Below are 115343 nucleotides of genomic sequence, written 5' to 3'. Positions count from 1 at the left end.
CTGTCCTAAAATAGTCTGTGGTACAGCCGGAGCTTCAGGCGGGTAAGTATCATAATAATTAACAGAAAGCAGCGTCATGCTTCCCGTTGGGAATGCCTGTTTGCTGTAATACACATCCAGTCCCTGCAAATTGAAAGATGTAGTCGTTCTTTTTTCGTTATTATATGCATTCGCCGTCATATTGTTCAATGCGCTTTGCATTGCCTGCCTTGTAGCGGTATTGGCAAAAAAACCGGTATAAACTACTCTTCCGGATTCATCATATTTGGTGAAAAGCCAGCCTTTGCTTCCGAAATTATTGGTGGTTGTTCTTAAAAGACCATCCTGTGCTAAAACCGGACGATCCTGTTTATCGTATACTGTAAACTGCCAGTCTTTTCCAGGCAGTTTTTTCTCCACCTCTCTGTCTTGCCCGTCATAACGGTACTGGTAGCAAAGTTCATTTAAAATCGCATCTGTAATGAGGTTATTGTTATCTTCGATCTGTTTTACCGCCTTCGGTGTGATGATGAAAGCCTGCTGATTATATTCATTAAAAACATAATAGGTATCAATGTTTTGTAAACCGTCGTTCTTACGGATCAAAACTGTTTGCCCTCTTCCGTTCTCAAACTGGATAACAGAATTTCCGTCTTCATCGGTTACGGTATTTTTATACAGTGTTCCTGCGGGATAAAATCCTGAATTGGCAGAAGAAAGTGATACTGAGGAAACCGTATTGGAAACACCGCTCACTGTATTGGTTGAAGTGGTGGTCACAAAAGCTTTAACTTCGTTTCCTATATTGGTTTCGTATTTATATTTCTTTGTCTTTCCCGAACTCATTTTCCATTCCTCTCCCGGATTCGCTTCCTGCAATACCCTGTCTAAAGGGGAGTTTTCAATTTCCTTCTCTGTAAAAGCATTGGAAACGCCGTAATATGCATTGGCAGCCGTTTCATCGGTAATTCCGGTGTGGATGGAAGAGTTTTGAGAAGCTACAGGAATAGGCAATATATTTTTTGCCTGTCTTCCGAATCCGTCATACGTTACCGGCATGACCAGATCTTTTCCGGTAGCAGTGGCTTTTACATTAATGATCTGCTTAGGTCTTCCCAAACCGTCAAAATAAGTGATGGTTTCCGATTTTTTTGTACAATCCTGATTTAGACATGTGATGGACTGCACATAATTTTCATTGGATTGTGCAAAAGACATCCCTGCGAGCAATACGCCTAACAAGGATAATCCTTTTGATATTAAATATTTTTTCATTTCTGTGATTATTGCTTGAATTTGTAATTATTCTTTTGAGAAGTTTCCTGAATGTATGACCCTGCATTATTTTTTCCTCTGATATTTCCTTCTTTTAGTCTTCCTGCTGCATCATATACAAATGTTTGTCTAACTCCTAGTGATGAAGTTTTACTGGTCATTCCTATAAGTGGATCATACGTATAAGTTGTTATTTTCTTTCCTGAAAGAGCCGATAATTTTCTGAAATCATTCAGCGCATTTAAAAGAAGACCTTCTTTGCTGGGATCAGAAGCATCATCATTGGAAGCAGAAACAATGGCGTTGGTTGAAACGGCAGCCGTAAGCTGGTCATAGGTGATGTCTTCAATAGTGGCGATCGGCTCAGTCCTATTATAACCCCATACAATAGTTACAGGAGTTCCATCTTTTTCGGTATACTGAACGATATTTCCCTTGTCATCATATTTATCATAGGTTACATCCGTAGACATCGTGCTATTCAGTTTATCATACGACTTCTCAGACAATGGCAACACCAGATTTCCGGTCTGTGGTGTAGAAAGAGCTGTAGGATACACCGTTTCTGTTTTGCCCAGAGTTTTGGTAACACCGCCAACGGTTTGGGTCGTCGTTGTTTCCAATGGAATGCCGATCATGTTTTTACTGATCATTAACTGGTTGTTTTTTTCGTGGGCGTACTGGTAATTTGTCTCCGTGATGCTTCCGTCAGGAAATTGAGTTTTCGATGCGGTCAACTCATAAGAATTGATATTATTAAAGTTATTTGTTGTAGTAGTACTCACTACAGCATTATCAATATATTCTTTTGTAATCTTGGTCGCTTCGTAATTAAAATCTGTATACAGAGGATAATATTCATATTTATACTTGGTAACATCAAATAACGAAGTGTAAGAAATAACATCACGCGGTTCAATACTTACTCCTAACTCATTGCTTGTAAATGTTCCCTTTTGATTGTAGATAATACTGTCTTTTTTTATTAAAGAAAAACTATTGTTGCTTCCAGTTTTGTAGTATTCAATTTCCTTGAGATTTCCTATTCTCCATCCAAAATTAGGTGTTTTTAACCGGACATCAGAATTGGTCTCATTAATAGGTGGAATGAAGTTGTTGTCAAAATGATAAATTTTTCTGATTCTGTTTTGGTTATTGTCTACAGATTCTTCCGTCACCTTAGCATATAATACACTGTGCGAAGAACCACCTTTTAAAGGAAAATCAATCAAGCCATAAAATTTATTCACTCCAAAATAATAGTTATTCGATACTATCAAAGGATAACCGTACAGGATTCCGGAAGAGTATTTTTGTCCGTTTATAATATCTTCATATTTATATTCGGTTTTTAAAAGTGTATTATCATTGGAATCTTTTTGAGTGATTGACTTGATCCTCAGCCCTCCCGCAATATGGGAGGTTGGAGAATTATCAATCTCATAAGAAACTCCATTCTGATATGAAATTGTCATTGCAAACGAACCTTCTTCTTCCTGTAAACCTCCTTCATTAATAGTGTGGGTCATTCTTGTCGCTTCAAATAAATATTTTCCTTTTTGAAACAAATAAGGGGTGTTATTTTGTGTAGATGTAATAGAAAATAATAAATTATGACTCCCATCATTTTCAACCTTATAAACCTTAATATAAAACGAATTCATAAGGGAGCCTGGATTTGAAGGGTTTTGCGGTACTTGTTGGATGTAAGTATTCAGATCAGCGGTTGAATTTTTATCAAATATGATTTCTTGCTGGTAAATAGCATTTAAGGGAAGCGGAGCTCCCGTATTAGGATCAGCATTCTGTTCTGCAGCAAAGGTAATATTATGTGTTTCCAGAGAGAATAAATCATTATTCATCGGTGTCTCTGTAATGTCATTTATTCCCATAAAGGAATGATTCTCATATTCAAATTCCGTTTTACCTTTAGTCGGGTAGGTAATACTTTTTAAAGCTCCTATTTTTGAAAATTCAAGATCTACATTCCTTTCTGCTGTTCCTGCTTTTTTGTAAACATTTTCCAGCTTAAAATAAACATTGGGAATGAGTTCTGTATTGGTAGTCTTTCCATTATAATATCCAAAAAAATCCTGGGCAAAACTCAGTTTGCTTGGAAGCTGACCTGCATAATAATCAAAAGAATAGTTTCCGGTAAAAGAATTATTGATTCCGTATTCCGATACAGAATTTAACTTTAAACGGTAGTGTGACTTATCAAAATAATCAGTAAAAATATAATTATGACTTCTTGAATGATCGGATGATATAAAGCCATATTCATCATTAAAATAGGTGTGATTTAGCGAAAAACTTTTTACAGTTCTGCCATCATATTTCACATTTATCTTTTCATAGGAATAATTATTCTGATCTTTTCTGATCGTAGCTGATTTTTCAAATTCTATCTGGGTTTTATCATAGACTATTTTTTTTAGTATTTTGTCCTGAGTATTTGGTATGGAATAGATATTATAATCAATTCCTTCCTTATTTTGTGAATATATTCCATAAGAAACAGGGTAAAGATTCCCAACAACAACAGGATTTCCGTTAACCCATTGAACATTATTATAAGTGCCATTTGCAAAGTCCAGTGTATTAAACATATACTTGTATTGTCCGGCAAGCTGAATATTCTGTTTATTCATATCCGTTACGGGAACATAATTTTCATCATAAAAAAATTTCACTGTTTCTTTATCAGAAGTTTCTATCTTCACAAGATGCCATGTATTAATTTTAGGCTGCACTCCAGATGTATAGGCACTTTCTGTATTTATATTTATGGATCCAAGCTCGTCAACTACTGCGACATTATTGTCTTCATCATAGGATCTCCCAAAATAGTAAGTATTTCCTGAAGCATCCACGATTTTCATATCGATGATATTTCCGTTTGTAGAAATATTAGGAATGATTTTAATGTCACTTTGCGGAGTCTGAATGAATTTCTGAGTTTTAAAATCATAGTAAAACTTGAAACTTTGATTAAATAACGATACGCTGAATTCATCAGGTTCCGTGTCAACTGCATTACTGTTCTGATCCAGCCATGCGTTAGGATATGTGCTGGTTGCATTTGATGCCAGATTTTGTTTAGCCAGTGTATTGTTTTGATTGTAAAAATCGGGATCAATATAATTATCTTCTTTTCCGCGGATATTCCTTGTTACAAAACTCAGGCATGATAAATCCCAGCCAAGCCCTACTGAGCTTACCGTCTCGCTTACTTTCACGCCTTGTGAATTATAGACAAGGCTTATAGGAATAGAAATATTGTCATTAATATTCAGTGAATAAAGAGGAATATTTACATTCGCTGAGCCTGAGGATAACGAAATAGGCTTATCAATATATTTTCCTAATGAAGCTACGTCAGGAGATTTAGGGATAAAATCAAATTTTTTATCCTTTATCTGTTGATTCTGGCTATAAGCATTGAAGCTTATCAACATTAAAACACTTAATGGCAATGCGCTAAATATGCTGTTTCTTTTAATTTTCATCTTGTGCTATTTTTTAATCAATTTGGCATTCGCCGTTTTGTCATTGGTTTTCACCACCACCAGATACGCCCCCTGAATCAGCGGCTGCGTATTGATTTTGGTGATCTTATTTTTTGTTTTTACCGTTTCAAGCTTTCTTCCGCCCATGTCATATACCGCGATCTCTGCTTCAAACGCTCCCTCTTTCAAGCCCTCAAAGCCTAATTCAACGTACACATAATCCGTTACCGGGTTCGGGTAGATCCTGATATCCTGCTTTTCGATCAGCTGGTCAACCTGTTTATCGCCAAGCTTCATAATCTTCCAGTTTTCCTTCCCCAGCTCTTCTGCGCTTGTGCCTGCGAGTACAATTGATCCGTCACGGTTCAGCTTAATATCAGATAACCGTTCCTCTTTTTTTCGGGATTCTCCCTTCACATGCTTTCTCCACTGCTCGTTTCCATTCTGGTCGAGATACAGCATCCAGAAAGTTTCATCATCATTTTCAATCCTGCCTTCTGCCTGTGTGTAACCGCCCAGCAAGATGCCTTTAGACTTCCCGCCTCCGTCTTCCTGCTTCCCGGCAATGACACTCATTCCCATCAGAACATCCCTGTTTTTAAAGTTGTAGGATTTCTGCCACTGCTCATTTCCGTTTAAATCAATAGCCACCAACCATAAATCGGTTCCTTCTTCAATACCAACGGATTTATTTCCCGATCTTTCCGATCTGGATTCCCCTCCGAGCAGGTAGCCTGTTGAAGTCAGTGCCAGTGTTCTTACATGATCGTCGCCCTTTCCTCCGAAATTCTTTTCCCACTGGATCTGTCCTGTATTACTGAGTTTTACAATATAATAGTCCCCCTCGCCATAGTTTTCCGTCTTTTTTAAACCGCCCAGGTTGCTTCTAGAATAGATCCCTAACAAGGCTCCACCGTCTTTGGTGGGAATCATTTTTTCCACTTCATCCAATCCTTTTCCGCCTAAAATTAATTGGGAGAGTTCTTTTCCGCTTTTATCCAGCCGTACCACCAGTACATCTTTCGAGCCATAGCCTTTCGGTGAGTTCTGCACATTGCCGGCGACAAAGAATCCCAAATCCGTAGTCTGAATCACCGCCCTTGCTTCTTCATCCGCAGTACTGCCTATGGTTTTCTGCCATAATTCATCCCCAAATTCGTTGATTCTGATAAGCCAGAAATCTGATCCGCCTTTGGAATCCTCCTTTTTATCAAAACCTTTTGAAGAACTGGACGTAGCAAGTACTGCGAAACCTCCATCCTGAGTGCTGACCGTGGAAGCTGCCATATCGTGGTTGTTGCCCGAGAAATATTTTTCCCAGACAGTTTCTCCCTGCTGATTCAATTTCATTAAACGAAGATCGTAACCGTTGTTCTGCTTTTGACTGCCAAATGATGGTTGACTGTTGTCGGAATGGATGCTGCTGCCCGTAATTAAATACTGTTGGTCGATTGTGGTGGTAATTTGCGATAGGAACTCCTGGGTGGAAGAAGGGATGTCTTTCTGCCAGACCACTTCCTGGGCAGAAGAAAAACCTCCCAGGAGTACGCACAAGAGAAGTGCGCCTGAATAATCTTTTTTCATTGTGAATATCAAATTTTAAGTTGCTAATATATTTTTAATTGTGTGTTGTTTGCAATCCGTAAAAACCCCATATTTTGGGTTTGGATTTATCAGAATCATTTTAGCCTGACCGGTTGTTTACTTTCATTTTGATTGTTTTAAATGTTATTTTTTTTCTTGGTGACAAAGATATATTCGCAGAACGGCAGAACGTGTCGTATTTTATTGAAATGCATTTCAACTGCAAAAAAAATCTTTAGATAATAATAAGAAAGGCGCGGAGCAAAAGTCAATCCGTATTAGAGGTACTGCGAAGAACCCAATATCCCAGAAAGACTCCGCCCGCGCCCGATATAGGTACACGGGCGTAAGTCTATCATTTTTAGGGATATTATAGAAGATTCGCAGTTTTCTAATACCTAAATGATAGCTTACGCTTGTTTCGTTAAAATTATGCTTCAAATGTAAGTAATATTTCTTAAAACAGAATCACCGTATTTTTACGGTAATTTCAGGTTTAAAAATCACCTGACCGAAAAAAAAGCCGGCTTGCATAGAAAGAGAATACTTTTTACATTTGTAATTATGGCAGAAGTAAAACTTACAAAACAGGACAAAATAATCAAGCGAAACGACCGTATTCGCAAACGCTTCGCTTATTATACCGATACGAAACATTACGACAGTGATTATGCACTGGGATTACTGGAAGAGGAATATATAGGATCACTGGAACGAGATACCATTTGGCTTATTATCAGAAAAACCGGACATTATAAAAACCTGTAATGATGAAAAAACTAATAATCCTTTTACTATTTCCAATTATTTTTTATTCTCAGACTTCTTTAACCAATGACGATATTTACGCTGCTGCGGGGAATGAATACGAAACATTATTAACTAATATTGAAGCAGGTAATAATTTTCCCGCCGTATCAGAATTACTTCATAAGATTGGAATGGTAGATGATGAAACTTTTAAAACAAAATTTGATGTTTTAAATCAAAAATGGAAATATATAGAACAGGTTACGTCGGGAAACCAAAAGCCCAGAGTGGCTTATATAAATTGGACTGGTAAAAAGGTAAAAGGATACAGTCAGCCCATCATAACCAAACTTGAAATCTGGGGTGACACTGAATATATCATTAAATTTTATATAAACTTTTGGAGCCGAGCCATCAACTTTAAAGATACCAAGCCGGGTGAGACGGTGACGACTCGTTTTTTGTCCGATGTCGCTGCCCTCTCAGTAGGAACCAACGGACAGTCAAAAATAGTCGTTACCACGGCAAAAGATTATTATAAGTAATTACATTTTAACAATAAAATCAGACTGAATATTAACCTGCTTTTCCGGCAGGTTTTCTTTTGCAGCATATTTCACAATCGGTTTGGCATCCACTTTAATCATTTTGGAGCAGTTCGCCTTCGTATCGTCGGTAATGGTGGCTTCATATTCGTAAACCGTGACAATAACATTATTATGATCCAGGTCGTCCTCGTCAGCCACCTTTTTTAATTCACTGAATTTTGTGCCGCTCAAACCTTCCAGTGTGGCATCCACTTTTTCATTAAGATCAAAAAAAGCCAATGCCAGTTCCTGATCTATACTCCCCGTATAGCTTTCAGCATAATTCTCGCAAATTACACGCACACGGACAATGCCTTTTCCCACTTTAATTCCATTTCCCATGTCTGACCACTCGAAACGCATAAAAGCGATTAAAACAGCGGGTTTGGGAACCATGACAATATTCTCTTTTTCAATCTGCCCGCGGTCTTTATCAATATAGATCAATTCCTCCACCTGAGCCTCCAGATGGTCGGATATTTCTTTAAACACCATTCCTTTTATACTCATGAGATTATTTTTTTAAGTTCTGATAATATCATCCGATCCAGTGTTTTTTCAAGTGCTTTTGAGTCGCCAATAAATTTTCTCTGCGGGATCTCAATATATGTTTTTGTGGTGAGGGCGAGCCATTTCCAGTATTCTTTTCCTGATTCCTTATATTTTGCCCAGAAGAACCTGCGCATCTTTGGAGTGATCAGAATTTTCCCCCCTTCATTATGGATTTTGGCATAATGGTTATGGTTCCCTATTCCCACGACCACGCGCGATTCCGAGACCTGTATTTTTTTAATTTCCCTGCGCGTATTCCCGGAACGTACCATTGTGGTTCTCGCTCCGGGATAGCTGCTTTTTTTCCATTTCTGGAAAGGAACATCCACAAAGCCGCCAACGTTAAAATTTCGTTTAAAGAAATTCACCATGGTAATGGCGGCTTTCTGCGGAATGGTTCTTTTAAAATTCCTGTATTTTGCGCGGAGCCTGTCGAACTCCTGAGCATTATTCTGGTTATGCATTGGCTCTGATTTCTATATCGGCGATCATTTCATTAAATATCTGTTCCAGTACTTTTCTGATCTCCTGTGGGTTTTCTTTGATGTTGGTGGTCTTAATGGTGAGTTCCTTCACAAAGGACTGAATATTGAAAATCATTTTTTTTCCGTCCCCGCCGGTTCCGGCACCGGACAGGGAATTTTTGGCTTTGTCCTTTTTACCTTTCGCACTTCCTCCGGACTGCGGATCCAAAGCCGCGGCAGGTTTTCCACCCGGTGAAGCCAAGCCGGAAGGCGGCGGAATACCGGCGGCAGAAGTTATTTTGTTTTGAGTGGTGATCTTAACGGCTTTTTTAACCGGTTTTTCCAGTTCTTTATTCCATCCTTCATAAGCTCCTTTCATCGCATTAGGAATTAAAATCCCGGTTTCTTTTATAACATTAAAGCCTTTGGAGAGTGCTGATTTTATTTTATCGGTATCAAGGGTAAAGATGCCCACCAGTAAATCGCCTACACCTCCTAAAATATTAACAGCAATATCCCGGATGCTTTTAAAAACAGAATGCACGTTTCCTGTAAATGCGTTTAATACTCTTTGAATGACGGTCATTTTTTTCTCCCATGCATATAAGGCGTTGATAATTCCGAAAATGGCATCAACAGCCTTTAGTATGACCCCAATAGCTGCCCCCAGTATTTCACCGGCATACTGAACCGCCGGAGCAATAAGCTCCCAAACCCGCGTCAGCACTCCCGTGACGTTGGAAAGAAGCTGCGCCGCATTTCCTGACTCATACATTGCCGTAATGTTTTCCATTAAAGCTTTCCGGACATCATTAAATGCAGTTTCAACCCCGCCGATAATTTTAAAAAGCAATTCCAGAAGCGGGGTTAAAAACCTGATTACCCCGGCGATGCCTTCCATTGCCAATTTCGCAAAGTTGGTTTCCCCCGAAAGCTTGGGAAAGCCACTATTTCGGATTGCGTCAATCACAGGCTGAAAAGCTTCCGCTACCCCTGAAAGGGCATTTTTAACCGGTTCGGTGTAGTTCATCATCTGCGAGAGGAACCCGAACAGGTAATTTCCGGCATCCAATACACCAATGATCAGCGGACGGAATGTTTCTCCGGTTTTAAGCTTAAACTGTGTTAAGGCATTTTCCTGCCTGTTGATGGCGGATTGCATCGAGTTCATGGCTGCAGGTAAGCCCCCCTCAAAAGTATTTTTTAATTCTTTTGAAAATTTGGGCAGAAAATCCTCCGCCATAATTTTACCACTGTCTAACATTTCGTTAAACTGTGCCTGGGTCATTCCCATAGCTCGGGCGGCAATCCCCAACGCGCCCGGAATCCTTTCCCCTAACTGTCCCCTGAGTTCCTCGGCAGAAACTTTCCCTTTGGAAGCCATTTGCGAAAGTGCTAAAAATGCCCCTTCGCTCTGCTCCGCCGAGAGGTTCATCACCGACGCGGCAATTCCGACCGCTTCGAAAATATCCCGCGTCGCCTGTCCTTCGAGGGCAGTCCCTTTGAGGGATCCCGTTAAGGTCTGAAATCCCTTGTAAGAAGATTCCATATTAAGGTTAAGGTCTTTTATTGTTGTATCTAGAAACGCCATGTTTTTTGCCCCCTGCTGTCCGGAGGCAAAGACAATGGCATTTTCCATTCCCTCAAATTTGGAAGTAATCCCGGTGATTTCTTTTCCGAAGTTGATTACCGCACCCACCGACAAGGCGGCAAGAATGGCAATCCCGGCACTCTTTGCATACTGCGCGAGGCTGCTAAAAGTACTCTGTCCGGTATTTCTTAACCTCCCGATCCCGCTGTTGGCGGTATTGACGGCATTGTCAAGCCCCCTTGTTTCATTTCGTGCGCGGCTGATTCCATTGGAAAACGAGCGGTCGATCAGATCCAGCGCATACTGTAAACCGTTCATAATAGGTAATAAAAATGTTTGTTGTGCCGGTGGTATTCCGGATTATTTTCTTATTTTTATCCATGATTTATAACAAGTGAAATTATAATCCTTCACTTATTATCTCATTTATTCATTCATTTCTACAGCTCATTAAGAGTATAAACCTCCCTTGCGGAGGTTTTATTTTTGTCCTACCAGCAGCCCTCTGCGGGCAGTATCGGGATCACTGATCCACTCATACGCCGTAACCCGGACAGATTCGGTGGTTACTTTCAGGGCTCCGTCCGTATAAAAGCGTAAGAAAATCGTCTGCGGAACTGCCGTTGAATCACTCCAGTAGACTTCGTCAGGACTGATGAGCGTTTCGCGGATCTGCGTGAAGAGCATATCATCGGACTGCACGGTCATGGCATCAATCCATACAGGGAGGTTCTCTGCTGTGATGACCCTTGCCATTCCGGTTTTGTCGATATGGCTTTTTATGGTGACCGCTTTTTCGGGGTAGGTATTTTTTCTGACTTTTGCCCATTCTGAAAGCCCGTAATCCGCAATACCCAAGTCGTCCACATCAATAGGTTTGGTATCTTGCGGCAGCTTTTTTAAATAGCTTTGGGCGCGGGTAAAGACCTGATCACTGTCTCCCCAGTTGATATCAAAGCCCTGTTTCTGCATCCGTTCCCAGCCGTCAGGATCAATTTGTATCGCACCGTCAAAACTTGTAATTTCCCCGTCGTAATCATCGAAAACGTCCTCAGCGTCGGTGCGGCATTTCCAATGGAGCGGGGGCAGGAATTTCCATGAATCCGGATCCCTTTTGTCAAAGACTTTCCCGTCCAGACTCCGACAAATCACCGTCGTTCCGTCATCGATAATGGCGTTCAATCTCCAGTAAGGCGCAATTTCTACATCGTCCATCATTTCCATATACCGAGCCGCCATATTGGAGGTGGCATTCGCATGATCCCATTCCGTTTTCAGATACAATTCCTTATAGTTCGGAAATACTGATTTTGCCTTATTTCTGAAATCATTAAAACTTTTTACTTCCGGATCCTTTAACATCTCATTAAGCTCATAGACTTCCGCCTGTGTTTTATCAACCCCGAACCGGTGTATATTATTCATCCAAGCCCTCATCCGGCGGTGGTCGGTACTGTCAAAATCAAAGTTCATTTTCCCGAATCCCTGTTTTATTGCCTCTAACAAAGGGGTATGCGATGCCTTAAATTCGTTGTAGCTCCAATTGATGGTTCCGGGGTTTTCATACAGCTGCCGCAAAAATTTTTCTTCTGCAGGTGTTATATCCCGAATATTTTCCGGAAAATGAAAAACGGAATCATTCATACCTGCCGGGGCTGCCCGCCCCGTATTAAAATTTATATACCTGTTTTGTGGAATAGGCTGCGGGGGCTCACCATCGGAAACTTCTCCGACAATTTCCACATCCAGCTCGGTTTCGATCTGTTCCTTTTTGATTTTGTACCCTAAATCTTTAACTCCCTTAAAAATTTCCAGTCTTTCCTTCGGCGTTAATTTTTCGTTGTCATTCCAAATACAGGTGTCGTTTTCGTCAAAAGGATAACCCAGCCCGCGGAGCCACGGCAGGACATCGTCATTGATAAAAAACATCACAAAGGTTTCATCGTCCATGGTGATGAGCTTTTGAGTCCCGTTAATGATTTCCCCGGTTTTCGCCCGGCTTCCGGTGTCTTTTGCCGTTTCGGAATTCCCGTCAAAAAGATTGGCGAGCTCCTCGTTACAGGCTTTTCTTTTTTCATTAAATACATTAAAGCTGTCCCGGCTGTTGGACTCCTTAATGTCGATTTCCACCCCTTCGGGGAATCTTGCCCATCCTGCAGAACCCAAATCTTTTAACCATTTATCCACTTCCTTTTTTACGCGTGGATCCGTGGAAGCCACCTTTGCCGTACGCATCGGAATTCCGAACATCTCCTCGAACTCATCCCAGTTTTGCCATGAATGCTTTTTAAAAATCCATAACGGGATTGCTTTGTTTAAAAGTCCGATGGAATGCTCATGATGCACCCACAGCGTCCATTTTTTAAGGTTTCCCTCGGTAAAGTTTTCGCCCTGCAGATCATAAGGATTAATAAGCAGCTCGGTGGTTTCCGGTACAATATGATCCCGGTACACGAAAGACAGCTTTTTGATCAACCCGTTTTCGTCCAGTTCCTTCGGGTACATGAGCGTGTAAGAAAAATAAATACTGTCAAGGGTATATTTGATCAGGTTTTTAAACCATAGTTTTTGGATCAGCCTGGTTTTTTCTTCGTTAACTTCCCCGTCTTTATCGACAATGGCAACCGATTTATTGGAAACCCTGAGCTTACGGGTTTCACTGCGCCCGTAAATAAAAGGATCGTCCAACACTTCCTCCATAATGTCAATAAGCATTTTACGGCGTGGAAGCATGGGATCTATTGCCGCCGCCTTTGCCAGTTTCCAGTCTTTGATTTCCTTATTATATAAGGTACGCTGACGTTTGATCGCATCCACCATCCGGGTGACCGCTCTTTCATAGTCTTTATCCTTACTGCCACCGAAGGCATTGTGTAAAAAATCGGTGACCGCCTGTATTTTAAATTTCATTTAAAAGGTATTTAAAGGGTAATTAATAGCGCTCTGAATATTTCGGGTTGCTTCCGAATTCGATCACCTGACTTCCGGTTTCCCCGCCACTTTCTCCTTCGTCGGGTTTCTCCGGCAAATCCGGCGAAATATCCCCTTTGGCTACGGCTTTGAGCCAGTCTTTGGCGGCGTTGTAACGGATGATCCTCAGTTCAGGAATGACATCCGCGGCGGCATTGGCATGGAGATGGTAAATGGCAATATCCACCATATACATAATAATAAGCGCGTTCCTGTCGGCTCCGGCAGCGGAAAAGATTTCTACTACATTATACCGCTGTCTCAAATAGCTTTCCATTTCCGCCTGAGCGGCAAGCTCGGCTCGATGCTGAACATCTTCTTTCCTTTGGATGATAATCTGTTTAATCCAGTTCCGGATCTGTACTTCGTAGTCGGTTTCTGTTAAAAAAGGCATTGTTATAATTCTTAATAAGCGTTATCGTTGTTTCTTTCGTGTTTTCCTATACCGAGAGCGTCTTCGTTCCAGTCTTCCGAATCAGAAACAACAAACTGATCCAGAAAGAACCATGCGCCTTCGTCGGCATCCGGAGCGTCATCCGCGGTATTATATCCCGGTTCTATTCCCCTGACCTGTAAATTCCCTTCCACCATATCCGGATCGTTTTCTTCCTCTACATTGTAGACCACGTTTCCGGAGGAGTATTCCGGTTCCATTCTTACCATACGGGTATATTTATTGGGTTTTTGCCTTTCGTCGGTCAGGACACTAAGCGGGTATTTGTATTTTTTACAGGCACGTCGGAGGGCTTTCTTTACCGGTCGGGTGTAAAATTGTTTTTCCATATACCAGATGATCCCCACCCCGGGGGGCAGGTTTTTCTCAACTTTGATCATCCACTCGAAAACGTCCTCCAGTTCACAGCGTCGGGTGAACCTTTTAATACAGTAGCGTTTGAACTTATCCTGTCCCCAAACCGATACGGCTTTAAAATCCGAGGTCTGGCTGTTTTCAAAACTCGGATCAAAATACCCGATAATGATATCCATTTTGGAGAGGTGCGGAAGTTTGGCAAAACGGAAATATTTGTTTTTAAAGATTTTCCCTTCAATATCCGTTTCGTGAAAGAATTCCTGCTTGGCAAGAACAGTTCCCGCCTTGGCAATTTTCCGCAGGAGTTCCTGTAATGAATACCGCTGCCACCAGGCGGGCTTTCCGTTTTCGATGGCTTTTACTTTGGAATGGTAAATGCCCTCTCTTTTCTTCGCTCCGGGCTTGGTATCTCCCACGATATTGGCAAGGATAGAATTATGATGAATACGGTTCCCGCCCATCGCGAAACGCGCCCCTTTGATGCTGAGGGCAAAATACATGGCTCCTAAAATCTTTTTCACCACTTTATCCACCCTTTTCGGATTGTGGACAATGTCGTCATCGTCCACGTCATCCACCACACCGTAATTGGGACGTTTTTCGTTTTCCCTTGCCCCGCGCGGGGACTGGTCACGACCAAAGGCAAGGAACCGGATTCCTTCTTTTGTGGTAAAATCCCCGTCCTCCCATGACCCGAAATTATACTGCTCCCCAAAATCGTGGGCAAAAAGTTTATTGTATTGCAGCTGTGCCTGAAGATCGGATAACAGGTTACACGCGTCGTCCTCATTTTTCCCCATCAAAAGCATTCCTGTTAATTGCTTATGGGCGATAAGCCACATCGGTATAATAATCGTCAGGTGAACAGATTTGGCGTGTTCCCGCGCCCATTCGGCAACTCCGAAAAAGTTCGGATCCGCAAGGCAGGCATTGGCAAAGTCAATATGGAAGTCTGCGCAGTCCGCATCGGCATACAATTCAAAATAGGTTTTAACAAAATAATTATAATCGGTTAATGCCCTTTTAATTCGTAATTTTTGTGTTTCCTCGGTATCATTAAAGGCAACGGCGGCACTGTTCTGAACCTGTGAACAGAACTCCAGCCATTCGTTATAATCCCTTTTCGTGATGGTGATTGCCGACATTACTTTTCCCCGATTTTATAGTCCACATATTTTTTTTGCAAAAGGTTGATTTCCTTTGCCAGCTCTGCGTTTTGAGTAAAGGCGTACGTCGTGAAATCCTTAAATACATTAATGATCTGGCTGATGGTTACCTTTTTATTCGACAGCTTTTCAATGCTGTTGGCAATCTGAATAATATCATTGGGTTTGCTTTTCGGATCTTCACTCAGGGCGTGCGCCTTTTTATACAGGTTTTCGATGATCTTTCGGGCGGTAACCGTTGATGCGCTTTTAAGCAGATCCCATTCGCCCTCGGTTTTCCATTTACCCAGCGTTTTTTCTGTGACGTGAATGATTTCTGCGATTTCTTTCTGTGTTTTGTCCGTTTCCAGAAACAAGTCCTGAGCTATAGTATATTTCTCGTCATTGGTCAGCTTTTTCTTTTCATTCATTCCTTATATATATGAAGCAAAATTGCTTTATATAAGGGCTTTACCGAAGCCGGCTGTTAGGGGCTGTATGAAAATATACAACCACTGCATGAAAATATTCAGCCGCTAACCGTCAGCTTTTTTCGGGGTGTTTTTCAGCCAATCTTTGCCTTATCAAAATCAAAGAAATGTCTAAAAAGCCCTTTCATTATGAACTCAAAAATCAGGTATCCGGCAGTGCCGAAATCAGGATGTACGGGTACATCGGAAAATATGATGAGTTCGACTATAAAAGGTTCCAACAGGTTTTCAGGGATGCACTACAAAACAATAGTGATTTAACCATAAGAATGCACTGCGGGGGCGGTTCTGTGTATGAGGGGCTCGCCATTTATGACCTGATCCTGAATTCAGAAGGACATACCAAAGTCATCGTGGAAGGGATGGCGGCATCCATGGGCGGGGTGATCGCCCTTGCCGGTGACGAAATCGAGATGAACGATAACGCATTCTTTATGATGCACGCGGTAACCGCAGGATGTTTCGGAAATAAAAATGATTTTAAAAACGGGATTCAGCAGATTGAAAACTGCGAGGAAAGGCTCGGGAAAATCTTTGGTGAAAGAACAAAAGCGGATGAAAAGACCATTAAAAACTGGTTCGATTCCGGGCAGGATCACTGGCTGAGTTCCGATAAGTGCTTAGAACTGGGAATTTGTGACCGGGTGATAAAGCCTACCAAAAAAAGAAAAACTGGGCAGGAAGCCGAAAATATCACAAACAAAACTCCGGAAGAAGCCTTTGAATGCTTTAACCTGTATCCTGAACCCCCTGAAGACAATAATATTAATCAACATACTGAAATGAAAAAGGAAGCAATTTTCGCCGCTTTAGCCGCGGCAGGATTGGCGGGAAAATTAACCGCTTCGTCTTCGGATAAAGAATTTGAGCAGCATCTGGAAGAACTGTTCGGCAAGGCAAAAAGAACCGATGCGCTTGAAAATGAACTAAAGGAATTTAAGGAAACACAGGCGGAAGTTTTGATTTCCGCAGCCTTAAAATCCGGTAAGATCACGGGTGCCGAAAAGGACGAATGGATCAAGGATGCCACCCAAAATTATGCCCTCGTAGCAAAATCACTCGAAAGAATGTCCGGCAAACCGGATCCCAATGCGGGGTTAGAAAGACAAAAATCATTGGTGGACGGAGACAGACACGAACTGTTCAACGGACGTGAAAAATGGACGTTCTCAGAGTGGCAGGAAAAAGACCCGAAAGGTCTGGAAAGGCTTAATGAAGAAGCCGGAGAAGAATTTGAAAAATTGTTTAACGCCGAATTTGAAGACTAAAAAATGGCAGAATTAATAGACGGGTTATACCTGAACAAATTTGTAGCCCCACAATTACTGAAAGAGTTCAGAAACTATAACGATAAATTTCTGGCGGCACTGGAGCCGGCACCGGAAGGCGCGAAAACAGCGGACGGGCTTCGCCAGAATAAACTCATCAATAATGTGGGTTTTTATGTCAACAATACAGCTCCGTTTACGGCAAAGTCCATGAGCGGTAAAAACAGCATTATTCCCTGGGACAAACTGGATACCGACCCGACAAAGGTCAACGATGCCGAGATCAGGGCATTGGCATTTGACAAGAGATCGGAAGTCCGCGTTAAGCATTCACAGGGGTTCCGTATCGGAGTGCGTGATTATGTTTTAAACAAACTGGCACCGGTTCATCATGTTTCAGGAGCCATGCCGGTATTAAGAACCACAGGAGCCGTATTCAACGGAAGAAAAAGGCTGACGTTTCAGGATCTTATCAATTTTTACAATGAAATTGAAATATTGAACCTTATTGATGACGATACCTCTGAGTCGCCTAATTTCTGGAATATGATCCTGAACCCGGAACACCGCTCAGACCTTAAAATTGATAAAGCGGGAACTGCTAACCACAGGGATAATCTGGAATTTGACAAAGACACCGGGGAGTTCAAAAGGTTCTATAAAATAAGGATGTGGGAAAATAACGCGGCTCCCCTGTATTCGCCGACAGGGGAACTGAAGGCAAGGGGATCCATTAAAGAAGATGGCGACCAATATGCCTCAACATTTTTCTATTCACCCAATACGGTTTGGCATTTGGAGAAGCTCAAAATCCTTTACAAACCGGAATATCAGGATACCACCAATGCAGATCCGGAGTCTGAATTCAGACTGCAGGGATACGGGCTTTGTGATAAAAAGCAGGAGTATGGTTTTGGAGCCATCATTTCTGATAACGGTTAAAAACACTCACCATGAAATTATCTATTAAAGCCCTGGAAGTTGCGGCTACACAGATCGGGAAACAGGAAAACCCGCCCGGATCCAACTGGGGAGAACCGGTTAAAAGCTACCTCTCCAGTGTGGGGATCGGATTTGCCGCCCCGTGGTGCATGGCTTTTGTGTATTGGTGTTTCCGCCAGGCTTCCCAAATACTGAATGTTAATAATACGGCAATCAAAACAGGCGGTGTCTTAGCCGCCTGGAATCAAGCCGCTCAAAAAATAAAATCCTCTAATCCCGCCATCGGATCCGTGTTTATTATGGATTTTGGCAAAGGGCAAGGGCATACCGGTCTCGTTGAAAATTTCGACAAAGAATTTATTTATACCATAGGAAATACCAATGACGCCGGTAGCCGTGAGGGGATTAAAGTATGCAGGAAAAAACGCCTGCGAAAGACGATTAAAGGTTATTTAAACTACTAAAATGAAATCTTTTTTTAACGCTATATCTATTTTATTTTGTCTGGCGCTGTTGGTTTCCTGTGGAAGCAGGAAACCACTGCCGCCGGAAACAGTCTCCGACACTTTGGTTGTAAAACAGGTCATCCGGGATACGGTGCTGGAGATTCAGGCAGATTCTACGTATTACCATGCGTGGATCGAATGCATTAACGGCAAGCCGGTTCTAAGGGAGCCGAAGCCTGAGAACAGAGAAAAAAGAGCGAACAACCACGACCACAGTAAGGCGTTACAGAAGCCTGACGTTATCCTGGACGAAAGCGGAAAGCTGACCGTTGAATGCCGTAAAGAAGCAGAACAGCTCAAAGCACAGCTTACGGCTTATTACGAATCACGGCTGAAAGAACGTATCCAACCGGTTGAGATCAAAAAGCCCTTTGCATGGTATCATAAAATATTGATGCTGGCAGGCGGGATTTTTCTTCTCCTTGTCGGGTCTGTTATCATTATTACCATTAAAAATTCACTTCATGTCTGATAAAAAGAAATTTCAGGAAAAAGCCAATGCGCTTTTTGAAAAATACCCGGAGGCTGATAAAATTTTTATTTCAGAAAACGGACAGTGTTTTTTTGAAGAAAAGGCGGCTAAGGATTATCACGGTTTAAGAGGGTTTGAAAGTGAGCCGGAAGTCTTTTTTTGTGAAGGGTTTGAGGACGAGGACGATTCGGATCTGCAGGCGGCTTTACACAATTCTGAACTGGCACGAAAAGTCTTAGAAGGAATTATCGAAGATGTAGCGGCGGTTTGTGATCTTGACCGGGACTACGAACCGGCAAATGCTGACACGGACGAAACCGTTACGGCTGTTATCTCCCTTCGGGAAAAATATGCTGAAAAAGACCGCCTGCTGACCGAAATGGGTGCCAGGCTGGAGGAACTTTCAAATGCTGCGGCGGAAAACGAAAATCTGAAACAACAACTGGAAGCCGCCAATAAACAGATAGAAACTTTGAATAAAACAACAATCCCAAAAAACAGGAAAGATGCGTCCCAGACTGATCGTACAAAAGCTTAACGGCGGGCTTGGGAGAAGGAATCCCTCCGCCGACATGATAACCGGCAGCGTGATGAATGCCGTTGCCACTTCCGAAATGGTACTGGGAAATATCTACACCCTGAAAAATATTCAGGAGGTCGAATCATTGGGGCTTAGTGAGGAATATGACCAGACCAATAAGGTACTCGTATATGAAAGGTTACGGAGGTTCTTTGTTCACAACCCATCCATAACGGTTTATTTTATGCCCGTGGCTCAGGGCGTAACCCTGACGCAGATGGTGGATAAAGACAATCAATATTTAGCCAGATTACTCCGTGATAAAGCCGGAGAAATCGTTCAGGCTTGTGTTTCCTTAAACCCGGATAAGAATCATTCGCCGGTTATCGAAACGGGACTTGATAAGGACAGTATCGATGCCATTTTTAAGGCGCAGGCTCTGGCGGATGCCGAATGGGCAAAAGACCGCTACTGTGAAATCTACATTGAAGGCAGAAGTTTTTCAGGAACATCGGCGGCAGCTCTTAATCTGAGAACGCTCTTAAGCGAATGCCCGGACATTTCCGTGGTGATCGGTGCCGATTATCAGGTTTCCAGCCGGGACGACCTCTATAAAGGCTATGCCGCGGTGGAGGATTACGCTGCCATGGTTTCTAAGGCGGATGTTTCACAGAACGCGGGGGAACAGATCAATGATTTTAACTTAACCCATGTGGATGAGAAAACCTTTATCATTCCGGGACTCAGTTCCGGTAACAAACTGAGTGAGTATTCCGATACGGATCTGGATACCCTGGACGAAAAAGGCTATATCTATTTTGCGCCCATCGTTAACCTGGGCGGGATTTCTTCCACCGCGGGAATCTATATCAACGATACGCATACCTGCGCTAAAATTACCTCTGATTTTGCTTATGGGGAAAACAACAGGACGATCAAAAAGGCGATCAAGCTCGCCAAGGCAGCATTAACCCCGAAAGTGAAGGGACGTATATACGTCGATGAAAACACCGGGTTTATGGCTCCTGAAACGGTGAAGGACTTAGAAACCATTACCAAGGTTTCACTTGATCCGATGGTGGCAGCCGGAGATATCAGCGGCGGTGTGGATGCCTACATCAACCCGGAGCAAAATGTACTCGCAACAAGTGAATTTATCGTGCTGCTGACTTTTATTCCGGTGGCTATCGGAAGAAGGATTACCCTGAAAGTAGGTTTCAGAAACCCTTTAAATACTCAATAAAAATGGTGACTCAGACAAGAATCAACGGAAAATACAGGAATTACGGAAATGTCCGTATTACCGCTTTAGGGGCGACCTTCATGGGCGTTACCAAAATAGAATACAAAAGAACCGATGCCATTGATCCGGTAAAGGTCGTGGGAACCACCAAATCGGTAGGATATACACAGGGCGACGAAATCTGCGAAGGAAGCATCGGGCTTTTGAGTGAAACGGTAGACGCGATTCAGGCAAAACTGCCCAAAGGAAAAACCCTGCAGGACATTCCGCCTTTCCCGATCACGGTTTCCTATGTGGATGATACCGGGTTACAGGTCTGTCATGTCCTGTACGGCTGTAAGTTCAAAGAGAACGGAAGGTCGGCGGAAGCGGGAAGCAATGATGCGTTGGTCGTGGAAAGCCCGCTATACATTCACGATATAGACTTTGCAGCCTGATGAACCGGCAGGAATTAAGGGACAAATGCCGGGAAATGGGCATCCCCTTTACATCAAAAGACACCAACAATCAATTAACTGAAAAAATAAGACTTAAAAAAATGAAAAACGAAACACAGGAAGGTCATATCACCGCGGAACAGATCGCAGAGTGGAAGAAAAAATTTAAAACCGATAAACTCCACAAGCTGACGGTGAAAGATAAAGACGGAAATCCCATTGTCGGTTATCTGAAACCACCCGGAAGGGAAATCAAAGCCACCGCCCTTTCCATGTATTCGCAAAATAAAATTTTAGAATGCGGGGAATTTATCCGGGATAACTGCTGGCTTGGCGGTGATGAAAGACTGAAAATGAGCGGCGACATTGCCGATACGGCGGCAATACAGGCTTCGGGAATCATTAAGTTTTTAGAAGCGGAACTGGGGGAAGTTTAGGGCTTCCGATCAATAAGGAAGCCGGATTTGACTTCATCCGAAAAGTAAGTGCCCTGATAAGCTATCATTTTAAAATTCCTTTTCCGGAGGAACTGGACGACCAGACCTTCTGGAATAAATGGGAACAGCTGAAATGGGTACTGTTTTTTGAGAACAAAAGAGCCAACGCAAAAGAAGGAGAAAATGTCGAGTTATAATATTAATGTTAAAGAACTGATCAAACAGCACTTTCCGTTTACGCTTGGTTTTGCCACTCAGACCGTCGCAGATGCACTTTTTAACGGTTTTGATGATATACAGGTGCTGCCAACTAATAATGATCTTGCTAAAGTTTCCGTTATGGGAACACCGGTCTGGGATTTTATAGACCTGAAGCCTTCTTATATTGAAGGAACCGGTGAACGCTTCGGCGGGTATTCTTTTCCACTGGAAACGACCATTGAACCCATAAGACCTAAAAAGATTGTCGAAACCGATATTTTCGGGCGTGACGGAAATGTAGAGGAACTCATCGCACTGGATGACTGGCAATTGACCATTAGAGGGCTTTTGATCAATTATGAAAGCACCGATTACCCGGAACAGCAGGTCAAGGAATTACAACGGGTTTGTGAGCTTAAAACGTCATTACTTGAATGCGAAGGAACTCTGTTAACGATGCTCGGTATACATTATATGAGCATTCACAGGCTGACCTTAACGCCGTCGATTGGCTACTCGCATATTCAGGCTTTTGAATTGGAGGCAAAAAGTAAAACCCCTTTTATCATCTCCCCGTAATGGTACCCTGTATTGAAATACTAATCGGAACATTAAAGTTCACGGCAGCCACGGAAGTTACTATTAAAAAAAGCTGGCGAACCTTTACCGATACGGCAACCATTAAACTTCCGAAAGCCATCTATTATTATGACGGTAACGGCATTTTAAAACCGGTGGAACACCTCGGCAATTTCATAAAAGTCGGTGATAAGGTAGAAATCAGACTGGGGTACAACCGGCAGCTGTTTACAGAGTTTACCGGCTATGTGGCACGGTCACCAAGGATTAATATTCCCTATGAACTGATTTGCGAGGATGAAATGTGGCAGCTCAAACGAAAAGAAACAAGCGTGTCCATTGAAAACGCCACGGTACAGCAGATTATTCAGGCGGTCGCTCCAGGGTATGAACTGGATTGTATTGATGAAGTCTACGGAGATTTTTCGATGAAACAGACCACCGCCGTCAAGGTTTTTAATGAGCTTCAGGAAAAAGCGGGCATTTACACCTTTTTCAGGGACGGACGACTGGTGTGCGGTAAAATCTATTCGGACGAAAAGGTTTCAAAGGCTCAGCCGGTGTTTGAATACGGCGAGAATATTATTGATCACAACCTGCAATATATTTTCCCGGATGAAGCTAAAGTGAAAATTTATGCGAAAAGTAAGCAAAGTAATGGAACTTATGAAAGAATTGAACTTGGAGAAGAAGGTGGTGATGTTGAGCATTGGGATTTCAGTGCGGGATTAGATAAGGAAACTTTGAAAAAAAATGCAGAATCCCGATTGAAAAACAAAAAGACAAGAGGAGGTTACAAAGGCACTATAACCTCTTTTGGCTGGTCACGGGTGGAACACGGACAGGTGGTACAGGTACGGGATAAAAAATATGAAGAAAGGAATACCAAAAATTTCGTGGATGAAGTGGAGATCACAATGAGCGCAACCGGCGGTTACAGAAGAATAATTGAAATAGGAAAAACGTACAGGGATGGAGAGTTTAAAACAATTACTTAACAGGTTTCCGGTAGAGGTGGCAAATGCAAAAGTAATAGATGTAAAAGAAAATATTTGTCATATTATTTTAGAAAATTCCGGTCAAGAAATATGGAATTGTTCTATAAACTCTATTGTTGAAAATAAGGAAAATCAATTAACGGTTTATCCTAAAGAAGAAAGCATTGTTGTTGTAGGGTTAACAGGTGATGGAAGTGCCACCATTTTAGCCGTAAGTGAAGTTGAAAAGATTTACTTCAGGAACGAAAAAGCAGAATTCACTTTCGATGGTTCCGGTTTTCAGTTCAACCGGGACGGTGAAAATTTAAAGGAAGTTCTTAACGGGTTTCAGGACGGGTTCGGAAAACTCTGTGATGAGCTGGCAAAAGTGGTGGTTTCTATCGGGGTAACCCCTGACGTTCCGGCAATCATGCAGATTAAAAATGAAATTGTCAACACCAATAAACAGGCATTAAACAAAATTTTAACCTAAAAAATTATGAATGATATCCTACTGAATGAAGACAACGATATTTCCATTGTAAACGGTGATTTTCATATTGGAGAATCCGGACAACAGGAAATTGAAAGCCTACTCATTGCCTTTAAAGGGGAATTTAAAAATACCCCGCTTCTGGGCGCAGAACTGCCCCGAATGCTCAAGGCAAGAAATACCCGCCAGGGGATTACCCGTGAGGTCAACGAACAGCTAAAATATGACGGCTTTACCCGCATTGATTTTCAAATTGAAGATGCTGAAAATTTCACCATAAACGCCCAAAGAGATGCCCCTTAATAAAGCCCAGCTCATCCAAAGGCTTATTACGATGTTACATAAGCCATCAACGACCGGTAATGTAGAAACCGCGGCTCAGGAACTGGCGGATGCCATCGAGGAATATGTAAAAAGCGGAACTGTGACCGGAATTTGCGGAGGTGCCGGAAGTTCTTTAACGCAGGGAAAAGTAACATAATGAAAACAATTGTTTTAACTCATCAGACTATTCTGGACATTGCAATTCAATACACAGGAACCGTAGAAAACTGCTTTGCCATCGCCGTGGCTAATGGCTTGTCGGTTTCGGACGTATTATCTGCAGGATTACCCCTTGAAATTCCTGAAGATGTATTTAAAAATACGGACGTCCTGAATTATTACGATGCCAAGAACATACAGCCTGCAACGGGCTGGTCAGCCGAACAGGACAGCGAAATACCAACATTAAAAGGGATTGGCTATATGCAGATTGCAAACGGTTTTAAAGTAAGCTAATATGAACAGTACACTTCAGGAACTCATCGGACTTATCCTTTCGCTAAAAGAGGCAAACCCTTTTTTACAGGGGCTGACCTCCAATTCTAAAACAGCAGTCTGGCGCAATATGCTGGAAACGGTGGCTTTTATGATTTTTAATTTTCAGGAAGCCCTCAGATTGCACATGAAAGAAATTGACGATAAAATCGCTGCCCAGAAAGTTCCCAATGAAAAATGGTACCGCGAGCAGGCACTCCGGTTTCAGTATGGGTTTGAACTGGATCCGCTTTCCTACACCGGGGAGTTTCTCCCAACCTATGAAGACGGAAACGGAAATATCATTACCGCAACACAGCAGGAGATCGAAGATTCAAAAATTATAAAGTATGCTTCGGTTACTGCCAATATCAGCGGAAACGGGGTAAAAAAAATATCCATGAAAATTGCCGGTGAAAATATGGACGATGTGATTTCAGATGAAAAAGCCCTTGCTTTTAAATCGTATATCGAAAGAATACAGGCGACCGGAGACAATATTGTGGTGGTGAATTTCCTGCCGGATATTCTTTTATTAAAATACAGGATCTGTTTCGATCCCTTACTCCTGCATCCGGACGGCATGAGCATTCTGACGGCGGAGTATCCCGTTAAAATTGCCATTGAGAATTTTTTAAAAAACCTGCCATTTAACGGTGAGCTTTCTGTCGAAGCCTTGGAAAATGTTATTCAGGAAGTGAACGGCGTAAGAGACCTGCAAAAATTAGAGGTTTCGAGCCAATGGATCGAACCGGGAACCGGGTATGGATTATTCCAACCCGTTGAGATCAGCAGAATCCCCAAATCAGGGCGGTTTAAAATTGAAGACTGGAGCGGAATAGAATACATTAATTATCAGCCTGCCGAGTAATGAAAGATGAGTTATTTAATATCAGTTATAAACAGTTAGCCCTATGGTGGCTGCCTACTTCCAGGAGAAAACCGGTAACCCTTCATTTTTTGTGGTGCCTGATTTTCCCTCTTGAAGCATTATACATTGAGTTTCTGAAAAGAAGAAAACAGAATTTAATTAAAATGAATTTCAATTACCAGAAATTCTCTATGGAACGAAGGCTTAATGATGCTTTTGATCCATTGGAAAGAAGGATCCGGATTGTAAATGCCGTGCAGTATGAAGGGGTTTATTTGTATACGGAAGCCGAGGACAATCTCTATTTTTCCAAAACCCGGTGGCTTTACGGGGATGAAAATCCTCTGTACCTGCGAACGGAAGCGGAATTGTATTCAGAGTACGATTTTATCGTCAGGATTCCCGGCACGCCGATCAATATGCATCAGCTCAGAGCCGAGATTGACTTTTACAAATTAATAAGCAAACGCTACAGCATAGAAATCATACCATAATGAGAATTAATATCCAATTTCTTCAGACCGGCGGTGTTCCCCTCACCAACGATTTAATGGACGTGCTCCAGGAAGCATACACCATCTTCAATGTTTTGGGGGATGTAGCCGGGCATTTAACGATTCTCTCGGGCTGTACGCCCACCGGGCAGAGCGTAAGCCCCGGTATTGTGGTGATCAACGGGGACGTCCTCTATTTTGAGGGCGGACTGGTCACTGCTTCGGTGTATATCCATACGGCGCAGATCACCAAAACGTTTCAGGATCAGACCGATAAAATACTGATCGAAAAGAAAACGGTAAAATTCGGACTTTCTGCTCCTGACAATATGTGGAACTGGGGCGACTTTAAAAGACTGGACACGTTAAAGGTCATGATGGAAAAAATCAATGCCGCCGCAACGCAAGCCGACCTGAACGATATTAAAACAAGGCTTGACAAAGTAGAGCTCAAGACCGCTCCCATTGTTAACGGGGGGATTGCATGGTTCTGGCGCAAGCCCCTTTCTGAGATTCCGGCGGGTTGGAAACCCTGCACGGATTTTAAAGGAAAGACCATTTTCGGGCTTGATCCCAACGATCCTGTTTTTTCAACCCTGGGAACCACGGTCGGCAGCCACAGTAAAACCATCACCCAGAATAATATTCCGGATTATGTGATCCCTTTTTACGGAGCCACCAACAGCGGGCAGACCGCCGTGGGGAATGACCTTTCCGTTATCAAATGGAACGGGAAAGCCCCGGACGGATTCTATGACCATACCTACGGGATCAATTCCGGGGGAAAGGGAATGCCCATGGATGTCCTGAACCGCGGGGTCATTGTCGATTTTATAGAACCTGATTTTCAATAATATTTTACACCTCATGGCAACACCTTTAAATACACTTTTAAGCTGGTTTGAAACCGGGGATTTTCCCACACAGGCACAATTTCAGGCTTCATGGTCTTCATTCTGGCATAAGGATGAGTCCATCCCCATGTCGCAGGTTAGCGGGCTTGCCGGGCTTTTTGAACAGACGGCAAGCGCGCAAGCCCTCAGCAGCCATCTCAATGATTCGAATGCGCACGCCGGATACCTCGCAAAACTGGACGCTTCGAACCTGACCGCCGCCCATGTCAATGCATGGAAAAACAGGCTGGGCGTAGATGAGATTCCTGCCAATACCGCTCTGGTGGATATGGGACAGAGCCAGTCGGTATACAATAAAGAGCAGATCAATTCCCTTTGTATGCTGCTGGAAAACTATGTTAACAGCGACGGGAAAATTATGTCCGGAATGATTGAGGCGTTAGGTTTAACCGAGCTTATTACGGTAACACAGACTTCGCTAGCTTCTTTCATGGCTGATCATGCCAATTATACCTATGAAAAAAATGATATGATTGCCATTCCTGACGGAGCAGGAAATTATTCTTTATACATCTACAAAGGAGGCAGCAAAACGGCGGCTGATAATTATATTCCCACCGGATTAACGAATCTCACCATTGCAATGGTTCAGGGCTTACAGGCAGCTTTGGACGGCAAAATGAATAAGCCGGCGGCAAGCGGAAATTATTACGCGAGGTATTTTCTCGGGCAGGTTTCATGGGCTGCAATCAATCCCGCTTCCGGTTACCTGCTGTTCTGGAACGGAAATGATTTTACGGGATCCCGCATTTATACAGATGGCACGAAATTCGGCATCGGTACAACGGCACCTGCTGAAATGCTGCATCTCAGCAATGGAAGGATCCGGAGTAAAGCAGTGGTTTTTGATGAAAATACGGAAACCCTGCCGTATCAGATCACGCACTCAAACAGGCGTTATTATGGCTCGGATTTAACCGGAGCAGCCAGAATGTTTATGTACAGGGACTACGCAGACTATAAAGCACTTTGGGAAGGCTTTACCGACGCACAGAAAAATGAAATAAAAACGATCGCAAACGGTGGCTGGACGACCAATACCATGAGTGTAGCCATTATAACCCCGCCAATTGCGGCGAAACAGGATACAGCACAGTGGTTTGTAATGAGGGGTGCCAATCTGAATCTAAATCCCGCAGGTTTTGCCGTGTATCTGGTAGATGCAGGAGGTACTGAGTTTCAGGTTCCCAACAGTCAGGTGCAATTATATACCAGCGGTTTAGACCTTTCCTTCTGGTATAATTTTAAAGATTTCGCTTTGGGAACCTATAAGGTTAAGCTCTGGAACGGAGCAGCTTCTTATACAACCGGGGCGAGTGTTACCATTACTCTGGTTTCTAATGTAACCCCGATTGATTTTTCAGGGATGACATGGGAGAAAGTGTCAACCACTCCGGCACAGGTCAACAACACCATCAATGCCTCCGGTACAACGGTAAGCCATTATCCAAATTCAGGCAATGCACCATATACTGAATTTGAAACGGTTGTATGTGCAGCCAAGTCGGGTACAATAATTTCGGATAATGAAAATTTTTATTTGAAAGCTTCTGTTACGGTAGGTTCAGGACGTTTAACAAGCTGGGGGAATATCATCGGTGTCGGTCTTTCTTCCAATCCTCTGACTTTGGTAAACAGCAGTCAGGCATTTTCTAAAATAAAACAAAATAATGACTCCAGTTCAATGAAATATGGCTGGGCGGATATGTCGTCATCTCTGATATCGGGAGGCTTCAATATAGGACAATTCCAATCCATACCCTACGAAGTGATGATTATGAGAAATCAGGGCATTTATACCATTATCGTTTCCACAGGCTCAGTATCGGCAACTTTTGTAAAAAGTGGTTCAAACGGAGCTTTGTCTTTGTTGTATTACGGATTCAGTGCGGCAGATATTGACGGGATTACGCCTCCCACGGCGTGTACATCCAGTGTAAGTTTCATTGAAGGTTATAAATTTTAATAAATAAGATCATGAATACTGAATTAATAGTAACGCCTGAAGTGCAGGCAGTATTAGACACCATAAAAAACACCGGTAAATCATGGCATGAAATGATGCTTCCGGATCATCCGATGTATCCGCAGTTTGCAAGGAAATTAGTGGTAACAGGTTTTAATACGCCCGATATGGAAGGCGGGGAAGACCGTATTTACGTCAATGTCCGCCAGTACCTGATCATAAAGGACGGCAATATCATCCATAAACGGTTAAAAATGCCCGACTGGATGATCCATGAAGGAAATGTGGAACAGGTCATGGGAAAGGACGGTTTTTTAAAAGGCATCTACAGGACAACGGATGATGAAGGGCTGGTTACCGACGAAAAAGAAGCCATACTAAAAGCTCCGTCTGTTCAGTATATCCGTTTTCTGATCAAAACAAAAGCCGCACATCTGGTGGATATTTTACAGCAGTTTATGGGGCTGTATACAGAACTTTTTGATAAAGAAATTAACGAAATATAACAATGAAAGAATTGATAACGGAACCCATGGTTGCCTTTCTCGGAGCCCTTCTGACAGGACTGGCAGGATTTATATTCGGAAAGAGAAAACTCAGGGCGGAAGTTGCCGGGATGAACGCCGACAACGAAGGAAAGGAAATTGAAAACGCCGATAAACTGGTTAAACTATACAAGGAAGCTTTGGATGATCTGGGCATCCGCTACGAAGCCAAATTCAGGGAATTTTCGGATTTATCGGATAAAAAAGTACTGATGCTTCAGGAGCAGATCGATTTTCAGAAACAGATCAACGAACAGCTGAAAGCGGAAAATAATCTGTTAAAGGCAGAAAATACGATACTCAAAACAAAATTAAAAGAAAATGGGATTACCATAACCTCATAAAAACAAAGAACATGGCAGATTTTAAATACAAAGAGCAGCACGCGGTCATCATAAAGACGGACAGCGAAAAAGAACAAAAAGAATTGTTCGATAAACTAAAGAAAATGGGATTTAAAAATTTAAAAGTTGTATCCGTATAAAATCTTTAGGTTCCATTGGTCAATTAATATAATAATAGAAATCAAATGAAAATTGAAGTAAAACATACCTGCGAAAATTTTAATTCGTTCAGATCAGAAAAAGTGAAAAGTTTATTTAACGCTGAAAGCGGACACACATGGCAGCATACCGCCGAACTTCCGATTGAGGAGGAAGGATGGCAGATCGGGCTTATTGTCGGTGCTTCAGGAAGCGGCAAAACATCAATAGGCAGCCAAATTTGGGAAAATGGGATTGTAAACCTTGCCGAAGGTTGGAACTCTGACCTGCCGATCATTGAGGACATTGCGCCCGGCTCAGATATGAATACTGTAACGAGTGCATTGTCCGCCGTTGGGTTGGGTGACGTTCCGGCATGGCTCCGACCTTTTAAGGTGCTTAGTAACGGCGAACAGTTCCGCGCGGGGCTTGCACGCCTTATTTGTGAAGCCCCGGACAAGGTGGTGATTGATGAATTTACCTCGGTCGTGGACAGGCAGATTGCCAAAATTGGAGCCTCTGCCTTTTCAAAAGCCTGGCGGAAAACAAAAGGAAAACAAATTGTACTCTTATCATGCCATTATGATATTGTTGAATGGCTGCAACCTGATTGGGTCTATGACACCCGGACAGGTGAAGTAAAAAAAAAGCCTCAAAACGACCGCCTGTTAAACTTGACATTTGGAAGGTCAACGGAAGTTACTGGAAGTTTTTTAAACCGCATTATTATTTAGATTTAAAACATCCGCCCTGTGCCGAATATTTTGTCGGAACCGTAGACGGAGAATTGGTGTGCCACGTTGCGGTTTGCCCAAATTTTCAAATAAAAGGATACAGGGCGACCCGCTTGGTTGTGATGCCGGAATGGCAGGGAGCGGGAGTCGGAACTGCCTTTTTAAATGAAATCATGCAGTATCATCTGGAGGGTAAAGGAAGGTGTAACCACAAATATCCGACCTATTTTCATACCTCACACCCGCAGCTTTGCGGATACCTCAGACATTCTCCGAAATGGAAACAGGTATCGGCAAAACTTACCGGAGACAACAAAGCACGAAGTATTAAAACAATGTACGAAACGGGCAAAGGTTTTGACGGGGGCAAAAAGAAAACAACCGGAGGATTCGGGGGACATTTTAGAGCGGTACAGGGTTTTAAATATATTGGAAATGAAGAAATTTAAAGTTTTTATATCAGGTCAGAAGTTCTTTGCCGAAGAAGTTTTCAGGCTTTGTCAAAAATTAGACATTGAAATTGTCGGGGTTTCTTGCCCTTTAGATGATCAGTATATCGGAAAGGCTGCCCGCCGTTGGAATATTCCCATTATTCCCTCAGGCAGTTTAAACGCCAGCAATATGCCGGAGTGCGATTTGGGCATTACTGCACATTCGTTTGACTATATCGGAAAAAAAACAAGATATATTCCACGTTTGGGATGGCTGGGATATCATCCCTCTTTACTCCCAAGACATCGCGGGCGCAGCTCTATTGAATGGGCAATCAGAATGAAGGAACCGATTACCGGAGGGACGGTATTCTGGCTCAATGCAGGGATTGACAGAGGGGACATTGCTTATCAGGATTGGTGCTGGATTCCTCCGGAATACTTTTTAAGCCCTCAAAAATCCGCTGCAAGACTCTGGCGCGACACATTGCTCCCCATGGGAGTGAAACTCTTTGAATCAGCCCTTAATGATATTTTAAATGGCGTTATCAAAAGGACTCCGCAGGACAAAAGGTTCAGTACATTCGAACCCGACACCAATGTCAAAGATATATATCGACCGGATCTCTTAATGATAGAATATGAAAACAGCCACCAATAAGTGGCTGTTTTTTTATATGTTCGGCTTTATATTTTTCTCGGCAGTTTCGAAAAGGGCTTTGCGCTTTTTGGAATTGTTGATTGTATATGATTTGCTAGTAAATTATAATTTTCACAATTTGATTTGGCGAGATGGAGGTAGTGATAACGGAAGAGATATTGAAGCAAATTCAAATTATTCAAATCCTTTCAACACTATTGAGCAAAAATGGTTTTTTGAATGCAAACATTATTCAGCAGGTGTTCCACCAGCAGACTTAAATTCAAAAATCGCATGGGCCGACGCAGAACAACCTAACTTTTTAGTTTTTTTTATAAGCTCATATATAACAACTGCTGCCAGAACTTGGCTAGAAAAAATTTCCCATCAAAAGAATTATAAAATTCTAGTGGTCGAAGGACCTGATTTGAAAAATAGAATTGTTCAATATTCAGATTTAGTCGAACGCTATTTCTCTGAAAATAACTATGAAAAATTATTCAAGGATATCAAAGATTACAAAGTAAAATTTAATATAAATCCAAGTTATGAAGTTTTAAAAGAAATAATAGAAAATATTGATTTGGATAAATTAGATAAGGAAGATTTAGGATTTATAATCTTAAATTTTTACGACCAATACAAAGCCTTTGAAGGTAGGAATGATTATTATGGCGATTTTAATGGGAAAGTAATAATTAGAGTATTGGAGCATCTGAAAAAAATCATAACAAATGACAAACTCACGTCATTTGATGAATACAAAGAAAATTATGATGAACTTGGTGGAGCTGGTTTTTTAGATGAAATGTATTGGCTTGATAATGATGAATATGAAGGAGAAATGGAGAATTATAATTTTCAATATTATGATTTACATTTAAACAACAAAAAGGAACAAGAATTTTGGAAAGTCGGAAATTATGCTTTTATCATCTTTGAAGATGTGGCTTTTGAAATATTTAAGGATAGTGAAACAGAAATAAGAATAATAAAAGAATTTAATCCTGACAACCTTCCTGAAATGTCAATAAATCTTAGTGAAAATACAGTTGCAAATTATAAAAAGTATAAAGAAAAATTCGTCACATAACAGCCGTTTCTCGTAATTGCGAATTTTGTGGTAAGTTCACGTCTGCGTTTCGCAAGAATTTTTATCTTTAAAATAAAAAGTTCCCAAGTTCGCAACTGAAGAGAAGCGGAGAACGTTATCTACAAGCAAATACAAAATTCCGCATAAATGAAAACAATAAAAAAGTAATCATCAAAATAAAATTTTATATTAGTATAATAAATGGCTTTGCGAATATCGTATATTTTGGATTGACGCAATGTGTACATTTTGAAGTTAGCAGTTAATAAATATGGACATTGGAAGTATAAACATTAACATCACGGCCGCAAAAATTTGTCGCGACAATTTAAAGGACAAATTCTTAAAAGAATTGTTATCCAATTATTGTAGTTCTCTAGACCTAATATTGACAACATTATCAGTTCCTATTTCGTTTATGGCTCACGGACTTAGAAAATCTAAAGCGTTTCATTTTTCATTGCAGGATGCAAATACAATGGTAATGAACGGTGAAGGCATAAAAGAAAACGACCCGAAAAAGACAGCAGAAGAACTAATTAAATATTTTGAAGACCTTTTAAAAAACAACGACAAAAATCAAATAGAAAATGCTGTCACGGAAATCGAAAAATTGATTGAACAAGTTCCTATTCTTCGCGAATCATACAATAATCTTGGACTTAACGCATTAGTTAATAGTTGGACTATTTTCGAAGCGTTTGCAAAAGACTTATGGATTTACTGCTTAAACAACTATCCCAAAAAATATTTGTTTAACCTACTAAAAAACGGAAAGGATACTGAACAAGAAATTGATGGAATTTCTGGTAAGAACATTACAATTGGTCTTTTGGCAAAGTATGACTTTGATATTTCAAAAAACTTAGGTGATTTATTATCTCCCAAATACGATTTTACAAGTGTGAGAGGAATTAAAAAATCCTTTAAAGATTTATTTGCATTGAAAGACAATGAAATTTCGTTTTTTGACAATCCTCATTTATCACAACTTGAAATAACTCGCCATTTGCTTGTCCATAATGCAGGTATCATAGACGCAGACTATTTAAATCGCACAAATAGGATGAATGAAATCTTAAAAGACAAAATATCTTTGACAACAGAAGAAACAAGTGACTTAATAAATGCAGGTACCGAGACATTGAAAGAAATATTTTTACTTGCTGACAATAAATTAACAACTGCTAACGGCAGTTTGGCGTGATGGTGGGTGACGTGGGAAATTGAAGACCAGTGCTTCCATAAACTTTTGTGCTAGGTTGATAATGAAGTACTCCCAAATCTGCCACTACGCCAAGCTACGAAATGTTCTAGATGAAAAATTAAATCTCAAAAAACGATTGAAATTAAACCTGTATTCTAGATTTTTGAACTAATAATTAAAACTAAAAATAACCAATAACCATTCAACAAAACGGTATAATAATATACGAGTTTGTACTCTATGAGAATATGTAGAAAAGACAAAAATGAATTTGCAAAGGAAGAATTCTCATGAATACACAAATTAAATAAACAGATGAATAATAATACAGAAGAAAACTTTGATTTCAAGAGGTTGCGAAAGGTATACGGTTATCATGACAAAGCCCTGGATATAAAAATTTTAGATATCGGTTTTGAATTGAGTAAAGAATTTCAGGAAACATTTCCAAAAATGACAGAGTTGATCAATACCGCACGAATATTGAATTTAGAAATAAATCAAGTGCCACATACACTTTTCTCATGGACTTATAAAGGCGAAAGTTGTGGCTGGCTAAGTTTTTTTGAGGATTTTAGTGATCTGGATTTAGACATTATAGACGAACACCAGCTTGTGTTGAGCCAGATAGGTGGTATTGTTCAAGATTACAGTTATTTTAATTATAATTTTTTTTTACTACAAAAATATATTTTTACAGGGTATAAATGTATGAAAGGTTTAGGTGATTGGGCAAAAGATTATGAATTGGCTTGTACAAAAAATAATATTCCATTAAAGGATAGAATAAATCATGAAGAGTTGATAGTTTTTGCTAATGCATACAGAGGAAAGCTTACTGCATACCATCCTGTAACCAAGGAAATACTGCAGTTTATTCCTGAGGAACAAAATTACCCCCGGGGTCAATGTGGTTATTATAGAGAAAAAGTAGAGAATCAACCCGATGATACTTTCTATACTATTAAAGGTGTCAGGTATTTTACAGATTTTGTGGAACATCTTGCAGAGGAATGCTGGAAAGTTATTTTTTCTACTTATAATAAAGTTCACAAAATTTTAGAAGATAAACGATTGGACGAAGCAAAAGCAATAGCAGAAAGCCTAGCTGACAAAACAGAAAGAGGTTCGGTAGAAAACGTTATTGGAGAATTTTACTTTTACCAAGAGGATTATAAAACAGCATTAGACTATTATGTAATGGCATATAACAACGGATATTCTATTGATGACATTATTGATTATAATATTTGGGAAGTATGTGAGTTGCTAATGGAAAAAGATAACGATAAGGTAAAATGGTCTCAATACTACCTGAGTATGTATCCGGATGGCAGATATACAGAAGACGCAAAAATGAATTTGTAAATAATATTCTGAATAAAATCTCACAAAGCGATAAAAACTGACGAGAGTAATGAAGTCTATTTACTAAAATAGAGATATTTTTTTTATAAACTAAAGTGCATTCCTTTTAATGAGTATTCCACGCAACCACCATTATATATCACAGATTCATATTAAAAAGTTCTTTAATGAGCAAAATGAAATTTATTTGTATAATAAGTCAACCAAATTATTTCAAACAAAAAATTCTTCTAAAAGAATTTTCAGTGAAAAAGATTTAAATACAAAATATGAGAATGGTATAAATGATTATACTACAGTTGAGCAGCAGTTAAATCAATTTTATGAAAATGACTTTGATTATTATTATAATAACATACTTAGATTAACTGTTGAAAAAAACATAGATTTAGAAATACAAAAGGCTATTGTATATCTAGCGAGATACGGAGCGATAGCAAATTTTAGGAATCCAATTTATAAAAGTAGTTTAAAAAAAACATTTTTTAATGCGTTAAAACCAGCAATGGATAATGCAACGGAAACTTTAAAGAATAGTTTTTACAATTTTTTTAATAATAGAGGTGATTCTAAATATCTTGGGGGAGATAATTATCTTGAAATTGGCAATGAAATTGTATCAAAGATGGGACTACTTTATTTTATAATAGAGATACCTGAAAATGATAATGATTTTTTCATACTACCTGATTTTGGAGCATCTACACAAAGAAAAAAAATTAATAAATACATTAATACCGAGATAGAAGAAATTGCGTACATCAGCTTACCTTTAAGCAGTAGATTGTATCTTCATATTTATTCTGAAAAATATCCCGAAGGCATCAATAGTTCTGGAATTAAAAGATTAACTTCAGAACAAGTAAATATTATAAATAAACATAATTTAGTACTAGCAAATGATATAATTGCTTCCAATAATAAACAATATCTGGAATCACTTATTAACTTAACTAAATAATCTCAAAAAATTATAAAATTTGAGTATAGAAAAAAACATAGCAGTAACACCATTAATCAAATTTGAAAAACCGAATGAGAAATTTATAATACATGATGGTGATTTTGAATTAAGGAATTCCAAATCGGAAATTCTAAAAGTTAATGGAAAGATTTACTTTAAATGGTTCCCACATATAGGCCCAAAATTTAAAGGTGAAATTCTTAATGGTGAAAGTTGCTCTTCTTTTTTCGAAGAGGAAAAATTACAATTCATAATTAATAAAAATGTAGTTGCGGATTGTTATATCAGTAATCAAACTATTGGTGGAAATCATATTATTTCTGGTGGCTTTTTTGGCAATATTTTATTAGGCGACAAATCACTTTCTTCACAAAAATTTAAATTTTCTGTATTAAATATTGAAGATTTCTTCGGTGAAGACATTGAGTTTAAGACTGAACATACAACTAAATATTCCAAAGGTCGTATTTTATTAAAAAATAAAAAATTTGAAATATTAATAGATAAAGATTTCAATTATAAAGAAAAATTCAATTTATTAAAAGAAGAGGGAGGATTTCATATTTTATATAATGGTGAAATTAATTTCTTTAAAGATTCTTTAAATTACAAACAAATTAATGAAATTTTAGAGATTCTTAGCAATTTCTTAAGTTTCGTTTCTGGTAAAAAAAATGTGCCATTATTTGTTTCTGCAATCCATCAAGATGAAATTCTTTATCAAGATTATACTGGTTATCATAATTATCCATATGAATATAGACCATCTTGGAGCAACTTGTACACAACAGATTATTTAAACGATTTATTTCAAAATTTTTATGAAATTTGGAAGGTTAATACTGAAAGTAAGTTCTTTTTATCTTCAATAATTCATTGGTATACAGAAATTAATTGTAATAGTGGATATTCTGAAGGGTCACTAATATTAGCACAAACCGCACTAGAATTACTTTACAATTGGATAGTCATTGAAACTAAGAAATTAATCATTGGAAAAGATTCGGAAAGTATTAGTGCATCAAATAAAATTCGATTATTAATCTCTCAATTATCAATATCTTACGAAGTTCCAGCGAAATTCGCAAGACTTGAAAAATATAGAAAAGATAGTAAATTAACCGATGGAATTGAGGCAATCGTACAGATAAGAAACGCTATAGTACATTCACAAGAAGAAAAAAGAAAAAAATTAAGTGAAATAGACAATATGGCAATTTACGAAGCTGTTCAGCTAAGTTTATGGTATATTGAATTAAGTTTACTCTATGTTTTGAAATTTGATGCCAAATATTCAAATCGATGTTCAGTTGAATTAGTATCATCTTACAAATTAGAATTACCGCCTTGGAGCAAATAAGAACTTGTACCAACAAGAATTTTGAGTAAATGACATCTGCTTCCATTTGGTGTAAGTTGAAAGTTTGTGCTTTCATTTCGGGACTATCGCCAAACCGAAGAAAGTTTACCTATTGGTCAAAAATAATCTCAAAAAACGATGAAAATAAAAACTATTATAATTATGCTTTCATTTTTTACAGTGTGCTTTTTTAAAGCTCAAAGCGGAAAATTAGTGGAAGTCGAAAAACTTGGCTGGTCTATTAATATGCCAAATAGTTTTAACGATATGAATCAAAATAAAAAAGCGATTCAATATGTGGAAACAAAAGATAAAAGCCAAAACAAAACTGAAAACCCGAAAACTGAAAAAACTGAAGATATAAAATTTCAAGCTAAAAATAACACCTTTTTTATGTTGTTTTCTGATAGAAATAAAACAGTAGATAAGTTGGTTCAGGTTGCAACTGTAAATAAAAATACTGATGAACTAATTGAATCGATTAAAAAGACCAATGCAGACGCAAAATTTACAAAGAATATAACTAAAGATGAAATCGGAAAAACTTCTTTTTACAAAACTTTTATAAAAGTTGATCTAGGAAATAATGTTTCACAAAATTATATAATTTACAATGGAATAATAAATGGCTACAATGCGAGTTTTTGTATAATATATTTAAACGAGACATCTGAACTAACAGAATTATTAAATGCTTTTAAAGATTCGAAATTCAAAATTCAATAAGTTAATTACCGCCGATAGAATACGCTTTATTTAAAAGTTTTTCAATAATATAGAATCTCAAAAAACGATTTATTATATGCATTTTAATCAAAAAGTGAGAAATTACAGAGTTATTTTAGATTAATTTAAATTGTATAATTGGTATTGTTAGATTATAAGATGAGAATTCAGAATTTCTACAAAATTGAGATGTAATATTGCTTGTTCGCAAATTGATACATTTTAACCTTTATTTACCGTTTAATGAAAAGAATAATTACTCTGGTCATTTTATTAGTTGCAATTACTTTTTCAAAAGCCCAAATCAAAATTTTATTCGATGCCACTAAAGCTGAAATGGCTGGAAACGGAGATTGGGTCATAGATGCCGATTTACATAATCTTAAAGCAAATTCCAATGGAACTGTCACTGTTGGCGGATCGGATTCCAATCCCCAAAAAACTCCCACTCCGGCACAAAGTGGTATCACGGCAAGTACGTCCGAAACTTATTGGACCGGTGCTTTGAGTGCGTGGGCAGTAGATTTGGTAAAAAGAGGATATATTGTAGAAACGCTCCCTTACAATGCCATAATTACTTATGGAGACCCTACAAATGTACAGGATTTATCCAATTATAAAGTTTATATTATTGATGAGCCTAATCTAAAGTTTACAACAAGTGAAGCTAATGCTTTGATTAATTTTGTAAACAACGGCGGTGGATTATTTATGATCAGTGATCACGATGTAAGCGATCGGAATGGGGATGGCTGGGATTCTCCTGGAATTTGGAATGATATCCTGAGCAATAATACAATACAGACTAACCCTTTCGGGATCACTTTTGATTTACAGAACATCTCACAAACGAGTACCAATATTGCAAATCTTCCAACAGACCCTATTCTACACGGTTCTGCAGGTACACCAACACAAATCCAGTTTAGTAATGGGACGACAATGACACTAAATAAGGCAGCTAACCCATCTGTAAAAGGATTAATATTTAAAACAGGCTCTTCGACAACAGGTACTACCAATGTTTTATTTGCAACGGCTACTTATGGACTTGGAAAAGTTTGTGCTTTGGGAGACAGTTCCGTTCCGGACGATGGGACAGGTGATCCTGGTGATACTTTGTATAATGGCTATACAGGTGATGCCAATGGAAATCATAAGCCATTACTATTAAATGCGACTATATGGCTGGCAACAAGTTCTTCTAATTTAAATATAAATGATTTGTCATACGTAACTGGCGATATAAGTATTTACCCGAATCCAGCTTCAGATTACATTTACATCTCAACAGGCAAAGATTCAAATAATTATCAATATTCGATAACGGATTTCTCAGGTAGAAATCTAGAAACAGGAATAGTAACCTCAGGAAAAATCAATGTTGAAAAATACAATTCAGGAACCTATATTTTGACAGTGAAGTCAGCTTCAAATAGTACAAAATCATTCAAGTTTATTAAAAAATAAGCTATCGTAATCTTATAAATTTTTAGCTACCATTTACTTTGCATTTTATTGTTTTTTTTGAGTTCATTAAAAATTCAACATTTCTACAAAATTATGTTCCAATTTTACCATATTAATTTAAATCAGAAAAAATGAAAAAGTCATTGTTAGTAATGTTATTAATATGCCTATACACTTTGGTGTATTCTCAGGAAAAAATAAAAACTGAAGTCCCTGCAGTTGTAGAAAAAGCCTTTATGAAAGCCTTTCCCAATACAAAAGCAAAATGGGAAAAAGAAGATGGCAAATATGAAGCAGGATTCAAGTATAAAGGAGAGGAAATGAGTGTTCTTTATAATGCACAGGGCGTTTGGGAAGAAAAGGAAATAGAGATTAAAGTAAGCAAACTTCCGGTAGGAGCTTCATCTTATGTGGAAAAAAAACAATTGGGCAAAATAAAAGAAACTTCTAAAATTATCAAGGCAGATGGTTCTGTAATGTACGAAGCAGAAGTCAAAAGCGGCGACATTTTGTTTGATACCAAAGGTAACTTTGTAAAACTGGTAAAAGATTAGGATCTGATAGAAAATAAAAAGAATTATAAAAGCTACTTGTATGAGTGGCTTTCTTTTTTTAAATGAGTCGGTATAATTTTAAAATTCAAAATTTCTTCAAAATTATTACTCATCATTGTATAAAGTACTTGTAATGGATAAAATCAAATGATTATTTGATAACTATACAAGTTTTAAATTATACATCATTAATGAATAGTTTATTGGAAGCCGTAAGCTCTTATGTGACATTATTTCTTTCTGAAAATCTTTCAGATGAACTTATTTTTCATAACATCAATCATACATATGAAGTCGTTGCTGCGGCAAAAGAAATAGGTTCACATTGTGTTCTTTCGGAAGATGAAATGTTGGTGCTGGAGGTTGCTGCTTGGTTTCACGATTGTGGCTATGCCAATACTTATATCGGTCACGAGGATGAAAGCAAGAAAATCGCTAACGATTTTTTGGAATTCTTCGGTTGTAATAAAAACTTCAAAGAATCTGTTTTATGCTGTATAGAATCCACCAAATATCCTCCAAGACCATCTTCATTAGTTGAAAAGGTTCTTTGTGATGCTGATCTCTATCACCTAACAAGAACCAATTACCAAAAGTATGAAAAAGCATTAAGACAGGAATTTGAAACATTCCTGAAAACGTCATACAGTGACGAAGATTGGCACACTATGAATTGCAGATTTCTCGCTGGTCATTCCTATTACACAGAATTTGGTCAGAAGGTTCTTGCCCAATTAAAAGAAATCAATGTCCGAAACATTTGTCATAAATAATTTAAATCGGAATTAAGAAAATTAAGATGTTAAAATTTATTCCTAAATCAGTTTTTAGCATTTTTCTGCTAACTTCTGTATTCGTAAAAGTTGTTGCGCAAAATAACGGTCCTATTCTGGCACAGCAGCCAAAAATTGACAGCATTGGCAATATGGATGTTGAGCTAAACAATTTAAAATTTCAAAGCTTGATTGTCCCTACTGCGTTTATCGGTTACGGGATCGCAAGTTTGTCAGTAAAAGGTATAAAGCAATTGAATTTTTCGACGCGAGACGAAATTAATGAGCACAGACCAGATCATATTAAACTGGATAACTATACACAATTTGCTCCTGCCGCATTGGTTTATGGATTAAATGCATTAGGAATGAAAGGAAAGCATAATCTGCGGGACCGAAGTACTATATACGGAACCTCGATGTTGATTACTTCTGCATTGGTAATTCCGTTAAAGCATATGGTAAAAGAGGAAAGACCTGACCAATCCAATAATTTGTCATTTCCATCAGGGCATACGGCGATTGCGTTTGCATCTGCTCAATTTATGTTTCGAGAATATCAGGATACTAATTTTTGGTTGGGAGTTTCCGGCTATTCATTTGCAGTGTTTACAGGTATTTATAGAATGCTGAATGACAAACATTGGGTTGGAGATGTTGTTGGAGGTGCCGGTTTCGGGATTCTGTCAACTGAATTAGCTTATTGGCTCTATCCCAAAATAAATAATTTTTTGAGCGGCAAAAATAAAAATTCCAGTGCAATGGTAATGCCTTTTTATCAGAATAAGATCATCGGAATAGGTTTGGTGAAAAATTTTTAATCAAGTATCTATGTGGTTCTACTATGCTTTGTTATCGGCATTATTTGCAGCACTTACGGCTATTTTTGCAAAAATGGGAGTGTCTAATGTTAATTCCAATTTGGCAACAGGAATCAGAACTGTTATCATTCTGGTATTGGTTTGGAGTATCGTATTTATAAAAGGTGAAGCAAAAGATATTAGTTCATTGTCGAAATTTAATCTTATTTTTCTTACCCTTTCCGGTGTTGCAACAGGATTATCGTGGTTATTTTATTTTAAGGCTTTACAGATAGGAAAAGTTTCGCAAGTAGCGGCTGTAGATAAATTGAGCGTAGCCATCGCCATTATCCTTTCCATACTATTTTTCAAAGAAACGTTGACGTTTAAAACAGCGATAGGAGCTTTGCTTATTATCGGCGGAACTATTTTATTTGCTCTGAAATAGTATTAAATCTCTTTAATATCAGTCAAAATTCAAAATGTTTACAGAATTTAGCTGAATTTTTGCCGTATAATAAAGTCTACTGTGAAACAATTATCAATTCTTTTAGTATTACTATTTACAATAACAATTAATGCACAAGCCATAGCCGGAAAAGAAGCTGATTCTTTAAAAATCAATCGGGTTAAGACTATTCAGGAAGTTGTTATCAACGGAAAAAAACCGATTGTCGAAAATAAAGTTGATAAAATTATTTACAATGTTGCCAACGACATCACATCTCAGAATGGTTCAGCGATCGAGGTTTTGAGGAAAGTGCCACAAGTGACGGTAGATGCAGACGGAAATATAGAATTACAGGGTAATCCTAATGTGAGATTCCTGATCAACGGAAAACCTTCCGGCGTATTTGGAAACAGCCTAGCCGATGCACTTGCTTCAATTCCTGCAAGCCAGATCAAAAGTATCGAAGCAGTGACCACTCCCGGAGCAAGATACGATGCACAGGGAACGGGTGGAATCATCAATATTATCCTTAATGAAAATAAAGTTAAAGGGATCAATGGGTTGATTAATACTTCCGCCGGAACACGTTTTGAAACTGGCTCATTAAATCTGAATTTCAGAAACAACCACTTCAGTCTGAATGCTTTTTTCAGCGGAAATGCTCAATTGAAATCAAGAACACCATCGTCTCAAAACAGAATTTCGCGCGATTCTTCCTCACAAACTCAAACCCGATTATTGCAAAATGCTTTAAGCTATTTTGAGAGACACGGTTATCGTACGGGATTAGGATTTGACTGGTCGATTAATAAAACGAATACTTTGTCCGGTTCCATTTCTTACAACGATTTTGCAAACAAAAGTGTCGGTTTGATTAATCAGGAACAGTATATTACTGATTTTTTTAATTCAACAGAACAATCATCAATTGGTTACAGAAATTCATATAGTCGTTCTTCAGTGAACTCCATTGATGGAAATATAAGCTACAGAAAAACATTTCTGAAAGAAGGAAAGGAGTTGACGGCAGATTATGTGATGAGCTACGGTTCTCCTAAAAGTAATTATTTGCAAACTCAGAATTTGGCAGGATCTTTATCTCCTTATGATGGCATTTCAGGTAGCAATCCAGGAACGGATGTTAGCCATAATATATCGTTAGATTATGCACAGCCAATAAAAGATAATCTTACATTGGAAATGGGTGCAAAAGCAATATTTCAGCATATTATAAATAACACTGATGTGAATATTTTAAACACTTCGTCAGGGCAATATGAATCGGATCTCAATCAGTCCTATCACTTGAAATATGATATCGGAATTTATGCAGCATATCTTTCTTCATCATTAAAATTATTCAATTGGCTGGACGTAAGAACTGGAGTACGTTACGAATACACAACAGTGAAAATCGATTATCATAATACCAATATTCCCTCATACAGTCTGCTTGTACCGTCATTCATTTTATCCCATAAATTTGATAGTGCGGAAACAATAAAACTTGCTTATACGAGAAGAGTTGAAAGACCTGAATATTCTGAATTAAATCCATTTTTAAATTTCAGCGATCCTCATAATATCACAACAGGAAATCCTGCATTAAAGCCAGAGATAGGGGATAATATGGAGTTAGGCTACAGCAAAAATTATGAAAAAGGTGCTAATGTTTCAATTACCCTTACAGAAAAAATCAACAGTCAGGATCTCAAGCAAATCACGACTTTTTACCCAACATTTAATGTTAACGGAACAGATTACACTAATGTTTCAGTCACTTTAAGAGAAAATATTGGAAAAGAGTATAATTCCGGAGGTATGTTATCAGGTTCTGTTTATTTTTTTAATAGTAAATTAAATTTACGAGGAAATATGATGGTTTTTCACCGATTTATTGTAAGTGATTATTTTGGAAACGTAGATATGGGTATTCGATATCGTTTAAACTTGAACTTTACTTATCAGTTTCCAAAGGATTTTATAGTAGAAATATTCGGAAATTACAACTCGCCTGCAAAAAATATTCAGGGTAAAAATCCTCAGTCAATTACTTATAACGTTGCTGCAAGAAAACAGTTTTGGAACAAAAAAGCAAGTATTGGAATTACAACTACTAATCCTTTTAACCAATATATTAAACAGGCAACAACTGTTAAAACATATGATTACAGTTCATATTCTGTGCGGTATTTGCCACTTCGTTCGTTCGGGGTTAGTTTCAGTTATAAATTTGGTAAAGATTTTAAAAAAGAAAAAGACATCAGTGATGAGTATTTAAATGGAGCGATTCAAGGAACTTAAACGCCGCACTCTTATATAATAAATATATGGGTATAATATATAATTACTAAGTATTTAAACCTGAGAATAATATTTTATTGAAAAATTTCTGGATTAAAATCTAACTTTCAAATTTTGTAAGCTGATTGTTTTTGTAACAGTAGAATTCATAGGAAGGTTCGTTTCTAAACGTAAAAACTTTTTCAAGATGAATGATATCAAAATGATTTTTCAGCGAAGCATATTTGGTTTTAAGATGAGCCGGCAATTCTTGCGGATGAATTGGTCTTTCAATTTCCAATCCCTCATCAAAGGCGAATTCAATTATAAAATCTGTTGACCGCCACGAAATAATGGATTCGCTTTTTGCAATCGTAACGCCCAATTTATTTTGTTGGATGATTTTGTCAGAAGTTCCTATTAATAAAATTATTCCTGAAACTACCATTGCTCCGTAACCGACTTTTCTGAAGATACTTTCACTAAGAAGAGGAAGAATATATTTAAAAGTATAAGATGAAATAATGGTTGCCACCGCAACGGCTATTCCCAGCCATAATGCAAGATTGGAATAGAGTCCTAGCGAAATATAAATTATCAATTTAATTAGATGAAGAAAAACTTCATTGGCTGCTCTGGTAGCTACAATTTCTTCTTTTTTCAATCCAAACTGCAAATAAAAACGATTAAACAAAAGCCCTATGGCGCCTGTAATTCCGGAAACAAACCCTGCAAGAAAACCAATAATTGCCAAGACATATGTAGGAGAAGTGTTGTCATCTTTTTCATTGTCCTTAACTTTTTTGAAAAGCTGTGGAACATTGGAAACCAGAAAAAAAGCCACAATCAACTGCAGATAATTGGGGTTGATATATTTAATGAGATAAGCACCAATCAAAACTGCAGGAATCGAAAACGGAACGAACCAAAAGAAAATCTTCCAGTTGATGTGTTTTTTGAAAACTGCAATTCGTGATACAGAACTTGTAAATGTTCCGATTGTAAGAGAAAATGGAACTACAGAAGCTGGTAATAAAAGATTAAGAATCGGAATCAAAATGAGGCTTGCACCACCGCCGCAAATGGCGCTCAGCCAAAATGCGAAAATGGTTCCGAAGAACAATAAAATAATTTCAATAAACATTTTTATCAACAAAAAGGTTACACCATAAATTTTACTTAACAAAGATGCAATCTGATTTTGAAGATATTTTGAAGAAAGTAATTTCACTTTCATCTTTTATTTTGAATCTTTAGTTGACAGTTTGATCATGCACGCATAATAAGTTTGATGAGCCAAGCAACTTATTTTATAGGCTCTTTGAGAAAGACTATTAGCCTAATGCTGAAAATTTACAGAAAATATCCTGTCGATAATCTTTTAAAATTGTATTAATCATTATTGTTACCTGTTTGTAAATGGGTAAAGCTAAATTCAATTTTGAGGAAATTCCGAATTTATAGTTTAACAGAAAAAATGTGGTTGTGGTTTTCAAACCTGTACTCAATACTCCAGTTCTGAGATTTACATATTTCTTTTACAATAGCTAATCCAAGTCCACTCCCTTTGTTTTCTTTTGAGAATCCTGAAAACCTTTTGAATAGCAAATCCGTATTCAATTTCTCTGTTCCCGAATTAGATACTTCAAAAAGAGATTGCATTAGTTTAATTCCGATTGAACCATAAGCGGGAGTATGTCGAATAGCATTTAAAATCAAATTATTAATCAGTACTTCTGTTAATCCGATATTACCATTGACTTTAATCTCAGATGAAATTTCACTTCGAATAGTGAGGTTTTTTTGTTCAAAGTGTTCCTGCAGGATTTCCATACTTTGATTCAATAATTCATCAAAATTTATTTTGGAATTCTCAAACTGCTTGTTTTCAATCTTTGCCAGCAATAAAAGGTTCTTATTGATTCTGGAACTTCTCGACAAAGCCCGATTCATTTCCTCCACAATATGATACTGTTTTTCTGTTAAATCATCATCCTGCATAAGAATGTCTAGCTTATTTTTTAGAATTGCCAGAGGTGTTTGAAGTTCATGGGAAGCATTTTCTATAAACTCTTTCTGAGTTATGAAAACCGACAGATTATGTTCCATTAACCTGTTCAATGACTGGTTCAGTTCATCAAATTCGGTAACGTCTGTTGGCGGCAATTCGATTTTTGTCTGATTATTGAGATTGAAGGTTTTCAATTTATCCAAAGTTGCATGGAAAGGTGTCCACACCGATTTGGAGAGCCATCTGTTCAAAATCAATAATCCGCCGACAATCAGGATAAAAAGTATAACCGTGGTTCCTGAGATGAAAAAGATCGTTTCTTGAGATTCTTCGATATTGGTTTCTATACTAAAGCGATAAGGCTTTCTGTTAAGATAGATGATCTTTGACAAGCATTGAAATCTGTCAACCTCTTCAAAATGAAGAAAGTCATGAGGTTTTTCGATGATATAAACACTGTCTTGGAGAGGATCATCCATTTCTGCCTTTTTGATATTTGTGGCAGGTTGTACTTTGTTCCACAACTTTATCGTTTCATCAAGTTTTTCATCGGATAACTTCAAACTGTTGATTTGAACCATTGTTTTTTCCGCAACAATTTTATTGTGCTCATCCAGCTCATTTTTCCAAATAGCATCTACAATAAGATAATAAATGGGAATACTTATGACCAAAATAATCAGGACATAAATGATGAAAGGTTTTGTTGCTTTGTTTAAAAGTGGTTTCAAATCGGATGCAAATTAAGAATTTTCCCACTTATAACCCGTGCCATAAACTGTTTTTAGATACTTGTCACAACCGGCGTCATGTAGTTTTTTTTTTAAATTTTTTACGTGCGCATAAACAAAATCATGATTGTCTAACATATCTGCAAAATCTCCGGAAAGGTGTTCTGCCAAAGTACTTTTTGAAATGACTTTATTTTTATTACCTACAAAATAAATCAACAGATCAAATTCTTTTTTTGTCAATGTAATGATTTCTTTATTGACTGAAACTGTCTTTGCCAGAAGGTCAATCTGTAATTCATTTTGACTGATAATATTAGAATTATTAAATTGTTTTCGTCTGATTACAGAATAAATTCTCGCCATTAATTCCGACAAATGAAATGGTTTTGTAAGATAATCATCTGCTCCAAGCTGCAATCCTTTTATTTTATCATCCAAAGCATTTTTTGCAGAAACGATAATAATTCCGTCTTGTTTATTTTGTTTTTTTAGTGCTTCCAAGATTTCCAGGCCGTTGCCGTCAGGAAGCATTATGTCAAGGATGATGCAGTCATACTGAAATGTCTCTATCTTATACATTGCCTCATAAAAAGTGTACGCAAATTCACACAGGTAGTTTTCTTCAGAAAGATATTCTGCTACACTTTTGGCTAATTCGGTCTCGTCTTCAATTATCAGAATTTTCATCAGTAATATATTTTATAAATATCTGAACTTTTATCCAATAAATTTATATATTGAATTTAGTAGAAATTTTGAAGATTAAAAAATACATATAAGTTCATTTAGTAAAGAAATAATTTCTAAATTACACTTCTGCGTAATATTTATAGGGATATTCCTTGCTAGCTCCAACTAAACATTCGCTAAAGTTGTAAATAAAATTGTAAAAAAACACTTCAAATAGTACAAAATCATTCAAGTTTATTAAAAATAAGCTATCGTAACCTTATAAATTTTTAGCTACCATTTACTTTGCATTTTATTGGTTTTTTAAGTTCAAACCTGTTTAAAATTATAAAAAACACCAAACATTCAGCAAAGTCAATTTAATTATAAACTATTGGTTTAAATTATAATTTCCATGTAAAAACTCTAATAGTTAGATTATGATCCTGCTTACTGTTTTATTCAATAACATTTTATAGCAAATAATTTAACCATATTTTCAGATGTCTTCATTAAGAATGCACAAATTCCACTCAATCTTTGATCATTATAAAACCCTAAAAATGCACGTTTCAAACATCCTATTCACGGTTAGATTAGAATTAGTTTCTTAGATCATCTAAAGAAATACAAATCTTAATAATATACCTATTTAATTCTTTATGGCATCTTTAATTTAAGAAAACGCTTAATAAAGTTTAATCCTTAATTTAAAGAAAACTTTTTTTTAACTATCAAAAATATTGATGAAAATTTATCCCTTTGTAATAATTGCTGAATGTTTGGTGTATTTATAAATTCTAAAAAATTACCGAATCGACATATATATTTTATCAAAATATTAATATCATAAGCACGACTAAATATCAATACATTACAACGTTTTTAGCTTCTAACTTGTAATAATAATTTTCTTTTGATAATCAATTGAATACACCTCATAATCAGACTTATCCACATACGCTGTGGATATCTCTATAACACGCTGGCTTTTAAAATTATACAATTCGAATTTTGCGGAAAAACATTGTACATCATGCTCTTTAAATAATTCCTTATACTTAAAAGCTGGAGCTGCCATCGGAATTCCCAGATCTTTAGCTTCTTTACTTCTGGACACTACACAGCCATCGTTGTTGGAAAGTACTACAACAGGCTTATTTTCTAGTTTCGGATCAAGCGTTCTTTCGCAGGAAACAAAGAAATTATTGCAATCTACCAAAGCATACATAATTGTTGATTCTATAGAACAAAATTAGATACTATTTGTATCATTTCTAGTATATTTATAGATACAATTTGTATCAATATCAATTTTTTCAGATAACATCAGGTTTTCCAGGACTCAGAAAAATGTATCGCAGCAGGAATTGACTTCTTATTATAAAATCATTATAATTTCGGTAGAAAATGCTTTTTTAAGCTGTATAAGAACCAACTTGTTTTCCTTCTAATTCAATAAAAATTTTGTATCACTTGTGGCTCTAAAAATGTCTAAATTGTAGAAATGATATTTAATGTACAATGCATTTTGAAAATATAATTGATATATCTGAGGGAATTGATGATGTCCCCTAAATTTGTAAAAATTGTGGATTGATGAACTATTTACTAATAGAAATAACAGCAATTGATATATGCCCTCAACAATTTCTAAATGTTGAGGGCTTTTCTATTTAACGCAAATAATTGATCGTGTAGTTATTTTACTACATGAACTTCCGTTTTCCACTACAAAGAAAATTTTTTCGCCGCTGTAGATTTGTAATGTTCAAAAGAGAACAATTAAACAAAGAATAAAAAATTAAATAATACGATCATGACAAAACAAATCGCCATCGCAGCATTAACTATCGGAGCATTCATTTTAGGAACTAACAATGCCCAAGCTCAAAATACTACAGCGACCACAACAGTAAACATTACCCTGAACGATGTAATTTCTATCGATGCGGGAAGTACTGCAATCGGGAACACTGTAGATTTCAATTATGTTACTGCAGCGGATTATAACTCTGATCAAACGATAACTAAAGCCAACTCTTTAAAAGTTACTTCAACGAAGAACTTTAATGTTAAAGTAAAAGCAGGAGGTGCCAATTTTATGAATGGAACGAACCTGATTCCTGTAAATGTTTTAACCATCAAAGCAGCTACAGCTTCCGGAACTATGGGAGGAACAAAAAGTGCTGTTGTTTTATCCGCAACAGATCAGACATTAGTATCAAATGCTCCGCTTGGAAGTGCCTTAACACTGAATTTGGACTATACCATTCCGGCAGCAAAGTCTTCTTCTTCTGACATTTTAGGTAAACCGGCTGGAACTTATACGCAGACAGTAACTTATACTGCAACAGCTTTATAAAAAAATTTCATATTAATATTTTGTGATTTGGTGTTTCGAAGGCTTCCTAAGGGAGGCCTTCGATTTTTTACATATCAATACCAATATAAAGAAAATTCAAAATCCGGGAATAATCATTTATCAGCTGTAAGGTAAAATTTATGTTTTTAAACATTTTAAATCTAGTTAATAAATCACACCAAACATTCAGCAATTTATTAAGCCGTTTTATATCTTTTTTAAGCTGACTAGTATATTTAATAAGAATTATCCAAACATTATTATGAAAATTCATATTGATTATCAACCCATTAAGTAAGTAGATATTTTTAACCATTGATAATATTTAACTTTTGATAACAAGAAACAAAGAAATTATTGGAATCTGCCAAAGCATACATAATTGTTGACTCTACAGAACAAGATTAGATACTATTTGTATCATTTTCAGTATATTTACAGATACAATTTGTATCAATGTCAATTTTTTCAGATAACATCAGGTTTTTAAGGACTCAGAAAAATTTATCACAGCAGGAACTTGCGGACAAAACATTAATGAGCCGTGTCCGGTATTCGAAATATGAGGACGGGCGTTCTGAACCGCCTTATGAACTGCTGATCAGAATTTCGAAGTATTTCAATATCAGTATCGATCTGCTTCTTACGGTAGACATCCGCAAATATCCGCTGGAAGATGTATTAAAACTTCCGGATAACAGAATTGTTCTTCCGGTTGTGGTGGATCAATCGGGAAACAACAGCATTGAAATTGTCCCTCAAAAAGCATCGATGGGTTATTTATCCGGTTACAGTGATCCTGAATATATTGAAAGTTTACAGCGAATTTCTTTACCTTTCTTAATTAACGGGAAGTACAGGGCATTTCCGGCAGAAGGAGATTCAATGCCGCCTTTTAAAGACGGCTCTTATATTATCGGGAAGTATGTTGAAAATATTGAAGATCTAAAACCGAATAAAAGTTATGTTTTCGTGACTTTGAATGACGGCATTTCTTACAAAAGATTTAAAATCAAAAAGAAAAAATCAATAACAGTAGCTTCAGACAATTCATTTTATAAACCTTATGATATTCCTTTGGGAGAAATTGTTGAAATCTGGCAATATGCATCTGGAATTTTTCCGGAAGATTTTGAACCTGATAATTTTGATAATTATAATTTAAAAGATATGTTTCTGGAGTTAAGAAGAGATATTAAAGAAGTGAATGATAAATTGAAGAATTAAAAATCAGGGTAAAAGCTTCTTAGCCATACCGGACTTTTAATGTAATTATTTACAGTAGATTTTAAAATTCAGACTTTATTCGATGATTTTTTTAAAAAGCTTTAATTAATCTGTTCCCATTGATTATTAATACTCTGCAACCAAAGCACAGAGTTTGCAGCAATAGTTGAAGTACTTCCTCCAGAAATATTATTATAAGCTGATATCGAGGGGGTATTCGTAGTCGGATTTTTAATGATGTACATTCTGCCGTTACATAAACTTGCAGAAGGAAGACTTATGTTATGATTTCCTCCCAAAATGACAGTGAAGTTTAATTCGGTTAATGTTAAGGATGCGGTAGTAGTAACAATCGGTAAAGAAAGTGATCCTGAAATCTGCAGTGTTGAATTAGGAACGCTTCCAGCCATATTAATTCCCACCCGGACTGTATTATCCAATCCTGTACCCTGCAGACGAAGCATTTCGATATAGGTCTGAGAGGTATAGTTGTATTTATAAAAAAGGTAAGGTTCATCGCCGTCATCTCCTACCAGAAAATCAAATCGTCCATTTTCTGATGATCCATTACTTCCAAGTTCAAAAAAATCGCTGGAAGCAGCAGATCCTCTCATTCTAAAATTACCGTTGCTGTCTGTAAAGAAAACAGGTTTATAGATGGCAGCGTTATCTGCCTGAAATTGCAGGGCAGAATTTCCTGATGTCCCTCTCATATACATAGTAGATGCAGTTGTAGAGTTATAAGGGCTGGGTTTTGAGCTTTCCGTAAGCCCTAAAGTCTGCCTTGTTCCCAATTCTAGCATTTCGGTATTGTTGGAACGCAGCTGTAAACGCACATCATTCGTTGTACCTAACAAACTGCTTGCCGAAGCATTCGTATTACCAGTGAGGAACCAATTGTTAGTGGCTGCATCTGTGGAAGGCACCCACGTATTTGTCGTACTGTTCCAGCTTAAAACCTGACCGTTAGTCGCTCCCATCTGTCCCAGAGAATATGGGCTAGATGATGTTCCGTTACCGGAAAATATGGCTGCAGTAAAAACCGGACTTAATGCATTCACGGTACCGTTTCTTAAACCTATATAGATCTGGCCATCATCAGTTGCTTTGTACAGGTTACCTTCTGCTGCATTAGATACAGTAGAAGCGGATGCTATACTTTCCTGTCCAAAAGAAAAGATATTGATACAAATGACAAAAACAGCAGAATAAATTCCTTTCATTTTTATTAATTTATACGTTGCCAGTTAGTTCCATCACTCTGAAGCCATAAAATAGAGTTTGCCGTAAGTGCTGTTACAGCAGTTCCTGACAAGTTTCTGTATGAAGAAATTGCCGGAGTATTAGCCGTAGGATTCTTTATTACATACATCCTTCCCGTACAGGTATTTGCTGCAGGTAAAGTTATGGCGTGGTTTCCTCCGATAATTACTGTAAAGTGACTTTCAGTAAGTGTTAAAGCCGCTGTAGTTGTAATTGTTGACGTGGATAATGATCCGTTGTTCTGTAAAGTGGAATTGGCTAAAGCACCGGTATTTATTCCTACTCTTACATTGGTATTGAGACCATTCCCTGATAAGCGCATTAACTCAACCGTAGTGGCTGTAGCGCCATTGTATTTATTAAAAACAAAAGGCTCATCTCCATCATCCCCGATTATAAAATCGAATCTTCCGGCATTGGATGCTCCGCTGCTTCCCATTTCAAAGAAATCAGTTCCGGCTGAAGAGCCTCTTAGTCTGAAGTTTCCGCTGCTGTCTGTATAAAAAACAGGCTTGTAAAAACTCGCACCTCCTGCTTCAAACTGTAGCGCCGAATTCCCTCCTGTTCCGCGAACATACATCACCGATGTATCTGGTTGATTATAGGGATAAAGACCTGTACTGCTGGAATCATACAGCCCTAAAGTCTGTCTTCGCCCTACTTCCAGCATAGGGGTATTGTTTGATGCCAACTGAAGTTTTACGTCGTTAGTAGTCCCCAGAAAATTACTGGAAGTTGTATTGGCATTTCCGGTAATCAGCCAGTTAGATGCAGCTGCCGGTGTTGCAGGTTTCCAGCTGTTAAGGGTAGAATCCCAAGTCATCACCTGTTGGTTGGCAGCTCCGTTTTGAGCCAGTTTAAGAGGATTCGCTGCCGTACCTGCTCCCGAAAGTGTCACATTATCTACAACGATATTCCCTCCCACTAATTTAAGAGTTCCGTTTCGCAGACCTATATAAATCTGCCCATCATCTGTTGCTTTATATAAATTCCCTTCGGCTGCTGTTGCAAATCCTGTTGCCGTTGGTATAGTCTCCTGAGCAAAAGAATCAATAGCCGCGAAATTTAGTATGATAAGAAATATTTTGCCTAAGTTTAAAATTTTCATTTTTAAAGAATTACAGTTTTTCTACAATTAAAGATGAACCATTAGCAACCAGCTGAAGGGTTCTGTTCGTGGTGTTCCAAACCTTTCCCTGCACTCTTAAAATATCATTAGCATTAAGACTCAGTATTTTCGTTACTGTTACAGAACCTCTTGGGTCTGCACTGTTCCTATGAAACGTGAAGCCTGAAGTTCCTGCAACATCGGTTCCGTTTACCTGAAGTTTGTACTCTCCGGTAGCCTGAGAATTTGTAGTGACGGATGCAGATATACGATAAGTTACCCTGTACTTTCCTGCATTGGTAATCGTAATTGTTCCTGAGCCCGCAGTATAACCACTGTCTACAACTCCGGCGGTGGTTATTAACATCGTTGTAAATCCGGCTGCTGTAGCAAAAGTCTGTGTTCCTGCCGCATCATATATTTCTGCTACACTTGAAGTAAAGGGTGTAGACCAGCTTAAGGCACTTCCTGTTCCGTTTGATGTTAGGACCTGCCCTGCCGTTCCGGGTAAAAGAGTTTGGTAAACAGTTCCGTCTCCCTGCAAAACAGCGCCGAAAGCGGGTACAGATGTATTTCCTGTACCTCCATTGGATGGTTTTAAGGTTCCGGCCAAAGTAACAGCTCCTGACGTTGAAGTGGAAGGAGTTAATCCTGTAGTTCCTGCACTGAAGCTGCTTACATTTGAAGGGACACTTATAGTACCGTCTGGCGCTACATTTAATCCGCTACCTACTTTTACTCCTCCGACAGAAGAAGCTGTAGCCGGATTTAATGTAATTGTATTAGCCGTATTGGTAAGCCCCGTTGAGAAAGTTAAAGCATTCTGCTTATTATTAAAGATATTCCAATCAGCAGATGATAAATAGCCATTAGCCGAAGATCCTGCCTGAGAAATTGAGAATACACCCGTTAAATTATTATAAGCTAACGGTGATGCTGCCGAAAAATTTGATAAAGTTAATGATGCTCCTCCTAACTGTTTCCAGGCTGTGCCGTCCCAGAATATAAATCCCGGAACCAGACTTCCGTCATTTGCAGTTAAATAAACCAATTGGCTGTTTGTAGTACCGGATGCATTGGAAACCTGATTTACCCGAGGAATTACGATTCCATCTTTAGGGTCTACAGCTCCTCCTGAATTTTTTCCTACTATTTCTAAAGTTGCTTTTGGTGTTGTTGTGTTGATACCCACCTGAGAATATGATACGCTACTACATAGGAGTAATAATACCTGGATTATTAGATAATTATTTTTCATTTAGTGTTTTTTTATTTTTCAGGAATGATCTTCTTCCCGAAAAACAAATATAAAAGAATTTTTGTAAAAGTTAAATCAATTTTCAGCAAAAATTTTCCTTTTTAACTCATTAAATTCTTTTTACACCTCTACTCTTTAATATTGATAATAAAAATGTTAGAGTAAAAAAATATTTAAAGCAATAACTTTTCACAAATCCCAACTTACACATTTTAATAATTTAGAGGAGACAAAAAATTATAGAGAATCTGCGATGCGCCTGTTTGTTTAGGATTAAAATAAATTAAGGCGTTAAACATATTTCTTTCCCAATTAAATTAAGTTGTCCCAAAGCAATCTATACAAAGTAGAATATCCTTGAATAAGCTAAGCTATTTAGTTATGCATCAGCATTCAAAAGAAATCTAACACAGACATTGAAGAATATTTAATACAACAGACGTATAAATAAAGATTTTTAACCCTCAAATCATATACCATAATAAAAATCTAGGACTTTAAGATTTTTTGGCTAAATTTACACTACGACCGGACAGATAAAAACACACTTCCAATTACACCTTTGATGAAAGATACGTAAATATACATAAGCCCTTATCATTGAGTGAGTTTGGAGTATAAAAACAAAAAACTCAAATGAAAAGAATTTTATTAGTAGATGATCATAGTATTGTAAGGCAGGGAATGAAGTATGTCATTAAAAGCATCATAGCACAAGCTGAAATCTTTAATGCTGATGACGTTAAATCTGCTATAGAGCTTATTAAAACTTCGGCTGTAGATTTCATATTTCTGGATATTAGCTTTCCTGATCAAAATATATCTACAACAACTGTAGAATTGATGAAACACATTTTACCCAATGCTAAGATTACAATTTTTTCTGCAATGGATGAGGAAATATATGCATCAAGATTTATAAAAGCGGGAGCCGATGGGTTTATCAACAAACTATCCAGCGATGAAGAACTTTTTTTTGCCTTAGATTACTTTTTTAAAAATGGAAGATACATTAGTGAGAATATCAAAAGTAAAATAATAGACGATTATTTAAACAAAAAGACCAGCAGTCAGATATCCCTTCTTTCCGATAAAGAATTAGAAGTATCCCAGTTTATCATTAAGGGATACTCTACTTCCAGTATAGCAAAAACAATGAATCTGAAAAAATCCACTATAAGCACATACAAAAAGAGAATATACGAGAAGCTTGAAATAAGCAATATTGCAGAACTGTTCGAAATATTTTCAATTATATAACGTCAGCCATATTTTTACTTCCAATCCGCCGCCCAATCTGTTTTTGAGTTTCATTTTAACTCCTGTTTTTTTAACTATTTCTGTAATGATTTTATAACCAATACCCTTAGAACTATCTACATCGGTATTCTGATAATTGTTTATTCTGCCAAGTTTTTCAGGATTCATCCCGTTTCCTGTATCCTGTATAAAAACAATTATATTTTGTTCTTTCTGATATGCAGAAATAGTTACCGTACCAATAGAAGTATATTTAACAGCATTATCTATCAGGTTATGAAAAAGCATCTCCAATAAAGCCTTGTTATTATTGAAAACAATGTTTTCGTCTACATTATTAATGAGATCTATATTCTTCTTTGCAGCAAGATTACGGAAAATCATGATTTTCTCATGGATAAGCTGCCTAAGATTGATCGTTTCCCTGTATTCATCATCCGTTAAAAATAATTTGGTATAATCCAGACTATTTAAAACAAAATGATACAGCTCTTCCGTGGTCTCCTGCGTGGAAATTAATGATTCTTTAATCTCCATATCATCTGTAGTCGAAATCAGACTTTTCAGGTTTAAATTAATAAACCTCAGAGGACTCTTAATATCATGGCAGATAAGGCGGGTTAGTTTTTCCTGATTTTCCAGCTTTATCTTTAATTTTTCTTTGGACTTCTGTAATTTATCCAGCAGAATGACCAGATCTTTTGTATGATTTTCTATTTCTATTCTTAGCTTTTCCTTTTCTCTTTCAATGTAAAAATTTCTTATCTTAATAAGGAAAAAAACCATTAAGATGAAAAGTATAAAAAAAGCAACTTTGAAGATCCCGGTTTCCCAAATTTCAGGTTTTTTATAAGGATCTACATTCCCATCCTGAAAATCTGCAAATAAATTATTTAGAGCTTCATCAAAAAATATATTATTTTCAAATAAGGTAAAAGGATCAAAGACATCCGTTCTTCTATGAATATTATTTACTTCTCTTTGGAAAAGCCGTCCATTATCTGAAATATAGCATTCCAAATTCTTTTTTTTCTGCTGAGAAAAAAAAAAGGGAAAAGAAAAAGATAAAAAGAACAGCAAATTTTTTCATATCATTTACTACAAAAATATAAAATAGTTGCAGAAACTATATATAAAAAATTCTACAAAAAGAAGTAGAAAAAATTCTACACGCAAAGCTTTTATAAGTTCTTTATTTTATCCGTTTAAAAAAGTTTAACGAAGTCTGAATAATCAGAATCGTACAATAAATAAATCTCTTATTATAAAAACTATTTTTTTTCAACCTGCCATTTTCTGCCAATTAAAAATTCAGCAAAACGGGAATTATAAGAGGGTAAGAAAGTTCTGCACAGCTTGAGAACAGGAGGAATTTTCGGTTTTTAATACCTCAAAAAATATAATAATGAAAAGAGATTTATTTCGTTTTATTTTTATTTTACGGTTATTTTTTGTAGAAATAGTTCTACAAAAAGAAACTTATTTATTCTACACAATCTGTTTTTATTACAGCATATTTTTGTACAAAGCTTCACTACGTGTGTAAATTGATAATTAATAAGATATTTTTTAAAAACACTGCCTTTTTATTAAAAGTAGTGCTTTTATTATTAATTATTAATTCATCTTTTTCATTTTCTCAAGTAAAATTTGTAAATGCTGCTACATCTGATGATTCAGAAGCAAATACAACCCAGACCTACATTTATAATAAAGATCTTATTGTTGTAACAGGGGATGCAGTAATTTATGAAAAAACGAACGAAGAAGAAATAACCATAAGCAAATCCGCTAATCCGGAAAAAAAAGCGACTAAGAATAGATCCGGAAAAAACAAGCTGATAAGCAAGAAAAAAAACACTAAAAAAGATTCCGGACAATGCATCGCCAAAAGCAATTGTAACTACACCCCTCATCAGGACCAGAATAATTCCACAATAAAAAATAAAGGAGGCAGTTCTCTGGCTTCTGTAGACAATAAAACTCAAAAAGAGATTATCTTCCATTTTGGATCTTCCCCTTTTTTGGGAAGACTGTGGAGAGTTCATAAAAAGTTTTACCATTACAAATTTTATAATTCGAGTTTAAAAATTTGTAAAAACTCTTCAAGAGCTCCGCCATTTGCTGTTTGATTATCCAATGGCTTTGATTTTGGGCCATCAGACTATTTTGAATATTCAAATAAAGCATACAACCTATTTTAATTTTACTAAAATGAAGATATCATCTACCATTATATTTTTATTTTTTGCCTCTGCAATCAGTGCACAGACAGGAAATATCGGAGTAAATACTACTACTCCTCAAAAAACCTTACACGTTAACGGTTCTCTACAAGTTACAAACGAAATAAATGTAGGGGGCAATTCCTCTACAGCAGGAAGTGCCGGTACAGCAGGACAGGTTCTTACCTCTGGCGGAGCCGGAACAGCTCCCACTTGGGCAACAGTTCCTGGAGCCGGTTCTACAACCAACACACTTACCAATACTACCAATACTATTACCAGCACAGTAAATGGATTAGTTGCAACTGCACCCGCAGTAAATACTGTAGCTAACACTACCGTACTTACAGGAAATAACAACAGCTTGGTAACTACGGTAAACGGAGTCGCGAGTACTTCTGTAAACGTCCCTAACCTTTACACTGCAAACGGAACTCTTACTGCAAACAGAACGGTAACACAGGGAGCTAATACACTCGCATTTACCTCAACAGCAACGAATGGATTCTCAGTAGACGGCACCACATTTTCTGTAGATGCGGCCAATCATGAAGTGGGGATAGGTACAGCAGCGCCCAATACCAATGCGGTATTAGATCTTACTTCTACTACAAAAGGGTTATTAATCCCAAGACTTACATTATCAGCTCTTAACAGTGCGTCTCCGCTTTCTGCGAATGTAGCAGGAATGGAAGTCTATAATACCACTACGAATACTGCCACTTCCGGACAGGAAGTATACCCTGGAGAATATGTAAATAACGGGACCACCTGGGGAAGAACTTTAAATTCCGGTGATGTTAATGTTATTGCAGGAGCAGATGGCACAGACGCCATTGCCACTACATCAACGATTACGGTTCCGGCAGCAGGAGCTGTAAATACAGCCATCTATACCAACACATTTACCCTTACTAAACCTTCTTTAGTTACTTTCAGTGCAAGTGTTTCATTCAGAATGCTTAGCAATACTACCGATACCACAGTATCTAAATTATATCGTTCATTTTGGGAGTTCACATCGCTTCCGGCGGGCTCTACACTGGCAACGGCAACACCATACGGACCAAGTAGTGCATTATATTTTGGAGCGACAAATGCCACATCAGGAATTTTTGAACTTACCCCTAGTGTAACTCTGAGACTCATTGCAGGAACTTATACAGTACAATTAACGGGAAGAGCGGCAGAACCTACATCAGGAACCGGCTTTACCGCAAATTTTGGAGCCGGAAGCAATGATAACGTAAGCATAACAGCGGTACCTATAAAATAATCGTATCTAATTTAGGTTATCTACCATAAATAATAGAATACGATAACCGTAACTTCTATGTCTTACTAAAATCTAAAGAAATGAAAAAGATAATTATAGCATATACTTGTGTTCTCGGAACATTCATATATGCACAGACAGGAAATGTAGGCGTGAATACAACCACCCCTCAAAAAAACCTCCATGTTAATGGTTCTCTGCAGGTCACAAACGAAATTAATGTAGGAGGTAATGCCTCAACAGCCGGAAGTGCGGGAACAGCAGGGCAGGTTCTTACCTCTGGCGGAGCCGGAACGGCTCCCAGCTGGACAACAGTTTCAATTACGCCAATTACCACGAATACCCTTACTAATACTACCAATACTATTACAAGTACAGTAAATGGAACAGCTGCTACTGCACCCTCAGTAAATACCGTAGCTAACACCACAGTACTTACGGGAAATAATAACAGCTTGGTAACTACAGTAAACGGAGTCGCGAGTACTTCTGTAAATGTCTCTAATCTTTATACTGCGAACGGAACCCTTACTGCAAACAGAACGGTAACACAGGGAGCTAATACACTGGCATTTACCCCGACAGCGACCAATGGATTCTCAGTAGATGGCACCACATTTTCTGTGGATGCAGCCAATCATGAAGTGGGGATAGGTACAGCAGCACCCAACACTAATGCAGCATTAGATGTTAATTCTACCAGCAAAGGACTGCTGCTCCCAAGAGTAACATTATCCGCAACCAACAACGCCTCTCCGCTCTCTGCCCATGTAGCGGGAATGGAAGTCTATAATACTGCTACGAATACGTCCACTACGGGACAGGAAGTATATCCCGGAAAATATGTAAATGATGGTACTGCGTGGAGAAGACCTTTAAATATCAATGATATAAACATTGTTGCAGGAGCAGATGGTACAGATGCCATGGCTACTACCGCCACGATTACAGTTCCGGCAGGAGGAAGCGTGAATACCACTCTATACACTGCTACATTTACCCTTACGAAGCCTTCTTTGGTTACTTTTAAAGCCAGTGTAGGGTGTGGTATGACTGGAACCCCGGCTAATGATACTGCAGTTTCTAAACTTTACCGTTCTTATTGGCAATTTACATCTCTTCCTGCGGGATCCACACTGGCAACCAGCACCCCTTATGGTCCCAGCAGCGGATTGTTTCGTGGAACTACATTTGCAATTTCAGGAGTTTTTAACATGACCCCCAATGTCGCCTTAGCATTAATTCCGGGAACTTACACAGTACAGTTGGTAGGAAGGCTTACAGATGCTACAGGAGGAACAGGTTTTACGGCTACCTTAGGTAGTTCTGCTAATGATAACTTAAGTATTACAGCACTACCTTTAAGATAATGCAGAGGTACAGCCAGTAAATATAATGGTAAGACACAATGTTTCTCACTATTATAGGCTGCCATCTGGTCTTCAGGATGTTTGGAATAAATGTATCTGCTGTTTCTTTTGAAACCTGAAAACAGATCTTATATTCTTATCATCCTGAAGACTTTTTTATGGGAAAAGAATTTCAGAAGCAGATAAAAACAATCTGAGTATCTTTCAGCAATCCTAACGCTTAATTTTAACACATAGTTTAAGTTTTTTAAGCAAAAAATTATTTTTCAAGCTCAAAATAGAAATAGCCGATAATGTGATTTGACTCTATTTTTTATATTAAAATTTCGAGCTTTTTTCGGTATTAGTCTTTAAACATTCTGTTATAAAATCAGGATTCAAAACATTCTGCATACTATATTCTTTCTGAATTTCATTCTATTCCAGACTTTCATTTTTTCCATAATATTCGCGCCCATATCAAATGATTTATTCAGATACAAATCTTTTAAGCATCTTCAATATTACATCATATAATGTGTTCATGCATTAATTTTCTGCCCACTTTCAGCAGACAGCTGAATCCTTTTAAGCATAATTCTATTATTGTCATTTTCCAAAAAAAATCCAGATTTGCTTGTTAATCTTCCGGTTAATAAAAGTTCTCCTATCAATATTCATTTAGACCAAAATTCATAAAAACACGTCAAGTTTTGGCGCTGTCGGTGTATAGCTTTGTATTTCAAAATCATAAAAATATTTGATAATGGATAAAGCAACTTTACAGAGAATTGAAAAACTTCACCCTTATGTAAGAGAGGAAGTAAAGAAGATAATTAATGAATGCGACAAAGCATTAACGGGCAGAGCAAAAGTACGAATTACACAAGGTTTAAGGAGCTTTGAAGAGCAGGAAAAACTTTATGCCATCGGAAGAATTACTTCAGGAAAAAAAGTAACCAATGCAAAGGCAGGACAAAGCATCCATAATTACGGATTGGCTGTAGATATCTGTCTGGTAATTGACGGAACAACGGCAAGTTGGGATACCGCCAAAGACTGGGATAATGATCAGGTTGCCGACTGGTACGAGTGCGTAAAAATTTTCGCAAAGTACGGATGGGACTGGGGCGGAAACTGGAAAACCTTTAAAGATCTTCCGCATTTTGAAAAGAAAAATATTGTAACAAAGAAAGGATTGATAAAATCATCCTGGAGAACGCTTTCTAAAATGCCCAGAGATAAAGAAAACTACGTCATACTTTAATTCTCATTTATTTGAAAATTATTTTTAATACGTCAAGTTTTGTCGCTTCCCCGATCTATCTTTGCTTCAGTAAGATAACACTAAGACAATCATTATATCAAGCTAAAACCAATAGTTATTTCTCCTGAATCTATTGGTTTTACTTGTCTAAAATTGTTAAATGTTTCTTCAAAAAAGAGAAAAATCATATGAAAAAAACAACCATTCTTTCTTTGGACGGAGGCGGAATCAGAGGAATTATCACCTGCATTATTCTGCGTTACATAGAAGAGCAGCTTCAGATTCATGACAAACCAAGTGCCAGACTTGGTGATTATTTCGACTTTGTTGCGGGAAGCAGCACCGGCGGACTGATTGCTTCGATTATTCTTTGTCCCGATGAACACCGAAAAGCAAAATATTCTATCCAAAAAGGATTAGAATTATATGCTGAAAAAGGTGGTGACATATTTCAGGTTTCTTTTTGGGAACGTTTGGTAAATCCTTTCGGACTTCTGAACGAAAAAATTTCTCAGGAAGCACTTGAAAAAAACCTGAATGATTTTTTTGGAAATTTAGAATTAAAAGAATTAATAAAGCCCTGTTTAATAACTAGTTACGATATAGAAAACCGAAGAGCAAAACTATTCAATTCGTGGAAAGCCAGTTTAAGTACAGATAATTTTTATGTAAAAGACGTGTGCAGAGCTACTTCTGCAGCTCCGACGTATTTCAGCCCGGTTCAGATAAAATCGATGTACGGGCAAATTTTCAGCTTAATTGATGGTGGAATGTTTGCTAATAATCCGGCTTTGTGCGCCTACGCAGAAGCAAGAAAAATTCCGTTTGCGGAAGTTCTGAAAAATCATCAGAAAGCCAATCATCCAAGCGTAAATGATATGATTGTTATTTCTATTGGAACGGGGATCGAAGCGAGATCATATTCTTTTAAAAAACTGGAAAAATCCGGAAAAATAGGCTGGGTAAATCCAATAATCGATATTTTGATGTCTGCCAACGCAGAAACAGTAGACTATCAGCTTTGTCAGATGTTCCAGACTTTAGGACTGAGAAATCAGAAAAATTATTACAGACTTAATCCTTCTTTAAAAAATGCTTCTCCCGCAATGGATAATGTAAAAAGATCTAATATTGAAAATCTGATACAAGCCGGATTAAGCTATATTGATGATAACAGAGAAATCTTAAATCAGATTGTTCAAAAACTCATTAAAAACAAAATATAAGCTATATACATTATAAAACATCGATATAAGCTTTTTTAATTATATTTAAATAATCATGAAAACAATATTCACATTTATTATTCTCAATATCCTATCTTTCATTGCAGGCTGTTTTATTTTTTATTTTTTGTTAGACTACTTCAATCCTCCGGTCACAAAAGATGGACATCCATATATGCCGATTGAAAATGTAATATGTTCGGTAATCGCTGCTTTTGTTTTTACTATTCTGTTTTTTGTATTTATTAGAAAATATATTTCAGAAAATTTTTAATTTTTTAGAAAATAATTAAAAATACGTCGAGTTTTGACGCTTTGGGTAAATATCTTTACCTCAGAAATTAAAAACAATAATCTAAAAACTTACAACGATGAAAATTTTAATACAAAAAGAATATTAATAATTACACTTTCAGTTCTGAAATTATGATCTTCAGAATTCTTTCTCTTTAATCCATCCGGCTTTTTTACTACAAAGAATCATTCAGTTTTCTCACTGGATAGGATAAGACTATGTTCAAAATAAGATTAGTTTGCTAGCACTAACTATATTTCAATTATTATTAACATTTTAAAACCATTCACAAATTATGGCAAATTTAGTACAAGAATTAAACAGTTTAGATTTTAGTGTTTACATTGGTGGTCCTTTGCAGGCTGCAGTAAAAGCACAACACGACGCTTCGATTTCCCAGGTTAATTTCATTAAAGAAGTAGGCTTTACCCCTGCGGTTCCCGCTGCAGGAAGTACTCCCGCAATACCCTCTCAGTTGAGATATGTAGATTTTAATTATGAAAAATCTCTACCCAACCCGGATTATGGTAAAACACTTCAGGACCTGAAAGACGCAGGAAGAGTAGAAGCTTCTGCAACCGCTATACCTGCTACCATTAATGTATCTCAACAATTTCTAAAATCAGCCGTAAATCTAAAAGTTCCTTTCCTTACGATGCTTACGATTCCGGCTTTGAGAATTGATGAAGTGACTATTGATTTTAATGCGAAATTGAATTCAGTAGAAACACAAAATGTATCTAGCGAATTCTCAGGAAATGCTTCTATCAGTGCAAAATTCTGGAAAGTAAAATTCAATGCATCCGCTTCTTACAAGAAGACGACTTCAAGTACTTCAACTACAGAAAGAACATACACTTTGGGTGTACATGTAAGAGCTGTAAACGATGAACTGCCTGCTGGTCTTTCAAGAATTATGGATATGCTGGAAGACAGTATTGCCGCTGTTTAATTTAAATTTCAGGGTGGTTGCTTTGGCAGCCATCCTTTTGCTTCATTTTTTTTAATACTAAAAACTAACTTATTATGCCGACATTAAAAGAATATTTAGGCGGAATTGTATCAGAAATTACCGCAGCCAGAAAAATGGCAGATATACAAACATTAGAGATTGCGAAAGAATATGCTCAGGACGATTTGCTAAAACATTTCTCTGTTCCAAGAATGAAGGTAGGAACAGTAGAACTTACAGTTCCTTTTGCAAAAGCACCGGCATCACCGGTTTTATCTTTCGCTGAGTTTACCTATGACGAAATTTTAAAAGCAGCCAAAACAGATTACGATCCTTCTGATACAGACAGTGATAAAGAGCTCAAGGCACTTCTTAGTGATAAGCAGGTTCAGTATAATAGCGCCATTGCAGAAATGAAACGAGAAAATATTACTGATGTCACTCAAGCTCACATGAAGTATTTTAACAGTATCCCTAAGTATATTATAGAGCTTTGTACTTCACTTCCAAACTTCAAATGGAAATTGGTAAATCCTGATCAACTGCAGGAAAGGCTTTATTCCCGAATGTTTCAGGAAGCAAAAAAAGCGATAGAAGACAAACCGAATAACCCCAACGAGGTAATTGTAGAAGCAAGTAAACTGATGGATTTGGATCCCAAATGTATCATTATAGCGAAAATGAGTGTCACCGAATCCGGAATGGAATGGTCCAGACATGAAGATATTGACGGTAACATAGTCGAAACATTAATTCCTGAATAAATATGAAAAAATCACAATTTATTTTGATCAAACAACTGAAAGAGAAATTGCTCCAGTTTCCTTCTATTGTTTCGAAACTGGAAAAGAAAGATCCTTATTTTATCGACTCGTTATTGGTCTGGCTGAAATCTGCTGAAGATATCTTTTCTTCTTATAACATTAGTGCTGTTTCCGAGCTGGCAGGTTTCAGGGCAAAAATTCTCGCTGCAAGAATAGGTAACGAAAGAGGAGGCAATATTAAAAAAAAACAAATTAAAGCAGCTTCAGATATTCTGTATGATCTGCAAAGTACGGTATTAACAGTATTAATGCCTTTTGAAAAGAAAATAGACGACTGTCGTGAACTTATAAAACAGCTGCTTACACTTCTAAAACAAAAGGGAACAATACATTACAATCCTCAGGTTTCTTTTGAAGTATTTGTTAATAGTGTATGGCAGACCATACTTATCGATAATGAACTGAGCTTAGGAGCCATCAAATTAAAATCTATACTGTCTGAAACAGACATTATTATGGTTGTTGGCGATGAGATCGAAATAACGGAATTTATGTGACACTATTTTTGCGCATTATCTATTGCAGAAAATAACTCAATATTTGGGTTATTTTTTTTCATCAGAAATAAATTTTTAAATATTAAAAAAATACGTCAAGTTTTGACGTTCACCATGTCTACATTTGAAGTATAAAACAAAACACAAAGTATCATTTAAAAAAATAAATTCTCACTCAACGTATCTATGCTGAACAGCCCAAAATGTATTCAATTTTTTAATGCCAAACACCAAAACAAAATGAAAACACAACATCATTACTCAGACATTATTTTCGACAGAAACCGCTACACTATTGAATGGAGCGATATTGAAAATGCCGAAACAGATTACGACAATTATCTTAATGACATTAAAACGTCTTCCGACGGAGTTTTAAAAATGATGACATTCAAAAATATATATATCAATTAAATTTTAAACATATCAAGTTCTGCTGCTGTTCAGCAGTCTCTTATACCACCATTTCTGTTTCGTTTTTCTAAATTCAATATTCTTAAAATGCTGAACAGCCGGAACTTTGTTTAAAAAATACCACCAAATTAATACGCAAAAATTACATATATTATGATAACAAAAGAAGCACTAAAACTCTACTTTGAAAAGGGAGATTACCCTACACAAAATCAGTTCTGGGAATGGATGGATTCGTATTGGCATAAGGAAGAAAAAATACCACAGGATTCTGTTGAAACATTTGAAAAAGTGATTCCGCTTTTTGACGGAGATAATTTAATTGGATCCGGGATTAAACTGATAATACCATCCAATACAAAGAAGATTTTTGTGGCTGCATACTCGTATGAAGGATTTAACTATCAAATAAGAGAGGTCATTTTTAATGAAGGTTTAGAAGAAATCGGGCAATATGCTTTTAGCAATCAGAACATTAAAGTTATTAAAACTCCCTCTACATTAAAACTCATTGGATCTAATGCTTTTGATAGTCAATCCAATACAAGAGGAACAGGGGTTTTAGAAAAAATCATACTCAATGAAGGTCTTATAAGGATTGAAGATTCTGCCTTCTTGAATTATAAAGCGGCAGTTAATGATCTGTATATTCCAAACACAGTACAATCAGTAGGAAAAAATGCTTTTTTAATTCCTTCATTACAAGCGGTGTCTGCTCCTGCAGGGTTAGATCTTAGTGCTTCGGGAATTCCTGCAACAGCAGTGATTACGTACAGATAAAAAATAATCTTATAACAAATATCACGAAACTCATATCAATTCTAAAAATAATCTTTAAAAAAATTAAAACACGACAAGTTTTGTCGCTTTAACCTCATATATTTGTGGTAGAAGCTTTTAACAATGAAAAAAGATTTTTATCTCACAAGGTACGCCTTAATTATTAAAAGACTGGAAGGTTCTCCAGCGACTTATTCTCAATTGGAAGAATACCTTCTTAATTCCTTCGAATTTCAGGATGCGGGGATTAAAAGCTACTCTATCCGTACACTGCAACGAGATATCCGGGAAATTTCAGATCTTTTCAATCTTTCTATTCATAACAAAAAGAAAGGTGATAACCGGTATTATATCGAGAGCCGCCCGATTATGGAAGTGGATGAATATAATCAAAAATTACTGGAGTCTTTTCAGGTAAGCAACGCCCTGAATCTTCATCCTGATTTTTCAAATCTTATCTTTTTTGAAAGCAGAAAACCAACTGGCGTTGAGCATTTTTATGACCTTTTCTTTGCCATCCGTAATAAAAGAATTGTTTCTTTTGAACATTACAACTACAAAAATAAACTGATGACTTCAAGAAAAGTCCATCCGCTGGCTTTAAAAGAATCCAAAGGAAGGTGGTATCTTATCGCTATCGACACAAAAGATAAAATGCTGAAATCTTTCGGATTAGACAGAATTAATTATCTGGATGTTTCTAAAAATACTTTCAGAGAGAAATACAAATACAATTTCAGAGAACATTTTAAAAATGCTTTTGGAGTGATGAATCTTACGGAACAGAATCCACAGAAAATTGCCTTGAAGTGCAGCAGACATCAGGGAGAATATATCAGAAGTTTTCCGCTTCATCAGTCTCAGAAAGAAACCAAAGAAACACCGGAAGAAATATTTTTTGAGTTTTTCCTGCATCCTACGTACGATTTTTTGCAGGAAATTCTCTCCTTCGGAAAAGAAGTTCAGGTACTGGAACCTAAAGTTTTAGTTGACGATATCCGCAAACATCTGCAGGAATCCTTAAACAGGTATCTTGAAAGCTAAAAAACTTATTAAATTGATCCATTTTTTTGATTACATTTACATAAATATATCAAAGTGAAATCTTTTTTTGTTTTTCTTTTTTGCTGCGGTTTTTCTTTCTGTTTTTCCCAACAGACTGAAGAATTTAAGCTTATTAAGAATTATTACAACCAGCACCGTTCCATGCTCGGCAAAGAGTTTAAGAAAAAATTTGATGCCGAGACAGACAATTATCATAAGGCTTCTATAAAGGTCGACTATATGCTTTTTATGCAGAAAATGGACAGCATAGAGAATGTTGCGCTTACAGGAGCTTTATTAAAAACAAAAAATCTCGAAGATCTTAATAAACTAAAATTATTGAAAACTCCGTCCGCTGAAACTCCTGCTATTCCTTCTGTTGTTATCGATAAGATGGCAGATTATCCGGGAGGAATTAATGAACTTCGGAAAGAAGTTGCCAACCTTTTTTATCTCGGGGGTGTATATTCTGATGTAAAAACCGTAAAGGCAAATGTTGCATTTATCGTAGAAAAAGACGGAAGTATAAGTAACGTTCAGGCAGAAGGAGATAATTTTACCTTTAACAGACAGGCAGAAATTGCTCTGTATTCTGTTTCTCAGAAGTTTTCTCCGGCTATCATTAACGGCGGTCCGGTAAGATACCGTTTCCGGCTCCCACTCACCATGAATATTGAGCAATAAATGTTTACCGACGAATATTTCATGAAAATGGCTCTTCATGAAGCCGAAATTGCACTGGAAAAAGATGAAGTCCCCATCGGATGTATTATCGTTTCAAACAATCGGGTGATTGCAAGAGCCCATAATCTTACCGAAACATTAAATGATGTAACGGCTCATGCAGAGATGCAGGCCATAACTTCTGCAGCCAATTTTCTGGGCGGAAAATACTTAAAAGACTGTACGATGTATGTTACAATGGAACCTTGCGTAATGTGTTCAGGGGCATTGTCTTGGTCACAAATTTCAAAAGTCGTGATCGGAGCACGAGACGAGCATCGAGGATTCATCAACAAACACCTTTCACTTCATCCAAAAACAGAAATCATCACAGGTGTTTTAGAATATGACTGTTCTTTAATTGTGAAAGAATTTTTTAAATCTAAAAGATGATATAAAAGTTGAGGCTGAGGTTTAGGATACTTTTTATCAATGTTTTTTTTAAAATCTGAACCTCAACTTTTACTATAAATTTTTCCCCAGAAAATATAGTCCTTTCAAAGTATGCAATCTGTCCATCACGTGAATTTTATCTGTTAAAGGCTTGTAGACGTGGGAAACTCCTCCTGTAGCTACCACAAAACAATCATCATTCACTTCATCGTTTATCCTGTCGATAAACCCTTCCACCATTCCCAGAAATCCATACACCATTCCGCTCTGCATACAGGTTACGGTATCTAATCCCAAAACTGTTTTTGGCTTTACCAGCTCTATTTCCGGAAGCTGAGCTGTCTGGCTGATCAGAGAATTAAGAGCGGTAACAATTCCCGGAGCAATAATTACCCCTAAAGTTTCCCCACTTTCCGCAACACAGCTCGCTGTAAGTGCTGTTCCGAAATCCAGAACAATTTTTTTCCTGTGCGGATACATATTATGAGCAGCGACAAGGTTTGCATAAATATCCGTTCCCATCTGTTTAGATTTTGCCTGAACTCCGGAAGGTGTATTTCTGTCTACAATTACGGGATGAATATCATGAATTTTTTTTATCGCCGCACTCATCACTTTTGTAAGCTGAGGTACAACGGAACCGATAATGACTTTACCAATTTCTTCAGGTTCAATTTTATAAGTCTGATACAGCATCAGCATTTGCGCATACAGCTCATCTGTCGTTCGGTAAGGTTTTGTATTAATTACCCAGGAAATCTCGCAGTTATCTTCGTTAAAAAGCCCGAATCTGATGTTGCTGTTTCCTATGTTTATTACAATTGACTTCATTTATTTATTTTCAAAAAGATGGAAATCTCCGGTTAATTTTAAGGCACTAAATTTAATGATTTTAATAAAAACACAGTCGATGTTCGGGATAAGTTTTGTTATACTTAAAAAACAATTATTTATATTTAGATCTAAAAATCACTTCAACTCAATTTTCATGAAAAAACTGATCCTTCTATTTTTATTTCTTTGGGGAATAAACAGCTTCTCTCAGACTGCCGCTGCTGCAAAAGAAGTCTTTGAAAAGCTTAAAAAAGAATCCAAAACTGATGGAACCGACAAAACAGTGTATAATATTCTAGACGAGTTTTACAATAAAACTTTGCAGGCGGAAAATGATGAAATGACGAACGAAACTATAGGAAAAATTCAGACTCTGATTTCTAATCCCGATACTAAAAACATCCACATTCTTTTGCTTTTTTTGATGTATCAGCAGCACATCAGCCAGACTGCCGCTGTCGGGAAAAAATCAAACCCTGAATTTCAGATCGAAACGATGAGCTTGCTGGAAGAAGAAACAAAAAAAATTTATGGAAAAATCCCAGCCATTATTTATATCTATAAATACGAATCATTCGACAGTGGTGATAAAAAACAGGAAGCCAAAGCGGCAGTTATTCAGGGATTAAAAGAATATCCCGATTCTGTTCCTTTAAAAGTTTATCATTACCTCAACACCAAAGATGAAGCTTTAAAAAACGATTTGATTAAGAACCATTCTAATCATTGGATGGTAAAGCAATTTGGAATTCAATAAAAATTCACTTTCAATTATCACGTAATATCGTATAAAAAAATCCCTGAAAAAACTCTTCAGGGATTTATTATGCTTCATTAAATTTAATTCTATTTCACCTCAACGAAATTATCCGCCATATTAACATCAGCAAGTCTTTGGCTGAAATCTATTCCTAAAACAGACAATTGTGATTTTGTATAAGGTACAGTAATCGAATATTCTTTCTGAGTCCAAGGCCAATATGGCATTGTTTTGAATTCTCCGTAAGCATCTTTTTCCTTCCACGTACGAGTCATGTTCATAGGAATCTGGTAAGTAACCATTTTCTTATCGGTCGTCATCACACTGAAATCAATCGGCATCGGAACCTGCCCGTTATTCACCAAAGTAATGGTGGTAGATTTTGCATCGTATTTTACGTCTTTGATTCCGTAATCAATTGTTTTTGTGGTATTGATCCAATAATTCTGAAACCATTTCAGATCCATACCCGAAACTTTCTGGGCAATATGTAAGAAATCTCTGTCTGAAGGATGTTTCAGCGCCCATTGATCGTAATACTGCTTCAATGTTTCCGCAAGATTCTGTTCACCCATAATGTAACCCAGCTCAACCAGATACAATTCTCCTTTTACATAAGAAGCATACGTATAGGAAGTTCCGTTATCATGATGATCTCCCAACCAGATTGCCGGTTCTTCGATACCTTTTTTTACAAAATTTCTGTAAGCATTTAAAGAATTGGCAAAAGGATTCGGAAGTTCTTTTGCAGGAGGAAATAACTGATTCATGACATATCCTTCCGCATAACTTGTAAATCCTTCATCCATCCACGGACGCATCGGTTCGTTGGTAGCCAACATTTGCTGATACCATGAATGAGCTCCTTCATGAGCCATTAATCCCATCAATCCTTCAATATCATTTGCTTCGCCTAAGATCATGGTACACATTCCGTATTCCATACCTCCGTCTCCTCCCTGAATGAAAGAATATGTCGGATACACATATTTCCCGAAATGGGAATTCATCAACTGATAATATTTCGTGATGTAAGGCTGTGCTTCTTCCCAGACTTTTGTTTTATCGTTATTCTGATATACTAAGAAAACTTTCGGACCTTGCGGAACGTCAAAACTTTTTACGATATAGTCTTTATCTGCAGCCCATGCAAAATCAAGAATGTTTTTAGCGCTCCATTTCCATGTTGCTTTATTTTTATCTGCTTTAATTTTAGCATTGGCATCATACCCTTTTACTTCAGAAGGATTTTCCAGAATTCCTCCTGCTCCGATGACATACTCTTTATTGATTTTAATGGTTACATCAAAATCCGAAAATGGCGCGTGAAATTCTCTTCCTATATAATCAAATGTCGCCCAACCGTCGTAATCGTATTCTGCGATTTTCGGATACCACTGCGTCATCGTCATATCCACTCCTTCCCTGTTATTTCTTCCGCTTCTTCTGATTTGCTGCGGAATTACCGCATCCCATTCTAAAGTAAATGTAGTGGATGAATTAGGTTTAATCGGTTCCGCAAGATAAACTTTCATTACCGTCTCCTGAACTTCAAATTTCAGTGTTTTGCCGTTCTGTTTAATCCAATGGATATTTTGTGCTCCTTCCTGATCTTTTGGGATAGAAGCTAATCTTGAAACGCCGTCTTTCTGCAGTCTTGAATCTCCGTTTTTTCCTTGTCCTGCAACTCTCTGATCCATCATCGAATTGGGTTTGAAAGCATTCCAGTACAAATGGAAATAGACAACATTCAGTTCGTCCGGAGAGTTATTTTTGTAATCTAAGGTCTGTTTTCCTTCGTAGGTAAACTTTTCAGCATTTACATCAATATCCATCTTATATTTCGCACTCTGCTGATAATAATCTCCCTGCTGAGCATGAAACTGTGAAATGATAAATGCAAACAGGATTGCAACCGATTTTTTCATTTAAAATTTTATTTTTTCTAAAGATAAGTATTTAAAAATAATAATCTATTTAAACACGAATATCACTAATATTCACACAATTTTAAGCACAAATAAAAATTCGTGTGATTAGTGAAAAATTAACGTCATTTATGTTTAATTCAACAATTTTTTAATCAAAGTAATCTGTCCCAGATGATAATAGCAATGCTCGATCATGCCATCTATATTTCTGAGATAGGTTCCGTACTTTTCGTCTACAAAACCTTCATTTATTTTCGAATCGGGCATTTTCTCTAATAAATCCGCGAAATTTTCGGCATCGCTTAAAAATTTACTTTTCAAACTTTCCCACTGTTCCGGAGATTCAATTGGAGGTAGGTCGAAGCTGAATTGGTCTCTGATTTCCAAATTGCCACCTTCAAAAACATTGATTAAACCAGCAATATAATAATCAATATGAAAAGTAAGCATTGCGATGGTATTTAAAGAATCTACTTTGGCTGTTGCCTTTTCCCAAGAAACATCGGAAAGCTGATCTCTGAAGTTGGTATTTGCAATCCATAAACCATCTAATGTGACCTCCCGGAATCTTTTGGCTAATTGTGCTGTTGAACTCATCTGTTTTAATTTTTCTTAAAGATATGTTCTTAAACACAAATTTCACAAATAAAAACCACAATTTTAGACACAAATAAACTTAGTGAAATTCGTGTGGAAAATTCGTGCGGCTGAGTTTACTTTCTTTAAAGCAAATGTCTTAAACACAAATTCAATAAATAATAATCATAATTTTAGGCACAAATAAATTTAGCGAAATTCGTGTGGAAAATTCGCGTCATTCGTGTTTAAATAAACTGAATTCGTGCCTCAACAAAAAACCTCAAATGAAGACATTCGAGGTTTATATGTATTGAAATTAATCAGACTATTTTTTCGCTGAAGATTCTTTTTTTCCGCTCTGTAAGATCTTTTCTAAGATTCTTAAGGTGATAAGATACGTTGGTTTTACTCCTGTTAATCCTAAACCTCCCGAAGAAAGGGTACTTCCTGTTTCCAAAGGATTATCGGATGCGTAATAAGCATACATCACGAATAAATCCGGAGTAATGTGATGTCTGATTTTAGATGCCACCTGAATGGCTTTCTGGTAATGCGCTCCTTCCATCTCAAGACCGATCGCTTTCCATGAAGTATTCATAAAATAAGAAAGAATATCCCTGTTCTGAAGCGAAGTTCCCAAAACAGTAATCATCGGACCTTCGAAAGCTTTTAATTCATCATCTTTAAAATCATCCAGCTTCAGGGCATTTTCGAACGGATAATTATCTGCTGTTCCTTCAAAAATATGTGAAGTAGGGATCATGATGTCGCCTTTTCCTCCGGCAAGAATTCCCGCTTTCCCCATGATGGAAACAGATTTTACCTTCATCATATACACTTCGCCTTTATGTTCGTAAGGTCTCAGCAATTCGTCCATCACCTCGTAAGCCTGTTCTCCGAATGCATAATCGAAAACCATTACGACATCATCTCCCGCAAATTTAATATCCTGAAAAGGCGTATTTCTGAGATCTGTTTTGCTGAGGTCGATGATCTGTACATCAATATTACTTCCGCTTTTGTCATTAATGTAGATCATCCCCTGTTCCAAAGCGTATTTTGAAACTTTATCGCGAAGTTCTTTTTTGTCGGAAATTTCTCCGTACATTTTATAATCTACTTCTTTATGATCTTTTTTCTTCAATGCTTCGTTGGCATACAGCATATTTTTCACAGAGTGCATATTCGCAGAAATAATGTGAAGCGGTCTCATGTGAAGATTATTTTCAAACAAAACTTCTTTCACTTTATTTGCCCACTTTTCACCAAAATAGTGATGCCCTACTCTTTCCTTTAAAATAGCACTGAAATGAATTTCTCTTTCTCTCGTCTGTTTTGCATCTTCCAGACTTACTTTCGCAAGGTTGTAGATGATTTTGAATAAACGGTCAGGATTTTCATCATCCCCGAAAGTATTGTAAGCCTTTAAAGTTTCATCAAAAGTTCTTCCTATTAAAGAAGACAAATGAATAAGGGCAACTTCTTTTTCTCTTCTGCTGAATTTTTTCTCCCCTTTCACCACTTCTTCAATAATCTTGAAGGCTCTTGTCGGTTTCCAGTTTTCATCCTGAATGAAAGCCAGATTACGGACTTTATCTGCCTCAATGAATAAAAAGGTAAGGTGGGTAAGAATATCATAAATTTCCGAACGTCCCAAAAGAACTTCAATGTTCATCTGGTGTTCATCGATTCTGTAACAGTTTCTTCTTCTTTTTTTAGGAACAATCGGTTCGAAACTTCCTTTATCAAAACCTTCGTCTGATGTAAGATGAATGAAGGCGCATTCTTCAATTCCTTCTGGAAGTCTGTCTAAAACATACATCAAACCATCGAGTTCCAGTTTCCCTGGAATACTCATGGTACCGTAAATTTCCGGATTGATCGTCTTCAACAAACTTCTAATGCTTTCTCCTGAAACTCCGCTCGGCTTGAAAAAACCTCTATAAAACAGGTGTCTCATAGAAATGTAAAGTCTTTCAATTGCCTCGGTGGTTTCTCTTGCTCTAGAATTTGTCATATATTTAAAATTTTTATAAAAAGTCTGCTAAGTTACGAAAAATATTTTAAATGAAATTTTTAACTTAACAATCAATGTTTTAGTGAATCTCACTTCATCAGTCTACAAATATTTTACTGTCTTAAAATTAAGATTTTCGCCGCTTGTTTTTAAAAGTTTCAGGAATAAATTTTCTTAATATTAAATTCTACATTCAGAAAAAGCATCCTATATATAATAAGGTATGAATGTAATTTTGAAAGTCAGCCCCTCCAAAAACTACAATTATTTTAAAATTATATTAAATTTTAAAAACACCCCTTAAATTTTCAGGGTAAAATATTTTTCAATTCAATTTTTTTGTAAATTTGCCCCGTAAAAATTAACCTAATATGTCAACTTTAAGATTCAAAGCGTTAGAAACTTTACCATTCAAGGACTTCAGAAGAGATAATTCTGTAGAAGTTCCTGTAAAATTATCAGAATTATTCTGTCAGAATGTTTTCTCAGAAGAAACGATGAGAGAATATTTAACGAAAGAAGCATTCCAGTCTATTATGGATGCGGTAAAAAAAGGAAGCAAAATCCAGAGACACATTGCAGATCAGGTTGCGGTGGCTATGAAGGATTGGGCAATGAGCAAAGGTGTAACGCACTACACACACTGGTTTCAGCCTTTAACAGGTTCTACGGCAGAAAAGCACGATTCTTTCTTCACTCCGATTGAAGGTGGAAGAGCGATCGAAAGATTCAGCGGAAATTTATTGATTCAGCAGGAACCGGATGCATCTTCTTTCCCGAATGGAGGTATCAGAAACACTTTTGAAGCGAGAGGTTACACCGCGTGGGATCCTACATCTCCTGCGTTCATCATGGGAACTACTCTATGCATTCCTTCGATCTTCATCTCTTACACAGGAGAAACTTTAGATTATAAAGCACCTCTTTTAAGAGCTTTGAACGCGGTAGACGAAGCTGCAACCAACGTAATGCAGTATTTTGACAAAAACGTAACGAAAGTAACCCCAACTTTAGGTTGGGAGCAGGAATATTTCCTAGTAGATTCTGCATTATATCAGTCTCGTCCAGACCTTGTATTAACGGGGAAAACTTTATTAGGGCACTCTCCTGCAAAAGGACAGCAGTTGGATGACCACTATTTCGGTTCAATTCCTACAAGAGTCATGAATTTCATGAAAGAACTGGAAATTGAATGTATGAAATTGGGAATTCCGGTTACAACAAGACACAATGAGGTGGCTCCAAACCAATTCGAGCTTGCTCCGATGTTTGAAGAAGTAAATGTTGCTGTTGACCACAACTCTTTGTTGATGGACGTTATGGCAAGAATCGCTCACAGACATCATTTCCATATTTTGTTCCACGAAAAACCATTCGCTGGCGTAAACGGAAGCGGAAAGCACAATAACTGGTCTTTAGCAACCGATACAGGTGAAAACCTTTTAAGCCCGGGAAAAAACCCTAAGAAAAACTTACAGTTCTTAACGTTCTTTGTCAACACAATTAAAGCAGTTCACGAATATGCAGATCTTTTAAGAGCAAGTATTGCTTCTGCAAGCAACGACCACAGATTGGGTGCAAACGAAGCTCCGCCGGCAATTATTTCCGTATTCATCGGAAGTCAGTTGTTCAGAGTTTTGGAAGAGCTTGAAAAAGTAACGGAAGGAAAACTTTCTCCGGACGAAAAAACAGATTTAAAACTAAATGTTGTTGGAAAAATTCCTGAAATTTTGTTGGATAACACAGACAGAAACAGAACTTCTCCATTTGCATTTACAGGAAATAAATTCGAGATCAGAGCGGTAGGTTCTTCTGCAAACTGTGCAGAATCTATGACGGTAATGAACACAATTGCTGCAAAACAGTTAAACGACTTCAAAAAAGAAGTTGATGCTTTAATTGAAACAGGTCTTAAGAAAGATGAAGCGATCTTCAATGTATTAAGAGAATACATCAAACAGTGTAAAAACATTATGTTTGAAGGAGACGGATATTCTGATGACTGGGCTAAAGAAGCGGAAAAGAGAGGTTTAAACAACTTAAAAACAACTCCGGAAGCCCTTAAGCAGGAAATGGACGAGAAATTCTTAGCGCTTTACGAAGAGATGGGAATTTTCACACACAGAGAAGTTGAAGCAAGAAACGAAATCAAATTAGAAAAATATTCTACGGTTATTGATATCGAAGCAAGAGTATTAAGTGATATCGCAAGAAACCACATTATTCCTTCTGCTTTAAATTATCAGAACAGACTGATCGAGAACGTAAAAGGGTTAAAAGAAATCTTCGGTGACAAAGAATTCAAATCTTTGGCAAAAGAACAGATGAGCTTAATTACAAGCATTTCTGAGAATGTTTCTAAAATTAAAGTAGGCGTTGAAGATCTTATTAAAGCAAGAGAAGCGGCAAAAGCAGTTACAGAGAGCCAAAAACAGGCTGAAGAATACTGTAATAAGGTAAAACCTTTATTCGACACCATCAGAGATGCATCAGACGATCTTGAAATGATGGTAGATGATGAGCTTTGGCCAATGACGAAATACAGAGAAATGTTATTTACAAAGTAACATTTGTAAAGTTCCATATTAGTGAAACTCCCCTATTGATCGGGGAGTTTTTTTTATGGGGTTATGAATTCTTTTTTAAATCGAATACAAAAGGTGTTATAAAAGCATTAAAAAGTAGAGTTAAAAACCTGAAACAGCCGAAAAACCAATCATTTATTAACAAAATTTATAATGGGGTATTTTGAATTAATTTGATTGCCTTTCCTTTATTCTACCATAATCGGTGATAATTTTGTTAAAGAATCTTAATAAAAAAAACCGCACACCTACCCAAAACAGGCGGTTGCGGTTTATTTTTTTTTAACATACGTAAAAATTATGTTAAAATGTGTTAAATAAAGAACCTGACAATTGTCATATCGGGGCTCTTTTACTCGGATTCTATATTTTTGTATTGCTTTTGAAAATATACTATCCTTTTTTTAACACGGTAATCAAATATATATGAAGAAAAGAGTTTTGTTTTATCTAGTTGCTTTCGTCTCTACTGTATCGTTACAATCGTGTGTTACAAACTACGTAGTTTCAAAACCAGCAACTTACGCTAAAGAATACAAAACAGATGCCAAACTTGCCTCTCTTGAAACAAACAAAATGGAGCAGGATAAGCAGAAATTAATCAACTCATTTCTTGCAGAAAAGGCAGCTACTTTAGCCAACACAAAAAATTCTATCAAAAATTCTGAGATTGCAAAAGCAATCAAACATAACGCAACAATCGACAACATCTTAAACGAAGCACAGACTTATCTTGGAACTCCTTACCGATATGGAGGAATGACAAGAAACGGAATCGACTGTTCAGCTTTCGTTCTTTCAGTTTTCGGAGCTGCAGCAGGTCTTAGTTTACCAAGAGTAGCTGCTTCACAATCTGAAGAAGGTGAAAGAATCGAGAAAGAAAACCTTCAGAAAGGAGATCTTATTTTCTTTTCTCACGGAAGAAGAATTTCTCACGTAGGAATCGTAGAAAGCGTAACTGAAGACGGAGAAGTGAAGTTTATTCACGCCGCAACTTCTAAAGGAGTCATGATTTCTTCATTAAATGATTCTTATTGGGGTCCAAAATACAGATTCGGAAAGAGAATCATCAACGAAAACGGAGAAGCTTACAATAATCTTGCAACAACAACTCCGGCAGCAAACGCAGCAAGTTTTTAATTTTAAATAATTGATTTAAATAATGAAACCATCAAAAATTTTGATGGTTTTTTTATTGTTCCGTTTTTAACTACCCCGTCTTTTGCTTCGCAAAATCCACCCCTTCAGAGAAGGGGAATTGCTTTTTCTAATACTAAGAAGATAAATAATTTGCTTTTAGTTTCACAGAGCCGTTTCACTCATAAAAGAGCTTAGATAATTTTTATCTCATTTTGTTATTAAAATTACTGTGAAATTGAACTCCTGCGGAGTTCTGATTCTGCATTCTTCATTTATGCTGCACAGATACAATTCCTACGGAATATTTATGTAAAGAAAATCCAAAGATAAAATGGTATTAGACAGCAAAACGATCAACGATTAACCATCAACAGTAACCTATCCGTTTTTATCAATTTCAATATCGAATTGATGAAGGAGTCCATGAATTTCAGAAAGCGAAAATTTAGCCTTTTTAAGCCTGTTTGAAGCCGGATTTATGGAATAGCTGAACGATGTACGGAAATCCGCTTTTTCAAGGTTGGTATGGTCAAAAACAGCTCCGGAGAGATCGCATCCGGCAAATATTGCGTTCGATAAATCACATTCGGAAAAATCAACCTCAATTAATTTTGAATTTCTGAATAGTGTTTTTTTGATTGATGTTTTATAAAATATGGAATTGTTGAGAAGACAGCTTTCAAATGTAAACGATAATCCGAATTCGTTGCAGTCGTTAAAATGCAGTCCGAACATTTTACACTCTTTAAAAACCACCTCGCGAAAAGCTGTTGAAACCAGATTCATCATGCTGAGGTTGCAGCCAATAAATTCGCAGTCGTTAAAATTATAGCCTGAAAGATTGGCGTATTCTAAATTACAGTTTCGGAAAGTACAGTTTTCGTATTCGCCATTGTCTAAAGGCTGCGTGAAATTTTTGTTCTCGAAATGCTGATCTGAAAAATAGGATTCTTTCATAAACTTTGTTGAGAGTTATTTTATCTCACGAATTTAGCCGATTCAAGTAAGAAAATTAAAACATACCATTTTAAACTTCCATCATTAGACTTCCGGCTTCCAGCTTTTAAACCAGACTATTCTTATCCGAATAATTCAGTTTAAAGAAAATAAAAGTCATCATTGAGAACGCCAGTAAAGAACTTCCTCCGTAACTGAAATACGGCAACGGAATACCAACAGTTGGGAATAGCCCCATTACCATTCCTAAATTGATGGTAAAGTGCATTAAAAGAATTGAGGCAAAGCAATATCCAAAGACGCGGTTAAATCCCGATTTCTGCTGCTCGGCAAGATAATAAATCCTTCCGATGTAGATCATGTAACAAAGAATAAGAACAGCGCTTCCTACAAACCCCCACTCCTCACCTACCGTACAGAAAATATAGTCGGTTTCCTGTTCCGGAACAAATTTCCCCTGTGTAACGGAACCTTCACGGTATCCTTTTCCCCAAAGACCTCCGGAACCGATAGCGGTTTTGGAATACAATAAATTATAACCGGAAGTATCTCTGAACGCTTTTTCACCTTTAAAAAGAACCTCAATTCTTTCTCTCTGGTGTTTCGGCAGTTTTTCTAAAATATAAGGCGCACCGAAAGCCAGACCACATAAAAGCAGCACCGAACCCGCAATACTTGAAATGGAAATAATATTCCACGACATTTTGTAATAATTCATTGTAATGTAACCTCCGATGATCAGAACGATGGTAATCGCAACCCAGATCGGATCTATTGCCAAAGAGACGAGGAAAACCCCTGCAAAAAGAAATCCTACTCCAAACAGAACTCCGCTCAATCCTTCACGATACAAGGCAATAAAAAAGGCGATAAAAACCAACATGGAACCAACATCGGGAATGGCAAGAACGACAACAGCCGGAATTCCTACAATAGCTAAAGTCGTTAATAGAGATTTCCTGTTTTTCAGATTAAATTCCGGTCCGGAAACATAATTTGCGAGCATTAAAGCGGTTCCTATCTTTGCAAACTCAACGGGCTGCATGGTAAAACTTCCGAATTTATACCAGTTTTTCTGCCCGAGGATTTCTTTACCAAAAGGAAAAAGCCCGACCAGAAGTAGAACACCACCGATGTAAATAATTCCTGACATGTTTTCGAAGAACTTGCTTCGTCCCACGAAAATCACCAATCCGACGAACAGGGAAATACAGAAGAAAATAAGCTGTTTTTCTCCTAATTTCTGGTCTACACTGTAAATATTTGCGATGGCAAAAGCACAAAGCAGGAAATATAAGCCAAGACCTAATTTATCTATTCCTTCTGCCCATTTCATTGTTTAGCAGGTTTTGTTTTATTATTTTTCGTTTCGATGTCTATCTGTTTCTGCAGTTTTGCTTTCTGCTCTTTTACAAATTTCAGGCTGTCCTGTATTCTTTTCTGCTTGAGAGAATCTACCGGTTCTTTGTATAAACCTTTACGCTTCAGATCCGCAATCCACTGTCTTTTGTATTCAGGCATAAAGCTTGAGGAAGTCATTTTTTTGTAGAGATTTTCACGCTTCAGATCGCCTGTAATAAATTTTTCGGCGATTACCGTTGAGGCTGGACCTGCCCAGGTTGCTCCAAATCCGGCGTGTTCCATTACCGCTGCAACCACAATTTTAGGTTTATCAGCTGGAGCAATTAAAACAAAAATGGAATTATCTTTTCCCTGCGGAACCTGTGCAGTCCCTGTTTTTGCAAGCTGGGTAAAATCGTTTGATTTTAAGCCATGTGCCGTACCTCTTAAAACTACCGCTTCCATTCCTTTCAGAACGGGTTCAAAATGTTTTTTATCAACCAAAGTCTGATGCTTCTTTTTGAATCTCGGATCAGGATTGGGCTTTCCGTCAATCGATTTTACGATATGCGGAGTGTAATACCATCCTTTATTGGCGATTGCTGCCACATAATTGGCAAGCTGAAGCGGAGTTACTAATACATCACCTTGTCCCATTCCGTTGAAAACAGCCCCTGTCGCCAAAGGATCCCAGTTTTTAGGATCTTTTTTAGAACCGCTTGCTTTATAAATAGAAGCCATTCTTTTTTCGTAAAATTCTCCGGTTGGAATTCTTCCTTTTGCACCTACAGCAAAATCATTATTCAAAAATTCTCCTACTCCAAAGCTGCTCATGATCTTTTTCCATTCGTCAACTCCTTTCGAAGGATTTCCGGGATATTTATTGAGAATTGCTAAATAAGCGTACGAAAAGTAACAGTTACTCGAAACCTGAATAGCAGGAATCAGAGGATCTGCACCACCATGACCTTTAATTCTCAAGCCTCTGTAATTAAATCCACCACCGCAAGGGAAGATTGTATTTTCGTCCATTACACCCATCTGCATCGCAGACAAAGCGGTTAACAATTTAAATGTGGAACCGGGAGGATAAGCCGCCTGTAAAGACCGGTCGAAAGTCGGTTTGTTCTCGTAGATCGTATCTTTGGATAAAGCGTATAGATTTTTCGATTTATTCGGTCCTGTAAAAAGATTCGGATCGATATCCGGTCCGGTTGCAGCCACCAGAACTTCTCCGTTATTGGGATCAATTGCTACAATCGCACCATGCTTATTGACAAGCATTTCTTCAGCAATTCTCTGCAAATCGTAGTCTATGGTAAGTGTAATATCTTTTCCTGTGATAACGTCTTTGTCTAAAGATCCGTTTTTGTAAGGTCCTACATTCCGCAGTTTAATATCTTTCTGAATGTATTTCATTCCCTTCACTCCGCGAAGGTCTTTTTCGTAGGCTTTTTCAACCCCTGTTTTTCCGATGAAATCTCCGGGTAAATAATAGGCAGAGTCTTTTTTAATTTCTCTTTCGTTAACTTCACTGGTATATCCCAAAAGATTTCCCGACGTAGAAACTTCATACTGTCGCTGAGGTCTTGAAACAATGCTGAAAGCGGGATATTTGAATATGATTTCCTGAACTCTCGCAATATCTTCACGGCTTAGATTTTTCATGAAGGTCATGGGAGTCAGCTTAGAATAATATTTTTCTTTTTTAATATTTTCGATGGTTCTGACGAAATCATTTTTCGAAATCTTCATCAGGTTACAGAATCCTACGGTATCAAAATCGGGACGCATCAAAGCCTGAGTGAAGGAAATTTCGTAAGCAGGCTGGTTTCCCACCAGAATTTTACCGTTTCGGTCAAAAATGACTCCTCTTTGCGGAATAACGTATTCAATTTTAATGGAAGTATTGGCTGCATTTAAAGCATAACGATCCGTAAACAACTGTAAATAAGCAATTCTCGCCACAAAAATCAGAGCGATAACGATGAGAACGGAAAAGATTTTTAAATAACGTGTGTTCAAACTTTTTGTTTGATTTTAAAGATTAATGCGTAAATAACTATAAATATAAACGAAATTAAACTAGTTACCAATACATTAAGCAATATTTCAAAAAATCTGCTGAACTTGAAGAATTCAATGTACTGAACTAAAAGCTGATGCAAAAAGATACTTGAAAATAAAAACAGTAAAAACTGCGCCCACTGCAGGGACTGAAAAGAGAAAAAATCTGTGGAAGTATCTGTAGAAGTTCTGAAAATCAAAGTCCTGAAATAAGCAATCAAAGTGGTTGCAAACGCATTCATCCCCCAGGTTCCAAGAAATGCATCTACGGAAAGTCCGATGAGAAAACTTAGTGCTAAAAACTGAAATTTATTTCTGAAAAAAGGATAAAACATAACGAATACGGGATAAAGTACAGGAGTGTACTTTCCGAAAATGGTAATCCTGTTCAGTACAAAAATCTGTAATGAAACAAGAAAAATCATAATCAATATATCCGTAAATAATGTCCTGCTAATCATTTTCCTTTTTTATTACAGCCTGCATGGTATCCTGAATCTTCTGAACTTCAGCTTTTTTAAGATTTTTCACCACATAAACTTTGCTTAAAGCTCCCATTTTTTCACTTAGTTCCACCGAAATATCCCAGAATCCGGTTTTATTATCCACAGAATATCCTGCAATAGTTCCGATCTGTACTCCTTTAGGGAAAATCGCTGATTTTCCGTCGGTAACCACAGTATCGCCAATTTTCAGGGCAACATATTTTGGAATATCAGCCAGATGCATGACTCTGGAATTATCTCCGTTCCATGTTAATGTTCCGAAGTATCCTGAGTTTTTTAAGGCAGCATTGATTCTGATTTTGTTAACACTTAAAACTGACTGAACCAAAGCATAGCTGTCTGTAGAATTAATAACGATTCCGGCGATCCCTTTCGGAGCCATCACGCCCATTTGCGGAAAAACACCGTCTCTGCGGCCTCTGTTGATGGTAAAGTAATTATTTCTTCTGTTGATACTGTTGAAAACAATCTCTCCGTCTACAAAAGTATAGATTTGTCCGCCTCCGATGGTATCATGAACTTTTCTGAACATTGGATTTTTCGCCCCCTGTTTTCCGTAAAGTTCCACCATTAAGGCTTTATTTTGGGCCACAAGATCTTCGTTGATCTGTTTCAGCTTCAGATACGAAACCCCTTCATCAATATATCCCGAAACCCACGAATTGAAAGCAGCAGACTGCCCTGCAATCCAGGATTTCTGCATGGCATTTTTAGAGAATATCAGAACAAGAGCAATAATTTGCAGAAATATAAAGAAGACAAATAGTGCATTCTTTGAAAATAATCTCAGCAAAAATCCCATTCAGACGTGTTTCGTAAAAGGTTAAAATTATTTAATTAAGAAATTGAATTTATCCATATTCTTAAGTGCAATACCGGTTCCGCGAACAACTGCTCTCAACGGATCTTCTGCTACAAATACAGGAAGACCTGTCTTTTTATGCAATCTGTCTGCAAGACCTCTTAATAATGCACCGCCACCGGCAAGATAAATTCCTGTCTTATAAATATCTGCCGCCAATTCCGGAGGAGTAAGAGAAAGTGTTTCCATTACCGCATCTTCAATTCTGATGATTGATTTGTCCAATGCTCTGGCAATCTCTTTGTAACCCACCATAATTTCTTTTGGCTTTCCGGTAATAAGGTCTCTTCCCTGTACCGGAATATCTTCGATATCTACGTCTAAGTCTTCAACAGCAGAACCAACTTCGATTTTAATTCTCTCTGCTGTTCTTTCTCCGATGTATAAGTTGTGATGAGTTCTTAAGTAATAAGCAATGTCGTTGGTAAATACATCTCCTGCAATTTTTACAGATTTATCGCAAACGATACCTCCCAAAGCTACAACAGCAATCTCTGTAGTACCGCCACCTATGTCGATAATCATGTTTCCTTCAGGTTTCTGTACATCGATTCCCACTCCTATCGCAGCAGCCATTGGTTCATAGATCAAACGAACTTCTTTAGCGTTTACTTTCTGGGCAGAATCTCTTACCGCTCTTTTTTCAACCTCTGTGATTCCGGAAGGAATACAGATAACAATTCTTAACGCCGGCTGAATAAATTTCCCTTTAATTCCAGGAATTTTTTTGATAAACTCCTTGATCATGTGTTCAGAAGCATGGAAATCAGCAATTACCCCATCTTTCAAAGGGCGGATTGTTTTGATATCCTCATGAGTTTTCCCCTGCATATGTTTTGCCTGTTCACCCACGGCAATCGGTCTTCCTGTCGAACGTTCGATCGCGACAATAGACGGCTGGTCTATAACAATTTTATTATTATGGATGATAAGGGTGTTGGCAGTACCAAGGTCTATCGCAATTTCTTGCGTAAACATATCGAATAAACTCATACTTTTACTTCTGATTTTTTAAAGAGTTACAAAGATATAAATTTAAGACAACCCAAGAAATTCCGCGAGCATATAATTTGGTTAAATTTTTATTAAAATTTGTAACAAGCTATTAACTTTTACCGTAAGCATTTACAGGATTTATTTTAAGCTGGATCTAAGGTAAATGCAGGCTTAATGCGGGTAAACCGACAATGAAAAGTAAATCCTGTATGGTGAAATATTTTTCGGGAAGAATGAAATGGTAAAAATTTATAATTTTTTCAAAATTAATTTTAACGTTTATTAACAACAAAACATTGCTTTTCATAATTTCCCGAAATAGTTTTTTACGATAATTATCATATACATTTTCAGAAAGTAATTTGCTAAAAAAAACGTAAATTTGCGACGCTTATGTTACAATATTCAAACATACATCAGACGTCTAATTTTGCTGTACTTTCCGTTAGTTTTGAAAAAGCTGACGCAGAAACAAGAGGTAAATTTGCATTTTTTGATGAAAACATTAAGAATTTCGTTGCCCGAATCCATAATGAAGATTTAGGGGATTCCTTTGTTGTTTCTACTTGTAACAGAACCGAAATCTATACCACTTCTCCCAACTATCTTCTGGTTGCGGAAGAATACTGTAAAACCATCGGGGTTAATCTGATGGATTTTCTTCAGTTTGCGAATATTTTAACGAAGGAAGAAGCTTTAACTCATCTTTTCAGGGTTGCAGCCGGACTTGAAAGCCAGATTATCGGAGATTTTGAGATCATCGGGCAGATTAAAAAAGCCTACAACCGCTTCAAAAAAGAAAGACAGAACTCTAATCCCTATCTTGAAAGAGCGATTAATTCTGCCATTCAGATTTCGAAAAGAATAAAAAACGAAACCGGAATTTCCAACGGAGCAGCTTCTGTTTCTTATGCGGCGGTTCATTATATCTTAAACAGCCAGAAAAAAATTACCGAAAAAAATATTCTTCTGCTTGGCGTAGGAGAAATCGGGCAGAATACGGTTGAAAATCTGGTAAAACACGTCTATCAGCCGAAAATAAAAATTGCCAACAGGACTCAGGAAACTGCAGCTAAGATTTCCGAGAAGTACAATATTCCGCATATTGATTATGCCGATTTTGATAAAGAACTGGGCAATACAGATATTCTTATCGTTGCGACCGGCGCAAGACATCCGATCGTGAACAGGTCTCATTTCCCGAACGGAAAAGAAACTTTGGTAATTGACCTCTCGATTCCGAATAACGTGGATAAAAATGTAACGGAAAATGAAAATGTAACGCTGATCGACGTGGATGAACTTTCCAAGCAGATTCAGGCAACCATTCAGCAGAGAGAAAAAGAGATCCCGAAAGCCGAAAAAATCATCAAGGAAATGACGAAAGACTTCCTTGAGTGGGAAAAAAAGAGAAAACTGGCACCCAATATCCATCATTTCAAAGCGGTTCTTAAGAATATGGAACGTAATGAAATGCATAATTTTTACAAAAAAAATAAATACATAAACATCACGGACATGGAACTTTCTGATAAAATGATCCAGAAAATTACCAACCGTTTTGCAAAATATATCATCGATAATCCTTTAAAAGCCGAAGAAATTAGTAAATTAATGCACGAAATATTAGTTGAACAACCAAACAACGAATTCAATGAAAAGCATTAGAATCGGAACCAGAAATTCTGCATTGGCACTTTGGCAGGCGAGAGAAGTTGCGAGACATCTTCAGAACAACAATTATTTAACGGAAATCGTTCCTATCGTCTCTTCGGGTGATAAAAATCTTACACAGCCTCTATATTCATTAGGGATAACAGGCGTTTTCACCAGAGATCTTGATGTTGCCTTATTAAATGACGAAATTGATATTGCTGTACATTCTTTAAAAGATGTTCCTACAAAACTTCCCGAAAACCTTGAGATCGTTTCTTATCTGGAAAGAGATTTTCCGCAGGATGTCCTGATCCGAAAAGAATCGGCAAGAAATAAAGAACTTCACGAGCTTAAACTGGCAACCAGCAGTTTAAGAAGAAGAGCATTCTGGCTGAAAAACTTCCCCAATGCTGAATTTTCGGACATTCGTGGAAATATTCAGACAAGGCTTCAGAAGCTGGAAGAAGGAGATTTTGATGCGACCATTCTGTCTCTGGCAGGAATTAAGAGAATGAAAATGGACATTGATTATGAAATGATTCCGTTTTTAATTCCGGCTCCGTCGCAGGGAGTGATTGCTGTCGCAGGGCATTCAGACAAAACTGAAATCAATGAAATCATCAGACAGTTTACCAATCATAAAAATACGCAGATCTGTGTGGAAATGGAAAGAAATTTCCTGAGCACTTTGGAAGGAGGCTGTACCGCACCTATCGGAGCATTTGCAGAACTTTTTGAAGACCAGATCCGTTTCAAGGCAGCGCTTTGTTCTCTGGATGGAAAGAATAGCATCGCAACCGATGAAAGCTTCATATATAATAATGAAGAAAATTTCGGGGAAAAATTTGCAAAAACTGTTCTTGAAAACGGCGGAAAAGAATTGATGGCGGAAATTAAAAGCCAGATCTAAAATTCACTTTTTACATTTTAACTTTTAAGGTTCCGGATTTCTATGAAGAAATATTTCTCAATATTTATTGTAGTTCTTTGCGTGTTTTTTGGAAAAGCACAGAATCAGTTTGCCCAAAAACTTTCTAATGCGGCTTTAAGCCTTACAAAAGACCGTGTAAGTTATGATCCCGCCTATTTCAACATCAAATATCCGAACGGAGACGTTCCTGCGGACAAAGGCGTTTGTACCGATGTTGTAATCAGAGCTTACCGAAAACTGGGGATTGATCTTCAGAAAGAAGTGCATGAAGATATGACGAAAAATTTTTCAAAATATCCTAAAAAATGGGGACTGAAAAAGCCCGACACGAACATCGACCATCGCAGAGTTCCCAACCTGAGAGTGTTCTTTGCCAAATTTGGAAAATCAAAATCCATTGAAACCAAACCGGAGCTGTATGTTCCCGGAGATATCGTAACCTGGGATCTTCCGGGAAATTTAACGCACATCGGGATTGTGGTGAACAGAAAATCGGCGGACGGAAAAAGGTATCTCATTGTACACAATATCGGAGGCGGACAGGTTCTGGAAGATTGTCTGTTTAAGTTTACCATTACAGGACATTATCAATATCAGAAATAATAATGAGAAATGTAATCTGTTTATTGGTTTTTATGTTGATGGGTTTTGTATCAGCTCAAAAAAACGAACTGAAAATCATCAATAAGCCTATCAATTATTCTGAAGAAAGAGTTCGTTTAAGTTTGGAATATCTGAAAGAGCATCACGGTTTGGTTCAGAAAATACCAACGATTGTTCCGAAAATGATCGTTCTTCATTATACGGCAGGCGGAAATGTGGAAAATAATTTTAAATATTTCAACAAAACGCATCTTGAAAATGCAAGAAACACTTTAAAAAAGCAAAGTACGCTGAATGTTTCTTCACAATTCATCATTGACAGAGACGGAACGGTTTATCAGTTGATGGAACCGAATCAGTTTGCCAGACATACGATTGGTTTGAATTACTGTGCCATCGGAATTGAAAATATCGGAAGTAAAAAAGAACCGCTTACGGACAAACAGGTTTCCGCGAACGCACAACTCATAAGATATTTAACCCAAAAATATAAAATAGAATACCTCATCGGACATTCGGAATACGGAATCTTCAGAAATTCAAAACTCTGGAAAGAATCTGATCCGAATTATTTCACAGGAAAAGAAGATCCAGGAAAGGATTTTATGAACAAAGTAAGGCTTCAGACCGCCGATTTACATTTAAAAGATAAACCATAATGAACATTTTATTTACCAAAAACCTAGATCCTGCGATTGTAACCAAAGAATTGGGAGACAGCATTTCGTTTGATTGTGTTGAGGTAATTAAAACAAGTTCTCTAACGGTTGAGTCTTTTGATCTCAAAGATTATTCATTGATTTTTACCAGCGCAAAAGGAGTAAGCTCCTTTTTTAAGAACGGATTTAAACCCAACGAAGATTTTACGGCGAAAAACTACAATAAAATCTACTGCGTCGGTGAAAAGACGAAAAAAGAGCTGAGAAAAAACGGTTTCGGAACGTTTAAAGTCCTTAAAAACGCGGAAGAGCTTTCACGGTTTATCATTATGCACTGTCAGCAGGAAAAATTCCTTCATTTCTGCGGAAACATCGCATTAGACGTGCTTGACAAAAATCTTCCCCTTCAAAACATCAGCTACAGAAAAATAACGGTCTACAATACGGAGGAAATCAATCCGCTGATAAATGAAAAATATCATGCCGCAGTGTTTTTTAGTCCGAGCGGAGTTCGTAGTTTTGCAAATCGAAATTCTTTTGGGGGTATGATTCTGGTTTCCATTGGAGAAACGACTGCCAATGAGCTCAGAAAGCATACTTCAAAGCCTGTTTTGGTTTCGGAAGGAAGCACATTACTGTCTGTTCTGAAGCTGATCCGAAAAGAGATTTTAAATAAAAATTGATATTTTAATTGTCATTCTTGGCAATAAAGTCTAGTATATTATGATTAAAAACGACCTATACTTAAAAGCACTTCGCGGAGAAACCGTAGAAAGACCGCCGGTTTGGATGATGAGACAGGCTGGAAGATATTTGCCGGAATTTATTGCATTACGCGATAAATACGACTTCTTCACAAGATGTCAGACACCGGAACTTGCTTCCGAAATTACCGTACAGCCGATCAGAAGATTTCCTTTGGATGCAGCGATTTTATTCTCTGATATTCTCGTTGTTCCGCAGGCAATGGGAATTGATTTCAAAATGAAGGAATCTGTAGGTCCATGGCTGGATAATCCGATCAGAACGATGGAAGATGTGCAGAGTGTGGTGGTTCCGGATGTGAATGATACTTTAGGTTATGTTTTTGATGCTATTGAACTGACTTTACAGAAATTGGATAATGAAATTCCGTTGATCGGTTTTGCAGGTTCTCCGTGGACGATACTTTGCTATTGTGTGGAAGGAAAAGGAAGCAAGGCTTTTGATATTGCTAAATCTTTCTGCTTTACGCAACCGGAAGCGGCACATTTATTACTTCAAAAGATTACTGATACAACGATTGCTTATCTTAAAAGAAAGGTTGAAAAAGGAGTTTCTGCGGTTCAGGTTTTCGATTCCTGGGGCGGAATGCTTTCTCCGGCAGATTATCAGGAATTTTCATGGAAATATATTAACCAGATCGTTGAAGCTTTAAGCCCTTTAACGCACGTTGTGGTTTTCGGAAAAGGATGCTGGTTTGCTCTGGAAGATATGGCACAGTCGCCGGTTTCTGCTTTGGGTGTTGACTGGACGATTAAACCTGAGTTTGCAAGAACTTTAACCAATCATACAATGACGCTTCAGGGAAATTTCGATCCTGCAAGACTGCATTCTACTCCTGAAACAATTAAAAAAATGGTGACGGAAATGATCAACCGTTTCGGAAAAGACCGTTACATTGCCAATTTAGGACACGGAATTTTACCGAATATTCCTGTGGAAAATGCAGAAGCGTTCATCAGAGCGGTGGTGGATTGGAAACCGAATGCTGAGTTTTAGTATTTAAATACACATACAATAAAAAATCCCTTTCAAAAAACCAATTGAAAGGGTATTTTTATGAGTAAAATAATCAATAATTACGGCATAATACTGAAAAATAGTTGGTAGAATCCTATCAAAACCTCATTGTTAGGCTGCTTGGAGGAAGTTTTATGAAACGTGTTTCATAAAACTTTTTCTTTGTCTGAAAAATGGCAAAAAAACGTTGTTGGTCTTGTTCAAGCCTGGAGGTAATTCGTTGGGGAAAACAAGGGGGAAAGCAAAGATTTAAATGTAAAAATTGCGGGATTTTATTTACTCAAAACAGAACGGAGCAGAGAATTAAAAATCGTTTTATCTGGTTCAAAAAATGGGTATTGGAAAGGCAGACCTACAAAACGCTTTGCAGAGACAGCGGTTATTCGAAAGATACTTTGCAGAAAACATTTTATACCATTTTAGAGCAGTCTCCTACCTTAAAGATCATCAAACGGGAAAAGGTGAATTTAAGAATGGATGCAACTTATTTTGCTCAGTTCTGTTTAATTGCTTATCAGGATGATTTTGATGGATATACACAGCTTATCCGTTTTACCGATGGAGAACATTATGAAGAAATCAGGGAAGATTTAAACAATCTTTTACGGCTGGGCGTAAAGCTGGAAAGCATTACTACAGATGGACATAAAAGCGTTTTGAAAGCCATAAATAAATCTGATGGAGACATCATTACTCAGAGATGTCTGGTTCATATTCAGAGAATGTGCCTGATCTGGCTCACAAAGTTTCCTAAACACATTGCCGGTCAGGAACTTCGAAAACACGTTTTATTATTACTGAAAATTAAAACACAAAACGATAAAATCTGGTGGAAAAATGAACTCAACGACTGGTATTTGAGACATCAGGATTATATTAATGAAAAAACAATTAATCTTGAAACCGAAAGATACTGGTATACCCACAAGCTTATCAGACGATCGTATTTTACTATAAAACGGGCATTGCCCAATATGTTTCATTATCTGGAAAATCCCAATATTCCTAAAACAACCAATGGTATTGAGGGATATTTCAGCCATTTAAAAAATCATCTCGACCTGCACAGAGGTCTCACATTGAAAAACCGAATCAATTTCATCAAATGGTATATTTATTTTTCTAACGAAAAATAGAGTTTTTTTAGCCATAAGGTTCATCCGATAATAAACGAAAAGGTGAGGGAAACCTCACCTTAAAACTATCGTTTTGAACATTAATCCTATTGCTGAAAAGTTGATCTCCACCAGTGCTTTTGTCCTCTTCGGATTAACATCCATAATTTATTAAAATATATCCTGAATTTCACCAACTATTTTTCAGTACATTACCATAATTACTTGATTTCTGTAATGAATTCTTCTTTTGGTTTTCTTACTTTGGTTAAATTCACTAACCAGTCGTTAGAAGCATCTCTGTACCCGATAGGTAATAAGAGTACGCTTTTTAAACCTTTTTCCTGCAGGTTTAAAACCTTATCAACTTCTTGCGGAATAAATCCTTCCATTGGGGTAGAATCTACTTCTTCGAAAGCGGCTGCAATAATCGCTGCTCCAAAACCGATATAAGCCTGTTTTGCGGCATGAGTGAAGTTCTCTTCAGCAGATCTTTGCGGATAGATACTCAACAGCATTTGTCTGTAATTTTCCCAACCTTCATTTTTAAATCCTCTTACTTCATTGGTAAGATCAAACATTCTGTTGATTCTTTCTTCTGTGTAATTATCCCACGCTGCAAAAACCAACAGATGCGAACAATCTGTAATCTGCGGTTGATTCCACGCGTGAGGCTTGATCTGTTCTTTAACTTCCTGATTGGTTACAACAATAATTTCAAAAGGCTGTAAACCACTTGATGTAGGCGCCAGTCTTGCAGCTTCTACTATTTTATCCACTTTTTCCTGTGGTACTTTCTGACCGTTCATTGCTTTGGTAGCATATCTCCAGTTCAGTTTTTCAATTAATTCCATAGATTAAATTTTAACTCCACAAAATTAAATGATGTACCACAATTTTTGATCTATGATTTTCAAATTTGATTTATTGGTATTATCTATAATGCAGAATTCTCTTCCACCGGAATGGAAATCTGATCGGCAAAATACTGCTCCAGATCTTTCAGAGTTTCAGGATTGGTCTGAATATCTTTTACCAATTGCCCTTTGTTTACCACTACAATTCTGTTGCAGACTTCTGTGGTATGCGAAAGATCGTGGCTAGAAATAAGAAAAGTCACTCCGTCCTGTTTAGACAGTTCTTTAATTAAATTTTTAAGCTTAATCTGTGTGGAAGGATCCAGATTGGCAAAAGGTTCATCCAGAATAATGATTTCGGGATTTCCGATGATGGCGCCCACAATTCCAACTTTTTTCTGGTTTCCTTTGGAAAGATCACGGACATATTTTCCCGAATTTAAAATTTCACCGCTGAAAAGATCATGAAACTGTTTTAAAAAGGCATCTACAGAAGCTTTGTTCTGCCCTCTCAGTTCACCGATGAAATAGAAATATTCTTCCGGTGTAAGATATCCGATGAGGAAAGAATCGTCTACAAAAGCAGAAACTTTGTTTTTCCATGCTTCAGATTCATTTACTTTTATCCCGTCGATGCTTACAAATCCTGTAGAAGCCTGAATAAGATCAAGCATTAAGCTGAAAAGAGTGGTTTTTCCGGCTCCGTTGTTTCCTACCAGACCGAATGTTTCCCCTTTCGGAATTTCCAGATGTTCTATATTTAAAACGGTTGCTTTACCGTATGTTTTTGTTAAATTATTAATGGTGATCATATTAATCTTTGTTTTTGAATGCTTCTAATGTACTGTATTTTTCTACCTTGTAGTGTTTTACGATAATATCGAAGATCTTTTCTCTGATGAAAAATCCGATTACTCCCAGAACTCCGATACTGATAACTCCCGGTGTAATACTGAAAAATTTCTGCATCAATGCGAAAACAAGCATCGGAAGAAACATCTTCGGAATTAAAAGCAGAAGCGCTTTTACGTTAAAGCTGTTTTTCTGTCCGAATCTTTTTTCTTTGGCATTAAGATCCATCTGCGTTTTGTTAAAAGCGCCCGACCAAAGTGTAAACTGAGAATTTACTCCGATATTGTAAATTCCGGCAGCGAAGAAGGTGAGATACATTTCCCAACCGAAATAGGCATAGCAAACCGCCAGAATCATGGAAAAAGCGGTGACAATATTCATCAGCCACCATTTTGCTTTCAGGTATTCTTTGTAAGGAACATTCAGCGTCATCATCAAAGGATAGTAAGAGCTGTCGAAAGCAGGAACCCTTTGTCCGAACATAAACTGAAATCCTCCGGTTACAAATAATCCCATGAACATCATCATTGCAGGTGTTTTGTAAATCGGTGACGAAAACATCAGCAATCCGTAGAAAAGAAACATAATGCTTCCCCACAAAATTCCTTTCGTTACCTTATTGCGTTTCAGCATTTTAATATCGTTATTGATGAACGTTCCGATTGCTCCGTATTTGTTGAGAAAGGTAATATTCTCGGTTCTTCCAATTTCTTTTTTAGCTTCCAGACCTTCATCCAGATAAAATATTTTCCGGATATGGTTATAGCAGATTTTCCACAACCCGAAAAACAACCCGATTGAAATCACTACAAAATAAGGCCTTTCAAAAAAATTATAAAAAAACTGCTCAGAATAATCCAGAACCGGAACAATATTGTAATACGCCAATCCTGCAACTGTTGCAAAAATACATCCGACAAAAATGGCAATGGTTTCTTTATCGTTAAAAAGAATGTTGATAAAATTATTCAGGTAAAATAACAACGAAATCCCAATGAGCCATCCAACAACGCCTAAAACATCATATCCGTTGAATAATGCAATGATGGAAAAAGTAATCAGGAACAGGGAATTGAACCAACTGAAAGCTGACAGAAATGTTTTTCCCAGCATATAATTCACCAATGTCTTTTTGGGAATATTGAGCGTAAGAAACGGCTTGATATTCTGTGTCGGCAATTCCTGCCATATATATTTGGCAATGAGATCAACCGCCCACGCTGCAATCATGAATTTTGAAACCACTTTAAAGGGATTCTGATGCATTTCTTCCTGTATAAAAAAAAACGCGACAAATGCCCCTCCAACAAGACAAGCCATAAAATAAAGAATCCCGATAAAACGAAGAATCTTCATTGCCAGATTGATTCCTAAAGAACTGCCCCGAAAAAAGCTTTTGATTTCTAATCTGAGGAATTTTAAAAACATAGCTATCTTTTATTACATTAGTTTGTATAAAGATAGAATTGTTACAGAAATTGAATATTGTATGGATGGAAAAAGAAAACCGCAGAAATTTTCTGCGGTTTTCTTTTATTTTTCATTTTCCAACTTATCCAATCTTTTCTTTATAGATTTGATTGATCTAATAAGATATATTCCTCCGATTAATATAGCAATGTATAAAATAAAAGTTAAAGTTTGAATAATAATAGCACTAGAACTTGGTGATGAAATAGTAGTTTCCATATGTGAAATTTTAATTTGGTAAATCTATGAAAGTTGCTGAAATTATTTGACCAGTGGTTTGATTTATTTTTATCAAAACTTTTGCATAGTTTTTATATTTAACATCAATACCAACGACAGAAACTCCTACTTTTTCATATCCAAAAACTTCCAATGTCAAAACATTGTTGTTGGTATTTGAAGTATAATTTGATTGTGCCCATTCGTATACAAATCCCACTCCAATATATTCTTCAGATGCTACAGAATCATATGTCCATAAATTATTTACCTTTTTTAATTTAATTTCAATATTAATACCAGTATTATAAATACCCATCCTGTTAACTCTAAGTCGTGTAATTTTTTCTTGCCCATTATCAAAGATAGTACTATTAGAATATGATGAATTACTTATATCATTAGTTAGAAAATTTTTAAAATCGCTCATTGTATTAAATACTAACACATTATTTGAACTTGTAAAATTTTCAAAAATAAGATTAGGATTTCCATTTGGATCCAAAAACCAATTCTGAAACTGCTGTATTGTTACCGTAGAGTTGCTACTAAAGAAATCTATTGAGAAATTCACATAACTCGTATCACTCGACAAAAGTAAAGCCTGATAACATTTAAATTTATTCTCTGCCGATAAACTGTTATACAGAGCCCAATGAGAAGGGTCTGCATACACATGGATAAGCCCATCCACATTAGGAGTTGCACCGCCACCGTAATTATCTCCTGCTCCGTTAAAATCATCCGGAGCTTCCTCATCGCAGGTATTTGCAATACCATAAGAGCCTAATCTCCAGCATCCATTACAATCTCCATCATTGGAGTCTGTATGTCCCGCCCAACATTGGAAATACTCTGTCATATAAAAAGAAGATCCACACTTGGAAGCTTGTGCTTTTTTTGAAATAAACTCGCATTTGTAACCAACCTTGTTATTGCTCTCAGGAATAATAGCAGGAGTAAATTTTACTAAATATTTTTTCCAGCTGTCTATCTTTTTAGTAAATACCAGATTGTAAAAGACTCCGATTTCAGTTTCGTTTTTCTTTTTTAGATATATTGCGTATTCGTTAACCTCTCCATTCTTTAAGGTTTTCTTTATTTTGGCTGTATCCATGATAAAATCAGAAGGATTATAATCTTCCGTAAAGTCCTGCACTTTTGCCATCAAAGAGCTTTCATCCGGAGATTTTGTAGCCTGTAATACTTCTTTAAAGCTTGCATCAAACTTCGATTTGTGGGTTTGATCAGATAGAATATCTGAAGTGTTTTCTGTTCTGCAGGAGAACATACACATTAATGCTATAAGCATTATGAAATAAGATTTTTTCATTTTGTTATTAATTTTTAAAGTTGTGAATTTATATTTTTTTAATTCTAATCAATACAGGGAAAACCCCATATCTTTGTCCGTAGTTTTGCGGTTTATTTTATCCCGACCTATTCAGTGTTTTCATCGCTTTCAGATTTTTTAATTAAACATTTTCATGTGCAAAAATAAATTTGCGGTACGGCAAAAGCTGTCGTATTAATTTTAATAAAAAGCCTTAGACAAAATTGATCAGAAGATAGAATCATGCAAAAGGCACGGAGCAAAAGCCAATCGGTTAAGAGGTACTGCGAAGAACCCTGCATCCAGAAAGACTTAGCCCGTGCCAGTTATAGATACACGGGCGTAAGTCTATCATTTCTTTGGATGCATAAAGAAGATTCGCAGTTTTCTTAATCCAGTATGATAGCTTACGCTTGTTTCGTTAAAATTATAAATCAAAAGTAATCATTTTTTTGAAATGAAAAACAGCTTTGTTTTTATGTTAAATAGACCCCAAAATAAAAAAGACCTCTGAAAATCCAGAAGTCCTATATCTTTTATTTCGTTAAAAATTATCCTATCAATTCTTTCGCCTGCGCCAAAGCCGCTTCGGTAATCTTACTTCCGGAAAGCAACTGGGCAATCTCGTTCAGCTTTTCTTCGTCACTTAATGGAACTATAGTAGACTGAGTTTTTCCGGCGATGTCCTGTTTCAGCACTTTGTAATTGTTATTTCCTTTTGCGGCAACCTGCGCTAAGTGAGAAATAACGATAAGCTGCATATCGGCAGACATTTCCCGCATTAGATTTCCAATCTCTTCGGCTACTTTTCCGGAAACTCCAGTGTCGATTTCGTCTAAAATTAAGGTTGGAAGTTCGTCACTTTCTGCAATGATCTTTTTTACCGCCAACATTACCCTTGATCTTTCACCACCGGAAATTGCTGTCTGTATCGGCTTTAACGGAAATCCTGAGTTTGCCTGAAACAAAAGCTGGATATTTTCTTTTCCGAACGGGTTGAATTCGGAGGTATCAAAAAGTTCAATATCAACTCTGGCTTTTTCTAGCCCCAGTTTTTTGAGTAAAGATTCTGCTTTTTTGATGAAAACAGGGATGCTCTTTTTTCTGTTTTTCGAAAGCTTTTCAGCCAAAGACTGAAGTGTTTTTTCTTTTTTGGAAATATTTTCTTCTACCTCCTCAATCTGAGCCTCCAGTTCGGACGTGCCCTGCTGTTCTCCGGCTAACTGATCTCTGATTTCTTTGAGTTCCGTAAGATCGGAAACATTATGTTTTACAAAAAGATTATTGATTCTGTTGTTTAATTCAACCAGTAACGCTAAATTTTCCGGATTTACTTCTATGCTTTCCGCTTCATCTTCAAGCTCGGAGATAATGTCTTTTAATTCTACAAAAGACATTTCAAGCCTTTCATCAAGTTCCGCAAAACTCTGTGAAACTTCCGCAATTTTAGCAAGTTTATTTTTCGCTTCATTAAAAAATGACAAAATTCCTACTTCTTCCTGATGAAATCTTGATAAAACCTGAGCCAGATTATCGGAGATCATTTCCGCATTTTCCTGAATGGAAAGCTGATTCTGAAGTTCTTCATAATCTACATTATCCAGATGAAGTTCCTGAAGCTCGTTCAGAAGAAATGCTTTATAGTCACTTTCTTTATTGGAATCCGAAAGCTGAGTCTGTAGTTTTTTAAGCTGTGTTTTAAGGCTTTGAAAATCTGAAAATTCATTCTGATACTCATGAATGATTTGTTTGTTTTCAGAAAGTCCGTCAATGATTTTAAACTGATATTCTGCCGTAAAAAGATTCGACGTTTCAAACTGGGAGTGAATGTCGATCAACTGAGAAGACAGTTCCTTTAAAATATCCAGTGTTACAGGAACATCATTAATAAATGCCCTCGATTTTCCGGAAGGTAAAATTTCCCTGCGGATAATGGTCTGATGTTCATAATCCAGATCATTTTCGATAAAGAATTTTTTGAACTGATTGTTCAGGGAAAATTCTGTTTCTACGATGCTTTTTTCTTCTGCTTTTGAGATCGATTTTACATCTGCTCTTTCGCCCAGAATCAGTCGGAGCGCACCTAAAATAATAGATTTTCCCGCACCGGTTTCTCCGGTAATCACCTGTAAACCGTTGTGCAATGATACTTCAAGCGTATCAATAAGGGCAAAGTTTTTAATGTAAATTCTCGAAAGCATTGATAATAGCGATTATTTGGCTATTGCAAATATAGAACTTTAGATTTCAGAATTCAAGAGAATTACTGTTTCCATTTATTCCATCTGGCATCAATATTTTTTGGCGAAAGGATGATCATTTCATTCTTAAGATCTCCTAAAACAATTCCTCCGTTATTTCCGGAATTGAAGATATTGAAAATCTCATCTGCCTTGGAATCCATGAAAAGATTGAAGAAATATGCCTGCTGGAAAGAGTTTTCGTATTGTTTTAACTGCATTAAAGCATCAAAAATTACTTTTTTACCCTGGCTCTGATCCTGATTGAAAAGATTATCCAGTCCGGCTCTGTGATAAGAATAAATCGTAGCGCGAAGCTGGCTCCAGTTCGGGCTCATAATTTCTTTAATCAGAATAGAACGGCTTCTCGGCTCATTAATCTGCTTCCAGCCGTCATAGGTATTCTGAGATTCCCCGTTCTGTGCAATCTGCTGTGCTTTCTGATACCATTGTGTTCCTGCCATCGACTGAAAACTGTCTGCATCCATTCCCAAAATAACGTACACATAAAAACTGATGACATCAATTAAATTTTTTCCGGAAAACTGTCTTTCGTTGAAGATAAGGTTTTCGTTTTCCACGTAATCGAAAGAAAATCTGGTATCCTGAAGGTTAAGCAAGGGAGATTCATACGTGGTGTTGAAAACCGGACGAACTGCCTGTACCACAATACTTCCTTTGAAACGGTTTCCGTCTCTTTCGCTGATCACAATGGCGAAGTTGGATTTTATTTTTTCAAAATTCTGCAGTCTTTTTCCTGTCCAGCTAGTATTGTTGATGAAATCTCTCAGACTTTTCTCCAGAGCTTTGTAGGCAGACTGGTTACTTCCTCCCAATTGCTGGGAATTCACCTGTACCGTTGCCAGTAACTCCTGAGAAAAACTCTGACTGAATAAAAACAGAAGTAAAAATATGCTTAAAAATTTTTTCATTATCTTCTAAAAATTGAGAACGGAAATTTATTAAAATTATTTTAAAAGTTGAGACTCAACAAAATCCAAAATGTCTTTTGCTACCTCTTCTTTAGATTTCAGATCAAATTCTGTTTTTTCCGTTTTGGTAAATATCTTTATTTTATTGGTATCATTTTTAAAACCGGCTCCTTCATCCCGAAGCGAGTTTAAAACGATCATATCCAGATTTTTCTTTTCCAGTTTTCCTTTGGCATTTTCCTCTTCATTCTGAGTTTCCAATGCAAAACCGACCAAAAACTGATGGGTTTTCTTTTCACCCATGGTTTTAAGAATGTCCGGATTTTTAACCAGTTCGATCGTTAAATTTTCGTCATTCTTTTTGATCTTTTCCTTTGCCACTTCTTTCGGAGCGTAATCTGCAACGGCAGCACTTGCAATTCCGATGTCTGTTGTATCATAAAATTCCAGAACTTTCGATAACATTTCTTTTGCTGAGGTTACTTTGTGTAATTCAATATTTTTATTATTGATTTTCTGAGAGCTCGGTCCCGAAATTAAGATTACTTTTGCGCCTCTTTTTGCGGCTTCTTCCGCCAGAGAAAACCCCATCTTTCCAGAGGAATGGTTTCCGATGAATCTCACAGGATCAATGGCTTCATACGTTGGACCGGCTGTAATTAAAACCGTTTTTCCGGCTAATGTTTTTTCAGTTTTGGAGTCAAAAAAATCTTCGATTGTTTGTGCTATGGTTTCCGGTTCTGCCATTCTTCCCTGCCCGATTAATCCGCTTGCCAGTTCGCCGCTTTCCGCCGGAATAATATGGTGTCCGAAACTTTCTGCCAATTCCAGATTTCTGGTTGTAGACGGATGTGCATACATATCCAGATCCATTGCAGGAGCAATAAAAACAGGACATTTTGCAGACATATACGTTGCAATTACGAGATTATCGCATAACCCATGAACCATTTTAGACAATGTACTTGCCGTGCATGGCGCAACAATCATGACATCTGCCCACAAAGCCATTTCCACGTGACTGTTCCACGTTCCGTTATCGCTGTAAAAGTCTGAATAAACCGGCTTCTTAGATAAAGTGGAAATACTGAGTTTCGTAACGAAATTTTCTGCATCAGGCGTCATAATCACCTGAATTTCGGCTCCTTTTTTTACAAAGTCACGGATCAGAAAATGGATTTTATAGGCTGCAATTCCTCCGGAAATCGCGATGAGAATTTTTTTACCGGAAAGACTCATTCAATTTTAATTTTTAAGAATACTAAATTACTTATTTTTTCTCACAAAGCCGTCCAAACAACAAAGGTCATAAGAAAAAGATTTTCTTATGACCTTCATATATAAAAAATACACTGATTTTTATTTTCTCTCTTCAGTTTTTCTGAAGTACACATCATCGTTCAGCCATTCTTCAATTGCAATAGAAGTCGGCTTTGGAAGTTTTTCGTAATGTTTAGAGATCTCGATCTGTTCTCTGTTTTCGAAAACTTCTTCCAATGTAGAATTGTGAACAGCAAACTCATCAAGCTTATTGTGAAGTTCTGTACGAATTTCAGCGTTGATCTGCTCTGCTCTTTTTCCCATGATAACAATCGCTTCGTAGATTGAGCCTACTTTGTCTTCAATCTTATCCTTATCGTAAGTAATGGTATTTACTTCTGCTTTTGTATCTTTTACACTCATTTTGAGAATATTATTTTTATTTAAGTTCGCAAATTTACGAATTATCTTTTAATTTTGAAAGTCGCCGCCGGCGGAGGTGTGCTAAGCGCTGCACTGTCCCTCTGAATCTGCATTGCTTTCTTCTCTGCTTCTACCTGATCTTTCTCCTGCTGAATAGTTTTTGCCTGTTCTGCATTCTTTGCTTCCAGCCTTTTCTGTTTTTCTGTTAAAGCAGCAATTCTTGCTTCCGTATTCTTCTTAACTACCGCAAAATCTTTCTTTTCTTTTTCAAGCTTACTTCTGATTTCCAAAGCAGTTTTAGCAACTTCCGTATTCGGCATTTCCTTTTCGATCTGTTTTGTGAAAGATAACGCACTTTCTATACGCTCATCTTTAAGATCATAAATAGATTTTGTAGCGAGCTCATAACGGGATTTTACGATGTAATCATAAATCTGCGGACGAAGTTTTGTACTCGGAAAATCTTCCAGAACGTTTTCAAATGCTACGTTGGCTGCTTTGTATTCTGCCATTTTATAGTATTGTCTTGCATTTTCATACGCTTTGAATTCAAGCTTGTAAGACAATTCGTCAATAAGAGTATTGATATTTTTAGATCTTTCTGAATTAGGATAATTATTTAAGAAATCCTGAAGTTCATTAATCGCAGTTTGTGTGGTAGACTGATCCAGATTATAATCCATTGAACCTTCGTAGTAACACAGAGCAGACATATATGCCGCCTCTTCCCTTCTTTTATCCTGAGGAAAGCTGATCGCAAAATTTTTAAACTGATTTCCCGCTAATCTGTAGTTTTTGTCGTAATAATTTGCATACGCCGAATTAAAAACCACATTGGGAGCATCATCTGTTCCTGCAACAAGGTTCGGAAGCCTGTCGTAAAGTGCTAAAGCGTTTTTCCACTTCTTTTTAGCAAAGTTTTCATTGGCGGTTTTTAAGATAAGATTTTTATCCGCACTTTTCATTGCTCTTTCCTGCTTACTTACGCACGAAGCTACTACTGCTACAGTAAAAATACCTAAAATATATTTTTTCATATAAAAAGTTCAACAGTTTTCGGATTATTCAGCCGATTTACTAATTTGCAAAAATATAACTTTTTTGCCAATAGATTTTTTTTTATGATTATTTAACGTAATTTTAGTCTGCAGCGTATCCCAAAATGGCAAAAACCGTCATTAAAAGATTCATTCTCACTTTTTTCTCTGCTTCCTTTGTGTAGGTTTCCTCGCTTTTGTTCGGAACATACAATTCATAAAAATTCCGGTTGCGGATCACGAATAAGGTGGAACCGATAATGGTTGTTAAAATATCTTCAGGTTTGGGAGTGAAGGTAAAAACGCCTGAAGCCACGCCTTTTTTAATGACTTCGTCTAATTTTTTAACGAAAAGCTGATAAAAATCCAGCAGTTCATCTTTTAAATTTTCTGTATGGCGAAGTTCCTGCGTAACAAACCCATGGAAATAATTATATTTAAATAACTGAGAAACAATATATTTAATAATTTCTTTGAGCTGCATTTCCGGCTTCCCGTCTTTAATGGTATCTGCAAACTCTGAAAAAGTCTCTCTTGTTTTTAAAACCCTGTACTGATAAAGATACGACATCATCTTTTCTTTCGAGCCAAAATAATAAGAAATCATTGCAACATTAATATTTGCCTTCGAACAAATATCTCTGACGGAGGTTCCCTCATATCCTTTCTTTGCAATAAGTTCTTCCGCGATATCTAAAATATGTATTTGCTTTTCTGTAAATTTTTTCTTCATGAAGTGCACTTTGAGTAAAGTTATGAAATTTTTAACAAATTTATAAACGTTCGTTTAAGAAATTTACGTTAAATCTAAATTAATAGTATTTTTGATTAATGGATTTTTTTGACTTTCATCATCATAAGAAAAATATGCCAAACGGAATTTACAATCTGGATATTGAACAGATTCCGCCGGATTTTCCGTATTCAATAGGCATTCATCCGAAAGATATTGATGTGAATAATCTTGATAATCAGTTTAAATGGATGAAAAACATGATTTTTGAAAACTGTTTTGCACTCGGTGAATGCGGTCTGGATTCTTTCGCTGAAACCGGAGAGAAAATTCAGGAAGAAGCTTTTTTAAGACAGATAAGGTTTGCAAATGAGGTTAAAAAGCCAATAATCATTCATTGTGTACGGAAGTTTTATGAAGTGATTTCTTTTAAAAAATATTCAGAACAGCCCATGATTATTCATGGTTTTAATAAAAAAGAAAGGATAGCGGAAGATCTGCTGAAAAATAATTTTTACCTGAGTTTTGGAAAAGCGGTTTTGTATAATTTATCTTTGCAAAATACTTTGAAAATTACTCCTTTAGATAAAATCTTTCTGGAAACCGACAATGACGATTTCAGCATCGAAGAATTGTATGAGAAAGTATCTGAAATAAAGGGAATTTCGCTGGAAAATTTAAACAAACAGATTTCGGAAAATTTAGAGACAATAAAAAATGGATAAATACTGGTTGGAAAGAACGGAGCTTCTCTTAAAAGAGGAAGGTTTGGAAAAGTTGAATAAAGCAACAGTTTTAGTTGTCGGTTTGGGTGGTGTCGGTTCTTTTGCGGCAGAATTTCTTGCAAGAGCCGGAGTCGGAAACATGACGATTGTAGATGGTGACACGGTAGATATTACAAACATTAACAGACAGTTGCCTGCTCTACATTCCACAGTAGGAAAACATAAAGTTGAGGTAGTTGCTGAAAGATTGTTAGACATTAACCCAAAACTTAACCTCATCAAAATCAACGAATTCCTGAATCCTGAAAGAATGGAAGAAATTCTTGACAATGGAAAGTTTGATTATGTTCTGGACTGTATCGACAGTGTAACGCCTAAACTTTGCCTGATAAAAGCAGCAAAAAAGAGAAAAATAAAACTTGTAAGTTCTATGGGAGCCGGAGGAAAAACCGATCCGAGCAAAGTGATGGTGAAAGACATCAGCAAAACCCAGAACTGCTATCTTGCAAAACAGGTAAGAAAAAGACTTCGAAAAGAAAAGATAAACAAAGGATTTAAATGTGTTTTCTCTGATGAGCTTCAAAAAGACGACAGTTTAAAAATGACGGACGGAACAAATTATAAAAGATCTTTTTACGGAACCATCAGCTTTATTCCGGCAATTTTCGGGTTGTATGCCGCAGCGGAAGTCATCAATTATTTAACCAAGAAAAATTAATTTTTTACCGCAGATTTTACGAAAGTTTCGGATATTTTTGTCTGAATTTTTAAAATCTGTGGGAAAAACATCATACAAATCCTATCTTTACAGTCCGTAAATGACAAACTTCAGATATCCCAGAGCCGAAAAACTCAAGAAAAATACCGAGATCTCTTTACTTTTCGAAAAAGGTAAATGGAGAACGAATGGGAATCTGAGAATCATTATTCTTAAAAACAAACCGACAACACCTGTAGAAAGCACGAAATTTGCGGTTTCGGTTTCCAAAAAATATTTTAAAAAAGCGGTTCACAGAAACCGTATCAAAAGGCTTTTAAGAGAATGTTACCGTCTGAATAAAGATCTTTTTAAAGAAGCTTTCGGCGATAAAACAATGGCGATGATGTTTTGGGCATCTCCGGAAATGCCCGAAAAATTTCAGGATGTAGAGGCACAGTTTATCAAGCTTTGTCAGGCTCAGAAGAAGTCTTAATCTTTTCTATCGCTTAATTTTCAGGTTGAATTTCATTCAACAGTATTTTTATCAGAAAATTTCTCAGAATTTATTTTTTTGTACCTTCGGGAAAACAATCAATCTGAAAATTAATATGTTAGACAACGTTCCTTATTTACCTTATCTCCTGAGTGCATTTATTGGTATCGGACTGGCTGCAGCAAGCGGATTCAGAGTATTTCTTCCGATGTTTGCCGTAAGTCTTGCTTCGTATATGCACTGGATTCCCATGAACGAAAATTTTGAATGGCTTTCCGGACTTCCCACTTTAATCACCACCGGAATTGCAACCGTTGTAGAAATTTTAGCCTATTATATTCCTTTTGTAGACCATTTGCTGGATACGATTTCTGTTCCGATGGCGACGATTGCAGGTTCTGTTTTGTTTGCCAGTCAGTTTGCAGATCTTGGAACTTTTCCACAGTGGGCTTTAGCTTTAATTGCAGGAGGGGGAACTGCAGCAACCATCAGTTCAGGCTTTGCGGGGCTTCGCGCTGCATCTACGGCAACTACGGGAGGCTTGGGAAATTCGGTCGTCGGAACAGCGGAAACAGCCGGAGCAGGAATCATGGCATTTCTGGCAATGGCAGCTCCTGTTATTGCCGGAATCTGCGCAATTTTAATTGTTATAGGAGTTATCCTGTTCGGGCGAAAACTATGGCGGAAATTCAGGAAAAATAAAGAACTTCCTCAACAGACATAAAGGCAAAAGAGCGGAAAAATTCTCCGCTCTTTTGTTTATTTTGCTTTCCTGTTATAATTTCCAAGAAGAATTCCCAAAGGACCTATGACGGGAAAAAGTATTAATGCCAAATAAGGCAGAATTCCTGATTTTGTTCTCAACAGAACAGCAATTGCCGCAATGTATAAAATAATGACCGCAACCGCACCAAGAAGGATTTGAAAAGCGTTAATTGATAATAAGCTCATTCTATCGTTTTTAGGTTATCCTTTGGTTCTGAAATCTTTAATTTCCTGAATTTTACCTTCGTAATATTTTTTCTTTTCGGGAGTTTTCTTAATCAAAATTTCAAATGCTTTTATAGCTTTAGTGTATAATTTCTGCTCAAAATAAAGATTTGCCAGAGTTTCTGTCATCAAATGCGAGATATCGTCTCCTTTTTCTTTCACGACAAATGTACTTTCTTCTTTTAACTGACTGATTCTCGGATTGTTTTCGATAAAAGTTTCAATCACTTTTGTTTTCAGATCGGTTTTCTCCTCTTTAGGTTTTTCTTCCGTTCTGTCGATTTTCAGCCAGCTTTGCCATGTATTGATGAAACCCGGAACATTACTGTCGAACGTGTTCGGTTTGGCTGTTTTTGCAGGTTTTTCCACAGGAATTTCAACTGTATTTTCTTCTTCTTTGCTTTCCTGTTTGGATTCTTCTGTCATTTTTTCTTTTTCTGGTTGAGGAATCGTCCATCCCGATCCGAAAAACGAAACGTTCATTACCGGAACTTCCTCTTTATTTTCTTCTGAATTCTCAGAAATATTTTCATCCGTGTTTTGTTCAACGGCATCTTCAGAGATTTCGGAAACTATGCTTTCTTCAGAATTTGGCTCAGTTTCGGCTTCTGCTATTTGCTTCTGCTCTGCAATTTCCGGTTGCTGAATTTCCACTGTTTTATCTGCTTTCCGCTCTTCAGTTTTAGGCTGCACAACTTCAGAAGATTTACTGATCAGAGAATCGGGAAGGTTGGAATCGAAAGACATTGGTTTCCATGCAGATTTCACTTCAGTTTCTTGTTTTTCTTCAGTGATTTCGGCTTTTGGTTCTTCAATCTGTTCAGAATCGTTTTCTGCTGCATTTTCCGTTTTAATTTCTTCCTGAGTTTCCGTTTCAATAGGTTTCACCTCAAAACTTTGGGTTTCGGCAAAACTGATGTCGTGGCCGATATTTTCAGGTTCTTCTTCTTTTTTATGTTCTTCCGCAGCTGCTTTTTCCTTCATTTTCTTCTCCACTTCCTCAATCAGACGGCGCATTTCGTCTTCATGTTTATTGAGGTTAAGCTGAGGTACTTCTGCAATTTTATCTTCTGTATTTGCCTGAATTTTTACTTCCGGAAGGAAAGATTCTGTTCCGTGGAAACTTAGTTCAGCATCATTCTGAACAACCTTTTCTTCTTTCTCGGATGAAATTTCATCTTCATCAATAATGGTTTCAGGCGTAAATTCTGCGGACTCTTCTGATGAAATTATTTCTGAATTTTCAGACTCATTGCTCTCATTTTCCGGTTCTTCAACAGATTCATTTGCAGAGACCTGTAATTCTGGAAGGAAAGTTTCTGTTTCATGGAAGCTTAATTCTGATTTATCTGAAATTTCTTCTTTTTCAGTTTCATTACTTAGATTTTCCTCTTCAACAATCGTTTCAGTGGTAAATTCTGACGTTTCTTCAGAAGGCTTTTCCTCTGAGTTTTCAGCTTTATCTAAAATATGATCAGACTGCTCTTCTGTTGATTTATTTTCTTCTTTCTGAATTGCAGATGCAGCTTCCTGTTCAGAGAATTCTGATTCCGAATTATCTGGAATTTTCTCTTGCGCAGGCTTAGAATTTAAGTTTTCTTCTTCAACGGTAGTTTCAGGAATGAATTCATCATTTTCTTCTACAGCCGGAATATTTTCAGTCGGTTTTTCTTCCGAAGCATGCTCTTCTTTTTTCTCAGCTTTCTGAGTTACGATAGAACCGGATTCCAGCGTGGATTCAAGATCAATTGTTTCAAAAGTATCATCTTCAAGAAAATTTTCTTCTCCTTCGAACAGAATTCTGTTTCGTTCTCCGTTTACATACAAATGCTTAATTTCTTCTCTCGGAGGCGGAAGAATGCGGTTTTCTTCTTCTGATGTAAAGATTTGCGGTAGCGTTTCCTCAACGATTTGCTGCTGAGTTTCAGCCACAGGATTTTCTTCTCGTTTAAGCGGAAAACTACCCGCCTTTGTCTGATACAAAATCTTAAGCGGATTTTCCGCAGGAATGATTTTCTCCATTACCGTTTCCTGTTTTATTTCAGGTTTCGGCTTCTGCTGAATTTTACCGTTAATCAGCTGATAAAGAATCTTTTTATCTGTGGTATAAGCAGCTGTTGTAGAAAGTACTTTCTGATAATTGTCTTTATCATACAGATGTACCCCATACAAATACAACGCTCTGATATTCTGAATATAGGGAAAAGAATTAATCTCTTCTTTCAGAAGATTGAGATCCTCTGACTGAATGTTTTTCGGGGTCTTTAATAATTCTAAAACTCTATGATTCATCTTACCAATTCGCTACAATATCGTTAAATATCTTGTTTATAATTCTGTCCGTCGCAATTTTCACCTGAGAAGATTCTATCTCAGACTGGGAAAGGCTGCTGTTGAACACCGCTTCATCACTGTATGTTCTGTCGAAACTCAGCTCCGGATGAAGCTTATTCTCGTAATGAACTTTCACCGTGATGGTAAGTTTGTTCTGAGATTGCTGTACAACTCCTCCTGTACTCTGATTGGTAACCGTGTTGGAACCAATCGTGGTCGGTGTAATAGAATAATCCGTTATTTCACCTTCCACCAGAATGTCGGGATTTTCCTTTGTCCCTTTCAGAGTAGTTCTCTGAAGGAATCTGTTCTGGACATCTGTTGAAAACTGTTGCGACAATGTGGGATTTACCAAGGGGGCATTATTGGGAAATTCATTGATCTGAATTGTTTTTTCATCTTTAAGAGATGATCCCGTAAAACTGTAACACGAATTCAGCACTGACAGACACAGTACTAAAAGCCAAAATTTTGGCTGTCCTATTTTAATATTTTTAATTTTAAAATTCATTTTTAATTCCAATTTCCTGAATTTCGTCATAAGTAACCTGCTTTAAAGCATCTTCATACGCAAAATAGTGAGAAGCATATGCAAAAGGTATTGTAAAAATCAAGCCAATAAAACATGCGATAACACCTAACTGAGATAAAAATGCTACTGCCAGTGAATATAAAAAGATGGACCAAAGGTTTCCTTTACTCATCACAGAAGAGATTTTCCATGCCTGTTTAATCTCTGTAACTCCTGCAAGGGAAATTAAAGCGGGCATATAAAAACCTTTCAGGGCTACGAATAAAATCCCAACATACACGAAGAACATATAAATGAAAAAAACGGCAGGTGCTCCGGCGGAAGGATCTTGTTCTCCAATTGCGACCATCATGATAATCATGGGAATATAAATGACCATTACTCCGGCGAATAAAATAAGCTGGATCATGAAGTAAGGCGTGAAATTATCAAAATTGAAAATATCTCCTGCGCTTACCTGTCTTCCGGCTCTTAAATCACGGCAATATTTATAAAAATTTCCCACTGCCAAAAGTCCGCAAAAAGGAATGATCGACATAATCATTGCAAGGAAGAAAGCGCCCAACAAATTTCCAAAATTTGCTTTGTAGAATTCGTATCCGTCGCTGATGTAATTTCCTAATTTGAAATTGACCGGTTTTGCATTAATTTTCACCATGATTTAATTTTTAGTTTATTATTCTTCTAAGTTATACTGTTTTATTTTTCTGTACAAAGTTCTTTGGGAAATTCCCAGTTCATCCGCTGCCTTATTTCTTCTTCCTTTATGCTTTTCCAGCGCTTTGATAATCAGGTCTTTTTCGTTATTCTGAAGCGATAAAGATTCGGGTCTGTTTTCTTCAATTTCAATATCTTCAATATCTTCGTAGCTGTTGTCCGGCTCTGAAATAATTGTCGGATTCTGAACTACCGGATTATGATTATTATTGTTTTCAAAATACAGTAAAGAACCGGGAGCCACATTCTGCTGTGTTTCAGGAGTATAAATTCTGTTGATTAAATTTTTCTCGTGACTGCTCAGATCAGATGTTCCTCTGTTTTTTATCAATTCCGAAGTTAAGGATTTTAAATCATTAATATCGTTTCTCATGTCAAATAGAATTTTGTACATGATTTCTCTTTCGCTTCCGAAATCGTTCTGCTTTGGCGTATTCGGTGTATTGACAACCATGGGAAGGTGTGATTCCATGGGAATATATTCCGCCAGTTTTTCAACTTCTACGTGTCTGTTTCTTTCTACGACCGTCATTTGTTCTACCAAATTTCTTAACTGACGAATATTTCCGGGAAATGTATAATTTTCGATGTAATGTACTGCACTTGGCTCAAGTTCAAGTTCCGGCATTCTGTATTTTTCAGCAAAATCGATGGCAAATTTTCTGAAAAGCAAATGAATATCCCCTTTTCTTTCGCGTAAAGGCGGCATATCGATCTGCACTGTATTGAGACGGTAATAAAGATCTTCCCGGAATCTTCCGTCCTGAATTGCCTTCATCATGTTCACATTCGTTGCAGCGACAATTCTTACATTGGTTTTCTGAACCTGTGAAGAACCTACTTTCATAAATTCGCCGCTTTCCAAAACACGAAGTAAACGAACTTGTGTCTGTAAAGGAAGCTCTCCCACCTCATCTAAAAAGATCGTTCCGCCATCGGCAACCTCAAAATATCCTTTTCTGGTTGCTGTAGCTCCTGTAAATGCTCCTTTTTCGTGTCCGAACAATTCGGAATCAATCGTTCCTTCGGGAATTGCTCCACAGTTAACGACAATATAAGGCTGATGTTTCCTTTTGGATTCTGAATGGATAATTTTCGGAATAAATTCTTTCCCTACTCCACTTTCCCCGATAACAAGGACTGAAATGTCGGTTGGTGCGACCTGAATGGCTTTTTCCAAAGCACGGTTTAAAGCCGGAAAGTTCCCGATGATTCCGAAACGATTTTTTATATTTTGAAGCTCGTTGCTCATAAGTAAATTTTTAGATTATTGATTTGAATTGGATTTACATTAATCTCTGTAAATCTGCTGTTTGGTTTAAAAATAATTGAGTTTAAATTTAACTTACAACGTCTAAATAATCTTTATTTCTGACTTTTGAAACTCTGGTTTTAAAATATAAAATTTCAGCGAAGAGATTTTCTCTGCTGTTCTTTTCAAAGTTTTTCAGGAGCTGATCATGTTTTTCCTTTTCAGAAAAATCTTTTCCTGTTTTATCGTGATGAAAATTGTTCTTTTGTTTATTTGAAAAAATTTTACCGATAAGATCAATCGCGTTATGCTTTTGACTGATCGTTTTATTCTGTACAGGATTTTCTTTTGTACAGGTTTTCTGCAAATCTTCACAATCCTGATTTAAAATCCGGTTATAAAGCTCATAAAGCTGTTTACAGTCTTCACTTTCGGCTGTTCCACTGGAAATTTGAGCCGAAATATTGCTACAGATTATTACCAACAATACACTTAGGCAATATTTATGAAATTTTTCCATTGTCTGAGTTTAAAATGTTAATAAAATCTTGTTTACTTGGCAGTATCGTAAAATATTTACTTGCAAAAATCTGTTCGTTATCTTCCGGTAAAGTATATCTTACCAAAGCTTCACTTTTATCCTGACAAAGAATAATGCCTATGGTCTTATTTTCACCTTCAAGGCGTTTTTCTCTGTCATAATAGTTAACGTACATCTGCATTTGCCCAATATCCTGATGTTTGAGTTCCCCGATTTTTAAATCTATTAAGACAAAACATCTCAAAATTCTGTTATAAAACACCAAATCTATACGGAATTGCTTTTCATCAAAGGTTATTCTGTCCTGTCTTGCAACAAAGGTAAATCCGGTTCCTAATTCCAGAAGAAAATGTTCCAGTTTATCAATTAATTCGGACTCTAATTCATTTTCAGAATAATGAGGTTTTTCAGATAAACCTAAAAACTCCAGAACATAAGGATCTTTGATGAGATCTTTTGGCTTTTCTATAATCTGTCCTTTTTCAGCAAGCTGAAGAATCTCTTCTTTATTTTTGCTCAAAGACAGTCTTGCATATAAAGCGGAATCATACTGTCTCTGCAATTCTCTTAGGCTCCAGTTGTTTTTATAACTTTCAATTTCGTAGAATTTTCTTTCATTAGGGTCTTTTATTCTCATTAATTTTAAATAGTGAGACCATGAAAGGTTGAATTTAGCAGACTCTGTCTGGGAAATTGTATTTGAAGAATTCGTCAACAGTGTTGACGAAATTAATTTTACAGATTCGTCAGACACTGTCTGACGAATTGAATAAGACAAAAAAAACATCCTCATCTGTTTAAGATTTGTTTCTGAAAATCCTTTACCAAACTTTTTAGTTAAATTTTCAGAAATAAACTTAAGTTGCTCTCTCCCATATTCTGCCCGCTTTTCCCCATTCTGTTCATCTTCAACAATCATTCTTCCTATTTCGTAATAAGTAAGAACAATGGTTTGATTAACGGCAACAACAACTTTATTTCTGGCATTTTCCAATAACGCAGAAATATCATTTAAAAGTTGCTTTGTCGTTAAATCGTCAGACATATTATTTTGAAACCGTTTCTCCTAAAAGTGTGCCCTGTGTATTGTCAAAAACAAAAACGTCCACAATGTCACCAATTTTCTGCCCTTCCAGTTTATCGAAAACGCAAACTGCATTCTGGGAGTTTCTTCCTTTCCACTGGTTTTCATTCTTTTTGGAAGTTCCTTCAATTAAAATCTGGTGAACTCTTCCTACATAAGATTTCATTCTTTTTCTGGACAGTTCTCCCTGTAAGGCAATGACTTCTGCCAAACGTCTCTGTTTAACTTCTGCCGGAATATTGTCCTCCATTTTTTTGTGAGCAGGAGTTCCCGGTCTTTCTGAGTAAGCGAACATATAACCGTAGTCGTATTCCACTTCTCTCATTAAGCTTAATGTATCTTGGTGATCTTCTTCTGTTTCGCTGCAGAAACCGACGATCATATCCTGAGAAAAAGCAACTTCGGGAACGATTTCTTTTGCTTTTTTAATTAAATCTAAATATTCTTCACGGGTGTGCTGCCTGTTCATGGCTTCCAGCATATTGTTGCTTCCGCTCTGAACCGGAAGGTGAACGTATTTACAGATGTTATCGTGTTTCGCCATCATTCTGAATACATCCAGACTCATATCCTGCGGATTAGAAGTAGAGAAACGGATTCTCATTTCAGGAACGGCTTTTGCAACCAAATCAAGCAACTGAGCAAAATTCACGGCTGTAGCTTTCTGCATTGCAGATGCTTTGGCGAAATCTTTTTTAGGACCGCCTCCATACCAAAGGTAAGAATCTACGTTTTGTCCTAATAAGGTAATTTCTTTATACCCGCTTTCCCAAAGGCTTTTGCATTCATCCAGAATAGAGTGCGGATCACGGCTTCTTTCTCGCCCTCTCGTGAAAGGAACGACGCAGAATGTACACATATTATCGCAGCCTCTTGTAATCGTAACGAACGCCGTAACTCCATTTCCGCCTAAACGAACCGGATTAATATCTGCATACGTTTCTTCTTTCGAAAGAATTACGTTGATTGCATCTCTTCCGTCTTCAGTTTCTTTTAAAAGATTAGGCAGGTCTCTGTATGCATCGGGACCAACTACAAGATCTACCAACTGTTCTTCTTCTAAGAATTTTGTTTTTAATCTTTCTGCCATGCAGCCCAAAACGCCAACCGTCATGTTTGGTTTTTCTTTTTTCAGGTTTTTGAATTGTGAAAGACGCATTCTTACAGTCTGCTCGGCTTTTTCACGGATGGAACAGGTATTTAGAAGAATTAAATCTGCTTCTTCTGCTTTTAAAGTGGTATTATATCCCTGTTCATTAAGTATGGATGCCACAATCTCAGAGTCAGAGAAATTCATCTGACAACCGTAGCTCTCCAAGAATAATTTCTTTGAGTTTTCTGCTTTTTCCGCAATGGCAAAAGCTTCTCCCTGTTTTGTTTCGTCTATATATTTTTCCTGCACGATAATCGAATTTTAGGTTTAAAATTTAA

Annotated in this window: 115 protein-coding genes (1 of these 115 cut by a window edge); 68 read left to right on the top strand and 47 right to left on the bottom strand. The window is 37.1% G+C overall.

The genetic code is table 11. The features are described 5' to 3' along the window. The 3 genes in view from KKI44_RS15245 to KKI44_RS15235 are tightly spaced (at most 8 nt apart) and all read right to left on the bottom strand, a layout consistent with a single transcriptional unit that may run on beyond the window. Positions 1-1254 carry the start of a DUF6443 domain-containing protein gene (locus tag KKI44_RS15245; RefSeq protein ID WP_214588154.1) on the bottom strand. 2385 nt of this gene lie to the left of the window's left edge, so 1254 of the gene's 3639 nt are visible here — the first part of the coding sequence; the start codon lies at positions 1252-1254; its stop codon lies beyond the left edge, outside the window. An 8-nt stretch (positions 1255-1262) separates the two neighbouring features. Beyond that, positions 1263-4763, bottom strand: coding sequence for a hypothetical protein (locus KKI44_RS15240; RefSeq protein WP_214588153.1), 3501 nt, complete (start codon positions 4761-4763; stop codon positions 1263-1265). A gap of 6 nt (positions 4764-4769) precedes the next feature. After that, entirely contained in the window at positions 4770-6347 is a 1578-nt protein-coding gene (locus KKI44_RS15235; RefSeq protein WP_214588152.1) for a T9SS type A sorting domain-containing protein, read from the bottom strand. 564 nt (positions 6348-6911) lie between these two features. Between KKI44_RS15235 and KKI44_RS15230 the strand changes: the two genes are divergently transcribed. After that, on the top strand, positions 6912-7115 hold the full coding sequence (locus KKI44_RS15230; RefSeq protein ID WP_214588151.1) for a hypothetical protein: 204 nt from the start codon (positions 6912-6914) through the stop codon (positions 7113-7115). A gap of 2 nt (positions 7116-7117) precedes the next feature. After that, positions 7118-7642, top strand: a complete 525-nt coding sequence (locus KKI44_RS15225; RefSeq protein ID WP_214588150.1) for a hypothetical protein — start codon at positions 7118-7120, stop codon at positions 7640-7642. Here the strand turns inward: KKI44_RS15225 and KKI44_RS15220 are convergent, their stop codons facing one another. The 7 genes from KKI44_RS15220 to KKI44_RS15190 all read right to left on the bottom strand — a co-directional run bounded on the left by KKI44_RS15220 (position 7643) and on the right by KKI44_RS15190 (position 15648). After that, positions 7643-8194: a hypothetical protein gene (locus KKI44_RS15220; protein ID WP_214588149.1), complete on the bottom strand. Its 552-nt coding sequence runs from the start codon at positions 8192-8194 to the stop codon at positions 7643-7645. Beyond that, positions 8191-8700 (bottom strand): phage virion morphogenesis protein, encoded by a 510-nt coding sequence (locus KKI44_RS15215; RefSeq protein ID WP_214588148.1) that lies wholly within the window; start codon positions 8698-8700, stop codon positions 8191-8193. The genes KKI44_RS15220 and KKI44_RS15215 overlap by 4 nt, the downstream gene beginning before the upstream one ends. Continuing rightward, positions 8693-10609, bottom strand: coding sequence for a tape measure protein (locus tag KKI44_RS15210; RefSeq protein ID WP_214588147.1), 1917 nt, complete (start codon positions 10607-10609; stop codon positions 8693-8695). Before KKI44_RS15210 ends, KKI44_RS15215 begins: the two co-directional genes overlap by 8 nt. A 162-nt stretch (positions 10610-10771) precedes the next feature. Then, positions 10772-13201: a DUF935 family protein gene (locus KKI44_RS15205; protein ID WP_214588146.1), complete on the bottom strand. Its 2430-nt coding sequence runs from the start codon at positions 13199-13201 to the stop codon at positions 10772-10774. Positions 13202-13223: 22 nt separating this feature from the next. Continuing rightward, on the bottom strand, positions 13224-13655 hold the full coding sequence (locus KKI44_RS15200) for a phage protein Gp36 family protein (protein ID WP_214588145.1): 432 nt from the start codon (positions 13653-13655) through the stop codon (positions 13224-13226). A gap of 11 nt (positions 13656-13666) precedes the next feature. Further along, positions 13667-15217 carry a hypothetical protein gene (locus KKI44_RS15195; protein WP_214588144.1) on the bottom strand — a complete coding sequence of 517 codons (1551 nt, stop codon included), beginning with the start codon at positions 15215-15217 and terminating at the stop codon, positions 13667-13669. Then, a complete protein-coding gene (locus tag KKI44_RS15190; RefSeq protein ID WP_214588143.1) occupies positions 15217-15648 on the bottom strand; it encodes a hypothetical protein in 432 nt (143 codons plus the stop codon). The genes KKI44_RS15195 and KKI44_RS15190 overlap by 1 nt, the downstream gene beginning before the upstream one ends. A gap of 167 nt (positions 15649-15815) precedes the next feature. Here KKI44_RS15190 and KKI44_RS15185 point away from each other — a divergent pair, with 167 nt between their 5' ends. The 36 genes from KKI44_RS15185 to KKI44_RS15015 all read left to right on the top strand — a co-directional run bounded on the left by KKI44_RS15185 (position 15816) and on the right by KKI44_RS15015 (position 44728). After that, positions 15816-16976, top strand: a complete 1161-nt coding sequence (locus tag KKI44_RS15185) for a head maturation protease, ClpP-related (RefSeq protein WP_214588142.1) — start codon at positions 15816-15818, stop codon at positions 16974-16976. A gap of 3 nt (positions 16977-16979) precedes the next feature. Then, a complete protein-coding gene (locus tag KKI44_RS15180; RefSeq protein WP_214588141.1) occupies positions 16980-17918 on the top strand; it encodes a hypothetical protein in 939 nt (312 codons plus the stop codon). An 11-nt stretch (positions 17919-17929) separates the two neighbouring features. Next, on the top strand, positions 17930-18382 hold the full coding sequence (locus KKI44_RS15175) for a CHAP domain-containing protein (RefSeq protein WP_214588140.1): 453 nt from the start codon (positions 17930-17932) through the stop codon (positions 18380-18382). Between the two features lies 1 nt (position 18383). Next, positions 18384-18896 (top strand): hypothetical protein, encoded by a 513-nt coding sequence (locus tag KKI44_RS15170; protein ID WP_214588139.1) that lies wholly within the window; start codon positions 18384-18386, stop codon positions 18894-18896. Then, complete coding sequence (locus KKI44_RS15165; RefSeq protein ID WP_214588138.1) at positions 18889-19434, top strand: hypothetical protein; 546 nt, start codon at positions 18889-18891, stop codon at positions 19432-19434. Before KKI44_RS15170 ends, KKI44_RS15165 begins: the two co-directional genes overlap by 8 nt. Further along, positions 19403-20659 carry a DUF2586 family protein gene (locus tag KKI44_RS15160; RefSeq protein ID WP_214588137.1) on the top strand — a complete coding sequence of 419 codons (1257 nt, stop codon included), beginning with the start codon at positions 19403-19405 and terminating at the stop codon, positions 20657-20659. Before KKI44_RS15165 ends, KKI44_RS15160 begins: the two co-directional genes overlap by 32 nt. 2 nt (positions 20660-20661) lie before the next feature. Beyond that, positions 20662-21096: a hypothetical protein gene (locus tag KKI44_RS15155; RefSeq protein ID WP_053326930.1), complete on the top strand. Its 435-nt coding sequence runs from the start codon at positions 20662-20664 to the stop codon at positions 21094-21096. A 101-nt stretch (positions 21097-21197) separates the two neighbouring features. Next, complete coding sequence (locus tag KKI44_RS15150) at positions 21198-21533, top strand: hypothetical protein (RefSeq protein WP_123906803.1); 336 nt, start codon at positions 21198-21200, stop codon at positions 21531-21533. Between the two features lie 183 nt (positions 21534-21716). After that, the gene (locus KKI44_RS15145; RefSeq protein WP_214588136.1) at positions 21717-22313 is read left to right on the top strand and encodes a DUF6046 domain-containing protein; all 597 of its coding nucleotides are present in this window, start codon (positions 21717-21719) and stop codon (positions 22311-22313) included. Continuing rightward, complete coding sequence (locus tag KKI44_RS15140; protein ID WP_214588135.1) at positions 22313-23311, top strand: phage late control D family protein; 999 nt, start codon at positions 22313-22315, stop codon at positions 23309-23311. The genes KKI44_RS15145 and KKI44_RS15140 overlap by 1 nt, the downstream gene beginning before the upstream one ends. Then, positions 23286-23783: a hypothetical protein gene (locus KKI44_RS15135; RefSeq protein WP_214588134.1), complete on the top strand. Its 498-nt coding sequence runs from the start codon at positions 23286-23288 to the stop codon at positions 23781-23783. Before KKI44_RS15140 ends, KKI44_RS15135 begins: the two co-directional genes overlap by 26 nt. A gap of 6 nt (positions 23784-23789) precedes the next feature. Then, positions 23790-24086 (top strand): hypothetical protein, encoded by a 297-nt coding sequence (locus tag KKI44_RS15130; protein ID WP_214588133.1) that lies wholly within the window; start codon positions 23790-23792, stop codon positions 24084-24086. Next, complete coding sequence (locus KKI44_RS15125) at positions 24076-24264, top strand: hypothetical protein (RefSeq protein ID WP_076396820.1); 189 nt, start codon at positions 24076-24078, stop codon at positions 24262-24264. The genes KKI44_RS15130 and KKI44_RS15125 overlap by 11 nt, the downstream gene beginning before the upstream one ends. Continuing rightward, entirely contained in the window at positions 24264-24563 is a 300-nt protein-coding gene (locus KKI44_RS15120) for a hypothetical protein (RefSeq protein ID WP_076396822.1), read from the top strand. The genes KKI44_RS15125 and KKI44_RS15120 overlap by 1 nt, the downstream gene beginning before the upstream one ends. Position 24564: 1 nt before the next feature. After that, the gene (locus tag KKI44_RS15115; RefSeq protein WP_214588132.1) at positions 24565-25452 is read left to right on the top strand and encodes a hypothetical protein; all 888 of its coding nucleotides are present in this window, start codon (positions 24565-24567) and stop codon (positions 25450-25452) included. Next, positions 25452-25946 (top strand): hypothetical protein, encoded by a 495-nt coding sequence (locus KKI44_RS15110; protein WP_076396826.1) that lies wholly within the window; start codon positions 25452-25454, stop codon positions 25944-25946. Before KKI44_RS15115 ends, KKI44_RS15110 begins: the two co-directional genes overlap by 1 nt. A 224-nt stretch (positions 25947-26170) precedes the next feature. Next, positions 26171-26800, top strand: a complete 630-nt coding sequence (locus KKI44_RS15105; RefSeq protein WP_139326241.1) for a hypothetical protein — start codon at positions 26171-26173, stop codon at positions 26798-26800. A gap of 13 nt (positions 26801-26813) precedes the next feature. Beyond that, positions 26814-28826 carry a hypothetical protein gene (locus KKI44_RS15100; protein WP_214588131.1) on the top strand — a complete coding sequence of 671 codons (2013 nt, stop codon included), beginning with the start codon at positions 26814-26816 and terminating at the stop codon, positions 28824-28826. A gap of 11 nt (positions 28827-28837) precedes the next feature. After that, the gene (locus KKI44_RS15095; RefSeq protein ID WP_214588130.1) at positions 28838-29332 is read left to right on the top strand and encodes a hypothetical protein; all 495 of its coding nucleotides are present in this window, start codon (positions 28838-28840) and stop codon (positions 29330-29332) included. A 2-nt stretch (positions 29333-29334) separates the two neighbouring features. Further along, the gene (locus KKI44_RS15090; protein WP_214588129.1) at positions 29335-29715 is read left to right on the top strand and encodes a hypothetical protein; all 381 of its coding nucleotides are present in this window, start codon (positions 29335-29337) and stop codon (positions 29713-29715) included. Between the two features lie 11 nt (positions 29716-29726). Further along, complete coding sequence (locus KKI44_RS22805) at positions 29727-29855, top strand: hypothetical protein (RefSeq protein ID WP_262497940.1); 129 nt, start codon at positions 29727-29729, stop codon at positions 29853-29855. Positions 29856-29900: 45 nt separating this feature from the next. Then, complete coding sequence (locus tag KKI44_RS15085; RefSeq protein ID WP_214588128.1) at positions 29901-30587, top strand: hypothetical protein; 687 nt, start codon at positions 29901-29903, stop codon at positions 30585-30587. Next, on the top strand, positions 30533-31036 hold the full coding sequence (locus KKI44_RS15080) for a GNAT family N-acetyltransferase (RefSeq protein ID WP_214591167.1): 504 nt from the start codon (positions 30533-30535) through the stop codon (positions 31034-31036). Before KKI44_RS15085 ends, KKI44_RS15080 begins: the two co-directional genes overlap by 55 nt. Beyond that, positions 31023-31679 (top strand): formyltransferase family protein, encoded by a 657-nt coding sequence (locus tag KKI44_RS15075; RefSeq protein WP_214588127.1) that lies wholly within the window; start codon positions 31023-31025, stop codon positions 31677-31679. The genes KKI44_RS15080 and KKI44_RS15075 overlap by 14 nt, the downstream gene beginning before the upstream one ends. Beyond that, positions 31660-32751 (top strand): restriction endonuclease, encoded by a 1092-nt coding sequence (locus tag KKI44_RS15070; RefSeq protein ID WP_214588126.1) that lies wholly within the window; start codon positions 31660-31662, stop codon positions 32749-32751. The genes KKI44_RS15075 and KKI44_RS15070 overlap by 20 nt, the downstream gene beginning before the upstream one ends. Before the next feature lie 388 nt (positions 32752-33139). Further along, positions 33140-33958, top strand: coding sequence for a hypothetical protein (locus KKI44_RS15065; protein ID WP_214588122.1), 819 nt, complete (start codon positions 33140-33142; stop codon positions 33956-33958). Positions 33959-34273: 315 nt separating this feature from the next. Continuing rightward, positions 34274-35326: a hypothetical protein gene (locus KKI44_RS15060; protein WP_214588121.1), complete on the top strand. Its 1053-nt coding sequence runs from the start codon at positions 34274-34276 to the stop codon at positions 35324-35326. A gap of 109 nt (positions 35327-35435) precedes the next feature. Further along, entirely contained in the window at positions 35436-36287 is an 852-nt protein-coding gene (locus KKI44_RS15055; RefSeq protein ID WP_214588120.1) for a DUF4238 domain-containing protein, read from the top strand. A gap of 19 nt (positions 36288-36306) precedes the next feature. Then, complete coding sequence (locus tag KKI44_RS15050; RefSeq protein ID WP_214588119.1) at positions 36307-37650, top strand: hypothetical protein; 1344 nt, start codon at positions 36307-36309, stop codon at positions 37648-37650. 138 nt (positions 37651-37788) lie between these two features. Further along, complete coding sequence (locus KKI44_RS15045) at positions 37789-38376, top strand: hypothetical protein (protein ID WP_214588117.1); 588 nt, start codon at positions 37789-37791, stop codon at positions 38374-38376. A 336-nt stretch (positions 38377-38712) separates the two neighbouring features. Next, the gene (locus tag KKI44_RS15040) at positions 38713-39846 is read left to right on the top strand and encodes a T9SS type A sorting domain-containing protein (RefSeq protein ID WP_214588114.1); all 1134 of its coding nucleotides are present in this window, start codon (positions 38713-38715) and stop codon (positions 39844-39846) included. A 131-nt stretch (positions 39847-39977) separates the two neighbouring features. Further along, positions 39978-40400: a hypothetical protein gene (locus KKI44_RS15035; protein WP_214588112.1), complete on the top strand. Its 423-nt coding sequence runs from the start codon at positions 39978-39980 to the stop codon at positions 40398-40400. A gap of 191 nt (positions 40401-40591) precedes the next feature. After that, entirely contained in the window at positions 40592-41173 is a 582-nt protein-coding gene (locus tag KKI44_RS15030; protein WP_214588110.1) for an HD domain-containing protein, read from the top strand. A gap of 26 nt (positions 41174-41199) precedes the next feature. Continuing rightward, a complete protein-coding gene (locus KKI44_RS15025; RefSeq protein WP_214588108.1) occupies positions 41200-41994 on the top strand; it encodes a phosphatase PAP2 family protein in 795 nt (264 codons plus the stop codon). A 10-nt stretch (positions 41995-42004) separates the two neighbouring features. Beyond that, positions 42005-42421 carry an EamA family transporter gene (locus KKI44_RS15020; RefSeq protein ID WP_214588106.1) on the top strand — a complete coding sequence of 139 codons (417 nt, stop codon included), beginning with the start codon at positions 42005-42007 and terminating at the stop codon, positions 42419-42421. An 81-nt stretch (positions 42422-42502) separates the two neighbouring features. After that, positions 42503-44728 (top strand): TonB-dependent receptor domain-containing protein, encoded by a 2226-nt coding sequence (locus KKI44_RS15015; protein ID WP_214588104.1) that lies wholly within the window; start codon positions 42503-42505, stop codon positions 44726-44728. A gap of 100 nt (positions 44729-44828) precedes the next feature. On the opposite strand, the gene KKI44_RS15010 is transcribed toward KKI44_RS15015, so the two are convergent. The 4 genes from KKI44_RS15010 to KKI44_RS14995 all read right to left on the bottom strand — a co-directional run bounded on the left by KKI44_RS15010 (position 44829) and on the right by KKI44_RS14995 (position 49352). Continuing rightward, positions 44829-45944, bottom strand: coding sequence for a sulfite exporter TauE/SafE family protein (locus KKI44_RS15010; RefSeq protein ID WP_250902074.1), 1116 nt, complete (start codon positions 45942-45944; stop codon positions 44829-44831). Between the two features lie 221 nt (positions 45945-46165). Next, positions 46166-47449 (bottom strand): sensor histidine kinase, encoded by a 1284-nt coding sequence (locus tag KKI44_RS15005; protein WP_214588102.1) that lies wholly within the window; start codon positions 47447-47449, stop codon positions 46166-46168. Between the two features lie 12 nt (positions 47450-47461). After that, on the bottom strand, positions 47462-48139 hold the full coding sequence (locus tag KKI44_RS15000) for a response regulator transcription factor (protein WP_214588100.1): 678 nt from the start codon (positions 48137-48139) through the stop codon (positions 47462-47464). A gap of 874 nt (positions 48140-49013) precedes the next feature. After that, the gene (locus KKI44_RS14995) at positions 49014-49352 is read right to left on the bottom strand and encodes a hypothetical protein (RefSeq protein WP_317195182.1); all 339 of its coding nucleotides are present in this window, start codon (positions 49350-49352) and stop codon (positions 49014-49016) included. A 588-nt stretch (positions 49353-49940) separates the two neighbouring features. Between KKI44_RS14995 and KKI44_RS14990 the strand changes: the two genes are divergently transcribed. Together KKI44_RS14990 and KKI44_RS14985 are read left to right on the top strand one after the other, a co-directional pair. After that, complete coding sequence (locus KKI44_RS14990) at positions 49941-50486, top strand: peptidoglycan-binding protein LysM (protein ID WP_214588098.1); 546 nt, start codon at positions 49941-49943, stop codon at positions 50484-50486. Between the two features lie 456 nt (positions 50487-50942). After that, a complete protein-coding gene (locus KKI44_RS14985; RefSeq protein ID WP_214588096.1) occupies positions 50943-51713 on the top strand; it encodes an XRE family transcriptional regulator in 771 nt (256 codons plus the stop codon). Positions 51714-51814: 101 nt separating this feature from the next. Here KKI44_RS14985 and KKI44_RS14980 read toward each other — a convergent pair whose 3' ends face one another. Genes KKI44_RS14980 through KKI44_RS14970 form a run of 3 tightly spaced genes read right to left on the bottom strand, consistent with a single transcriptional unit; the run spans position 51815 to position 55342 of the window. Beyond that, a complete protein-coding gene (locus KKI44_RS14980) occupies positions 51815-52936 on the bottom strand; it encodes a hypothetical protein (RefSeq protein WP_214588094.1) in 1122 nt (373 codons plus the stop codon). Between the two features lie 5 nt (positions 52937-52941). After that, positions 52942-54084: a hypothetical protein gene (locus tag KKI44_RS14975; RefSeq protein ID WP_214588092.1), complete on the bottom strand. Its 1143-nt coding sequence runs from the start codon at positions 54082-54084 to the stop codon at positions 52942-52944. 10 nt (positions 54085-54094) lie between these two features. After that, complete coding sequence (locus KKI44_RS14970; protein ID WP_214588090.1) at positions 54095-55342, bottom strand: hypothetical protein; 1248 nt, start codon at positions 55340-55342, stop codon at positions 54095-54097. A gap of 636 nt (positions 55343-55978) precedes the next feature. Between KKI44_RS14970 and KKI44_RS14965 the strand changes: the two genes are divergently transcribed. Next, on the top strand, positions 55979-56602 hold the full coding sequence (locus KKI44_RS14965; protein ID WP_214588088.1) for a response regulator transcription factor: 624 nt from the start codon (positions 55979-55981) through the stop codon (positions 56600-56602). Here KKI44_RS14965 and KKI44_RS14960 read toward each other — a convergent pair. Next, positions 56591-57622 (bottom strand): sensor histidine kinase, encoded by a 1032-nt coding sequence (locus KKI44_RS14960; RefSeq protein WP_214588086.1) that lies wholly within the window; start codon positions 57620-57622, stop codon positions 56591-56593. The genes KKI44_RS14965 and KKI44_RS14960 overlap by 12 nt on opposite strands. Positions 57623-58200: 578 nt before the next feature. Here KKI44_RS14960 and KKI44_RS14955 point away from each other — a divergent pair. The 13 genes from KKI44_RS14955 (at position 58201) to KKI44_RS14895 (ending at position 69867) form a co-directional block, all read left to right on the top strand. After that, positions 58201-58734 carry a hypothetical protein gene (locus KKI44_RS14955; protein ID WP_214588084.1) on the top strand — a complete coding sequence of 178 codons (534 nt, stop codon included), beginning with the start codon at positions 58201-58203 and terminating at the stop codon, positions 58732-58734. A gap of 82 nt (positions 58735-58816) precedes the next feature. Further along, positions 58817-60103: a hypothetical protein gene (locus KKI44_RS14950; RefSeq protein WP_214588082.1), complete on the top strand. Its 1287-nt coding sequence runs from the start codon at positions 58817-58819 to the stop codon at positions 60101-60103. Between the two features lie 80 nt (positions 60104-60183). Next, positions 60184-61473, top strand: a complete 1290-nt coding sequence (locus KKI44_RS14945; protein WP_214588080.1) for a hypothetical protein — start codon at positions 60184-60186, stop codon at positions 61471-61473. Between the two features lie 745 nt (positions 61474-62218). After that, on the top strand, positions 62219-62719 hold the full coding sequence (locus tag KKI44_RS14940; RefSeq protein WP_214588078.1) for a M15 family metallopeptidase: 501 nt from the start codon (positions 62219-62221) through the stop codon (positions 62717-62719). Between the two features lie 188 nt (positions 62720-62907). After that, positions 62908-63945 carry a patatin-like phospholipase family protein gene (locus KKI44_RS14935; protein WP_214588076.1) on the top strand — a complete coding sequence of 346 codons (1038 nt, stop codon included), beginning with the start codon at positions 62908-62910 and terminating at the stop codon, positions 63943-63945. 590 nt (positions 63946-64535) lie between these two features. Continuing rightward, complete coding sequence (locus KKI44_RS14930; RefSeq protein WP_214588074.1) at positions 64536-65192, top strand: DUF2589 domain-containing protein; 657 nt, start codon at positions 64536-64538, stop codon at positions 65190-65192. 74 nt (positions 65193-65266) lie between these two features. After that, on the top strand, positions 65267-65956 hold the full coding sequence (locus tag KKI44_RS14925; protein ID WP_214588072.1) for a hypothetical protein: 690 nt from the start codon (positions 65267-65269) through the stop codon (positions 65954-65956). 2 nt (positions 65957-65958) lie between these two features. Further along, positions 65959-66513, top strand: coding sequence for a hypothetical protein (locus KKI44_RS14920; RefSeq protein ID WP_214588070.1), 555 nt, complete (start codon positions 65959-65961; stop codon positions 66511-66513). A gap of 240 nt (positions 66514-66753) precedes the next feature. Then, positions 66754-66927 carry a hypothetical protein gene (locus tag KKI44_RS14915; RefSeq protein WP_214588068.1) on the top strand — a complete coding sequence of 58 codons (174 nt, stop codon included), beginning with the start codon at positions 66754-66756 and terminating at the stop codon, positions 66925-66927. Positions 66928-67080: 153 nt separating this feature from the next. Next, positions 67081-67707 (top strand): leucine-rich repeat domain-containing protein, encoded by a 627-nt coding sequence (locus KKI44_RS14910; RefSeq protein ID WP_214588066.1) that lies wholly within the window; start codon positions 67081-67083, stop codon positions 67705-67707. Positions 67708-67830: 123 nt separating this feature from the next. After that, positions 67831-68751: a helix-turn-helix transcriptional regulator gene (locus tag KKI44_RS14905; RefSeq protein WP_214588064.1), complete on the top strand. Its 921-nt coding sequence runs from the start codon at positions 67831-67833 to the stop codon at positions 68749-68751. Positions 68752-68805: 54 nt separating this feature from the next. Then, positions 68806-69435, top strand: coding sequence for an energy transducer TonB (locus KKI44_RS14900; protein ID WP_250902073.1), 630 nt, complete (start codon positions 68806-68808; stop codon positions 69433-69435). Beyond that, positions 69436-69867 carry a nucleoside deaminase gene (locus KKI44_RS14895; RefSeq protein ID WP_214588061.1) on the top strand — a complete coding sequence of 144 codons (432 nt, stop codon included), beginning with the start codon at positions 69436-69438 and terminating at the stop codon, positions 69865-69867. It abuts the gene before it with no gap. Positions 69868-69939: 72 nt separating this feature from the next. Here KKI44_RS14895 and KKI44_RS14890 read toward each other — a convergent pair whose 3' ends face one another. Continuing rightward, positions 69940-70698: a type III pantothenate kinase gene (locus KKI44_RS14890; protein WP_214588059.1), complete on the bottom strand. Its 759-nt coding sequence runs from the start codon at positions 70696-70698 to the stop codon at positions 69940-69942. A 157-nt stretch (positions 70699-70855) separates the two neighbouring features. Here KKI44_RS14890 and KKI44_RS14885 point away from each other — a divergent pair, with 157 nt between their 5' ends. Continuing rightward, positions 70856-71458 (top strand): hypothetical protein, encoded by a 603-nt coding sequence (locus tag KKI44_RS14885; RefSeq protein WP_214588057.1) that lies wholly within the window; start codon positions 70856-70858, stop codon positions 71456-71458. 89 nt (positions 71459-71547) lie between these two features. Here the strand turns inward: KKI44_RS14885 and KKI44_RS14880 are convergent, their stop codons facing one another. The 3 genes from KKI44_RS14880 to KKI44_RS14870 all read right to left on the bottom strand — a co-directional run bounded on the left by KKI44_RS14880 (position 71548) and on the right by KKI44_RS14870 (position 75988). Then, the gene (locus KKI44_RS14880; RefSeq protein WP_214588055.1) at positions 71548-73389 is read right to left on the bottom strand and encodes a M1 family metallopeptidase; all 1842 of its coding nucleotides are present in this window, start codon (positions 73387-73389) and stop codon (positions 71548-71550) included. A gap of 135 nt (positions 73390-73524) precedes the next feature. Next, a complete protein-coding gene (locus KKI44_RS14875; RefSeq protein WP_214588053.1) occupies positions 73525-73989 on the bottom strand; it encodes a DUF1572 domain-containing protein in 465 nt (154 codons plus the stop codon). A 307-nt stretch (positions 73990-74296) separates the two neighbouring features. Beyond that, positions 74297-75988: a DUF6909 family protein gene (locus KKI44_RS14870; protein WP_214588052.1), complete on the bottom strand. Its 1692-nt coding sequence runs from the start codon at positions 75986-75988 to the stop codon at positions 74297-74299. 371 nt (positions 75989-76359) lie between these two features. Here KKI44_RS14870 and KKI44_RS14865 point away from each other — a divergent pair, with 371 nt between their 5' ends. Both KKI44_RS14865 and KKI44_RS14860 read left to right on the top strand, forming a co-directional pair. Continuing rightward, complete coding sequence (locus KKI44_RS14865; protein ID WP_076391403.1) at positions 76360-78555, top strand: glutamine synthetase III; 2196 nt, start codon at positions 76360-76362, stop codon at positions 78553-78555. Positions 78556-78999: 444 nt separating this feature from the next. Beyond that, complete coding sequence (locus tag KKI44_RS14860) at positions 79000-79713, top strand: C40 family peptidase (RefSeq protein WP_214588050.1); 714 nt, start codon at positions 79000-79002, stop codon at positions 79711-79713. A gap of 378 nt (positions 79714-80091) precedes the next feature. Here KKI44_RS14860 and KKI44_RS14855 read toward each other — a convergent pair whose 3' ends face one another. The 6 genes from KKI44_RS14855 to KKI44_RS14830 all read right to left on the bottom strand — a co-directional run bounded on the left by KKI44_RS14855 (position 80092) and on the right by KKI44_RS14830 (position 86439). After that, the gene (locus KKI44_RS14855) at positions 80092-80670 is read right to left on the bottom strand and encodes a pentapeptide repeat-containing protein (protein ID WP_214588048.1); all 579 of its coding nucleotides are present in this window, start codon (positions 80668-80670) and stop codon (positions 80092-80094) included. A 106-nt stretch (positions 80671-80776) separates the two neighbouring features. Further along, entirely contained in the window at positions 80777-82006 is a 1230-nt protein-coding gene (gene rodA / locus KKI44_RS14850) for a rod shape-determining protein RodA (RefSeq protein WP_214588046.1), read from the bottom strand. After that, on the bottom strand, positions 82003-84036 hold the full coding sequence (locus KKI44_RS14845; RefSeq protein ID WP_214588044.1) for a peptidoglycan D,D-transpeptidase FtsI family protein: 2034 nt from the start codon (positions 84034-84036) through the stop codon (positions 82003-82005). Before KKI44_RS14845 ends, rodA begins: the two co-directional genes overlap by 4 nt. Continuing rightward, the gene (locus tag KKI44_RS14840; RefSeq protein WP_214588042.1) at positions 84033-84539 is read right to left on the bottom strand and encodes a rod shape-determining protein MreD; all 507 of its coding nucleotides are present in this window, start codon (positions 84537-84539) and stop codon (positions 84033-84035) included. Before KKI44_RS14840 ends, KKI44_RS14845 begins: the two co-directional genes overlap by 4 nt. Then, on the bottom strand, positions 84532-85386 hold the full coding sequence (mreC, locus tag KKI44_RS14835; RefSeq protein ID WP_214588040.1) for a rod shape-determining protein MreC: 855 nt from the start codon (positions 85384-85386) through the stop codon (positions 84532-84534). The genes KKI44_RS14840 and mreC overlap by 8 nt, the downstream gene beginning before the upstream one ends. A gap of 27 nt (positions 85387-85413) precedes the next feature. Continuing rightward, entirely contained in the window at positions 85414-86439 is a 1026-nt protein-coding gene (locus KKI44_RS14830; RefSeq protein WP_027381028.1) for a rod shape-determining protein, read from the bottom strand. 396 nt (positions 86440-86835) lie between these two features. Here KKI44_RS14830 and hemA point away from each other — a divergent pair, with 396 nt between their 5' ends. From hemA to KKI44_RS14795, 7 genes are all read left to right on the top strand, one after another. Continuing rightward, positions 86836-88110 carry a glutamyl-tRNA reductase gene (gene hemA, locus KKI44_RS14825; RefSeq protein ID WP_214588038.1) on the top strand — a complete coding sequence of 425 codons (1275 nt, stop codon included), beginning with the start codon at positions 86836-86838 and terminating at the stop codon, positions 88108-88110. Beyond that, the gene (gene hemC, locus KKI44_RS14820) at positions 88097-89008 is read left to right on the top strand and encodes a hydroxymethylbilane synthase (protein WP_214588037.1); all 912 of its coding nucleotides are present in this window, start codon (positions 88097-88099) and stop codon (positions 89006-89008) included. Before hemA ends, hemC begins: the two co-directional genes overlap by 14 nt. A 42-nt stretch (positions 89009-89050) precedes the next feature. Continuing rightward, positions 89051-89632 (top strand): DUF1287 domain-containing protein, encoded by a 582-nt coding sequence (locus tag KKI44_RS14815; RefSeq protein WP_214588036.1) that lies wholly within the window; start codon positions 89051-89053, stop codon positions 89630-89632. Positions 89633-89634: 2 nt separating this feature from the next. Beyond that, complete coding sequence (locus tag KKI44_RS14810; protein ID WP_214588035.1) at positions 89635-90291, top strand: peptidoglycan recognition family protein; 657 nt, start codon at positions 89635-89637, stop codon at positions 90289-90291. Further along, positions 90291-90974 carry a uroporphyrinogen-III synthase gene (locus tag KKI44_RS14805; protein WP_214588033.1) on the top strand — a complete coding sequence of 228 codons (684 nt, stop codon included), beginning with the start codon at positions 90291-90293 and terminating at the stop codon, positions 90972-90974. Before KKI44_RS14810 ends, KKI44_RS14805 begins: the two co-directional genes overlap by 1 nt. Positions 90975-91014: 40 nt before the next feature. Further along, the gene (hemE, locus tag KKI44_RS14800; protein ID WP_214588032.1) at positions 91015-92052 is read left to right on the top strand and encodes a uroporphyrinogen decarboxylase; all 1038 of its coding nucleotides are present in this window, start codon (positions 91015-91017) and stop codon (positions 92050-92052) included. A gap of 194 nt (positions 92053-92246) precedes the next feature. After that, entirely contained in the window at positions 92247-93209 is a 963-nt protein-coding gene (locus KKI44_RS14795) for a transposase (protein WP_250902065.1), read from the top strand. 200 nt (positions 93210-93409) lie between these two features. Here KKI44_RS14795 and KKI44_RS14790 read toward each other — a convergent pair whose 3' ends face one another. From KKI44_RS14790 to KKI44_RS14740, 11 genes are all read right to left on the bottom strand, one after another. After that, the gene (locus KKI44_RS14790; protein WP_214588030.1) at positions 93410-94042 is read right to left on the bottom strand and encodes a nitroreductase family protein; all 633 of its coding nucleotides are present in this window, start codon (positions 94040-94042) and stop codon (positions 93410-93412) included. A gap of 83 nt (positions 94043-94125) precedes the next feature. Then, on the bottom strand, positions 94126-94857 hold the full coding sequence (locus tag KKI44_RS14785) for an ABC transporter ATP-binding protein (RefSeq protein WP_214588029.1): 732 nt from the start codon (positions 94855-94857) through the stop codon (positions 94126-94128). A gap of 1 nt (position 94858) precedes the next feature. After that, on the bottom strand, positions 94859-96325 hold the full coding sequence (locus KKI44_RS14780) for a DUF5687 family protein (protein WP_214588028.1): 1467 nt from the start codon (positions 96323-96325) through the stop codon (positions 94859-94861). 105 nt (positions 96326-96430) lie between these two features. Continuing rightward, entirely contained in the window at positions 96431-96586 is a 156-nt protein-coding gene (locus tag KKI44_RS14775) for a hypothetical protein (protein ID WP_214588027.1), read from the bottom strand. 10 nt (positions 96587-96596) lie between these two features. Further along, complete coding sequence (locus tag KKI44_RS14770; protein ID WP_214588025.1) at positions 96597-97919, bottom strand: hypothetical protein; 1323 nt, start codon at positions 97917-97919, stop codon at positions 96597-96599. Between the two features lie 551 nt (positions 97920-98470). Next, positions 98471-100120: a DNA repair protein RecN gene (locus KKI44_RS14765; protein WP_214588024.1), complete on the bottom strand. Its 1650-nt coding sequence runs from the start codon at positions 100118-100120 to the stop codon at positions 98471-98473. Between the two features lie 62 nt (positions 100121-100182). Next, on the bottom strand, positions 100183-101091 hold the full coding sequence (locus tag KKI44_RS14760; protein WP_214588023.1) for a DUF4835 family protein: 909 nt from the start codon (positions 101089-101091) through the stop codon (positions 100183-100185). A gap of 36 nt (positions 101092-101127) precedes the next feature. After that, positions 101128-102330, bottom strand: coding sequence for a bifunctional phosphopantothenoylcysteine decarboxylase/phosphopantothenate--cysteine ligase CoaBC (gene coaBC, locus KKI44_RS14755; protein WP_214588022.1), 1203 nt, complete (start codon positions 102328-102330; stop codon positions 101128-101130). A gap of 120 nt (positions 102331-102450) precedes the next feature. Continuing rightward, a complete protein-coding gene (locus KKI44_RS14750; protein WP_002983982.1) occupies positions 102451-102774 on the bottom strand; it encodes a DNA-directed RNA polymerase subunit omega in 324 nt (107 codons plus the stop codon). Positions 102775-102815: 41 nt separating this feature from the next. Further along, the gene (bamD, locus tag KKI44_RS14745) at positions 102816-103811 is read right to left on the bottom strand and encodes an outer membrane protein assembly factor BamD (protein ID WP_214588021.1); all 996 of its coding nucleotides are present in this window, start codon (positions 103809-103811) and stop codon (positions 102816-102818) included. 103 nt (positions 103812-103914) lie between these two features. Beyond that, complete coding sequence (locus tag KKI44_RS14740) at positions 103915-104544, bottom strand: TetR/AcrR family transcriptional regulator (protein ID WP_087708520.1); 630 nt, start codon at positions 104542-104544, stop codon at positions 103915-103917. 98 nt (positions 104545-104642) lie between these two features. Between KKI44_RS14740 and KKI44_RS14735 the strand changes: the two genes are divergently transcribed. The 4 genes from KKI44_RS14735 to KKI44_RS14720 all read left to right on the top strand — a co-directional run bounded on the left by KKI44_RS14735 (position 104643) and on the right by KKI44_RS14720 (position 107186). Further along, positions 104643-105269, top strand: a complete 627-nt coding sequence (locus tag KKI44_RS14735) for a TatD family hydrolase (RefSeq protein ID WP_214588019.1) — start codon at positions 104643-104645, stop codon at positions 105267-105269. Beyond that, a complete protein-coding gene (locus tag KKI44_RS14730; protein WP_116098296.1) occupies positions 105262-105987 on the top strand; it encodes a ThiF family adenylyltransferase in 726 nt (241 codons plus the stop codon). Before KKI44_RS14735 ends, KKI44_RS14730 begins: the two co-directional genes overlap by 8 nt. 100 nt (positions 105988-106087) lie before the next feature. Further along, the gene (gene rnpA / locus KKI44_RS14725) at positions 106088-106462 is read left to right on the top strand and encodes a ribonuclease P protein component (protein ID WP_076391353.1); all 375 of its coding nucleotides are present in this window, start codon (positions 106088-106090) and stop codon (positions 106460-106462) included. A gap of 115 nt (positions 106463-106577) precedes the next feature. Then, complete coding sequence (locus KKI44_RS14720) at positions 106578-107186, top strand: DUF4126 domain-containing protein (RefSeq protein WP_214588018.1); 609 nt, start codon at positions 106578-106580, stop codon at positions 107184-107186. Between the two features lie 35 nt (positions 107187-107221). Here the strand turns inward: KKI44_RS14720 and KKI44_RS14715 are convergent, their stop codons facing one another. The 8 genes from KKI44_RS14715 to miaB form a co-directional block, all read right to left on the bottom strand. Continuing rightward, entirely contained in the window at positions 107222-107413 is a 192-nt protein-coding gene (locus tag KKI44_RS14715) for a hypothetical protein (protein ID WP_214588016.1), read from the bottom strand. A gap of 15 nt (positions 107414-107428) precedes the next feature. Beyond that, entirely contained in the window at positions 107429-109744 is a 2316-nt protein-coding gene (locus KKI44_RS14710; RefSeq protein WP_214588014.1) for a hypothetical protein, read from the bottom strand. Position 109745: 1 nt separating this feature from the next. Continuing rightward, positions 109746-110297, bottom strand: a complete 552-nt coding sequence (locus KKI44_RS14705) for an LptE family protein (protein ID WP_214588012.1) — start codon at positions 110295-110297, stop codon at positions 109746-109748. Further along, positions 110287-110976, bottom strand: a complete 690-nt coding sequence (locus tag KKI44_RS14700; protein ID WP_214588010.1) for a hypothetical protein — start codon at positions 110974-110976, stop codon at positions 110287-110289. The genes KKI44_RS14705 and KKI44_RS14700 overlap by 11 nt, the downstream gene beginning before the upstream one ends. A gap of 18 nt (positions 110977-110994) precedes the next feature. Then, positions 110995-112287, bottom strand: a complete 1293-nt coding sequence (locus KKI44_RS14695) for a sigma-54 interaction domain-containing protein (RefSeq protein ID WP_108409752.1) — start codon at positions 112285-112287, stop codon at positions 110995-110997. Between the two features lie 88 nt (positions 112288-112375). Beyond that, a complete protein-coding gene (locus tag KKI44_RS14690) occupies positions 112376-112807 on the bottom strand; it encodes a hypothetical protein (RefSeq protein ID WP_214588008.1) in 432 nt (143 codons plus the stop codon). After that, a complete protein-coding gene (locus tag KKI44_RS14685) occupies positions 112791-113873 on the bottom strand; it encodes a YhcG family protein (protein WP_214588006.1) in 1083 nt (360 codons plus the stop codon). Before KKI44_RS14685 ends, KKI44_RS14690 begins: the two co-directional genes overlap by 17 nt. A 1-nt stretch (position 113874) precedes the next feature. After that, complete coding sequence (gene miaB, locus KKI44_RS14680) at positions 113875-115314, bottom strand: tRNA (N6-isopentenyl adenosine(37)-C2)-methylthiotransferase MiaB (RefSeq protein ID WP_214588002.1); 1440 nt, start codon at positions 115312-115314, stop codon at positions 113875-113877. Positions 115315-115343: the final 29 nt, after the last annotated feature.

The sequence above is a fragment of the Chryseobacterium sp. ZHDP1 genome, from assembly GCF_018603435.1.
Lineage (GTDB): Bacteria > Bacteroidota > Bacteroidia > Flavobacteriales > Weeksellaceae > Chryseobacterium > Chryseobacterium indicum.
This window is presented reverse-complemented; position numbering and strand designations above follow the sequence as displayed.

Excerpts from the sequence above, each read along its gene's own strand:
- KKI44_RS15075 (WP_214588127.1), top strand. The coding sequence starts at position 31,023 with ATGAAGAAATTTAAAGTTTTTATATCAGGTCAGAAGTTCTTTGCCGAA.
- rodA (WP_214588046.1), bottom strand. The coding sequence starts at position 82,006 with ATGAAATGGGCAGAAGGAATAGATAAATTAGGTCTTGGCTTATATTTC.
- KKI44_RS15190 (WP_214588143.1), bottom strand. The coding sequence starts at position 15,648 with ATGAATGAAAAGAAAAAGCTGACCAATGACGAGAAATATACTATAGCT.
- KKI44_RS15155 (WP_053326930.1), top strand. The coding sequence starts at position 20,662 with ATGGTGACTCAGACAAGAATCAACGGAAAATACAGGAATTACGGAAAT.
- KKI44_RS15240 (WP_214588153.1), bottom strand. The coding sequence starts at position 4,763 with ATGAAAATTAAAAGAAACAGCATATTTAGCGCATTGCCATTAAGTGTT.
- KKI44_RS15225 (WP_214588150.1), top strand. The coding sequence starts at position 7,118 with ATGAAAAAACTAATAATCCTTTTACTATTTCCAATTATTTTTTATTCT.
- KKI44_RS14740 (WP_087708520.1), bottom strand. The coding sequence starts at position 104,544 with ATGAAGAAAAAATTTACAGAAAAGCAAATACATATTTTAGATATCGCG.
- rnpA (WP_076391353.1), top strand. The coding sequence starts at position 106,088 with ATGACAAACTTCAGATATCCCAGAGCCGAAAAACTCAAGAAAAATACC.
- KKI44_RS15130 (WP_214588133.1), top strand. The coding sequence starts at position 23,790 with ATGAATGATATCCTACTGAATGAAGACAACGATATTTCCATTGTAAAC.
- KKI44_RS14950 (WP_214588082.1), top strand. The coding sequence starts at position 58,817 with ATGAAGATATCATCTACCATTATATTTTTATTTTTTGCCTCTGCAATC.
- KKI44_RS15230 (WP_214588151.1), top strand. The coding sequence starts at position 6,912 with ATGGCAGAAGTAAAACTTACAAAACAGGACAAAATAATCAAGCGAAAC.
- KKI44_RS14790 (WP_214588030.1), bottom strand. The coding sequence starts at position 94,042 with ATGGAATTAATTGAAAAACTGAACTGGAGATATGCTACCAAAGCAATG.
- KKI44_RS15120 (WP_076396822.1), top strand. The coding sequence starts at position 24,264 with ATGAAAACAATTGTTTTAACTCATCAGACTATTCTGGACATTGCAATT.
- KKI44_RS14765 (WP_214588024.1), bottom strand. The coding sequence starts at position 100,120 with ATGCTTTCGAGAATTTACATTAAAAACTTTGCCCTTATTGATACGCTT.
- KKI44_RS14780 (WP_214588028.1), bottom strand. The coding sequence starts at position 96,325 with ATGTTTTTAAAATTCCTCAGATTAGAAATCAAAAGCTTTTTTCGGGGC.
- KKI44_RS15060 (WP_214588121.1), top strand. The coding sequence starts at position 34,274 with ATGAATAATAATACAGAAGAAAACTTTGATTTCAAGAGGTTGCGAAAG.
- KKI44_RS15145 (WP_214588136.1), top strand. The coding sequence starts at position 21,717 with ATGTCGAGTTATAATATTAATGTTAAAGAACTGATCAAACAGCACTTT.
- KKI44_RS15110 (WP_076396826.1), top strand. The coding sequence starts at position 25,452 with ATGAAAGATGAGTTATTTAATATCAGTTATAAACAGTTAGCCCTATGG.
- KKI44_RS15160 (WP_214588137.1), top strand. The coding sequence starts at position 19,403 with ATGCGTCCCAGACTGATCGTACAAAAGCTTAACGGCGGGCTTGGGAGA.
- bamD (WP_214588021.1), bottom strand. The coding sequence starts at position 103,811 with ATGAAAAAATATATTTTAGGTATTTTTACTGTAGCAGTAGTAGCTTCG.
- KKI44_RS15020 (WP_214588106.1), top strand. The coding sequence starts at position 42,005 with ATGTGGTTCTACTATGCTTTGTTATCGGCATTATTTGCAGCACTTACG.
- KKI44_RS15135 (WP_214588134.1), top strand. The coding sequence starts at position 23,286 with ATGGAGAGTTTAAAACAATTACTTAACAGGTTTCCGGTAGAGGTGGCA.
- KKI44_RS15220 (WP_214588149.1), bottom strand. The coding sequence starts at position 8,194 with ATGAGTATAAAAGGAATGGTGTTTAAAGAAATATCCGACCATCTGGAG.
- KKI44_RS15045 (WP_214588117.1), top strand. The coding sequence starts at position 37,789 with ATGAAAATAAAAACTATTATAATTATGCTTTCATTTTTTACAGTGTGC.
- KKI44_RS14710 (WP_214588014.1), bottom strand. The coding sequence starts at position 109,744 with ATGAATCATAGAGTTTTAGAATTATTAAAGACCCCGAAAAACATTCAG.
- KKI44_RS14865 (WP_076391403.1), top strand. The coding sequence starts at position 76,360 with ATGTCAACTTTAAGATTCAAAGCGTTAGAAACTTTACCATTCAAGGAC.
- KKI44_RS15205 (WP_214588146.1), bottom strand. The coding sequence starts at position 13,201 with ATGAAATTTAAAATACAGGCGGTCACCGATTTTTTACACAATGCCTTC.
- KKI44_RS14815 (WP_214588036.1), top strand. The coding sequence starts at position 89,051 with ATGAAGAAATATTTCTCAATATTTATTGTAGTTCTTTGCGTGTTTTTT.
- KKI44_RS14860 (WP_214588050.1), top strand. The coding sequence starts at position 79,000 with ATGAAGAAAAGAGTTTTGTTTTATCTAGTTGCTTTCGTCTCTACTGTA.
- KKI44_RS14920 (WP_214588070.1), top strand. The coding sequence starts at position 65,959 with ATGAAAAAATCACAATTTATTTTGATCAAACAACTGAAAGAGAAATTG.
- KKI44_RS14910 (WP_214588066.1), top strand. The coding sequence starts at position 67,081 with ATGATAACAAAAGAAGCACTAAAACTCTACTTTGAAAAGGGAGATTAC.
- KKI44_RS15100 (WP_214588131.1), top strand. The coding sequence starts at position 26,814 with ATGGCAACACCTTTAAATACACTTTTAAGCTGGTTTGAAACCGGGGAT.
- KKI44_RS15195 (WP_214588144.1), bottom strand. The coding sequence starts at position 15,217 with ATGTCGGCAATCACCATCACGAAAAGGGATTATAACGAATGGCTGGAG.
- KKI44_RS15095 (WP_214588130.1), top strand. The coding sequence starts at position 28,838 with ATGAATACTGAATTAATAGTAACGCCTGAAGTGCAGGCAGTATTAGAC.
- KKI44_RS14885 (WP_214588057.1), top strand. The coding sequence starts at position 70,856 with ATGAAAAAACTGATCCTTCTATTTTTATTTCTTTGGGGAATAAACAGC.
- KKI44_RS14985 (WP_214588096.1), top strand. The coding sequence starts at position 50,943 with ATGTCAATTTTTTCAGATAACATCAGGTTTTTAAGGACTCAGAAAAAT.
- KKI44_RS14965 (WP_214588088.1), top strand. The coding sequence starts at position 55,979 with ATGAAAAGAATTTTATTAGTAGATGATCATAGTATTGTAAGGCAGGGA.
- KKI44_RS15210 (WP_214588147.1), bottom strand. The coding sequence starts at position 10,609 with ATGAACGGTTTACAGTATGCGCTGGATCTGATCGACCGCTCGTTTTCC.
- KKI44_RS14720 (WP_214588018.1), top strand. The coding sequence starts at position 106,578 with ATGTTAGACAACGTTCCTTATTTACCTTATCTCCTGAGTGCATTTATT.
- KKI44_RS14895 (WP_214588061.1), top strand. The coding sequence starts at position 69,436 with ATGTTTACCGACGAATATTTCATGAAAATGGCTCTTCATGAAGCCGAA.
- KKI44_RS14995 (WP_317195182.1), bottom strand. The coding sequence starts at position 49,352 with ATGTATGCTTTGGTAGATTGCAATAATTTCTTTGTTTCCTGCGAAAGA.
- KKI44_RS15150 (WP_123906803.1), top strand. The coding sequence starts at position 21,198 with ATGAAAAACGAAACACAGGAAGGTCATATCACCGCGGAACAGATCGCA.
- KKI44_RS15055 (WP_214588120.1), top strand. The coding sequence starts at position 35,436 with ATGAGTATTCCACGCAACCACCATTATATATCACAGATTCATATTAAA.
- KKI44_RS14770 (WP_214588025.1), bottom strand. The coding sequence starts at position 97,919 with ATGAAAAAATCTTATTTCATAATGCTTATAGCATTAATGTGTATGTTC.
- KKI44_RS14990 (WP_214588098.1), top strand. The coding sequence starts at position 49,941 with ATGACAAAACAAATCGCCATCGCAGCATTAACTATCGGAGCATTCATT.
- KKI44_RS14830 (WP_027381028.1), bottom strand. The coding sequence starts at position 86,439 with ATGAGTTTATTCGATATGTTTACGCAAGAAATTGCGATAGACCTTGGT.
- KKI44_RS15030 (WP_214588110.1), top strand. The coding sequence starts at position 40,592 with ATGAATAGTTTATTGGAAGCCGTAAGCTCTTATGTGACATTATTTCTT.
- KKI44_RS15125 (WP_076396820.1), top strand. The coding sequence starts at position 24,076 with ATGCCCCTTAATAAAGCCCAGCTCATCCAAAGGCTTATTACGATGTTA.
- KKI44_RS14970 (WP_214588090.1), bottom strand. The coding sequence starts at position 55,342 with ATGAAAAATAATTATCTAATAATCCAGGTATTATTACTCCTATGTAGT.
- KKI44_RS15000 (WP_214588100.1), bottom strand. The coding sequence starts at position 48,139 with ATGAAAATTCTGATAATTGAAGACGAGACCGAATTAGCCAAAAGTGTA.
- KKI44_RS14775 (WP_214588027.1), bottom strand. The coding sequence starts at position 96,586 with ATGGAAACTACTATTTCATCACCAAGTTCTAGTGCTATTATTATTCAA.
- KKI44_RS15180 (WP_214588141.1), top strand. The coding sequence starts at position 16,980 with ATGGCAGAATTAATAGACGGGTTATACCTGAACAAATTTGTAGCCCCA.
- hemE (WP_214588032.1), top strand. The coding sequence starts at position 91,015 with ATGATTAAAAACGACCTATACTTAAAAGCACTTCGCGGAGAAACCGTA.
- KKI44_RS14810 (WP_214588035.1), top strand. The coding sequence starts at position 89,635 with ATGAGAAATGTAATCTGTTTATTGGTTTTTATGTTGATGGGTTTTGTA.
- KKI44_RS15010 (WP_250902074.1), bottom strand. The coding sequence starts at position 45,944 with ATGAAAGTGAAATTACTTTCTTCAAAATATCTTCAAAATCAGATTGCA.
- KKI44_RS15215 (WP_214588148.1), bottom strand. The coding sequence starts at position 8,700 with ATGCATAACCAGAATAATGCTCAGGAGTTCGACAGGCTCCGCGCAAAA.
- KKI44_RS14945 (WP_214588080.1), top strand. The coding sequence starts at position 60,184 with ATGAAAAAGATAATTATAGCATATACTTGTGTTCTCGGAACATTCATA.
- KKI44_RS14705 (WP_214588012.1), bottom strand. The coding sequence starts at position 110,297 with ATGAATTTTAAAATTAAAAATATTAAAATAGGACAGCCAAAATTTTGG.
- KKI44_RS15165 (WP_214588138.1), top strand. The coding sequence starts at position 18,889 with ATGTCTGATAAAAAGAAATTTCAGGAAAAAGCCAATGCGCTTTTTGAA.
- KKI44_RS15170 (WP_214588139.1), top strand. The coding sequence starts at position 18,384 with ATGAAATCTTTTTTTAACGCTATATCTATTTTATTTTGTCTGGCGCTG.
- coaBC (WP_214588022.1), bottom strand. The coding sequence starts at position 102,330 with ATGAGTCTTTCCGGTAAAAAAATTCTCATCGCGATTTCCGGAGGAATT.
- KKI44_RS14890 (WP_214588059.1), bottom strand. The coding sequence starts at position 70,698 with ATGAAGTCAATTGTAATAAACATAGGAAACAGCAACATCAGATTCGGG.
- KKI44_RS14875 (WP_214588053.1), bottom strand. The coding sequence starts at position 73,989 with ATGAGTTCAACAGCACAATTAGCCAAAAGATTCCGGGAGGTCACATTA.
- KKI44_RS14750 (WP_002983982.1), bottom strand. The coding sequence starts at position 102,774 with ATGAGTGTAAAAGATACAAAAGCAGAAGTAAATACCATTACTTACGAT.
- KKI44_RS14695 (WP_108409752.1), bottom strand. The coding sequence starts at position 112,287 with ATGAGCAACGAGCTTCAAAATATAAAAAATCGTTTCGGAATCATCGGG.
- KKI44_RS15175 (WP_214588140.1), top strand. The coding sequence starts at position 17,930 with ATGAAATTATCTATTAAAGCCCTGGAAGTTGCGGCTACACAGATCGGG.
- KKI44_RS14880 (WP_214588055.1), bottom strand. The coding sequence starts at position 73,389 with ATGAAAAAATCGGTTGCAATCCTGTTTGCATTTATCATTTCACAGTTT.
- KKI44_RS14940 (WP_214588078.1), top strand. The coding sequence starts at position 62,219 with ATGGATAAAGCAACTTTACAGAGAATTGAAAAACTTCACCCTTATGTA.
- KKI44_RS14870 (WP_214588052.1), bottom strand. The coding sequence starts at position 75,988 with ATGACAAATTCTAGAGCAAGAGAAACCACCGAGGCAATTGAAAGACTT.
- KKI44_RS14980 (WP_214588094.1), bottom strand. The coding sequence starts at position 52,936 with ATGAAAGGAATTTATTCTGCTGTTTTTGTCATTTGTATCAATATCTTT.
- KKI44_RS15085 (WP_214588128.1), top strand. The coding sequence starts at position 29,901 with ATGAAAATTGAAGTAAAACATACCTGCGAAAATTTTAATTCGTTCAGA.
- KKI44_RS14785 (WP_214588029.1), bottom strand. The coding sequence starts at position 94,857 with ATGATCACCATTAATAATTTAACAAAAACATACGGTAAAGCAACCGTT.
- KKI44_RS14975 (WP_214588092.1), bottom strand. The coding sequence starts at position 54,084 with ATGAAAATTTTAAACTTAGGCAAAATATTTCTTATCATACTAAATTTC.
- KKI44_RS14840 (WP_214588042.1), bottom strand. The coding sequence starts at position 84,539 with ATGATTAGCAGGACATTATTTACGGATATATTGATTATGATTTTTCTT.
- KKI44_RS14805 (WP_214588033.1), top strand. The coding sequence starts at position 90,291 with ATGAACATTTTATTTACCAAAAACCTAGATCCTGCGATTGTAACCAAA.
- KKI44_RS14685 (WP_214588006.1), bottom strand. The coding sequence starts at position 113,873 with ATGTCTGACGATTTAACGACAAAGCAACTTTTAAATGATATTTCTGCG.
- KKI44_RS14760 (WP_214588023.1), bottom strand. The coding sequence starts at position 101,091 with ATGAAAAAATTTTTAAGCATATTTTTACTTCTGTTTTTATTCAGTCAG.
- KKI44_RS14915 (WP_214588068.1), top strand. The coding sequence starts at position 66,754 with ATGAAAACACAACATCATTACTCAGACATTATTTTCGACAGAAACCGC.
- KKI44_RS14690 (WP_214588008.1), bottom strand. The coding sequence starts at position 112,807 with ATGGAAAAATTTCATAAATATTGCCTAAGTGTATTGTTGGTAATAATC.
- KKI44_RS14735 (WP_214588019.1), top strand. The coding sequence starts at position 104,643 with ATGGATTTTTTTGACTTTCATCATCATAAGAAAAATATGCCAAACGGA.
- KKI44_RS14730 (WP_116098296.1), top strand. The coding sequence starts at position 105,262 with ATGGATAAATACTGGTTGGAAAGAACGGAGCTTCTCTTAAAAGAGGAA.
- KKI44_RS22805 (WP_262497940.1), top strand. The coding sequence starts at position 29,727 with ATGGCAGATTTTAAATACAAAGAGCAGCACGCGGTCATCATAAAGACG.
- KKI44_RS14795 (WP_250902065.1), top strand. The coding sequence starts at position 92,247 with ATGGCAAAAAAACGTTGTTGGTCTTGTTCAAGCCTGGAGGTAATTCGT.
- KKI44_RS15040 (WP_214588114.1), top strand. The coding sequence starts at position 38,713 with ATGGCTGGAAACGGAGATTGGGTCATAGATGCCGATTTACATAATCTT.
- KKI44_RS14905 (WP_214588064.1), top strand. The coding sequence starts at position 67,831 with ATGAAAAAAGATTTTTATCTCACAAGGTACGCCTTAATTATTAAAAGA.
- KKI44_RS15070 (WP_214588126.1), top strand. The coding sequence starts at position 31,660 with ATGAAAACAGCCACCAATAAGTGGCTGTTTTTTTATATGTTCGGCTTT.
- KKI44_RS15115 (WP_214588132.1), top strand. The coding sequence starts at position 24,565 with ATGAACAGTACACTTCAGGAACTCATCGGACTTATCCTTTCGCTAAAA.
- KKI44_RS15235 (WP_214588152.1), bottom strand. The coding sequence starts at position 6,347 with ATGAAAAAAGATTATTCAGGCGCACTTCTCTTGTGCGTACTCCTGGGA.
- KKI44_RS14855 (WP_214588048.1), bottom strand. The coding sequence starts at position 80,670 with ATGAAAGAATCCTATTTTTCAGATCAGCATTTCGAGAACAAAAATTTC.
- KKI44_RS14935 (WP_214588076.1), top strand. The coding sequence starts at position 62,908 with ATGAAAAAAACAACCATTCTTTCTTTGGACGGAGGCGGAATCAGAGGA.
- KKI44_RS14925 (WP_214588072.1), top strand. The coding sequence starts at position 65,267 with ATGCCGACATTAAAAGAATATTTAGGCGGAATTGTATCAGAAATTACC.
- KKI44_RS14700 (WP_214588010.1), bottom strand. The coding sequence starts at position 110,976 with ATGGTGAAAATTAATGCAAAACCGGTCAATTTCAAATTAGGAAATTAC.
- KKI44_RS15035 (WP_214588112.1), top strand. The coding sequence starts at position 39,978 with ATGAAAAAGTCATTGTTAGTAATGTTATTAATATGCCTATACACTTTG.
- KKI44_RS15140 (WP_214588135.1), top strand. The coding sequence starts at position 22,313 with ATGGTACCCTGTATTGAAATACTAATCGGAACATTAAAGTTCACGGCA.
- KKI44_RS15200 (WP_214588145.1), bottom strand. The coding sequence starts at position 13,655 with ATGCCTTTTTTAACAGAAACCGACTACGAAGTACAGATCCGGAACTGG.
- mreC (WP_214588040.1), bottom strand. The coding sequence starts at position 85,386 with ATGGGATTTTTGCTGAGATTATTTTCAAAGAATGCACTATTTGTCTTC.
- hemA (WP_214588038.1), top strand. The coding sequence starts at position 86,836 with ATGTTACAATATTCAAACATACATCAGACGTCTAATTTTGCTGTACTT.
- KKI44_RS14715 (WP_214588016.1), bottom strand. The coding sequence starts at position 107,413 with ATGAGCTTATTATCAATTAACGCTTTTCAAATCCTTCTTGGTGCGGTT.
- KKI44_RS15185 (WP_214588142.1), top strand. The coding sequence starts at position 15,816 with ATGTCTAAAAAGCCCTTTCATTATGAACTCAAAAATCAGGTATCCGGC.
- KKI44_RS14930 (WP_214588074.1), top strand. The coding sequence starts at position 64,536 with ATGGCAAATTTAGTACAAGAATTAAACAGTTTAGATTTTAGTGTTTAC.
- KKI44_RS15090 (WP_214588129.1), top strand. The coding sequence starts at position 29,335 with ATGAAAGAATTGATAACGGAACCCATGGTTGCCTTTCTCGGAGCCCTT.
- KKI44_RS15025 (WP_214588108.1), top strand. The coding sequence starts at position 41,200 with ATGTTAAAATTTATTCCTAAATCAGTTTTTAGCATTTTTCTGCTAACT.
- hemC (WP_214588037.1), top strand. The coding sequence starts at position 88,097 with ATGAAAAGCATTAGAATCGGAACCAGAAATTCTGCATTGGCACTTTGG.